Genomic DNA, 113,051 nt, shown 5'->3' on the forward strand with positions numbered 1-113,051 from the left:
CGCGGGTCGTCCGCCGGCGCCGAGTTCATCAGCGCGAGCGTCTTCTCGGCGCTCAGCACGGGATAGGTGTCGTTCTTGACCGGCGCCTTCAACTGACCGCTGCCGCCGACCACCTCGCCCTGCGCGCTCACGGTCACGCCCGTCGTCCAGCCGTAGGTCGGCAGCCCGCCGACCACCGGCTCGGCGTTCACCACCCGCTGGGCGTCCATGACCTGGCTCGCGTCGAGCTTCGCGTCGTCCTGGCCCACCGCCTTCAGCACCGGGGCGGCGGCCTTCTTCGCGGCCTCCTCGCTCACCGGGTCGACGGCGTCGCCGCCGGGCTTGTCGGTGCAGACGGCCGGGCTCTCACAGCTGTCCCCGCCGGGGGCGTACCGCTGGAAGGTCCAGGTGCCCGGCGCCTGCTGGTTGACCTGCAGACTCGGCCCCGACCCGTCCTTGCCGCCGATCCGCCAGGCCTGCCCCTGGAGCACCGGCTTCCCGGCGACCCCGAGCGCCGCCGCGAGCCGGGTCACCTCGTCCGCGGTGACCTCACCCCGGGCCCGGTACACCGGAGCCGAACCGGGCCCCTGCGGCAGCGCGCCGGGGACCTCGAAGGTGGCGCCGTACGGATTCGGCTCCCCGGGCGCGATCCCGCTCGCCGGGCCCTCGGAGTACCCGTCGAGCGCGAGCGGCGGGGGAGTGTCCGCCCCGGGTGCCCCCGAGGAGGTGCCGTCGTCCGAACCGTCGGAGGCACCGGCGGCGAGGTAGGCCCCGCCACCCCCGACGAGCAGCACCGCCGCGGCCACGGAGGCGATGATCACGGGGGAGCGGCGCCTGCCCGCACCGGAGTCCGTGCCGTGCTCCTCCGCGGCGCCCTCGCGTCGCGCGGAGTTCTCGTCGGCCCCGACGGTGTCATCGGCGTCCCGCGCGGGGCCGGTGTTCTCGACGGCGCCGGGCTCGGCCGCGTCGTCGTCGGGTCGCTCGGTGTTCACCGCATCGCTCCTTGGGTCGTATCCCGCATCCCCTTTCCGGGGGACAGCGATGGGACGCGGCACACGAGCGCACGGTTCCCGCGAGGGACGGATTCAGTCGCCGTAGTCCGACATCGCGTCCAGCAGCCGGGCGGACCTGTGCGGCACCTCCACCCCGTGGATGAGCGAGGGGGAGACCGGTCGCGGGGTGATCCGGTCGGGAACCGCCCAGTGGGGAGCCATCCGGGCGCAGTCCCCGCGCAGCGCCGCCAGACCGCCGTCCAGGTCGGCCGGAGCGGGAACCGGAGCCTTGAGTTTCGTCATAGCCGAACCGTAGGCACGCCATGGCCTGCGAAGAAAGATCTACTATCGGGTAGTTTTGGGCGCTTCTGAGTCACTCCCGAACCGGGTAGCGTGAACTGTCAATCCGCCTCCGCATCCGCAGGAGAACCCCAGCCGTGCGCATCGCAGTCACCGGCTCCATCGCCACCGACCACCTCATGACCTTCCCCGGCCGCTTCGCCGACCAGTTCGTCGCGGACCAGCTGCACACGGTCTCGCTCTCCTTCCTGGTCGACAACCTGGACGTCCGCCGGGGCGGCGTCGGCGCGAACATCGCCTTCGGCATGGGCCAGCTGGGCACCCGGCCGATCCTCGTCGGCGCCGCGGGCTTCGACTTCGACGAGTACCGGGCCTGGCTCGACCGCCACGGCGTCGACACCGAATCGGTGCGCATCTCCGAGAGCCTGCACACCGCGCGCTTCGTGTGCACCACCGACGCCGACCACAACCAGATCGGCTCCTTCTACACGGGTGCCATGAGCGAGGCCCGGCTCATCGAGCTGAAGACCGTCGCGGACCGCGTCGGCGGCCTCGACCTGGTCCTCATCGGCGCCGACGACCCCGAGGGGATGCTGCGCCACACCGAGGAGTGCCGTTCGCGCGGCATCCCCTTCGCCGCCGACTTCTCCCAGCAGATCGCCCGGATGAACGGCGACGAGATCCGGATACTGCTGGACGGGGCCACCTACCTCTTCTCCAACGAGTACGAGAAGGGGCTCATCGAGTCCAAGACCGGCTGGTCCGACGCGGAGATCCTGGCCAAGGTCGGCTGCCGCGTCACCACGCTGGGCTCGCAGGGCGTCCGGATCGAGCGGTCCGGCGAGTCCCCGATCGAGGTCGGCTGCCCCGAGGAGGAGCGCAAGGCCGACCCCACGGGCGTCGGCGACGCCTTCCGCGCCGGATTCCTGTCGGGACTGGCCTGGGGGGTCTCCCTGGAGCGCGCCGCGCAGGTCGGCTGCATGCTCGCGACGCTCGTCATCGAGACGGTGGGCACCCAGGAGTACCAGCTGCGCCGCGGGCACTTCATGGAGCGCTTCATGAAGGCGTACGGCGACGAGGCCGCGGCCGAGGTCCAGGGCTACCTGCGCTGATCTCAGCTCACCCGGCGGACGAGATACGCCGTTCCTCGCTCCGCCGGTTCCTCACCCGCGTACTCCTGCCCCCGCATCTCGCACCACGCGGGGATGTCGAGGCGCGCCGCCTCGTCGTCGGACAGCACCCGCACCGTGCCGCCGACCGGCACGTCCCCGATGACCTTCGCCAGTTCGATCACGGGGATCGGGCAGCGCTTGCCCAGGGCGTCAACGATCAGGGCATCGACGATCAGGGCGTCCTCGCGTACGGCGGTCGTGGGCGTCGGTGCGCCGAGCTTCTCCCGCACCGACACCACCGTCTCCGGCAGCACCTCCAGGAACCGCTCCACGTCCTCCCGCGCGGTGCCGGGCGGCAGGGACACCCGGACGTTGCCCTCGCTGAGCACCCCCATCGCCCTCAGCACATGGCTGGGCGTCAGCGTGCTGCTCGTACAGGACGAACCGGATGAGACGGAGAAACCGGAACGGTCCAGCTCGTGCAGGAGTGTCTCCCCGTCGACATAGAGACAGGAGAAGGTGACGACCCCGGGCAGCCGGCGCACCGGGTCGCCGACCACCTCCACGTCCGGCACCAGTTCCGGCACCCGGGCCCGGATCCGGTCCGTCAGCTCCCGCAGCCGCGCCGCCTCCTGGGCCGCCTCGGCCCGCACCGCCCGCAGCGAGGCCGCCGCCGCCACGATCGCCGGCAGGTTCTCGAACCCGGCCGCCCGCCCGGACTCCCGCTCGTCCGACGGCCCTTGCGGGGCGAACCGCACCCCCTTGCGCACCACGAGCAGTCCGACTCCGGAGGGCCCGCCCCATTTGTGCGCACTGCCGGTGAGCAGCGACCAGTCCCCGTCGACCCGCCCCCACCCCAGCGACTGCGCCGCATCCACGAGCAACGGCACGCCCGCCTTCCGGCACACCGCGGCCACCTCGGCAACGGGCTGCTCGGTCCCCACCTCGTGATTGGCCGACTGCAGACAGGCCAGCGCGGTGTCCTCCCGAAGCGCTTCCGCGTAGTCCGAGGGGGCCGCCTTTCCCATTCGGTCGACCGCCACCTGGGTGACCGAACCGCCCTCTTTCTCGTGGATCTCGGCGGAATGCAGCACGGACGAATGTTCAATGGCTGACACGATGAGGTGACGTCCCACCCGCCGCCGCCCACCCAACGCCCCCGCGATCCCGGCATGCACGGCCTGGGTACCGGAAGCGGTGAAGCTCAGCTCGTCAGGACGGCACCCCACGGCCTCGGCAGCCGCCTCCCGAGCGGCATCCAGCAACATCCGAGCCCTGCGCCCCTCGCGGTACAACCGCGCAGGATCAGCCCACCCTTCATCAAGGGAGGCCAACAGCGCCTGACGAGCAACGGGATGGAGCGGAGAAGCGGAAGCAGCGTCGAAGTAGGACACACGGCAACGCTAACCCCCTCAGGGGCGCGGGGAACTGCGCGATCAGCCACAAACTGCCCGCACCCGCCAATTCAGCTAACCCACGGAGCGACTAGGCACCCCTCCCCGCGAACCCTCGGAGAGGGTCGGCTAGGGTTTGGTCCGCATAAACATCCAAACCCCTGCCCGACGCAGGGCGGCGACCGACCACCGAGTAAGGCAGGCCGCAGCCAATCCGCGCGGGCGAGACTCTCGGGAAGGCGCTACGTGAGTCCCAACGGCTCCGACCGCTCGCCGCGGCGCCCGATGCGGCGGAAGCTGCTGCAGGCACTGACCGCGGGCCTGGTCCTGGCGACCGCCACCGGTTGCACATACAAGGACTTCCCCCGCCTTGGTATGCCCACCCCGACCACGGAAGAGGCTCCGCGGATCCTCTCCCTGTGGCAGGGATCCTGGGCTGCCGCGCTCGCCGTCGGCGTGCTGGTGTGGGGCCTGATCCTGTGGAGTGCGATCTTCCACCGGCGCAGCCGCACCAAGGTCGAGGTCCCTCCGCAGACCCGGTACAACATGCCGATCGAGGCGCTGTACACGGTGGTCCCGCTGATCATCGTCTCGGTGCTCTTCTACTTCACGGCCCGGGACGAGTCGAAGCTCCTCGAGCTCAAGGACAAGCCCGACGTCACCATCAACGTCGTCGGCTTCCAGTGGAGCTGGTGCTTCAACTACGTCGAGGGCGTCGGCGGTTCCACCGGTGACGCCACCAAGGCCAAGGAACTGGACGCGATTCCGGACCGCTACAAGGAAGACTTCCCGGCGAATGCCGGCGGCGTCTACGACTGCGGCACCCCCGGCGCGCGCAACCCGCAGACCGGCAACCCGGGTCCGACCCTGTGGCTGCCCGAGGGCAAGCGCGTCCGCTTCGTCCTGACCTCGCGTGACGTCATCCACTCCTTCTGGGTGGTGCCGTTCCTCATGAAGCAGGACGTCATCCCGGGCCACACCAACGCCTTCGAGGTGACCCCCAACCAGGAGGGCACCTTCCTGGGCAAGTGCGCCGAGCTCTGCGGCGTCGACCACTCCCGGATGCTGTTCAACGTGAAGGTCGTCTCCCAGGAGCGCTACGAGCAGCACCTTCAGGAACTCGTGAAGAAGGGGCAGACCGGTTACGTTCCCGCCGGCATCGCGCAGACGAGCCACGAGAAGAACCGGGAGACGAACAACCTGTGAGCATCCTCAACGAACCCCAGGGTGCCGCGGCAGGGTCCCACTACGAGGACGAGCTGCCGGTCCGGCGCCAGAACCGTGGCAGCGTCGTGATCAAGTGGCTCACCACCACTGACCACAAGACGATCGGCACGCTGTACCTGGTCACGTCGTTCGCGTTCTTCTGCATCGGTGGCCTGCTGGCGCTGTTCATGCGCGCCGAGCTGGCCCGTCCGGGTCTGCAGATCATGTCGAACGAGCAGTTCAACCAGGCGTTCACGATGCACGGCACGATCATGCTGCTGATGTTCGCGACGCCGCTGTTCGCGGGCTTCGCGAACTGGATCATGCCGCTGCAGATCGGCGCCCCCGACGTCGCCTTCCCGCGGCTGAACATGTTCGCCTACTGGCTGTACCTGTTCGGCTCGCTGATCGCGGTCGCCGGCTTCCTCACCCCCGACGGCGCCGCCGACTTCGGCTGGTTCGCCTACACCCCGCTGTCCGACGCGGTCCGCTCGCCCGGCATCGGCGCCGACATGTGGATCATGGGCCTGGCCTTCTCCGGCTTCGGCACCATCCTCGGCTCGGTCAACTTCATCACCACGATCATCTGCATGCGCGCACCCGGCATGACGATGTTCCGCATGCCGATCTTCACCTGGAACGTGCTGCTGACCGGTGTCCTGGTCCTGCTCGCCTTCCCCGTCCTGGCCGCGGCGCTGTTCGCGCTGGAGGCGGACCGCAAGTTCGGCGCCCACATCTTCGACTCCGCCAACGGCGGCGCCCTGCTGTGGCAACACCTCTTCTGGTTCTTCGGCCACCCAGAGGTGTACATCATCGCCCTGCCGTTCTTCGGCATCATCTCCGAGGTCATCCCGGTCTTCTCCCGCAAGCCGATGTTCGGCTACATGGGCCTGATCGCGGCGACGATCTCGATCGCGGGCCTGTCCGTGACGGTGTGGGCGCACCACATGTACGTCACCGGCGGAGTGCTGCTGCCGTTCTTCTCCTTCATGACGTTCCTGATCGCCGTACCGACCGGCGTGAAGTTCTTCAACTGGATCGGCACGATGTGGAAGGGCTCGCTGTCCTTCGAGACACCGATGCTCTGGGCGACCGGCTTCCTGATCACCTTCACCTTCGGCGGTCTGACCGGCGTCATCCTGGCCTCGCCGCCGATGGACTTCCACGTCTCGGACTCGTACTTCGTGGTGGCGCACTTCCACTACGTGGTGTTCGGCACCGTGGTGTTCGCGATGTTCTCCGGCTTCCACTTCTGGTGGCCGAAGTTCACCGGCAAGATGCTCGACGAGCGGCTCGGCAAGATCACCTTCTGGACGCTGTTCGTCGGCTTCCACGGCACCTTCCTGGTCCAGCACTGGCTGGGTGCCGAGGGCATGCCGCGGCGGTACGCGGACTACCTCGCGGCCGACGGCTTCACCGCCCTGAACACGATCTCCACGATCAGCTCGTTCATCCTCGGCGCGTCGATCCTGCCGTTCTTCTACAACGTGTGGAAGACCGCCAAGTACGGCGAGAGGATCGTCGTCGACGACCCGTGGGGCTACGGCCGCTCGCTCGAGTGGGCGACGTCCTGCCCGCCGCCGCGGCACAACTTCCTCACCCTGCCGAGGATCCGCTCCGAATCCCCGGCGTTCGACCTGCACCACCCTGAGATCGCCGCTCTCGACCAGCTCGAGAACGCCCCGCACGACGACAAGGCCCTCGCTGGCGGCAAGGAGGCCGGCAAGTGAAGATCCAAGGCAGGATGTTCATCTGGCTGAGCGTCTTCATCCTCGTCATGGCGATCGTCTATGGCATGTGGTCGAAGGAGCCGGCCGGTACGACGGCCCTCTTCCTGGCGTTCGGTCTGGCGATCATGATCGGCTTCTACCTGGGCTTCACGGCCAAGCGGGTGGACGCCGGGGCGCAGGACGACAAGAACGCGGACGTCGCGGACGACGCGGGCGAGGTCGGCTTCTTCAGCCCGCACAGCTGGCAGCCGCTCGCGCTGGCCATCGGCGGCGCGTTCGCCTTCCTCTCGGTCGCCATCGGCTGGTGGCTGATGTACTTCTCCGCCCCGCTGGTCCTGATCGGCATCTGGGGCTGGGTCTTCGAGTACTACCGCGGTGAGAACCGCACCCAGTAGCACGCGCCGAGCGCACGGGAGCCCGGACACTCCGTCAGGAGGGTCCGGGCTCCCTCTTCGTCCCGCACCCCGTCACCCGTACGGATGACTCGGCGCGCCGCTCCTGACCCGGCTCCCTAGCGTCGTAGGCATGAACCGAACTCCGCGCACCCGCACCGTCGTCGGCTGCACGCTGCTGGTGATCGCGCTCGGCGCGAGCGTCACGGCGTGCGGCGGGGACGGCAACCCCCTGTCGGCCGCGCCGTACGACGCGGCGGACCAGATCGCCTTCAGCGGCCCCAAGGGCGCCGGGAAGAAGGCCGACCCGGACAAGCCCCTGGAGGTCACCGCAGAGGGCTCCGACGGCCGCATCACGGACGTCACGGCCATGGACGCCGCAGGACGCTACGTCAGCGGCGAACTCTCCGCCGACGGCAGCCGCTGGCACAGCACCTCCCCGCTGGCCGCCGACGCCCGCTACACGGTCCGGGTGTCCACCGAGGACGAGGACGGGGCCCCCGGCCGCCGCGTCCTCACCTTCGACACCGGCAAGCCGCTCACCAAGAAGCGCCTGGACGTCACCTTCGGCCCCAAGACGGGCACGTACGGCGTCGGCCAGCCCGTCACGGCCGAACTGAGCAAGCCGGTCAAGGACGAGGCCCAGCGCGCCGTCGTGGAACGCGCCCTCAAGGTCGACTCGAAGCCCGCCACCGAGGGCGCCTGGCACTGGGTGGACGACAAGGAGCTCCACTACCGCCCCAAGGACTACTGGCCCGCCCACGCCACCATCCGGGTGCGCAGCAACCTGGAGGGCATCAAGGTCAGCGACCGCCTCTGGGGCGGCCGGGCCAAGCCGCTGACGATCACCACGGGGGACCAGGTCATCGCGGTGACGGACGCCTCGACGCACTGGATGACGGTCTACAAGAACGGCGAGGAGATCAAGTCCATGCCGGTCACCACCGGCAAGCCCGGCTTCGAGACCCGCAACGGCGTCAAGGTCGTCCTCGGCAAGGAGTACTTCGTACGGATGCGCGGCACCAGCATCGGCATCGCGGAGGGCTCGGCGGAGTCGTACGACCTGCCCGTCTACTACGCGACCCGGGTCACCTGGAGCGGCGAGTACGTGCACGCCGCCCCCTGGTCCGTGGGCTCCCAGGGCTCCGCCAACGTCAGCCACGGCTGCACCGGCATGAGCACCGCCAACGCGGCCTGGTTCTTCGACAACATCCGCGAGGGCGACCTCGTCAAGGTCGTGAACTCCTACGGCAACACCATGGAGACCTTCGGCAACGGCTTCGGGGACTGGAACGTCGCCTGGGCGAAGTGGCGCAAGGGCAGCGCCCTGGTGGGCGGCGAGCCGGACGGCCCCCGCCCGGCGGACGCGGCACGACTGCGGCCGGCGGCGGTGTGACGCCTAGGCGCTCTGGAGCCGCTGGGTGCGCAGCAGGGACGCCAGCGAGGCCGCGAACTCCACGGGATCCACCGGCAGGGTCACCGCGGCCTCAGCCCGGCTCCAGGTGGCCAGCCAGGCGTCCTGGGGGCGGCCCATGAGCAGGAGCACCGGCGGGCAGTTGAACACCTCGTCCTTGAGCTGGCGGCACAGCCCCATGCCCCCCATGGGCACGGCCTCGCCGTCCAGCACGCAGACGTCGATCCCGCCCTTGTCCAGCTCGCTCACCACCGCGGCGGGCGTCGCGCACTCCACGAACTCCACCAGCGGGACATCGGGAGCCGGTCGCCGGCCGGCGGCCAACCGCACCTGCTCGCGGGTGTTGGAGTCGTCGCTGTAGACCAGCACCGTGGCGGTCGGCCGCATGTTTCCTCCGGGACATCAGCGTCGTACGGACAGAACCGATGCCGCGGATGCTACTCCTCCGAACACGCCGTCAACAGCGGTTGGAGCACCTGCGCGATGGGCCATCCGGGCAGTACACGAGGTGCGAACACTCCGAACGGCACCCCCCGGAGTGAGGGCGGGATAAGCGACCGACATAATGTCGGTCGTGGCGACAGCAACGACAGTAGAAACCGGGCACGCGCACCCGTCGGTCAATCGGCCGAACCTCACCAGCGTCGGAACCATCATCTGGCTGAGTTCCGAGCTGATGTTCTTCGCGGCCCTCTTCGCGATGTACTTCACCCTGCGATCGGTGACGGGCCCCGACTTCTGGTCGGAGAAGGCCCACGCCCTGAACTTCCCGTTCGCGGCGACGAACACCACGATCCTGGTGCTCTCCTCCCTCACCTGCCAGCTCGGCGTCTTCGCCGCCGAGCGCGGTGACGTGAAGAAGCTCCGGATGTGGTTCATCGTCACCTTCGTGATGGGTGCGATCTTCATCGGCGGCCAGGTCTACGAGTACACCGAGCTGGTGAAGAAGGACGGGCTCTCGCTCTCCTCGGACCCGTACGGCTCGGTCTTCTACCTGACCACCGGCTTCCACGGCCTGCACGTGACGGGAGGCCTCATCGCCTTCCTGCTGGTCCTCGGCCGTACGTACGCGGCCAGGAGGTTCACTCACGAGCAGGCAACCGCCGCCATCGTCGTGTCCTACTACTGGCACTTCGTCGATGTCGTCTGGATCGGCCTCTTCGCCACGATCTACATGATCAAGTAGCCGGGCCCGTCCCGCGCGCTGCGAGCAGGCAAGCAAGCAAGCGCACATCCCAGAAGCATCGACGCAGAAGATCCTGACACCGGGGTAATCCGTGAAAAAGCTCTCCGCACGACGACGCCATCCGCTGGCGGCGGTCGTCGTCCTACTCCTCGCGCTGGCGGCCACTGGGGGGCTGTACGCCTTTGTCGCGCCCACGGGCAAGGCGCAGGCAGAGGAAACCGCCCAGTCTCTCGCCATCGACGAGGGTAAGAAGCTCTACGCCGTCGGCTGCGCAAGCTGCCACGGAACCGGCGGTCAGGGCACCTCCGACGGTCCGAGCCTGGTGGGCGTCGGCGCCGCGGCCGTGGACTTCCAGGTGGGCACCGGCCGCATGCCGGCCGCGACCTCCCAGAGCGCCCAGGCGCCGGAGAAGCCGGTCGTCTACTCGCAGGCCGAGATCGACCAGCTCGCGGCGTACGTCGCGTCCCTGGGCGCCGGTCCGTCCATCCCGACCGAGGCGGAGTACGGCCCCGAGGGCGCCGACATCGCCAAGGGTGGCGACCTGTTCCGCACCAACTGCGCGCAGTGCCACAACTTCACCGGCAAGGGCGGTGCGCTGACCCACGGCAAGTACGCGCCCTCCCTCGAGGACGTCGACCCGAAGCACATCTACGAGGCCATGCAGACCGGCCCGCAGAACATGCCCTCCTTCCCCGACACCACGCTGTCGGAGCAGAACAAGAAGGACATCATCGCGTACCTCGACGCGGTCAACAGCGACGACACCGAGAGCCCCGGTGGCCTTGAGCTGGGCGGACTCGGTCCGGTCGCCGAAGGCCTGTTCGCCTGGGTCTTCGGACTCGGCGCGCTGATCGCGGTCGCCGTCTGGGTCGCCGCTCGGACCGCAAAGGCCAAGAAGTCATGAGTAGCCAAGACATTCCAGAAGAGAACCTGCCCGCTGAGCAGGACGCACACGGTGCGGTGAGCGTCGCGGACGAGAAGGACCCGTTCGCGGATCCCGGTCTGCCGCCCCACGAGCACCGGATCCAGGACATCGACGAGCGGGCCGCCAAGCGGTCCGAGCGCGCGGTCGCGATGCTGTTCGTGCTATCGATGCTGGCCACCGTCGCCTTCATCGCCTCCTACGTGGCGATCCCGGTCGACAAGTCGGTCTACATCTTCCCGATCGGGCACGTCAGCGCGCTGAACTTCGCGCTGGGCATGACGCTGGGCGTCTCGCTGTTCTGCATCGGCGCGGGCGCGGTCCACTGGGCCCGCACCCTGATGTCGGACGAGGAGGTCGCCGAGGAGCGGCACGCCGTCCAGTCGCCGCCGGAGGTCAAGGCCAAGGTTCTGGCCGACTTCGCGGCGGGCGCCAAGGAGTCCGCGCTCGGCCGTCGCAAGCTGATCCGGAACACGATGTTCGGTGCGCTGGCCCTGTTCCCGCTCTCCGGTGTCGTCCTGCTGCGCGACCTCGGTCCGCTGCCCGGCACCTCGCTGCGCCACACCCTGTGGTCCAAGGGCAAGCTGCTGGTCAACATGAACACCAACGAGCCGCTGCGTCCCTCGGACGTCGCGGTCGGCTCCCTCACCTTCGCCAAGCCGGAGGGCCTGGAGGAGCACGACCACGATTTCCAGAAGGAGATCGCCAAGGCGGCCCTGATGATCGTCCGCATCCAGCCGGACAACATCAAGGACAAGCGCGAGCTCGAGTGGTCGCACGAGGGGATCGTCGCGTACTCGAAGATCTGCACCCACGTCGGTTGCCCGATCTCCCTGTACGAGCAGCAGACGCACCACGCGCTGTGCCCCTGCCACCAGTCCACCTTCGACCTCTCCGACGGTGCCCGAGTGATCTTCGGTCCCGCCGGTCACGCCCTGCCGCAGCTGCGCATCGGTGTGAACGACGAGGGCTACCTCGAGGCGCTCGGCGACTTCGATGAGCCCGTCGGTCCTGCCTTCTGGGAGCGCGGATGAGCACTACAGAGACCACAGAGTCCCGCGCACGCGGGAAGGCGCCGGCCGGCGAGCGAGTCGCCGACTGGGCCGACGGCCGACTGGGCATCTACGGCCTGGCCAAGGCCAACATGCGCAAGATCTTCCCCGACCACTGGTCGTTCATGCTGGGTGAGGTCTGCCTCTACAGCTTCATCATCATCATCCTCACGGGTGTGTACCTGACGCTGTTCTTCCACCCGTCGATGAACGAGGTGGAGTACCACGGCAGTTACGTCCCGCTGCAGGGTCAGCTGATGTCGGAGGCGTTCAGCTCCACGCTGCACATCTCCTTCGACGTCCGCGGTGGTCTGCTCATCCGGCAGATCCACCACTGGGCCGCGCTGATCTTCCTGGCCGGCATGTTCGTGCACATGATGCGCGTGTTCTTCACCGGCGCGTTCCGCAAGCCGCGTGAGATCAACTGGCTGTTCGGCTTCCTGCTCTTCGTCCTCGGCATGTTCACCGGTTTCACCGGTTACTCGCTCCCAGACGACCTGCTCTCCGGCACCGGTGTCCGGTTCATGGAGGGCGCGGTCCTGTCCGTGCCGATCGTCGGCACGTACCTGTCGTTCTTCCTCTTCGGCGGGGAGTTCCCGGGCGGCGACTTCGTGGCCCGGTTCTACTCGGTCCACATCCTGCTGCTGCCGGGCATCATGCTCGGCCTGGTGGTCGCCCACCTGATCCTGGTCGTCTACCACAAGCACACGCAGTACGCGGGTCCCGGCAAGACCAACAAGAACGTCGTCGGCATGCCGCTGCTGCCGGTCTACATGGCCAAGGCCGGAGGCTTCTTCTTCCTGGTCTTCGGTGTCATCGCGGCCATCTCCGCCATCGCCACGATCAACCCGATCTGGGCCCTGGGCCCCTACCGTCCGGACCAGGTGTCCACCGGCGCCCAGCCCGACTGGTACATGGGCTTCTCCGAGGGCCTGATCCGTGTGATGCCGGGCTGGGAGATCAACTTCTGGGGCCACACGCTCGTCCTGGGTGTGTTCATCCCGCTGATGATCTTCCCGCTGGTCCTGGTCGCCATCGCGGTCTACCCGTTCATCGAGGCCTGGGTCACCGGCGACAAGCGCGAGCACCACATCCTGGACCGCCCGCGCAACGCGCCGACCCGTACCGCCTTCGGTGTCGCGTGGATCACCTGGTACATGATCCTGCTGATCGGTGGTGGAAACGACCTGTGGGCCACCCACTTCCACATGTCGATCAACGCCATCACCTGGTTCGTCCGGATCGGCTTCTTCGTCGGCCCGGTCGTCGCCTTCATCATCACCAAGCGGATCTGCCTCGGCCTCCAGCGCCGGGACCGGGAGAAGGTGCTGCACGGCCGCGAGTCGGGCATCATCAAGCGCCTGCCGCACGGTGAGTTCATCGAGGTGCACGAGCCGCTCAGCCAGGAGCAGCTGCACACCCTCACCGCGCACGAGCAGTACAAGCCGGCCGAGATCGGCCCGACGGTCGACGAGAACGGTGTCGAGCGCAAGGTGAAGGGCTCCGAGAAGCTGCGCGCCAAGCTCAGCAAGGCGTACTACGGCGAGGAGTCCCAGATTCCGAAGCCGACCGTCGAGGAGTACAAGGAGATCACGAGCGGCCACGGCCACCACTGATCGCTGCGCACGCCACGCCACGGCGAAGGGCCCCGTCCGTACACCGGACGGGGCCCTTCGCCGTGCCCGGGGCTGGATAGGGTGGGGAGCGCACTCCTTTCGGGGTGCATCTCTGCTACGACACTCAGGAGCGGCCCCATGAGCGCTGTGACCCCCGCTGGAGGCGACACCGCGGCGGGCCGTTCCTGGCCCCGGTTGCTGAACGGCCTGCTGGAGGGGCGCGATCTGGGCGCCGACGACACGGCCTGGGCGATGGACCTGATCATGCGCGGCGAGGCGACCGACGCGCAGATCGCCGGGTTCGTGGTGGCCCTGCGGGCCAAGGGCGAGACGGTCGAGGAGATCACCGGCTTCGTCCGGACGATGTACGCGCACGCCCATGTGATCGAGGTGTCCGGTGACACCGTCGACATCGTCGGCACGGGCGGGGACGGCGCGAAGACCGTCAACATCTCCACGATGTCCGCGATCGTGGTGGCCGGCGCGGGCGCCAAGGTCGTCAAGCACGGCAACCGCGCGGCGTCCTCCGCCTCCGGTTCCTCGGACGTCCTGGAGAAGCTCGGGGTCAACCTGGAGCTGCCGGTCTCCCGGGTGCCGCAGGTCGCCGAGGAGGCCGGGATCACCTTCTGCTTCGCGGCGAAGTTCCATCCGGCGATGCGTCACGCGGGCGCGGCGCGCGGGCAGTTGGGCATCAGGACCGTCTTCAACGTCCTCGGCCCGCTCACCAACCCGGCCCGGGTGCGGGCGCAGGCGGTCGGGGTCGCCGACCCGCGGATGGCGCCGATCGTCGCCGGGGTGTTCGCCGAGCGCGGCAACTCCTCGCTGGTGTTCCGCGGCGACGACGGACTGGACGAACTGACCACCACCGCCACCTCCCGGGTCTGGATCGTCCGGGACGGCAAGGTCACCGAGGAAGCCTTCGACCCGCGGGACGTGGGCCTCGAACTGGTGCCGGTTCAGGCGCTGCGGGGCGCGGACGCCTCCTACAACGCGGACGTCGCGCGGCGGCTGCTGAACGGCGAGCCGGGCCCCGTCCGGGACGCCGTGCTCCTCAATTCGGCGGCGGCCCTGGTGGCGTTGCACCCGACCGGGGAGCCCCTGGCCGAGCAGATCCGCACCGCGATGGCGAAGGCGGCGGAGTCGATCGACTCCGGCGCGGCCAAGCGGACGCTGGAGCGCTGGGTGGCCGCCAGCAACGCCTAGCGCTCCCCGGTCGTCGTCCCGTGATCCGGACACGGGTTGCGGGACGCCGATCACTTCACCTAAGTTTCTGTACCAGGTCATGAGTGACAGTCATGAGGCCCCGGCCGACTGTCCGGCAACCCTCCGTCCGTGGCGGGGTGCCCCGGGTGAGGACCAGGCCGTGAGCAGCAAGGCTCACGGCAAGCGCGGACCCCTCGCGATACACCAGGGGTCCTGGGTCGTTCGAGGGAGCCTTCCGTGAGCAAGCGAATGCGATAGGGCCGCCGAGCCCCGCCTCCGCGCACCCCTTTCCCCTGCTTCTTCCCTTCTCTCACGGGAGCCCTCCATGTCTGTCTCCACCGCTGCCTCCGCCCAGACCATTTGCGCCCCGCTGCCCGTTCTGGGCCGGGATGTCACCGTCCCGCTCGTCACCGGCGGCGAGGTCACCTACGCCGCGCTCGACTACGCCGCCAGCGCCCCCGCGCTCCAGCGGGTCTGGGACGACGTGGCCGCCTACGCCCCGTACTACGGCAGCGTCCACCGAGGCGCCGGGTACCTCTCGCAGCTGTCCACCGACCTCTTCGAGAACGCCCGCCGGACGGTCGCCGAGTTCCTGGACTGCCGCGCCGACGACCAGCTGATCTTCACCCGGTCCACGACCGACTCCCTGAACCTGCTCGCCGCCGCCCTGCCCGCCGGCTGCCAGGTCTTCGTCTTCGAGACCGAGCACCACGCCTCCCTGCTGCCCTGGCAGGACGCCGAGGTCACCTACCTCGACGCCCCCCGCACCCCGCGCCAGGCCGTGCAGACCCTGGAGCGCGCCCTCGCCGCCCGCGACCCGTACGCCCCGGCCCTGGTCTGTGTCACCGGCGCCTCCAACGTCACCGGCGAGCTGTGGCCGGTGCGGGAACTGGCCGCCGCCGCCCATGCGCACGGCGCCCGGATCGTCCTGGACGCCGCGCAGCTCGCCCCGCACCATCCGGTGTCGGTCCAGGACCTGGACGTCGACTGGATCGCCTTCTCCGGGCACAAGCTCTACGCCCCCTTCGGCTCCGGCGTCCTGGCCGGCCGCGCCGACTGGCTGGTCGCGGCCGAGCCGTACCTCGCGGGCGGCGGCGCCAGCCGCAAGGTCAGCCGGCGCGCGGACGGGGGAGTGGACGTGGAGTGGCACGAGAGCGCGGCCCGGCACGAGGCCGGCTCGCCGAACGTGATCGGCGCCTACTCCATCGCCTCGGCCTGCAAGGCCCTCACGGAGGCCGGCTTCGACACCCTGGTCGCCCGCGAGCGGTACCTGATCGAGAAGGTCCGCCAGGGGCTCGCCGGGGTGCCCGAGGTCCGGATCCTCTCCCTCTTCGGCGACGACGCCCCGCGGGTCGGCGTGCTCTCCTTCGTGGTCGACGGCTGGAACAGCTCCCACTTCGCCGCCGCCCTGTCCGCCGAGTACGGCATCGGCGTCCGCGACGGTCTGTTCTGCGCCCACCCGCTGGTCCGCACCCTGCTCGGCAGCGACCCGGGGACCCAGGGCGAGTGCGGCGCCCCCGAGGCGGCACCCGGCGAGAAGTCCCTCAACGCCATCCGGGTCAGCTTCGGCGCCGGCACTCCGGACGAGCACGTGGAGCGTTTCGTGACCGCGGTGCGCGAGCTCGTCACCGACGGCGCGAAGTGGAACTACCGCACGGAGGACGGCCGTTGCGTGCCCGCCGTATGAGCTAGCTGTCCAGCCCCAGGGCGAAGGCCGCCTCCAGGTCGTGCTGGGAGTACGTCCGGAACGCCACGTGCGTGTCCGTGCCCTCCACGCCCGGGATCTTGCTGATGCGGCCGGGGATGACCTCGGCGAGGTCCTCGTGCTCCTTGACCCGGACCATCGCGATCAGGTCGTAGGTGCCGGTGACGGAGAAGACCTCGCTCACGCTGTCCAGCGAGGCGATCTGCTCGGCGATCTCGGGGATCCGGTCCACGCTGGTCTTGATGAGGACGATCGCGGTGATCACGGCTGGTTCTCTCCCTCGGGGGCGGGCGTCGCTGGGGCGGCCTTCACTCTAGTCGTACGGCCGAACCGCACCCAGGCGTAACTGCACCCCAGGCCGAAGCCCACGAGATGGGCCAGATACGCCACGCCGGGCCCGCTCGTGGCCCGGCCCGCGGCCAGCCACTGCAGGGTCGCCCAGAACGGCAGCACCACCCAGGCGGGCAACCGCACCGGCAGGAAGAACAGGAACGGCAGCAGGCTGGTCACCCTCGCCCGCGGGAACAGCGCGAGGCAGGCGCCGAGGACCGCCGAGATCGCGCCGGACGCGCCGACCAGGGACTGCTCGGAGTCGGCGTTGGCGGCCGCGTACCCCAGCAGGGCGAGATAGCCGCAGCCCAGATAGAAGAGGGTGTACTGGACGCGGCCCATGCGTTCCTCGGTCAGCGCGCCGAAGACGTAGAGGAAGAGCATGTTGCCCAGCAGGTGCACCCAGCTGCCGTGCACGAAGAGCGCGGTGGCCGGGGTGAGGGCGGCGCGCGCCCCGCCCTCGAAGAGTTCGGCCGGGATCACGCCCCAGCGCCGGAAGTAGGCCCGCTGCGCGGCGAGCAGTTCGTCACCGGTGCCGTAGGCCGGGTTCAGCCCCGAGGCCGGGCCGATCAGGAAGATCAGCGTGCACAGGCCGATCAGTGCGTAGGTGACCGGCGCGGACGGCATCCGCATGCCTCTGACGACCGTGCTGCTCCACTTGCTGATCATGACCACAGAGCATGACGTAAGGGGACGCAACGGACCGGACCGCCTCGCCGCTGTGGACGGCCGAGCGGCGGGTACCCGCCAGGCCGTAGGGTTACGAGCCACACGCACCGGGACTCCGGTGAGTCACCGACACTGGAAGGAAAGAACGGTCGCGATGACGGTTCCCCTGCCGACGGCCACCACGCGGTGGCGCTGCACGCTCTGCGGCAACCTCACCCGTTTCGATGTGACCCGCTCGTCGAAGGTCGTCGAGTACGTCCACCTCGACCTCGCCGGTGAGCCCAAGGTCGAGGAGCGCGAGGTGGTCAGTGAGACCATCGAGTCGGTGCGCTGCCGCTGGTGCAACGCCGTGGACCAGGTGGAACTCGTGGACAGGCCGGGCGCCGGCTCCTGAGGGAGCGGGCCCCGCTCGGGTGATCCCCCACGCCAGGGGGATCGCGCACAGGCGATGAGGTGAGACGGATGGTGGAGACCGCAGGCGGGGGGCCGGGCGACGGCGCCGCTGAGGTGCTCGACCGTCCGCTGCCCGACGGAGTGCGCCGCCGGGTCGTGCAGATCGTCTCCGACGGGTTCGGCGGGCTGACCGTCGGTGAACTGCCCGCCCAGCTGAGACAGTACGCCCGTTTCGCCCCGAACCGGCGGGTCAAGTTCGCCGGCAACGCCATGGCCGCGGCCCTGGAGACCGATCCGCTCTTCCGTCAGCGCATCGGGGAGAAGCTGAGAGAGGCCCAGCCGGAGCTCGCCGGCGCCCTCGACTCCGGCTCGCCGCCCCCGGCCGCGGATCCGCTCGACGTGGCGGCCGCGGCCTATGTGCTGCGGCCCACCGGCTGGGTCAAGCTGGTGACCGCGGCGGGCGAGGAGGCCCAGCGGGCCGACGCCGAGCGCGTCGACGAGGAGAGCCGGGCCGAACTGGAACGGCTGCGCGCCGACCTCGCCCAGGCCAGGGAGCAGATCCGGACCGAGACCGAGCGGCTGCGCACCGAGCTGGACGCGTCCAAGAAGGAAGCGGAATCGCTTCACCGCAAGCTGCGGGCGGCGCTCAGCGACGTCAAGCGCGGCGAGGCGGCGCTGCGCAAGGCGCACGGCGAGATCGAGGCCGTACGGGCGGAGACGCACGGGCAGGTGTCGGCCGCCGAGAGCGAGACCCGGCGGCTGAAGTCGCGGCTCGCCGAGGCGGAGGCCGCCCTGGAGGCCACCCGCCGGGCGGCGCGCGAGGGCCGCAGCGTGGAGGACATGCGGGTACGGCTGCTGCTGGACACCCTGCTCGACGCCACCCAAGGGCTGCGCCGGGAGCTGGCGTTGCCGCCGGTGTCGGTGCGTCCGGCCGAGACCGTGGACGCGGTCGAACCGGGACGTATGACCCCCAAGGACATCGCCGCGCGGGCGTTGTCCGAGAACGACCCCGCCATCATCGACCAGTTGCTGGCGCTGCCCCAGGCGCATCTGGTCGTCGACGGCTACAACGTCACCAAGACCGGCTATCCCCAGATGCCGCTGGAGAAGCAGCGCCTGAGGCTCCTCGGGCAGCTCTCCCAGCTCGCCGCGCAGACCGGCGCCGAGGTGACCTGTGTCTTCGACGGGGCCGAACTGGCCGCGCCGGTGCTGCTGGCGCCGCCGCGCGGGGTGCGGGTGCTGTTCTCCAAACCGGGGATCACCGCCGACGAGTTGATCCGTCAGCTGGTGCGCGCCGAGCCGCCGGGGCGTCCGGTCATCGTCGTCTCGACCGACCGTGAGGTGGCCGACGGGGTGGCCCGGGCGGGCGCCCGTCCGGTGGCATCTGCGGTGCTTCTGAAGCGACTGTCCTGAAGGTCAATCTACAGCTGCAATGCCCGAATTGACGGAACCGTCACGCAACGTAGCGTCAAGTGCACATCACTGCACGTGGGTTGATGGTAAAGAATGCGGACCGTAACCGGGATAAATCGCCCAGGGATTTGAACTGATCACAGCTGTATCACTAGGGTCTGCCTTCGAACCTCCGCTCGGAAGATCACTCAGAAGAAGGAGTTCGCCTCCGTGGCGTCCCACCGTCGACCCAAGCAGCCGAGCCGCGCACGTGTGACCGTGCTGACCACCGCCGCTGCTGCCGCCGTGGCCATCAGCTCGCAGGCGGCCAACGCCGCGCCCAGCGAGAAGCCGAGCAAGGACGAGGTCAAGGCCAAGGTCGACAAGCTCTACGAGGAGGCCGAGCAGGCCACCGAGAAGTACAACGGCGCCAAGGAGAAGCAGGAGAAGCTCCAGAAGGAGATCTCCACGATCCAGGACAACGTCGCGCGCGGTCAGGAAGACCTCAACGAGATGCGCGACTCCATAGGCCTGGCGGCCGCCGCCCAGTACCGCACCGGCTCCATCGACTCCTCGGTCCAGCTGTTCCTGTCCTCCGACCCGGACGACTACCTCGACAAGGCGTCCACGCTGGACCAGTTGAGCAGCCAGCAGGTCGAGTCGCTGAAGAAGATCCAGGACAAGCAGCGCGAACTCGCCCAGGACCGCTCCGAGGCCACCGAGAAGCTCAAGGACCTCGCCTCCACCCGGACCGAACTGGGCAAGAAGAAGCAGGAAGTCCAGGACAAGCTCGCCCAGGCGCAGAAGCTCCTGAACTCCCTGACCGCCGCCGAGAAGGCCGCCCTCGCCGCCGAGGAGGACCGCGCCAGCCGCTCGTCCGCCGACCGCGTCGACCTCAGCGGCGCCAGCGCCGGCTCCGGCCGCGCCATGGCCGCCTTCCAGGCCGCCCAGAGCAAGATCGGCTCGCCCTACATCTACGGCGCCTCCGGCCCCTCCTCCTTCGACTGCTCGGGCCTGACCAGCTGGGCCTTCGCCCAGGCCGGTGTCGGCATCCCGCGCACCTCGCAGGCCCAGGCCAACGCCGGCACCCGCATCTACAGCCAGTCCGACCTCAAGGTCGGCGACCTGGTCATCTTCTACGGCGACCTGCACCACGTCGGCTTCTACGCGGGCAACGGCCAGGTGCTGCACGCCCCGCGCTCCAACACGGTCGTCCGCTACGAGTCGATCAACAACATGCCGTACCAGTTCGGCGTCCGCATCTGAGCACCCTCAAGATCACGACACCGTGCCGCCCGAACGGGCGAATCCCGGTGACGTGAACTGACCCCGCGCCCCGCCCATGACCTGCGTCCTAGGCGGGGCGTCACGTTGCGTGTGCACGGCGGTCGTTGGTCGGTGGCCCGTAGCGGGGCTACTGTCTGCCGCGTTTCCCCCTCGCCGGGGAAAATCCTTGTCCGCCAGCGGAAGGGGTGCGGCTTCTCGTGGGGTCCCATCGTCGCCTTGTACCGTCCGGGTTCGACCGGGGCGCGAGCGCCGCGCTCTGCGTCATCTCCGCCACCGCCGCGGCCTTCGCAGCCGTACCGGCATCGGCCGCTCCGCACGACGACACCCGGGCCGAGGTGGACCGCCTCTACGAGGAGGCCGAACAGGCCACCGAGGCCTACAACAAGGCCGATGAGCGCGCCGACTCGCTGCGCAAGGAGGTCACCACCGCGCAGGACCGGATCGCCCGGCAGCAGGAGCGCATCAACTCCATGCGGGAGTCGCTCGGTTCGCTGGCCGGAGCGCAGTACCGCTCCGGCGGGCTCGACCCCTCCCTCGCCCTGCTGTTCTCCGAGGATCCGGACGACTACCTCGACAAGGCCGCCGTACTGGACCGGATCAGCGCCCGTCAGGCGGGCGAGCTGAAGGAACTCCAGGACGCGATGCGCGACCTCTCCCAGGAGCGCGCCGAGGCCTCCCGCAAGCTCGGGGAGCTGGAGAAGAGCCGCAAGGCCGTCGCCGCGCACAAGCGGACGGTGGAGGGCAAGCTCGCCAAGGCCCGGCAGCTGCTCAACTCGCTGCCCTCCGACGAGCGCGCCGCCTACGACCGGGCCTCCCGCTCCGGCCGCTCCGACATGCCCGACCTCGGCGGCGCCGCCCCGGCGTCGGGCCGTGCGGCCGCCGCGATCGCCGCCGCCCGCTCCGCCCTCGGCAAGCCGTACGTCTGGGGCGCCAGCGGCCCCAGCGGCTTCGACTGCTCGGGCCTGATGCAGTGGTCGTACGCGCAGGCCGGGGTCGCCCTGCCCCGCACCTCGCAGGGCCAGCGCTTCGCCGGCCGCCAGGTCCCCCTCTCCCAGGCCCAGCCCGGCGACCTGGTCACCTACCGCTCCGACGCCAGCCATGTCGGGATGTACATGGGCAACGGCCAGGTGATCCACGCGCCCTATCCGGGGGCGCCGGTGCGCTACGACCCGATGGGGATGATGCCGGGGGCCACGGTCACCAGGGTCTGACGGCTCCGCCGGGGGTCTGACCCCGGTGGCCTGATCGCCGTACGATCGCGGCATGGCTGGTCGAGGGCGGGCGTCCGGATCCGGTGTGGTGGTGCTGTGTCTGCTGTTCGTCTCGCTCGTGGCGTGCGGGGGGCGACCGGCCACGGACGCGGCGCGGGAAGCGGTGCAGCGGGTGCTGGACCGGCGGGCCGCGGCGATCGTCGAGCGGGACGAGTCGGCCTTCGTCCGCACCGGCGCGCGGAGCGGCTTCGACGATCTGCGCGAGGTGCCGTTCGCCGAGTGGTCCTACCGGGTGACCGGGCTCCGGCGCAGCGGGGACAGCGCCACCGCCCAGGCCGAACTGCGCTACCGCCTGCGGGGCGACGACCGGGCGCCGGTCACCGCGGCCCGCAGCCTGCGGCTCAGCCTCGACGCCGGCGGCGCGTGGTACGTCGAGTCCGAGCGGCCCGCCCGCGAGGCCGCCGACCAGCTGTGGGACCAGGGCCGGGTGGACGTGGTCCGCGGTGAGCGCAGCATCGTGCTCGGCGTCGGACAGAGCGGCGCCCGGCTGCGCACCTTCGCCGACCTGGCCGACCGGGCCGTGCCCGCGGTGAACCGGGCCTGGGACGCCGAGTGGCCGCGCCGGCTCGTCGTCCTCGTACCGCAGTCCCTGGAGGCGATGGCGGGACTGCTCGGCTCGCCCGCCTCCTCGTACCGCGGGATCGCGGCCGTGACCACCGGCGAGACCGGCGCCCCCGCCGACGCGCCCGCGGACCGGATCATCCTCAACCCGGTCGCGTACGGCGTCCTCGGCCAGAGCGGCAAGCAGGTGGTGCTCACCCACGAGGCCACCCATGTCGCCACCCGGGCCCACACCAGCGCCGCCACCCCGCTCTGGCTCTCCGAGGGGTACGCCGACTGGGTCGGCTACCTCGGCACCGGGCGCTCGCCCGTCGAGGCCGCCCCGGAGCTGTGGCAGGCGGTGACCGAGGGCGAGATCCCGGCGGGGCTGCCGACCGACGAGGACTTCGGGTTCACCGGGGACTCGGCCGGGCTCGCGCAGGCCTACGAGAGCGGCTGGATGGCCTGCCGGATGATCGCGGAGCGCTGGGGCGAGGAGCGGCTCGCCGAGTTCTACCGGGCCGTCGGCGGGCACGAGAAGCGGCCCGGCGCGGTCGAGGAGGCCATGGACCGGGTCCTCGGCACGACCGTGGCGGACTTCACCGTGCAGTGGCGGGACTATCTGCGCACGCAGTTCGGCTGACCGGGGTCCCGGACTGCCGGATCCCCCTGGGCCCGGCCCCGGCTCAGGAGGGCAGCGAGGTCTCCTTGGCGCGGGTGGCCTGGGCGGGCAGCGGAGCGGCCTCGGGGACGGAGACCGTCGAGCGCCACAGGACGCGGGCGGCCAGGACCGTGGCCAGCACCAGCAGGCCGTTGCGCAGGAACAGCAGGGTGATGCCGAGCCAGTCGCTGGACACCACGTGCGAGAACCAGACCGGGAACTCCAGCACCGTCAGCAGGCACGCCGCCAGCACCAGGGCGACCGGCACGCCCATCCGGCTGCCCCGGAAGCACAGGCACACCGCGGCCAGCCCGACCAGCCACACCAGGTACTGCGGGCTGATCACCCGGCTGGTCGTGGTGAACATCAGCACCGCCACCAGGGCGGCGTCCGCGAGCGTGTGCGGCAGGAACCGGTTCGCCCGGAACCGCCACAGCAGCAGCCAGCCGAAGGCCAGCGCGGTCAGCACCAGCGCGGCCGTGCTGACGACGTCCACGTACGGGCCGAGGAACTCCACCGAGCCGTAGTTCAGCAGCACCTGCCCGTCCCAGCCGAAGTGCCGGGCCACATGGAAGACCAGGGCGCCCAGCGACTCCACCTCGGTGCCGCGGTCCCGCTGGAAGGTCAGGAACGCGAACGCGCCCGGCATCGCCACGCCGAACAGCACCGCCAGACCGGCGGCGGTCACCGCGGCCCACACCCAGGCCGAGCGGCGGCGGGCGGCGACCAGCAGCAGCACCGGCCACACCTTCAGCAGCGCCGCGAACGCCGTCAGCGTCCCCATCACCCGGGGGTGCCGGGCGCCCGCCAGCAGGGCGGCCACCGCCACCGCGGTCACCATCACGTCGTAGCGGGCGTAGACGGTCGGCCCGAGCAGCGGGACACCCGCGGCCCACACCCAGGGGCCGCGCAGGCTCCGGCCCGGGCGCAGGCCCGCGTACAGCAGCAGGGCGAGGACGGCGAGGTCGGCGGTGAAGGCGAGGACGAAGAAGGCGGAGGCGTAGTCCAGATGGAACAGCACCGCGGGGGAGAGGATCGCGAGGGCGGCGGCGGGCGGGTACTGCCAGGTGACGTCGTCCTGCGGGAACGTTCCGGTGCGCAGCACCTCGTACCAGCCCTGGTAGATCACCGAGACGTCGCTGGTGACGTCCGGGCCTGGGAAGACGTACACCTTGAACACGAAGAGCAGCAGGACCACCCTGGTCAGGGCCCAGATGACGAGCAGCCCCGCCAAGGACCGCCGCGTGCCCGTCGTCTCCACCTGGTCCCCTGCCGTCCGCGTCCGTCTTGAGGGGAACATGATGTCCCGGGAAACTGTGCGTCGGCCACCAGCGCGGTCGTGACGCGCTGTGCGGTACGCCTCGGATAAGGTCGGCCGCGATGCACAAGACGCTCATCGTGACGAACGACTTCCCGCCCCGCCCCGGCGGCATCCAGGCCTTCCTGCACAACATGGCGCTACGGCTGGACCCGGAGCGGCTGGTCGTCTACGCCTCCACCTGGAAGCGCGGCCAGGAGGGCGCCGAGGCCACCGCCGCCTTCGACGCCGACCAGCCCTTCACCGTCGTACGCGACGCCACGACGATGCTGCTGCCCACGCCCCGGGTCACCCGGCGGGCGGTGGGACTGCTGCGGGAGCACGGCTGTACGTCGGTGTGGTTCGGGGCGGCGGCGCCGCTCGGCCTGATGGCCCCGGCGCTGCGCAAGGCCGGTGCCGAACGCCTGGTCGCCACCACCCACGGCCACGAGGCCGGCTGGGCCCAGCTGCCCGCCTCCCGGCAGCTGCTGCGGCGGATCGGGGACTCGACGGACACCATCACCTACCTCGGCGAGTACACCCGCTCCCGCATCGCCGGCGCGCTGAGCCCCGCGGCGGCCCGGCGGATGGCGCAGCTCCCGCCGGGCGTCGACGAGAAGACCTTCCACCCCGGATCCGGCGGCACCGAGGTCCGCGCCCGCCTGGGGCTGACCGACCGCCCGGTGATCGTCTGCGTCTCCCGGCTGGTCCCGCGCAAGGGGCAGGACACCCTGATCCTGGCCATGCCCCGGATCCTGGCGAAGGAACCGGACGCGGTCCTGCTGATCGTCGGCGGCGGCCCCTACGAGCGGGACCTGCGCAAGCTGGCCCACGAGACCCGGGTGGCCGACTCCGTCCACTTCACGGGCGCGGTCCCCTGGTCCGAACTGCCCGCCCACTACGGCGCCGGTGACGTGTTCGCCATGCCCTGCCGTACGCGCCGGCGGGGCCTGGACGTGGAGGGGCTCGGCATCGTCTACCTGGAGGCCTCGGCGACGGGGCTGCCCGTGGTCGCGGGTGACTCGGGCGGAGCGCCGGACGCGGTCCTGGACGGCGAGACGGGCTGGGTGGTGCGCGGCGGCTCGCCCGAGCAGGCGGCCGACCGGATCGTCACCCTCCTCGGCGACGCGGAACTGCGCCGCCGGATGGGGGAGCGGGGCCGCGAGTGGGTCGAGGAGAAGTGGCGCTGGGACCTGCTGGCCGAGCGGCTCAAGGACCTGCTGTAACCGGACGGACGACGAAGGCGCGGGGCCCCCGACGGGGACCCCGCGCCTTCGCGAACCGGCGGGTCACTTGGCGTAGATCGCCTCGATCTCCTGCGCGAAGTCCTTCGCCACCACGTTCCGCTTGAGCTTCAGTGACGGCGTCAGATGCCCCGACTCCTCGGTGAACTGGGAGGGCAGGACGCGGAACTTGCGCACCGACTCCGCCTTGGAGACCGCGGCGTTGCCGTCGTCGATCGCCGACTGGATCGCGGCCAGCAGGTCCGGGTCGTCGATCAAGGACGCCGCCGTGGCGTTCGCCGGCTTGCCGTGCTCGGCGGCCCAGCGGCCCAGGAACTCCTCGTCGACGGTGACCAGGGCGCCCACGAACGGCCGCCCGTCGCCCACCACCATGCACTCCGCGACCAGCGCGTGCGCGCGGATCCGGTCCTCGATCACGGCCGGGGCGACGTTCTTGCCGCCCGCGGTGACCAGGATCTCCTTCTTGCGGCCGGTGATCCTGAGGTAGCCGTCCTCGTCCAGGGTGCCGATGTCACCGGAGTGGAACCAGCCGTCCCGCAGCGCTTCCTCGGTCGCGCCCGGGTTGTTCCAGTACTCCTTGAAGATGTGCTCGCCGTGCAGCAGCACCTCGCCGTCGTCGGCGATGCGCACCACCGAGCCGGGCAGCGGCTGGCCGACCGTGCCGATCTTCTGGCGGTCCCAGGGGTTGAACGCGGTGGCGGCGCAGGTCTCGGTCAGGCCGTAGCCCTCCAGGACCGAGAAGCCGATGCCGCGGAAGAAGTGCCCCAGCCGCTCGCCCAGCGGGGCGCCGCCGGAGATGGCGTACTCGCCCCGGCCGCCGAGGACCGCGCGCAGCTTGCTGTAGACGAGCCGGTCGAAGACCTTGTGCTTGATCCGCAGGCCGACCGACGGGCCCGAAGCGGTGTCCAGCGCGCGGCTGTAGGCGATGGCGGTGTCCGCCGCCTTGTCGAAGATCTTGCCCTTGCCGTCCGCCTGCGCCTTGGCCCGCGCCGAGTTGTAGACCTTCTCGAAGACACGCGGCACACCGAGGATCAACGTCGGCCGGAACTCGGCCAGTTCGGTGGTGAGGTCCTTGATGTCGGGCAGGCAGCCCAGCTTGATCGGCGCGATCATCGGGGCGATCTGGACCAGCCGGCCGAACACGTGCGCCAGCGGCAGGAACAGCAGCACCGAGCACTCGCCGGTCCGGAACAGCGGGCGCAGCCGCTCGACGATGTTGCCGCACTCCGCGAAGAAGTTGCGGTGGGTGAGCACACAGCCCTTGGGGCGGCCGGTCGTGCCGGAGGTGTAGACGATGGTCGCCGGGTCGTCGGCCTTCGCCAGCGAGCCGCGCTCCTCGATCGTCTCGTCGCTGACGTCCTGCCCGAGCCGGCCCAGCTCCTCGACGCCGCCGCCCTCGATCTGCCACAGGTGCTTCAGGGCGGGCAGCCGGTCGCGCACCGACTCCACGGCCGCCGTGTGGCTGTCCAGTTCCGTCAGCACCGCGGTGGCGCCCGAGTCACCGAGGATCCACTGCACCTGCTCCGGGGAGCTGGTCTCGTACACCGGCACGGTGACCGCGCCCGCCGACCAGATCGCGAAGTCCAGCAGGGTCCACTCGTACCGGGTGCGGGACATCAGCCCGATCCGGTCGCCCGGCTGCACTCCGGCCGCCACGAGCCCCTTGGCGGCGGCGCGCACCTCGGCGAGGAAGGCGGTGGCCGTCACGTCCTGCCAGGCCCCGCCCACCTTGCGCGCGATGACGGCGACATCCGGGTGCTGCGCGGCGTTTCTGCGGACGATGTCCGTCAGATTCCCGTCCGCGGGGACCTCGTACATGGCCGGAAGGCTGAACTCGCGCAAGACTGCTGCTCCTCATAGGGCGCCGGCGCCACGACGGTGTGTGATGCGACGGTGCGGTCCAAGGCTCGGGCAGGTACCCAGGCATTTCGTTGGTTGAAATCCTGAGCACGACTGGACTGCCCGGACGTTACCCGCCGGTATGGCGTCTTCGACAGAGGGCCCGGCGAGATGTTCGCTGCGTCACACGGATCGGTACCGCGTGCATGGTGTTTCTGCGCGCACAGTAGTCGACCCCTTTCACGACTGGCCAGTAACCGCAGGTCCGGCCGCCACTGTTCACGCATGCCGCACAGGCTTACGCTTGATCGCCATGGCATCCACACCATCCGGCAACAGCAGGACGCGCGTTCATGTGGTCAGCGACGTACACGGAAACGTCCGTGACCTGGCCAGAGCCGGCGACGGGGCGGACGCTCTGATCTGCCTGGGTGACCTGGTCCTCTTCCTCGACTACGCCGACCACTCCCGCGGCATCTTCCCCGACCTCTTCGGCGCCGAGAACGCCGACCGCATCGTCGAGCTGCGCACCGCGCGCCGCTACGACGAGGCCCGCGAGTTCGGGGCCCGGCTGTGGGCGGGGATCGGCTCGGACCGCGGCGCGGTGATCGAGAAGGCGGTGCGCAAGCAGTACGCCGAGCTGTTCGCGGCCTTCCCGACACCGACGTACGCGACCTACGGCAATGTCGACATGCCGCCGCTGTGGCCCGAGTACGCCGGGCCCGGCACGACCGTGCTGGACGGGCAGCGGGTGGAGATCGGCGGCCGGACCTTCGGCTTCGTCGGGGGCGGACTCAGGACACCGATGCGCACGCCGTACGAGATCAGCGACGAGGAGTACGCGGCGAAGGTCGAGGCGGTGGGTGAGGTGGACGTGCTGTGCACCCATATCCCGCCGGAGGTGCCGGAACTGGTCTACGACACGGTGGCGCGGCGCTTCGAGCGGGGCAGCAGGGCGCTGCTGGAGGCGATCCGGCGGACCAAGCCGCGGTACTCGCTGTTCGGGCACGTCCACCAGCCGCTGGTGCGGCGAATGCGGATCGGGTCCACGGAGTGCGTGAACGTGGGGCACTTCGCCGGGACCGGCAAGCCGTGGGCGCTGGAGTGGTGACCTCGGCTGCGCGGTAGCCTTCACGCTGCACACTCGTGCGCACGAGGACGACACGCCGGCCCGCATCTGGAGGAGCCACAGCGATGGCGGAACACACCAGCTCGAGCATCACGATCGAGGCGGCACCGGCCGACGTCATGGGGGTGATCGCCGACTTCGCCCGCTACCCGGACTGGACCGGCGAGGTGAAGGAGGCGGAGGTCCTCGCCACGGACGGCCAGGGCCGCGCCGAGCAGGTACGCCTGGTGATGGACGCGGGGGCGATCAAGGACGACCAGGTGCTGGCGTACACCTGGACCGGTGCGCACGAGGTCTCCTGGACGCTGGTGAAGTCCCAGATGCTGCGCTCGCTGGACGGCTCCTACCTCCTGAAGCCGACGGGGTCCGGCGCGACCGAGGTCACCTACCTGCTGACCGTGGACGTCAAGATCCCGATGCTCGGGATGATCAAGCGCAAGGCGGAGAAGGTCATCATCGACCGGGCGCTGGCCGGGCTGAAGAAGCGCGTGGAGTCGGGTTCGCAGTAAGGGACCCGGGTGGGCCTCGGTTACCGTTCACCCTCATGCGCACCCTCTTGATCACGGGCCCGGGCGGCAGCGGTCGTACGACTGTCGCGGCCGCCACCGCACTCGCCGCCGCCCGCGCCGGTGATCGGGTCCTCGTGCTGAGCGCCGACCGCGACGACACCCTCGGCGCCGTGCTCGGCACACCCACCGGCTCCGAGCCGGTGGCGGCCGGCGAGCGGCTCACCGCCTGGCGGCCCGATGCCGCCGCCGGGTTCCGGGACGACCTCACCGCCTTCCAGGAGCGTGCCACCACCGCCCTCGACCTCCTCGGTGCCTCCCGGCTCGACCCGGAGGAGGTCACCCCTCTTCCCGGCGCCGAGGAACTCACCCTGCTGCGCGCCCTGCGCGACGCGGCCCTGTCCGAGCAGCACGACCTGCTCGTCGTGGACCTCCCGGCCACCCCGCACGCCCTCGCCCTGCTCGCCCTCCCCGAGGAACTGCGCCGCTACCTGCGCCGGCTGCTGCCCTCCGAGCGGCAGGCTGCCCGCGCCCTGCGGCCCGTGCTCGGCCGGCTCGCCGGCGTCCCCATGCCCGCCGAGTGGCTCTACGAGACGGCCGCCCGCTGGGACGTCGAACTCGCCGCCGTCGAAGCCGTCGTCGCCGACCGGCGCACCGCCGTACGCCTGGTCGCCGAGCCCGGCCCGGCCGGCGCCGACGCCGTGCGGGCCGCCGTCCTCGCCCTCGCCCTGCGCGGACTGCGCCCCGACGTCCTGATCGCCAACCGGGTCGCCTCCGAGGAGTGGCCCGCCGCCCTCGTCGTGCAGCAGCGCAAGGTCCTGGAGGAGTGGCAGGAGACGTACGACGTGCACGCCGTGCCCCACCTCGGGCACGATCCGCGCGGCGCCGACGACCTCGCCGCGCTGGCCGTCCCCAACGCCGTCAACCCGGTGTCCTTCACCGTCGAGTGGCCCGTCACCGACCACCTCGCCGACGATGGGGTGCTGGTGTGGAGCCTCCCGCTGCCCGGCGCCCTGCGCGACGACCTCGACCTCGTCCGGCGCGGGGACGAACTCGTCGTCACCGCGGGCCCCTTCCGCCGTATCGTCCCCCTGCCGTCCGCCCTGCGCCGGTGCTCCGTCGACGGGGCCGCGCTGCGCGACGGCGTGCTGCGGATCCGGTTCGCGCCGGACCCGCGATTGTGGCCCGGGACCCGGTGAAGGCGGTACGGCCGTTCGGGTAACGTCGTAGGGAACCGTAGTCAGGAGTCCGCCATGAGCGAAGAGCTTCCGCCGTCCGACGCCGCGGGACAGGAGGCGCTCGACGAGACACGGGCGTCCGATCCCGACGCGTGGGCGACGGCGTGCGCCGAGGACCTCGCCGCGGAGCAGTCCCGCCGTCGCACCCAGTACGGCCCGCCCCCCGGCTCGGCCGCCGAGGAACTGCGCAAGCTCGTCGACGCGGTCGGCGACAAGCTGACGTCGCTGCAGTCCCCGCTGCTGGGCGCGGTCGCCGGACCCGCCGCCCAGCAGGTGGTCAAGCAGGTCGTGGAGCAGGCGAAGGCCGCCGTCGAGCCCGTCATCGAACGCAACCCGGACGTCTTCGACCACCTCGCGGCGGCCGGAAACGAACTCCTCGCCGCCTACCGCTCCGCCGTCCAGGCCCAGGAACGCCGCTGGACCACCGGCGACGAGCGCGACCCGGACAGGCGTGACCCGGACAAGCGCCGGGACCGCGGCGACGAGTCCGGCCCCGGCGAGCGCATCGACCTCGACTGAGGGGGCCGCGGCTGCAGACGCCCTTGAACCGGGCTCGTGCTCCTGTCCTCAGTGCGGACGACAGGAATCGCGGGGCAGGGCCTCGGGTACGGTTGGCCGTAGCGGGGCTCGACCGAAACTGAGGGATTCATGGGACTCACCATCGGCGTCGACATCGGCGGCACGAAGATCGCGGCCGGGGTGGTCGACGAGGAAGGCAACATCCTCTCGACCCATACGGTGCCGACCCCGGGCACGCCCGAGGGCATCGTGGACGCCATCGCCTCCGCAGTGGAAGGCGCGCGCGCCGGGCACGAGATCGTCGGCGTGGGCATCGGCGCCGCCGGCTACGTCAACCGGCAGCGCTCGACGGTCTACTTCGCGCCGAACATCGACTGGCGCCAGGAGCCGCTGAAGGAGAAGGTCGAGGCCCGCGTGGGCCTTCCGGTCGTCGTGGAGAACGACGCCAACGCCGCGGCCTGGGGCGAGTACAAGTTCGGCGCCGGCAAGGGCCACCGCAACGTCATCTGCATCACGCTCGGCACCGGCCTCGGCGGCGGCATCATCATCGGCAACAAGCTGCGCCGCGGCCACTTCGGCGTCGCCGCCGAGTTCGGCCACATCCGCATGGTCCCGGACGGGCTGCTGTGCGGCTGCGGCTCGCAGGGCTGCTGGGAGCAGTACGCCTCCGGGCGCGCCCTCGTCCGGTACGCCAAGCAGCGCGCCAACGCCACCCCCGAGCGCGCCGAGACGCTGCTCGCCCTGGGCAACGGCCACCCCGACGGCATCGAGGGCAAGCACATCTCCGTCGCCGCCCGGCAGGGCGACCCGGTCGCCGTCGACTCCTACCGCGAGCTGGCCCGCTGGGCCGGCGCGGGCCTCGCCGACCTGGCCTCCCTGTTCGACCCGTCGGCGTTCATCGTCGGCGGCGGTCTCTCCGACGAGGGCGAGCTGGTCCTGGACCCGATCCGCAAGTCCTACAAGCGCTGGCTGGTGGGCGGCAACTGGCGTCCGGTGGCCGACGTGATCGCGGCCCAGCTGGGCAACAAGGCGGGCCTGGTGGGGGCGGCGGACCTGGCGCGGGAACCCGACCCGGTCATGTGACTCCCCGACGGGGCGCGGGGCGTACACGCCCCGCGCCCCGAGTCGGGGGCGTAGATTGATCCACATGTCTGACGGTTCGGCCCTCGTCCGAGTCCTGAGCTACAACATCCGCTCGATGCGGGACGACACCGCCGCGCTGGCCAGGGTGATCCGGGCCTGCGTACCGGATCTCGTACTGGTGCAGGAGGCTCCCCGCTTCTTCCGCTGGCGCAAGAAACTGGCCCGCCTGGCCCGGGCGTCCGACCTGGTCGTCCTCACCGGCGGCGGCACCGCGGCCGGCCCCGCGATCCTCTGCGGCCTGCGGGCCGGGGTGGAGCGCACCGAGGACGTCCTCCTCCCGCTCACGCCGGGGTTGCACCGCCGCGGCTTCGCCACCGCGGTGGTCCGCTTCGGCTCCGCCCGGGTGGGCGTCCTCAGCTGCCACCTGAGCCTGCAGAAGGACGAGCGCTACGACCAGGGCGGCATGCTCCTGGACCGGCTGGCCGCGCTGGGCGTGGGCCACGCGATCGTCGGCGGCGACCTCAACGAACGCCCCCACGGCCGCACCTTCCGGCGCCTCGCCGACGATCTCCAGGACTGCTGGGCCGTGGCCCCCTGGGGCGGCGAGTACACCTCCACCCCAGCCCACCCGCATCAGCGCATCGACGCGATCTTCGCGACGAAGGGCATCGAGGTGCTCAGCTGCGGGGTCCCGCTGGGGCATCCCGGAGTCTCCGAGGCCGACCTCATGGCGGCGACGGATCACCTGCCGGTGCTGGCGGCACTGCGCGTGCCTGGGGCCTGATCCGGCCTCGGGCTGCCCTCGTGGGGGCGAGCCATCATCTGCGCGTGTCCGGGTGCTGCCCCGGCGTCGGGCTGCCCTCATGAGGGCGACCCCTCACCTGCCCGTGCCGCCCGCGGCCTGCCCCGGCGTCCAGCGGCACAGCCGAGGGCGGCCGCGGACCGTCTTCCGGTCCTGGCCGCCCTCCGCATCCCCGGTATCCCCGGCATCCCCGCGGCCTAGACGACCGCGCCCCGCCCGGGATCGTCGTCGTCCTCGTCGCCCGTCCGCATCCGCATCACCAGCGTGGCGAAGCCGCCCAGGAAGCCGCCGATGCCCAGCGTGGTGAGCCACCAGGTCATCTCCCAGCCCAGCAGCACCGCGAGCAGCAGCAGTATCGGCCCGCCGAGCACCGCCAGCCACGCGAACTTCGCCGTGGCGTCCGCCGCGGGCAGCTCCGGCGGCTCCGGCGGCACGAAGTGGCCCTCGTCGTCCTCGTCGAAGTCCTCGTCCGTCGGCTCGGGCGCCGTGTAGTCGCGGGGGCCGACGCCGGGCGCGAAGGCGACGGAGCCGCCCAGGGGCCGCACCGGCTCGGTCAGCGTGTCCCCGTCGGCCTTCTCGGTCTCGTCGTCGTTGGTCTCAACCTCCAGCAGCGCCAGGTCCTCGACGGACTTGAACGGCTTGGACCCCGGCGGGTCCGTCGGCTCGTCGCCGTACCCGGCGACGATGGCCGCCCAGGCGGCGTCCTCGTCGAAACGGGCACCCTGGTCGTCCGGCTCGCGATCCTCGCGGTCGGAGTCGTGCTCAGCCACCTACGGCCGTCCCTTCCTTGCCGAGACCGGTTGCGATCCGGGTCATGAACGCGTGGCTCTCCTCGAAGATCCGGTCCGCGTCATGGTCCAACGTCGCCACGTGGTAGCTCTGTTCCAGCACGACCTCCGTCACGTCCGTCGACGACACCCGGCTCAGCACGCGCGCCGAGTCGGCCGGCGGCACCACATGGTCCTGCGGGCTGCGCAGCAGCAGCAGCGGCTGGGTGACCTGCGGCAGCTCACCGTCGACCAGCCGGAAGAACTGCCGCAGCGAGTGCGCCGCGTGCAGCGGCACCCGGGTGTAGCCGATCTCCTCGCTGCCCTCCTTGGCGATGTCGCTGGCGATGCCCTTCGTGGTGGGCACGAAGTGCCGGACCACCGGGAGGGCGTGTGCGGCCAGGCCGTGGACCTTGTTGGCGGGGTTGACCACGACCACGCCGTCGATCGCGTCGCCGTGCTTGGCGGCCAGCCTGAGCGCCAGGGCGCCGCCCATCGACAGACCGGCCACGAAGACCCGCGCGGAGCGCTCCCGCAGCGCGCGCAGCTCGCGGTCCACCTCCGCGTACCAGTCCTGCCAGCCGGTGAGCCGGAGGTCCTCCCAGCGGGTGCCGTGCCCGGGCAGCAGCGGCAGCGAGACGGTCAGACCGCGCTCGGCGAGATACTCCGCCCAGGGGCGCAGCGACTGCGGGGAACCGGTGAAGCCGTGGCAGAGGAGAACGGACGTCTCCCCGCCCTCATGGCGGTACGGCTCGGCTCCAGGAAGGACCGGCACCTTCGGTCTCCTGTTCATGAGGTCGGTTGCAGGTACTTCACCGTACGCGACCGCACTGACACCGACCAGGGCCGACGGCCTCTTTGACGGCGCTCCGGGTTAAGGTCTCATCGACAGACATCAGGAGGCACTCGGTTGTTGTACGGCGCGATGAAGGTATCCATCGGGGGGCCGCTGAAGCTCGCCTTCAGGCCCTGGGTGGAAGGCCTGGAGAACGTCCCCGCCGAGGGCCCCGCCATCCTGGCGAGCAACCACCTCTCGTTCTCCGACTCGTTCTTCCTGCCCGCGGTCCTCGACCGCAAGGTCACCTTCATCGCGAAGGCCGAGTACTTCACCACCCCGGGCCTCAAGGGCCGGCTGACGGCCGCGTTCTTCAAGGGCGTCGGCCAGCTCCCCGTGGACCGCTCCGGCGCGCGCGGCGCGGGCGAGGCGGCCATCAAGAGCGGTATCGAGGTGCTGGAGCGCGGCGAGTTGTTCGGCATCTACCCCGAGGGCACGCGCTCGCCCGACGGCCGGCTGTACCGGGGCAAGCCCGGCGGCCTCGCGCGCGTGGCGCTCGCCACCGGGGCACCGGTCATCCCGGTCGCCATGATCGACACGGAGAAGATCCAGCCGCCGGGGAAGGTGATGCCCAAGCTGATGCGGCCGGGCATCCGGATCGGCAGGCCCCTGGACTTCACCCGCTACCAGGGCATGGAGCACGACCGCTTCGTCCTGCGCGCGGTGACCGACGAGGTCATGTACGAGATCATGAAGCTCTCCGGCCAGGAGTACGTCGACATGTACGCCACCGCCGCCAAGCGCCGGCTCGCGGAGGAGGCCAAGGCCGAGAAGGAAGCGGAGAAGGCGGCCCGGGCCGCTCTCGCCAAGGCCGCGAAGGAACAGGCGGACAAGGAGAAGTCCGAGTCCTAGACACGGCAGTGCCGTTCGGGGGGTGGGGGAGTTGGCCAGGCGCGAGAAGGTCCTGAGGATGTCGGTCGAGCAGCCGCTGTGGCGTGCGCTCATGGGGTACCGGATCCTCACCCTGCTGTACGCGATCGGCCTGTTCATCAGCGCCTACGACGAGTTCGCGCGCCCCTGGGCCGCCATCGCCTACTTCGCCGTACTGACGGTGTGGACGTTCGCGACCCTGCCCAAGGTGGCGAACGCCGCCGCCTGCACCAAGCCCTTCCTCGCCGCCGACCTGACCCTCGCGCTCGTCGGCATCCTCCTCACGCGGGTCGCCGACTCGGCCGCCCACATCGAGTCGGGCAGCCCGACCCTGCCGTCGATATGGACGGCCGGTTCCGTGCTGGCCTTCGCCATCAAGGGCGGCTGGCGCTGGGCGGCCTTCGCCTCCACGCTGGTCGCCGTCGCCAACCTCGTCCACCGCGGCTCCCCGACCCGCGACACCGTGCACGCGGTGATCCTCGTCTGGGTCGCCTCCATCGCCATCGGCTACGTCGTCGAGGTCGCCCGCGCCTCCGAGCGCACCCTCGCCCGCGCCCTGGAGATCGAGGCCGCGACCCGGGAACGCGAGCGGCTCGCCCGGGACATCCACGACAGCGTCCTGCAGGTGCTCGCCATGGTGCAGCGGCGCGGCGCCGTCATCGGCGGCGAGGCGGCCGAGCTGGGGCGCCTGGCGGGCGAGCAGGAGGTGGCGCTGCGGACCCTGGTCTCCGGCGGTCTGACCCCGGTTTCGCGGGTGTCGGAGGACGCCTCCCAGGGGGCGCTGGTCAGGGCCGTGGAGGAAGAGACCCACGACGACGGGCCGCTGGATCTGCGGGCGCTGCTCGCGCCCTACGCCGGGTCCCGGACCAGTCTCGCCGAGCCCGGGGCGCCCGTGGTGCTGGCGCCGGCCGCCGCGCGGGAGCTGGCCGCGGCCGTCGGGGCCGCACTGGACAATGTGCGTGAGCACGCCGGTGAGCACGCGCGCGCGTGGATCCTGGTCGAGGACGAACCGGACGCGGTGATCGTGACCGTCCGGGACGACGGCCCCGGCATCCCCGAGGGGCGGCTCGCGCAGGCCGAGGGCGAGGGGCGGCTCGGGGTCGCCCTGTCGATCCGGGGGCGGCTGCGGGACATCGGGGGCAGCGCGGAGCTGATCTCGGTGCCCGGGCAGGGCACGGAAGTCGAACTGAAGGTACCGAAGCAGATGTCCCGGGGGATGCGATGAGCGAGCAGGGCGGACCGATCAGGGTCATGGTGGTCGACGATCACCCCATGTGGCGCGACGCCGTCGCCCGGGACCTCGGCGAGTCCGGGTTCGAGGTGGTGGCCACCGCGGGCGACGGCGAGCAGGCCGTGCGCCGTGCCAAGGCCGCGGGCCCCGACGTGCTCGTCCTCGACCTCAACCTGCCCGCCAAGCCGGGCGTCCAGGTCTGCAAGGAACTCGTCGCCCACAACCCTGCCCTGCGCGTGCTGGTGCTGTCCGCGAGCGGCGAGCACGCCGACGTGCTGGAGGCCGTGAAGTCCGGCGCCACCGGTTATCTGCTGAAGTCGGCCTCCACGGAGGAACTTGTCGACGCGGTCCGCCGTACCGCCGTCGGCGACCCGGTGTTCACCCCGGGCCTGGCCGGACTGGTCCTCGGCGAGTACCGGCGCCTGGCCTCCGAACCCGCGCCCGCCGACCGCGACGCCGGCCGGCCGGGTGCCCCGCAGCTCACCGACCGCGAGACCGAGGTGCTGCGGCTGGTCGCCAAGGGCCTGAGCTACAAGCAGATCGCCGAACGGCTCGTCATCTCCCACCGCACCGTGCAGAACCACGTCCAGAACACCCTCGGCAAGCTCCAACTGCACAATCGCGTGGAACTCGTTCGGTACGCGATAGAGCGCGGACTTGACGACGAGTAAACGAACATCCTGACGTTTCACCGGAATTGCGGCTCCGACCCATCCCTGAGTGACCTGGATCACTATTAGCGTGGCCTTTCCAGGCAACCGCGGCGAAGGGACATTTCCATGCGGGTCGGAGTACTGACCGGAGGCGGCGACTGCCCCGGTCTCAACGCCGTCATCCGGGCCATCGTCCGCAAGGGCGTACAGGAGTACGGCTACGACTTCACCGGCTTCCGGGACGGCTGGCGCGGTCCGCTCGACGGCGACACCGTCCGTCTCGACATCCCCGCCGTGCGCGGCATCCTGCCCCGCGGCGGCACCATCCTCGGCTCCTCGCGCACCAATCCGCTCAAGCACGAGGACGGGATCCGGCGGATCAAGGAGAACCTGGCCAAGCAGGAGGTCGACGCGCTCATCACGATCGGCGGCGAGGACACCCTCGGGGTGGCCGCGCAGCTGTCGGACGAGTACGGCGTGCCCTGTGTCGGCGTCCCGAAGACCATCGACAACGACCTGTCCGCCACCGACTACACCTTCGGCTTCGACACCGCCGTCGGGATCGCCACCGAGGCCATCGACCGGCTGCACACCACCGCCGAGTCCCATATGCGCGTCCTCGTCGTGGAGGTGATGGGCCGTCACGCCGGGTGGATCGCCATCCACTCCGGCCTCGCGGGCGGCGCCAACGTCATCCTCATCCCCGAACAGCGCTTCGACATCGAGAAGGTGTGCGCCTGGGTGACCTCCCGCTTCAAGGCGTCGTACGCCCCCATCGTGGTCGTCGCCGAGGGCGCCATGCCGAAGGACGGCGACATGGTCCTCAAGGACGGGTCGTTGGACTCCTTCGGGCACGTCCGGCTCTCCGGCGTCGGCGAGTGGCTGGCCAAGGAGATCGAGCGGCGCACCGGCAAGGAGGCCCGTACGACCGTGCTCGGGCACGTCCAGCGCGGCGGCACCCCCAGCGCCTTCGACCGCTGGCTCGCCACCCGCTTCGGGCTGCACGCCATCGAGGCCGTCCGCGACGGCGACTTCGGCAAGATGGTCGCCCTGCGCGGCACGGACATCGTCCGCGTCCCGATCGCGGACGCCACGGCGAGGCTGAAGACGGTCGATCCGGAGCTCTACGAGGAGGTCGGGGTCTTCTTCGGCTGACCGGGCAGCCGGGGGTCATGGGCCGTATATTCGGCCCATGACCCTCTGAGCCGGGAGCCTGACGTGGAGATTCTCGCCTTCGGTGTCCAGGCGGACGAGAGGCCCCTGATCGAGCACGCCTTCGCCGGCCACCACGAGGTCCGCTGCCTGGACGTCTTCCTCAACGAGGACACCGCTCCGATCGCGGCCGGCTACGAGACCATCTCCACCAGCGTCAACGCCGACCTCGGCGCGCGCGTCCTGGAGCTCCTCGCGGCGGGCGGCACGCGGATGGTCGCCCAGCGCTCCACCGGGTTCAACAACATCGACCTGGACGTCGCCGAACGGCTCGGCATGACGGTCGCCCGGGTGTCGTACTACTCGCCGTACTCGGTGGCCGAGTTCGCCTGGACCCTCGCCATGGCCGTCAACCGCCGTGTCGTGCGCGCCTCCACCCGCACCCGGGACTTCGACTTCCGGCTCGACGGGCTGATGGGCCGCGACCTGCACGGCCGTACCGCCGGAGTCCTCGGCACCGGCAAGATCGGCGAGGCATTCGCCCGCATCGCGCACGGCTTCGGCATGCGGCTGCTGGGCTGGGACATCGCCGAGAACCCGGCCTGCACGGAACTTGGCATGCGCTACGTCCCCAAGGACCAGCTGCTCGCCGAGTCCGACCTGGTCAGCCTGCATGTGCCGCTGATGCCCGAGACCCGGCACCTGATCGACGCACCCGCCCTGAAGGCGATGCGGGACGACGCGATCCTGGTGAACTCCAGCCGCGGCGGCCTGATCGACACCGCGGCCCTCGTCGCGGAACTGCGCGAGGGCCGCTTCGCCGGCGTCGGCCTCGATGTGTACGAGGCGGAGGCGGGCCTGTTCTTCCTCGACAAGTCCCTCCAGCCGATCGAGGACGACGTCCTGGCCCGGCTGGTCACCTTCCCGAACGTCCTGGTCACCTCGCACCAGGCGTACTACACCGTGGACGCCGTCGGCCAGATCGTCGACGCCACGGTGCAGAACGTCCTGGACTACACGGCGGGCCGCCGCTCGGAGAACGTGCTGGTGCCGCGCAGCTGACCGACCAGCTCCCGCACGATCGAGGCGCCGTTCAGGGTCAGCACCGACTCGGGGTGGAACTGCACCCCGGCGAAACCGGGCCCGCGCAGCGCGTGGACCTCGTACGACGGGCTCCGGCTGATCTCGACGCCGTGCGCGGCCAGTTCGCCGGCCGCCTCGTCGTCGCAGCGGGCCACGAAGCTGTTGTAGAAGCCGACGGTCTCCGGCCGCCCGAACAGATCGACTGACGTCTGCGCCCCCTGGTACGGGATCTCCTTGCGTACGATCTCCAGCCCCAGCTCCGCCGCGATCAGCTCGTGCCCGAGGCAGACGCCGAGGACCCCGTGCCGGTGGCCGCGGAGCACCTCCGCGGTCAGGGCCCGCAGCAGGCGCATCTTGGGATCAGCGGTGTCGGCCGGGTCGCCGGGACCCGGGCCGAGCACGAGAGGTCCCTCGTGCGCGCGGACGGCTTCCGTGAGGCCCGGCTCGTCGTAGCGCCGGACGGTGACCTCCAGCCCGCCGGAGCGCAGCACGTGCGCGAGCATCGCGGTGAAGGTGTCCTCGCCGTCGACGACCAGGGCGTGCCCGGTCAGCTCCGCGGCCCGCTCCTGCATCCGCAGCCAGAACGGCGCGAGGAACGCACGGCGTCCGTCGAGCGCGGCACGCACGCGGGGGTCTTCGGCCAGCCCGGGGCGCGCGCTGTCATGGCGGGGCCGGGACGGGCGTACGCCGAGGGCGGCCAGCACTCCCGCCGCCTTGGCGTGGGTCTCCGCGACCTCGCTCTCCGCGTCCGAGCCCCGCACGAGGGTCGCGCCGACCGGCACCCGCAGCCGCCCGTCCGCGTCGATGTCCGCGGTGCGGATGAGGATGGGGGAGTCGAGGGTCTGCGCGCCGCCGGAGTCCCGGCCGAGCAGCGCCAGGGCGCCCGCGTAGTAGCCGCGCCCGCCGACCTCGTGGCGCTCGATGACCCGGCAGGCGTTCTGCACGGGGGAGCCGGTCACGGTGGCCGCGAACATGGTCTCCTTCAGCACCTCCCGCACGTCCAGCGAGGACTTGCCCCGCAACTCGTACTCGGTGTGCGCGAGATGGGCCATCTCCTTCAGCCGGGGCCCGATCACCACCCCGCCCATGTCCCCGACGGTGCACATCATCTTGAGCTCCTCGTCGACGACCATCGACAGCTCCTCGATCTCCTTGCCGTCGGCGAGGAAGTCCAGCAGATGCTCCGGGGTCGGCCCCTCGGCGGGATAGCGGTACGTCCCGCTGATCGGGTTCATCACGACGGTGCCGCCGGACATCCGCACGTGCACCTCGGGGCTCGCGCCGACCAGGGTCCGCTCCCCGGTGTGCACGACGAACGTCCAGTACGCGCCCCGCTCGCCCTCCAGCAGCCGCCGGAACAGCGCGAGGGCGTCGGCCCTGCCGAACCCGGGGATGTCCCCCTCGTACGTCCGCCGGATCACGAAGTTCGCGCCCTCGCCGCGCCCGATCTCCTCCCGCAGCACGCGCCCGACGATCTCGGCGTACTCCTCGTCGCCGACGTCGAACCGGCCGCCCTGGACGTGTACGTCGTGGGCGGGGAGCTGGTCCAGTGCCTCGGCGATCGGGATCTCGTGGGTTTCCCGGGGGATCAGCACCGTCAGGGGCGTGCCGTCGTCCCGGACGTCGAAGCCCCGCTCCCGGATCTGGCGGAAGGGCACGAGCGCGAGGCCCTCGTCGGGCAGGTCGGCGAGGTGGTCGCAGGAGCGGACCGGGCCGAGGAGGACCTCGACGGTGTTCTCGTCATGGCCCGGCGTGCGGCGGCGCAGCAGGGCGAACGGGCGGGGATCGTCGAGCAGGTCGAGCAGCTGCATGGGTCCGTCTTCCTTCTCCTGAGAGGACGCCTGAGAGGACTCTCCCGAGAGGAACGGACCCCGGAAAACACCGAAGGCCGCCCCTCGGGCGGCCTTCGCGAAGTCTGAGTACGCGCAGTCAGCGGGCCGCCGGAGAAGCGGTCCACCACCAGTTCTGGTTCTGGGTCGAGTGCGCGAACATGCCCCGACCCTAACGCATCAGCAGCAGATCCAGGGCGCGGTCGAGATAACCCGTCAGCCCGTCCCCCTCCGGCAACGTGGCCGGGACGGCGTGGGCGAGCTGGGCGTGCCCCAGGTAGACGCTGTACGCGAGCAGTCCGCGGCGCCGGGCCTCCGGCTCGGGGAAACCTGCCTCGGCGAAGAGCCGCGCCACATAGGCGACCCGGCGCTCGGTGACCCGGCCGAGCACCGCCGCGACGCGCGGGTCGTCCGCGGTCGCCAGCAGGGTCACCTCCAGCACGTCGTCCGCGGCCGCCCCGATCGCCTCGGCGAACAGCAGGCGCAACCGCCGCTCGGGGTCGGGCTCCGTCTCCAGCTCGGTGATGAGTGCCTCGGTCTGGGTCTCGGCCCAGCGTTCCAGCGCCGCCTCGATCAGCGCGTCCCGGTTGGCGAAGTGCCAGTAGAAGCTGCCCTTGGTGGTGCCGAGCCGGGTGGCGAGCGGTTCCACGGCGACCGCGGCGAGGCCGCCCTCGCCCATCGCGAGGAGCGCGGCGTCCGCCCAGTCGTCGGCACTGAGCCGGGCCTTGCCGGGGGTCTTGCCGGGGGTCTTGCGAGGGGGGCGTTGCACCATGACCGTACGGTACCGTACGGTTGACCATACGCCACCGTATGGAGGTGCTCCGATGGGCACTGTACGCAATGTTCACGACCGCATCCTGGCCGCGCCCGCCGAGCGGGTCGGCCCCCTCCTGGACCGCCTCTCCGGCCCCGACGACCCGCTGTTCCCGACCCCCGCCTGGGCCCCCCTCCGCCTCGACCGGCCGCTCGCCGTCGGCGCCGCCGGCGGACACGGCCCGGTGCGCTACTCGGTCGCCGAGTACGACCCCGGCCGCCGGGTCCGCTTCGCCTTCGACCCGCCCGGCACCGGGTTCCACGAACTCTCCGTCGAGCCGCTCGGCCCCGGCCGCTGCCGCATCCGGCACGTTCTGGAGCAGTCCCTGCCGCCCCGGGAGCGCCTGGGCTGGCTGCTCGCGGTGCGCGCGCTGCACGGCACGGTCATCGAGGAGCTGTTCGACAACGCCGAGCGGGCCGCCACCGGCTCCGTGGCCCGCCCCGTGCGCCGGGGCCGCTACGTGCGCCTGCTCCAGCGGCTCACCTGGGACCGCCCGACGGCCGTCGCGGTGCCCGAGGAGGCCGCCCTGCTGCACGCCGCCTTCCCCGCCACCGACTACGCCGACGCCTACGCCCTGGACCTGCGCCCGGGGATGCCGACCGACGCGGAAGCCTGGGAGGGCACCCTGCCGGGCACCCCGGTGTTCGGCCGTACGGACCACGAGGTCCTGCTCGGCCAGGACGCGGGGCATCTCGACTACCGGGTCTCGGTCCTGATGGACCCGGCGGCCCGGACGGTGACCCTCGGCTCGGTGGTCCGCATCCACAACCGGCGGGGCCGTCTGTACTGGTCGGTGGTCCGCCACGCGCACCCCTTCATGGCCCGGCTGATGCTCCGGCGCACCCACCGGCGGCTGGCCCTGGCGGCCCGCGGCGCGTCTCACTTGGTGAGCCAGGGAATGGACGGCGGGGACAACCCCGTAGTGTTGACGTCGTGACCGTGAACGCTAAGACCAGCGCGAGCGCTGGCAACACCTGGCGAAACCTGCCCGCGGCGCAGCAGCCCGAGTACCCCGACACCGAGGCTCTGCGCGCAGTGATCGCGGACCTCGAGTCGTATCCGCCGCTCGTCTTCGCGGGCGAGTGCGACCAGCTGCGCGCCCGGTTGGCGGCCGTCGCCAAGGGAGAGGCGTTCCTCCTCCAGGGCGGCGACTGCGCCGAGGCGTTCGACGCGGTGTCCGCCGACCAGATCCGCAACAAGCTCAAGACCCTGCTCCAGATGGGCGCCGTGCTGACGTACGCCGCCTCGGTGCCGGTCGTGAAGGTCGGCCGCATCGCCGGTCAGTACTCCAAGCCGCGCTCCAAGCCGACCGAGACCCGCGACGGCGTGACGCTGCCGACCTACCGCGGCGACTCCGTCAACGGCTTCGACTTCACCGAGGCCGCCCGGATCCCGGACCCCGAGCGCCTGAAGCGGATGTACAACGCCTCCGCCTCCACGCTCAACCTGGTCCGCGCCTTCACCACCGGCGGCTACGCCGACCTGCGCCAGGTGCACGCCTGGAACCAGGACTTCGTGAAGTCGTCCCCGTCCGGCCAGCGCTACGAGCAGCTCGCCCGCGAGATCGACCAGGCGCTCAACTTCATGCACGCCTGCGGGGCCGACCCGGAGGAGTTCAAGACGGTCGAGTTCTACTCCTCGCACGAGGCGCTGCTGCTGGACTACGAGTCGGCGCTGACCCGAGTGGACTCCCGCACCGGCCGGCTCTACGACGTCTCCGCGCACATGGTGTGGATCGGTGAGCGCACCCGGCAGCTGGACCACGCGCACATCGAGTTCGCCTCGAGGATCCGCAACCCCATCGGCATCAAGCTCGGCCCGACGACGACGGCCGAGGAGGCGCTGCAGTACATCGAGCGCCTGGACCCGGAGCGCGAGCCGGGCCGGCTGACCTTCATCGTCCGCATGGGCGCCGACAAGGTCCGCGACAAGCTCCCGGAGCTGATCGAGAAGGTCACCGCCTCGGGCGCCACGGTGGCCTGGGTGACCGACCCGATGCACGGCAACACCTTCGAGGCGGCCTCCGGCCACAAGACCCGCCGCTTCGACGACGTGCTCGACGAGGTCAAGGGCTTCTTCGAGGTCCACAAGGCGCTGGGCACCCATCCGGGCGGCATCCATGTCGAGCTCACGGGTGACGATGTCACCGAGTGCGTGGGCGGTGGCGACGAGATCTTCGTCGATGATCTCCACCAGCGCTACGAGACGGCCTGCGACCCCCGCCTGAACCGCAGCCAGTCCCTTGACCTGGCCTTCCTGGTCGCGGAGATGTACAGGGACCAGTAGCCGGTTCGGCTGTTGCACAGGAGCTCAGTGGGGCGCGGATCACATACGATCCGCGCCCCACGCCACTTTTCGGGTTCCTGTGCGCCGGGTAAGGTTAGGTTAGCCTCACCGACCATGAATCGGGACGGCACCACGTATCGATCCCGGCGGGAGGTGAACCGCGTGTACGTCTGCAGTTGTTTCGGCATCACCGAGCAGCAGGTGAAGAAGCACGCGGAGGACGGTGCCTGCACCCCCCGCCAGATAGCGTCGGCCTGCAAGGCGGGCACCGACTGCGGTTCGTGCGTACGCCGGATCCAGGCGCTGCTGGGCCGGGGCGCGTGCCCCCGCCGTGAGCTGGCCGACCAGGGTCGTCCGGTCCTCGCCGGGCTGGAGCAGCTGGAAGAAGTCGCGTAGCGGTTCGGCCCGGGGGCGCTGCTCAGGGGCTCCCGCTCAGCTCGGCTGCTCGATCTGCTGGGCCAGGTAGAGCGCCTCGCCGAGCTTGTCGATCAGCTCCAGCTGGGTGTCCAGGTAGTCGATGTGGTGCTCCTCGTCCTCGAGGATCGACTCGAAGAGATTCGCGGACGTGATGTCGCCCTTGGTGCGCATCACCTCGATCCCGCGCTTGAGGCGGTCGATCGCCTCCACCTCCACCTGCCGGTCCGCCTGGAACATCTCGGTGACCGTCTGGCCGACCCGGACATGGAACAGCCGCTGGTAGTTGGGCAGACCGTCGAGCATCAGGATGCGCTCGGTGATCTTGTCCGCGTGCTTCATCTCGTCGATGGATTCTTCACGCGTGTACTTGGCGAGCTTGGTCCAGCCCTTGTTGTCCTGGATCCGGTAGTGCAGCCAGTACTGGTTGATCGCCGTCAGCTCGCCGGTGAGCTGCTCATTGAGGAATTCGATGACCTCGGGGTCGCCCTGCATCGCAGAGGCTCCTTCCAAGAGAACGGGGGAACTGGGGAACTGGCAGGTTGCGCCGCATCCTTGCACCGGTATCGAAGATCGTCCAGTAAGTCTTCACTTAGTAAGTAAGTGCATGCTTAGTTTGAATTTGACCGCTTTGCCTCTTTTGTCGCACCGCTGGTCAAGTGCACTGCCTCGGGTCTGTCAGGATGGATACATGGGTCAGCCGGTGGAGAGCGCATCTGGAGGAGCGGTACAGCCGGAGCTCCCGCCGGGGCAGCGCCTGCAGCGCGGCTGGCCGGTCACCCACTACGGACCGGTCCCCAAGTTCCGCCCCGAGCGCTGGGAGTTCAGGGTCTTCGGCGCCACCGCCGACGGCGAGAAGCGCTGCTGGAGCCATGAGGAGTTCGCGGCCCTGCCGTACACCACCGTGGTGGCCGATCTGCACTGCGTCACCAAGTTCAGCATGCTCGGCGCCGAGTGGGGCGGGATTCCGGCCCGGAGCATCCTGGAGCTCGCCCCGCCCGCCGACACCGTCACCCATGTGATGGTCTGGGCCGAGTACGGCTTCAGCTCGAACCTCCGCCTGGAGGACTTCGCCGACGAGCGCGCCATCTTCGCGACGCACAAGGACGGCGAACTGCTCACCGCGGAACACGGCTTCCCGCTCCGGCTGGTGGTGCCTCACCTGTACGCCTGGAAGGGCCCCAAGTGGGTCCGGGGCGTGGAGTACATGACCACCGACCGCCGCGGGTTCTGGGAAGAGCGCGGGTACCACAACATCGGCGACCCCTGGAAGGAACAGCGCTACTCCTACCAGGAGGGGCCGGGGGACGGGCCCGAGCTCTAGGTCCCCTCTAGCGCTTCCCGCTTTCCCGCAGCTTCTTCAGGCGCTCCACGTCCGCCGCGTGCCCCTCCTTGCCGCCGGGCGTCTCGATGATCAGGGGTACGCCCTCGGTGGCGGGGTGGGTCATCAGTGCGCGGAACGGGTCCTCGCCGATGTGTCCGGAGCCGATGTTCGCGTGCCGGTCCTTGTGTGCGCCGACCACATCCTTGGAGTCGTTGGCGTGGATCAGCTTCAGCCGCCCCTCGCCGACCGTCTCCACCAGCAGATCCAGGGTCTGGTGCATGCCGTCCGGGCCGGTCAGGTCGTGCCCGGCGGCGAAGATGTGGCAGGTGTCCAGGCAGACGCCCAGCTTGGGATGGGCGTCCAGCGCCTCGAAGTACGGCCCGAAATCCCAGGTGCGGGAGCACAGCGAGGAGCCCTGGCCGGCCGTCGACTCCAGCAGCAGGAACGGGTCGTCGTCGTGGGTCAGCTCGTCCAGCAGCGGCAGCAGGTACTCCCGGACCTGCCGCAGCGCCACCGAGCGGTCCCGGCCGCCGGTCGCGCTGCCCGTGTGCACGACCACGCCCAGCGCCCCGATCTCCCGCCCGCGGCGCAGGGAGTGCCGCAGCGACTCCACCGACCGCTCGGCGGTCGCCTCGGTGTGCGAGCCGAAGTTGATCAGGTACGGGGCATGGACGTACGCCGGGATGGATCCCTGCGCGCAGGCCGCGCGGAACTCCTCGTCCTGCCGCGGGTTCCCGGCGGGCGTGGCCCAGCCGCGCGGGTTGGCGACGAAGACCTGCACGGTCTCCGCCTTGAGGTCACGGGCGTAGGCCAGGCCGACGGAGTTCAGTCCGCCGGCCACCGGGACATGGCCGCCGACGGGGTTGCGGAGGTGCGGAACGGTCATCGGTGCGTGCGTCCTGTCAGCGGATCTCGATGGTGATCGTCGAGCCCTTGGGAGCGGTGTCGCCGCCCTCCACGGACTGGCTCTCGACCGTGTCGCCGAACAGCCCCAGCAGCCCGCGGTCCTCGTCGACCTCGAAGCCCGCGGCCTCCAGAGCGGCCGTGGCGTCGTCGACGCTGTCGCCGACCACGTCCGGGACCTCGATCATCTCCGGGCCCTTGGACAGCGTCAGCGTCACGGTGTCGCCCGCGACGGCCTGGGTGTCGGCCTGCGGCGTCTGCTCGGCGACCTCACCCTTGTCGTACTCGGACGAGGTGACCTCCTCCGTGGCGACGCGCACCTTCAGGCCCGCCTCCGTCAGCTCGGCCCTGGCGTCCTCCAGGCTCTCGCCGGTGACGTCCGGGACGTCGACCGGGCGGCCCTTGCTGAGCACCAGCGCGACGGCGGAGCCCGAGCGGCGCTCGGTGCCGGCCTCGGGGCTGGTGGAGATCACGGAGCCCCGGGCGACGCTCTCGCTGAACTCCCGGGTGACCATGCCCGGCTCCAGACCCGCGCTCTTCAGCAGCTCCTTCGCCTTGTCCAGCCGGTAGCCCTCCAGGTCGGGCACCTCCACGACCTGCGGCCCCTTGGAGACGACCAGATTCACCGCGTCGTTGTGCCGGATACGGCTGCCGACGCCCGGGTCGGTGCTGATGACCCGGCCGCGCTCGACGGTGTCACTGAAGGCACGCTCGACCGAGCCGACCTCCAGACCGGCATCCCCCAGCCGGTCCTTGGCCTTCGCCTCGGTCTGGGTCAGCAGCGCCGGGACCCGGGTGAACTGGCCGGAGTTGATGTACCAGACGCCCGCGCCGACGCCGAGGACCAGCAGCACGGCGACGACCAGGGCGAACGGGCCGCGCCGCGACACCCGGCGTCCGGCCGGGGAGGGCGGGAGCGGGGCGGCGGACTCCAGCCGGCTGGTGCGGTGGAACCGGTCCTCGTCCTCGTCGACCGGCAGCGGGCTCGGCACCGTCAGCGAGCGCGGGATCACGCTCGTGCGGTTCTCGGCGCCGTCGTGCTCGGCGGACAGGGCCTGCGGAGGGAGCGCGTCCAGCTGGGCCTCGCTGAGCGTGGCGCGGGCCGCGAGGGCCTCGGAGAGCAGCGCCACCGCGTCGTGCGGGCGGACGTCAGGGGTGCGCGCGGTGGCCGAGGCGACCAGCGCGTCGAGCTCGTACGGCAGGCCGGGCACGGTGGCCGACGGCGGCGGGACGTCCTCGTGCAGATGCTTGTAGAGCACGATCGCGGGGGAGTCCCCGTCGTGCGGCTTCTCGCCGGTCAGCATCTCGTACAGCACGACACCGCACGCGTACACGTCGACGCGGGCGTCGGCGGTGCCCGGCTGCTCTATCTGCTCCGGCGCGAGGTAGGAGACGGTGCCGAGGACGGCACCGGTGGTGCTGGTGACCGAGCCCACGGAACGCACCAGCCCGAAGTCGGCGACCTTGACCCGGCCGTCGTCCCCGATGAGCACGTTCTCCGGCTTCATGTCCCGGTGCACGAACCCGGCCCGGTGCGCGGCGCCGAGCGCGGCGAGGACGGGCTCCAGGATGTCCAGGGCGGCACGCGGCTGCAGCGCCCCGCGGTCGCGCAGCACGTCACGCAGGGTGCAGCCGGCGATGTACTCCATGGCGAGATAGACGTACGACCCGTCGGTCCCCTGGTCGAAGACCTGCACGACATTGGGGTGCGCGAGCCGGGCGACCGACTTGGCCTCGCGGATGAACCGCTCCACGAAGATCCCGTCGGCGGCGAGCCCGGGGTGCATCACCTTCAGCGCGAGCACACGGTCGAGCCGGGTGTCCACGGCCCGGTAGACCGTGGCCATCCCACCGACGGCGATCCGCGCATCGACGCGGTAGCGTCCGTCGAGCACCTGCCCGACCAGCGGGTCCTGAAGGGTCGTATCCACGCAGGCGAGTGTACGAGCAGCGACTGACACCCCCGGCTCTCCGTCCGGGACAGTGGCGGGACTGAAGCCGACCTGTGACGCAACCCACGGCCGTTCAGAACGCCGGCCGCTCCGGATCCAGCACCGCCCGTCCCGCCACCGGGGAGGACGCCTCGGCGAAGTGCCGCCGGGGAATCCGGCCCGCCCGGTACGCCAGCCGGCCCGCCTCCACCGCGTGGCGCATCGCGTCGGCCATCAGGACCGGCTCCTTGGCCCGCGTCACCGCCGAGGCGAGCATCACACCCGCGCACCCCAGCTCCATCGCCAGCGCCGCGTCCGAGGCCGTACCTGCTCCGGCGTCCAGGATCACCGGCACGCGCGCGTGCTCCACGATCAGCTGAAAGTTGTGCGGGTTGCGGATCCCGAGCCCGGAGCCGATCGGCGAGCCCAGCGGCATGATCGCCGCACAGCCCACGTCCTCCAGCTTGCGGGCCAGCACCGGGTCGTCGTTGGTGTACGGCAGCACCGTGAACCCGTCGTCCACCAGGGTCTCCGCCGCGTCCAGCAGCTCGATCGGGTCCGGCAGCAGGGTTCGCTCGTCGGCGATGACCTCCAGCTTGACCAGATCGGTGCCGAGGGCCTCCCGCGCGAGGCGGGCCGTCAGCACCGCTTCCCCGGCCGTGAAGCACCCCGCCGTGTTCGGCAGCACCCGGATGCCGAGCCGCTCCAGCACCGACAGCACCGAGCCGTGCACCGAGGCGTCCACCCGCCGCATCGCGACCGTGGTCAGCTCGGTGCCGGACGCGGCCAGCGCCCGCTCCAGCACCTCCAGGGAGGGCGCGCCGCCCGTCCCCATGATCAGCCGGGACGAGAAGGACGTACCGCCGAGGACAAAGGCATCGTCGGCCATGGGTCAGCCTCCTTGGACGGCGGTCAGGACCTCGACGCGGTCCCCCTCGGAGAGGGACGTCGAGGACCACTGCGCGCGCGGGACGACGGTTTCGTTGAGCGCGGCGGCCACTCCGGAGGGCGCCGCGGTGAGGGACTGCACGAGCGTGTCGAGAGCCGTGCCCGGCTCGATCCGCCGACGCTCGCCGTTGACCGAGATGTTCATACGGGCTGCTCCGTGCGTGCGAACCGCTTCGGACTGAAGGGACGGGCCTCGTCGGTGAGTTCACCGGTGGCCAGGGCGTGCGCGAGGGCGTCCCCGGTGATCGGGGTGAGCAGCACGCCGTTGCGGTAGTGCCCGGTCGCCAGCAGCAGGCCGTCCAGCTCGGTCGGGCCCAGCAGGGGCGCGTTGTCGGGGGACCCGGGACGCAGCCCCGCGCGGGTCTCGGTGAGCGGCAGCTCGGTGATGCCGGGCATCAGCTCGTGCGCGTCGCGCAGCAGCTCGTACACGCCTCCCGCGGTCACCGTCGTGTCCCAGCCCAGCTCCTCGCTGGTCGCGCCGACGACCAGCTCGCCGTCGGCCCGCGGCACCAGGTAGACCTGGCTGCCGCGCACCACCGCGCGGACGGTCCGGCTCAGGAACGGCGCCTGCCGCTTCGGCACGGTCAGCCTCAGCACCTGCCCCTTGACGGGCCGTACGGGAGGCAGCACGGCCTCCGGGACGCCCGCCAGCCGCCCGCTGAGGCTGCCGGCCGCCAGGACCACCTGCCCGGCGCCGAGCACGGTGCCGTCGTCCGTCACGCACCCGGCCGCCCGCCCCTGCACCACCGACAGCCGCGTCGCCCACGCCCGGTGGAAGACCACGCCCGCCCGCTCACAGGCCGTCACCAGCGCCCGCGCCAGGCGCCGCGGGTCGATCTGGTGGTCGCCGTCCACCCGGAGCCCGCCGCGCACGCCCGGCGCGAGCATCGGCTCCAGCCGCCGGCACTCCCGCCCCGACAGCCACTCCGAGTCGAGGCCCGACTCCCGTTGCAGCGCGTGCAGTTCCCGCAGATGCGCCCGGTCGTCGGCGTCCAGCGCGACCGCGAGGGTGCCGCACTGGCGGTACCCGAGGTCCTGTCCGGTGAGGTCGGTCAGCTCGGCCGCGAACGCGGGATAGCGGCGCGCCGAGGCCAGATTCAGGCCGAGCAGTGTCTGCTCGCCGTAGTGCAGTTCCGTGACGGCGGCCAGCATGCCGGCCGCCACCTGGGCGGCGCCGCCGCCCGGCTCGGGGTCCACCACGGCCGTGGCGAACCCGCGCTGTGCGGCCCGCCACGCCGTGACCAGGCCGATGATTCCGCCCCCGAGGACGAGGACGTCTGACGAACGCGTAGGCGACATGGGCGTCCAGCCCCTCCCTTCGCCGGCATGACCCGGATCAGGTTCGTACGGTCGGAGGCCGCCAGCCTCCCTCTCAGCCCGGTGCGTCCGGGCTCCCGCGAGTGCTTGTACGTTGGCCACCCTAACCGCTCGTTCCGCGCCTCTGCAGGGAGCCTCGCCCCATGCCCCGCTCGCTCGACGGCCTCGTCCTCGCCCCTGTCGCCGACCAGGCCCCAGGTCAGGTGGGCACGCGGACCCGCTTCACCTACCACGAGAAGGACGGGGAGATCTGGGCCGATTACGCGGGCGGCGATGTCGTACGCGGGCATCTGGTGGGCACGCGCGAGGGTGACCGGCTGGACTTCCGGTACGTGCAGCTCAAGCGGGACGGGACCACTGCGTCCGGGCACTGCGTGTCGACGGTCGTGGAGCTGCCCGACGGGCGGGTGCGGCTGGAGGAGAGCTGGCAGTGGGAGTCCCGGCCGGGCCGGGGAACCAGCGTTGTGGAGCAGGTCACGCGGCACGACGGCTGACTGACAGTTTGTCAGTTGACTATGGTGATCAGGTGAGCGAGCAGACGACGATGTCGCAGCGGCGGGTGGTGGTGGTCGGCGCGGGCATGGCCGGCGTGCAGACCGCGGTCGCCCTGCGTGAACAGGGCTTCACGGGCACGGTACGGGTGATCGGCGCCGAGCCCCACCAGCCCTACGACCGGCCCCCGCTGTCCAAGGCCGTCCTGCTCGGCAAGGCCGAGGGATCCGCCTTCGACATGGACTTCGAGGCACTCGGCATCGAACTCGACCTCGGCCGCGAGGTCCTGGGCGTCCGCCCGGCCGACCACGAGCTGGACACCGCCGCGGGCCCGGTTCCCTACGACGTCCTGGTCGTCGCCACCGGCGCCGAGCCGATCCGGCTGCCGGGCGCCGAGGGCGTGCCCGGAGTCCATCTGCTGCGCACCCTCGACGACGCCGAGCGGCTGCGGCCCGTGCTCGCCCGCCAGCACGACGTCGTGGTCGTCGGTGCGGGCTGGATCGGCGCCGAGTTCGCCACCGCCGCGCGTGAGGCGGGCTGCTCGGTGACGGTCGTGGAGGCGGCGGACCGGCCGCTCGCGGGCGCGCTGCCCGCCGAGGTGGCCGCGCCGATGACCGCCTGGTACGCCGACAGCGGGGCCGAACTGCGTACCCGCGCGCGTGTGGCGCGCGTCGAGCCCGGCGCGGTGGTCCTCGACGACGGCTCGGTGCTGCCCGCGGGGGCCGTCGTGGTCGGCATCGGCGCCCGCCCCGCCACCGCCTGGCTGGCCGGCTCCGGCGTCGAGCTCGGCGCGCACGGCGAGGTGGTGGCCGACGACCATCTGCGCACCGGCGTCCCCGACGTGTACGCGGTCGGCGACTGCGCCTCCTTCCCCTCCGCCCGCTACGGCGAGCGCCTCCTGGTCCACCACTGGGACAACGCGCTGCAGGGCCCGCGCACGGTCGCCGCCGACATCGTCGGCGAGGACCCGCTGGTCTACGACCCGGTCCCGTACTTCTGGTCCGAGCAGTTCGGCCGCTTCGTCCAGTACGCCGGCCACCACGCGACGGCCGACACCACCGTGTGGCGCGGCGACCCGGCCGGCCCCGCCTGGACGGTCTGCTGGCTCCGCGAGGGCCGCCTGATCGCCCTGCTCGCGGTCGGCCGGCCCCGGGACCTGGCCCAGGGGCGCCGCCTGGTCGAATCGGGCACCCGCATGGACCCGGCCCTGCTGGAGGACCCGGCCAGGCCCCTGAAGAAGGCGACGGCCTAGGTTCTCCCGTCCGGACCATCCTGAGGTCCTGGCTCGGAGCGGCCTGGCTTCCTGATGTCAGTGCGGGATGGCAGGCTTGGTTCCGTGACCGAGATTGACGCAAAGATCGATGCTCTCGTCCCCGCCTGGCTCACCCTCCCCGACATCGCCGAACAGCTCGGCGTCGAGGTGACGCGTGTGCGGCAGCTGGTCAAGGACGGCCAGCTCATCGCCGTACGCCGTGGTGAGAACCGCGCGCTGCACGTCCCCGCCGCCTTCATCGACGGAGCCGAGCAGAAGGTCGTCAAGGGCCTGGCCGGGACCCTGACGCTGCTCCGGGACGACGGCTTCACCGACGAAGAGATGCTGGAGTGGCTCTTCACGCCCGACGAGAGCCTGCCCGGCACCCCCGCGCAGGCCCTGAGCGAGAATCGCGGCACGGAGGTGAAGCGCCGCGCCCAGGCGCTCGCCGTCTGAACCGATCAACAGTCCCGGTGTACGGGCCGCGGGTCGCCCGGGGCCCGTACACCACCGAGCACGGGGGAACACATATGCCCGCCACCGCACGCGACCGCTTCAGCGACGCCCGGCTGTACCTCTGCACGGACGCCCGCAAGCGCCAGGGAGACCTCGCCGAGTTCCTGGACGCGGCCCTGGCGGGCGGGGTCGACATCGTGCAGCTGCGCGACAAGGGCATGGAGGCCGCCGAGGAGCTGGAGCACCTGGCGGTCCTCGCCGACGCCTGCGCGCGCCACGGCAAGCTGCTCGCGGTCAACGACCGCGCGGACGTCGCCCATGCCGCGGGGGCCGACGTCCTCCACCTCGGCCAGGGCGATCTGCCCGTGTCGGCCGCCCGGGCGATCCTCGGCGACGACGTCCTCATCGGCCGCTCCACGCACGCCCTGGCCGAGGCCGAGGCCGCCGCGGTCCAGGAGGGCGTGGACTACTTCTGCACCGGCCCCTGCTGGCCCACGCCGACCAAGCCCGGCCGTCATGCCCCCGGCCTGGAGCTGGTCCGGCAGACCGCCGCCCTCGGCACCGGCCGCCCCTGGTTCGCCATCGGCGGCATCGACCTGGGCAACCTCGACGAGGTGCTCGAAGCGGGCGCCCGGCGGGTCGTCGTCGTCCGGGCGATCACGGAAGCGGACGACCCCGGCGCCGCGGCGGCGGAGTTCGCCAAGCGGCTGCGGCAGGGGTAGCGGCTCCTCCCGGGCCACCGTCTGTCCACGGACTGGACAACAACCCGACAATTCGGGCAAATATCCGGCATCCGGTTGGGGGACCGTCGCCCCCTGGCTAACCTGCGGGTATGGCCCTCGGCACCGCATCCACCAGGTCGGACCACGCTCGTACCGTGCGCGACATGCTCGCGACCGGCAAGACGACGTACTCGTTCGAGTTCTACGCCCCCAAGACGCCGAAGGGCGAGCGGAACCTGTGGAACGCGCTGCGCCGGGTCGAGGCCGTGGCGCCCGACTTCGTCTCCGTGACCTACGGCGCGGGCGGCACCACCCGCGCCGGCACGGTCAAGGCGACCGAGGCCATCGCCTCCACCACCACGCTCACCCCGATCGCCCACCTCACGGCGGTCGACCACTCGGTGGCGGACCTGCGCAACATCATCGGGCAGTACGCCGACGCCGGGATCCGCAACATGCTCGCGCTGCGCGGCGACCCGCCCGGCGACCCCATGGGCGACTGGGTCCCGCACCCGCAGGGCCTGACCTACGCCGCCGAACTCGTCGAGCTGATCAAGGCGTCCGGCGACTTCTGCGTGGGCGTCGCGGCCTTCCCGGCGATGCACCCGCGCTCCGCGGAGTGGGAGACGGACGTCCGGCACTTCGTCGACAAGTGCCGGGCCGGCGCGGACTACGCGATCACCCAGATGTTCTTCGACCCGGAGGACTATCTGCGGCTGCGCGACCGGGTCGACGCGGCCGGCTGCCCGACCCCGATCATCCCCGAGATCATGCCGATCGCCAGCGTCAAGACGCTGGACCGGATCCCGTCCCTCACCAACGCGGCCTTCCCGGCGGCCCTGAAAGAGCGGATCCTCACAGCCAAAGACGATCCGGCCGCTGTACGCTCCATTGGCATCGACTTCGCCACGGAGTTCTGCGCACGGCTGCTGGCCGAGGGAGTGCCGGGTCTGCACTTCATCACGCTGAACAACTCCACGGCGACCCTGGAGATCTACGAGAACCTGGGCCTGCACCATCCTCCGCAGGCCTAGACCGGCCGCACCGGTGTACGACACACTGCGTAACGGCCACTGGGAGAGGGGCGTACATGGGCTGGACGGTCCTCTACATCGCGTTCGGCATCGTCGCGCTGTGGCTGCTCGGTGAGGTGCTGCTGCAGTACAAGGCACGCCTGCGCTGGCGGCTGCTCGCCTTCGTCGGCTTCCTGGGCGTAGTGCTCGGGGTGTTGATCCCGTCCGTGATCGTCATCGGGCTGGGCGCCGCCGCCTTCGCGGTCGGCCAGACCTACGTCACGCTGTCGTTCCGCCGCGGCTTCGCCTCCGGCTGGGCGGTGAACGCTCCGGCGCTGGCCGGCTCCAAGCGCCGCCGCGGCGAGCCGGAGCACCAGGAACCGACCCTGGAGGTCTCCGGCCTCGAAGCGGGCGAGGGCCGCTACGACGACGGCGGCTACGGCCGGGACCGCGCCGACTACGGCCAGGACGACTCCTACGACCGCGACGACGTCTTCACGCCCGCCCGCCCGGCGGGGCCCTCGGCCGCCGAGACCACCGCGATCTACGAGCCGCAGCCCCTCCCGGACGACACCGGCTCCTACGGCGTCTACGGCACCCAGCCGGACCCCTCCTACGCGGCGGCGGCCCAGCCCCAGGACCAGTACGCAGCCACCGCCCAGGGCGCCGACCAGGGCTACGGCTACGACGGCTACACCGGGTACGACCAGCAGCAGTACGGCTACGACACGACCGGTCAGCAGCAGTACGCCGCCTACTCCGACCCGTACATCGGCACCCAGACCTACGGCGGCGGCTCCTACGACGCGGGCTACGGCCAGCAGTACGGACAGCAGGGCTACGCCCAGGACCAGTACGTCACCGGCACCTACACCGGCGAGGGCACCCCGCCCGGCGGTGTGTGGGTCCCGCAGCAGCGCAACACCGACGACCCCTACGGCGGTGAACTCCCGCCGGAGCAGCCGTATCCCTACCAGGGCGGCCAGGGGCAGCAGGGCGGGTACGACGAGCAGTACCGCTTCTAGCGGCCTTTCCGGCTTCTAGCGGCCTTTCCGGCGGCCCGTCGTCACTGAGAGCCCCGGAAGTCCGGTCCCTCCACGATCAGCCCGGCGACCAGCGCGCCCGACATGCCTGCGTGCGCCAGGCCGCCGCCGGGGTGCGACCAGCCGCCGACACCGAACAGGCCCGGTATCCGGGTGCTGTTGGACGGGTACAGGAAGCTCCCCTCCGCCGCGGCCAGCGCGGGCGCGGGCACCCCGCCGCCCTCGGCGCCCGTCTCCGCCTCGGTGTGCACCGGGGTGCGCACCTCACGCCACAGGGTCCGCTCGCGCAGTCCCGGTACCGCGCGCTCGGCGGCCTCGGCCATCCGGTCCGCGAAGGAGCCGGCGGCGCCGGGCGCGGCCCAGTCGTACACCGCCCGTGAGGGCACCGTCGCGGTGAGGACCACCGACTCGTGCTCCTCGTCGGGCCGCAGGGCGGGGTCGTCCGGGCGGTCGACGCGGACCGTCGGCCGGGCGGGCGGCTCACCGCGCCCGAGGGCGTCCAGCTCGGCCCTGCGGTCCGGGGCATGCACCACCGTCCGGTGCGCGGCACCCGCCTCGCGCGCACCGTGCAGCGCCAGGCAGACCACGACCCGGCCAGGGGCGGCCCCTTCCGGCCGGGGTCCGACGTCCGCCGTCCCGTACAGCTGATGGCCGGTCAGGCTCCATGGCCGGGTGCCGACCACGAAATCCGCCTCCGCCACGGTCCCGTCCGCCAGCTCGACCCCCGCCGCCCGGCCGTCCTTCTCCAGGACCCCGGTCACCTCGGCGCCGAAGTGAAACGCGACCTTCCGGGCCAGGCACCGCTCGTGCACCGCGCGCGCCAGCTCCCGGGCACCGCCGAGGACGTACCAGGTGCCGAAGGCGTGCTCCATGTACGGCAGCACGGCCGCGCTCGCCGGGGCGGCCTCGGGATGCAGGCCGTACCCGAGCGCGTGGCTCTCCAGCAGGGCGGTGAGCCGGGGGTCGCGCAGCTCCCAGGCGCCGACCTCGGCGAGGGTGGCGGCCCGGCGGGTGCGCAGCAGCCGCTTGTGCGGGACCGCCGGATAGGGCTCACGCCCGGCCAGCACCTCCCAGTTGGGCCACAGGGGCTCCTCCAGGAGCGGTCTGCGGCTGCGGTCCCAGGCCTCGCGGGCCCGCACCAGGAAGTCGCCCCAGCGTCCGCCCGCGCCCGCGCCGAGCGCCTGGTCCAGGGCCGCGACCACTCCCGCGCGCGAGGCGTTCGGCAGGGACACCTCGGTGCCGTCCGCGAAGACATGCCGCGAGGACGGGTCGACCTGGACCAGCTCGACGCACTCCTCCAAGGGCTCCCTGCCCGTCTTGACGAACAGATCGCGCCAGACCGCGGGCAGGGTCAGCAGACCGGGGCCGGTGTCGAAGGCGAAGCCGTCCCGCTCGAAGCGGCGCACCGCTCCGCCGTACGTCTGCGTACGCTCGTACACCGCCACCCGGTGGCCCGCGACGGCCAGCCGGGCGGCGGCCGCCATCGCGCCCGTCCCGGCGCCGATCACCGCAATCCGTGCCATGCCAGGGACTTTATCCGCCACCACTGACAGTCACGGCGGCGGAGGCGGCCCGGACCCCGCCGCCAGCCGTCTCTCCTCCCGCCGCTGGGCCCTGCGCCGCAGGAACCGCCGGATCCGCGAGGCGAGGAGGACCAGCACGGTGAGACCGGTGAGCAGCAGCACACCGGCGATCACCGCGGCCGCCTCCGGGTTGAACATCGCGAAGGTGACGATCCCGGCGACCCCGAGATCCTCGGCGACACTCACGATCACGTTGCTGAACGGCTCCGGAGAGGTGTTGACCGCCATCCGCGTCCCGGCCTTGACGGCATGGCTGGCCAGCGCCGAGGAACCGCCGACCAGGCCCGCCGCCACGTCCGACAGCGAGCCGCTCTGCCCGGCGAGCAGCGCGCCCACCCAGGCGCCGGCGGCCGGGCGGATCACGGTGTGCACCGAGTCCCACGCCGAGTCGACGTACGGGATCTTGTCGGCGACCGCCTCGCACAGGAAGAGCACGCCCGCCGCGATCAGCACCTCGGGGCGCTGGAGCGACTCGGGGACCTCGTCGCTCAGTCCCGTCGCGCCGAACAGGCCGAGGAGCAGCACCACCGCGTACGCGTTGATGCCGCTGGCCCAGCCGCTGGTGAAGACCAGAGGGAGTACCGACACGGACGCGATCGTAACCAGTGGGCGGCGGCCCGGTGTGGGCCCGCGCACGCAGGGCTGAGTACGCGTACCTAGCCGGTGAGATGAGTACGCGCGCGGATGGGCCGCGACCTGCGGGAACGAGACAGTGGAGGCACGGAGAAAGGGACCGGCTCCGGCACCGGCGACACGGGGCGCCGGAACGGAGCCGCCCTGGATCCGCTCCTTCCGCCGGCCCGCGCGTCGGCGGAAGCGAGACACGGGGAACCCGGGGGAACGACCGGACGGGGGCCGACGGGGGAACGGGGGAGTACGGCGGAAGCGCCGGTTCGCATGGCACGCGGGGGACGCTGCCACCGCGGACCGGCGCTTCCGTATGCCCGGTTCGGATCCCCCCGGCGTCGCGGGCCTAGCCCCGGCCGCTGACCCGGCCCTGGAGCAGCCGGGACAGGGCCGCGTGCACGTCGTCCAGGGAACGCTCCGGCTGGAAGGACTGCCAGTCCAGGGCGGCCACCAGGACCATGCCGACCAGGGCGGCCGCGGTCAGCGGGATGTCGATCTCGTCGCTGAACTCGCCGTTGGCCACCCCGTCGCGCAGCACGCCCTCCACCACGGCGACGACGTCCTGCCGGACCACCATGAGCGTGGACTGCCAGGCCCGGTTGGTGCGCCACAGCTCGGCCACGTAGAGCTGGGTGAAGGCTGGGTAGGCGGCGATGAAGCCGAGCCCCGCGCGGATCATCGCGTCCAGGGCGTCCACCTTGCTGCCGCCGTCCCGGGCCGTGCCCTCGGCCGCCTCCTTCAGGGAGGCGGCGAGCAGGCCCACACCGTGCCGCAGCAGCTCCTCGAAGAGGACGGACTTGCTCGCGAAGTTGTAGTAGACGGTGCCCTTCGCGACCCCCGCCCGCTCGGCGATCTCGTCCACGGTGGTGGCGGAGAAGCCCTGCTCGGCGATGAGCGTGACGGCGGCCTCGTAGAGCTTCTGCCGGGTGGCCTCACGGCGGGTGCTGCCGCCCGACGCGGCGCTGCTGCTTTCCATGGCCACGATTGTCCCGCGCGCGGTCACAGGGTCAGCTCCGGGTGCAGCCGGTCGAGCGTCCACACCTGGCGGCGGCGGGCCGACAGGGCGGTCAGCGCGAGGGCGCCCGCGGTGAAGGCGACGAGCACCGCGCACGCGTGCCAGACCGGTCCCAGGCCGCCGCCCGTGATGAGCCTTCTGAGGGCCTCCACGACATAGCTCATCGGCAGGAAGGGGTGCAGGGCGTTGAAGAAGCCCGGGCTGGTCTGTACGGGGTAGGTGCCGCCCGCGGACGTCAGCTGGAGCATCAGCAGGGCGAGGACGAGGATCCGGCCCGCCGCCCCGAAGCGGGCGTTCAGCCACTGCACGAGGGCCGCGAAGCACGCCGTCACCAGGAACAGGAAGCCCACCGTCCCGGCCGCCCGGGCCATCTGCAGCCCGACCGCCCAGTGCAGCACCGACATCAGGGCCACCGTCTGGGCCACCCCGATCACCACCACCGGAAGCCAGCCCGCCAGCGCGATCCGCCACGCGGAGGCGCCCGCCGCGAGCGCACGCCGGTTCATCGGCGCGATCAGCATGTACGCCACCATCGCACCCACCCACAGGGACAGCGGGATGAAGTACGGGGCGAATCCGGTGCCGTAGTTGGGCGCCTTGTGCAGGTCCTCGGAGACGAGCCGGACCGGGTCCGACATCACCTCGGTGCGCTCGTCGCGGTCCCGCTCGTCGTAGTCGGGGATCTGCCCGGCGCCGTCGTGCAGCCCGTCCGAGAGGTCCCCGGAGCCGTCGACGAGCTTGTACAGGCCCGCCTCGAGGTCCCCCGCGCCGGTCTTGAGGTCGCCGACGCCCTTGTCCAGGTCGGTGGCACCGGTGTGGGCGGTGCCGAGGCCCGTGTGGAGCTTGTCGGCACCGGCGGCGACCTTCGCGGCGCCCTCATTCAGGTCGTTGATCTTGGTGACGGTGTCGTCGAGGTCCTCGGAGAGGTGGGGCGCGCGGTCGGCGAGGGCCTGCGCCTGCTTCTCCAGGGTGGCCAGGTGCTTGTCGAGCTTGTCCAGGCTGCCGTCCTGGTCGCCGATCAGCGTGTTGACGTCGTCGGCGATGCCGGCCACGTCCGCGGCGGCGTCCCGGGCGGTCTTCAGGTCCGCGCAGGCGGTGTCGGGCAGGGCGGCGTCCTCGCAGCGCGCCTTGTGGACGCTCGCGAGGTCGTCGGCGGACGCGCGGGCCTCCTCGGCCGCCGTCGGCGCGCGCTCCACCAGGGCGTCGAGGTTGTCGCGGATCGCGCCGGAGGTGTCGGCGACCAGCTGGGCGGTGTCCCCGATGCCCTTCTCGTTGTCCTTCAGGAACGGGCCCACCTTCTCAGCGGTCGCGTTGACCTTGTCGGCGAGCGCCTGGGTGCCCTCGGCGACCTTCTTCGAGCCGTCCTCCAGATCGCCCGCGCCCTTGTCGAGCTTCTTCAGCCCCTTGGCCAGCTTGCCGCTGCCGCTCTTGGCGTCCTTCAGCCCGTCGGCGAGGTCCCGCGAGCCCTTCTCGGCCTTCCCGATGCCGGTCTCCAGCTTGTCGGCGCCCTTGGCGGCCTTCACCGTCGCGCCGTGGATGTCGGAGAAGGAGATGAAGATCCGGTCCAGGAAGGACCGCGAGGCCTTGGTCGACGCGGCGTCGCGCACCTCGCTGAAGACCGTCCGGGAGATCTGCCCGACGATGTAGTTGTTGGCGTCGTTGGTGCGCACCTGGAGGGCGCCGGTCTCCGGGGAGTCGCCCGAACTGGACGCGATCCGCCCGCTGAAGTCGGCCGGCAGGGTCAGCGACAGGTAGTACCTGCCGTCCTCCACGCCCGCGCGGGCCTCCTCGGCGCTCACCTCGTGCCAGTCGAAGACCTCGCTCTCGTGCAGGCCCCGCACGATGTCGTGGCCGGCCGTGATCTTCTTCCCGTCGGCCTTCGCGCCCTTGTCGTCGTTGACCAGAGCCACCGGGATCCGGTCCAGCCGGCCGTACGGATCCCAGAAGGACCACAGGTACAGGGCGCCGTAGAGCAGGGGCAGCACGAGCAGCGCGACCAGGGCGGCACGCGGCAGCTTGCCGCGCCCGAAGCGCCGTATCTCAAGCGCGGCCAGCTTCGGCGAGCGCATCGGCGGGCACCTCCTCCGTCTCGTTGCGGGGCGCGGTGGACACCGCGACGGCGTCCGCGGGGGCCTCGCTGCACACCGCCACCACCGTGGTCCCGGCCTGCGCGATCGACCTCAGCAGCACCCAGACCTCGGCCCGCTCGGCCGCGGAGAGCTTGAGGTCGGTGTCGTCGACGCCGAGCAGCCCCGGCTCGCCGATCAGCGCCAGCGCCACGGACAGCCGCAGCGCCTCCACCCGCTCCAGATCGCGTACGGCGGTCCTGGAGCCCTTCGGCAGGGCCTCCCGGTCGAGCCCGGCGGCGGCCAGGGCCCGCTCCATCCGCAGCCGGGTCAGCGCGGCCCGCTCCGCGCGCGGGCGCAGCAGCCCGCGCAGCGAGCCGCCGTACCGCCGCTGGAGCAGCGCCCGCTCGTGCAGATGCTCGGCGACCGTGAGGGCCGGGTCGAGATCGGTGACGCCCGGGACATGGGCGACCGCGCTGAACCGCCGTACCGCCGACAGCTGCTTCGGCAGCCCGGCCCCACCCACGGTGGCGGTGCCCTCGGTGGGCTTCATCCGTCCGGTGAGCGCGAGCAGCAGACAGGTGCGCCCGGATCCGGACGGCCCCTCCACCGCGATCAGTGAGCCCGGCTCCGCCTCGAAGGAGACCCCGCGGAACGCCCATCCGCGGGGCCCTTCGAGACCGAGGCCCCGGACCGTGACGCCGACTCCGGCCACGGTTCCCCCACCCCCCTGCTTTTGAACTGACTGGTCAGTGCAAAAGCTAGCCCGAACTGTCGATCGAGGCAAAAGTCCAGGTCAGAACGGATTGTCAGTGCCATACCTCACGATGGGCACATACGGCACCCATTGCCGTCACGACGACAGGAGGTTCGTCATGGCCAGCTACCACGCAGCCGCCGCCCGCCGGCGCCGCGCCACCGGCCCTGCCCCCTCACTGACCGGCCCGGCAAGCGATGTGCACCCCGTGCTGCGCCGGGCCACGGCCCCGCCCGCCGCCCTCGACCTGCTCGCCCAGGCCCGTGCCGGACTCGACGAGGCCGCCGTCCTGGAGACCCCCAATGAGTGCTATGCGACCGCCCACCTCGCCGCCCTGCGCACCGCCGCCGCGGTCCTCGCCGCGCGGGGACGCCCGGAGCCCACGTCCCGACGCCGGGCCCGCATCCGGAGCGCCTGGGAAGTGCTCCCCGAGATAGCGCCCGAGCTCTCCGAGTGGAGCGCGCTGTTCGCCTCGGGGGCCCGGCGCCGCGCCCGGGCCGAGGCGGGCATCCAGGGCGCGGCAAGTCGCCGGGACGCCGACGACCTGATACGCGACGTGGCGATGTTCCTGCGCCTCGTCGAGCGGATGCTGGTCCTCCAGCCGGTCCTGCCGCAGCCCCGCCAGGACACCGATCACGAGGAGGGGGAGGCCCCGGGCCACGGCTTTCCGGACGTGGGGTGACGGCACCGCGGTGACCAGGACCGGCACCGGAGGCAATAGGGTGGGACACGCCTGAAGCCGTCCCGCTCCGGTACTCCGGGCCGGTCGGCACCCCGATCGCTCCGCCGTACCAGAGGCGGTGCCGCGCCGAGGAGTCAACAGCCGTGTCGGACCCGATGCGACCCCGCGCCTCTCTCCGTACCGCCGTGGTCTGGGAGGTCCTCAAGGACGCCCTCGACCGCCAGGTCAAGGCCACGGGCCGGGAGGCGCTGGACGTCCTCGACGCCGGCGGCGGCAGCGGCAGGTTCGCCGTGCAGGTCGCCCGCCTCGGCCACCGCGTCACCGTCGTCGACCCCAGCCCCAACGCCCTGTTCGCGCTGGAGCGCCGCGCCGCCGAGGCCGGCGTCGCCGACCGGGTCCAGGGCGTCCAGGGCGACGCCCACGGCCTGCTCGACGTGGTCGAGCGCGGCAGCTACGACGCGGTGCTGTGCCACGGCGTCCTGGAGTACGTGGACGACCCGGCCGAAGGGGTGCGCAACGCCGTGGCCGCCCTGCGCCCCGAGGGCGTCCTCAGCCTGCTCGCGGCCGGGCTCGGCGGCGCCGTCCTCGCCCGCGCCCTCGCCGGTCACTTCAAGGAGGCCAAGCAGGCCCTGGAGGACCCGAACGGCCGCTGGGGCGCCGGCGATCCCATGCCGCACCGCTTCACCGTCGAACAGCTCACCGCGCTGGTCGAGGGAGCGGGCCTGCGCGTCGGCGCCGTGCACGGCGTCCGCGTCTTCGCCGACCTCGTGCCCGGCGTCCTGGTGGACACCGAGCCCGGCGCCATGGAGGCGCTGCTGAAGCTGGAGGAGGCGGCGGCCGAGCTGCCCGCGTTCCACTCCGTTGCCACCCAGCTCCATGTGCTCGGCGAGACTCGAGGGACCGTCGAGGCGTGAGCCGGCTCCTGAGGGCGCGCCGCTGATCAGGTACTTGGCTGCACATGGAGTACGCCACAGGCCCCCCGATCGGGCGCTCAGCGCCGTATGATCGAGGGAGACCGCCCGGCATGACGGGTCGGCCTCTGGGGAATGCAGACCTCAGCGGGCCGGGACGCCCATGGCGGGATCCCGGTTGGCCAATTGGCGTAGAGGGGCGGGTTTCACGGGGGCGATTCCCTGCCTATCCTTAAGGGACCCCCCGGGTCGCCCCGGCGACTGCACGATGAGGAGGACTCCGTGCCGCTCTCGGAGCACGAGCAGCGCATGCTCGAGCAGATGGAGCGAGCGCTGTACGCCGAAGATCCCAAGTTCGCGACAGCGCTTGAGGGAAGCGGGCTGCGCACGTACACCCGTCGCCGGGTGTACCAGGCGGTGGCCGGCTTCCTCGTGGGTATCGCGCTCCTCATGGCTGGAATGGTCGCCAAGCAGGTCTGGCTCAGCGTGGTGGGCTTCCTGGTCATGCTGGGCTGTGCGGTTCTCGCCGTGACCGGCTGGCGCAAGGCCCCCAAGCCGGGTGAACAGCCGGCAGGCGGTCCCCAGGCCAGCCCTCAGGGCCGGACCAAGCGCTCCATGATGGACCGTATCGAGCAGCGCTGGCAGCGGCGCCGCGACGAACAGGGCCACTAGCGCTACGACCCGCAGCTCCCGCGTGAGGGGGCGACCACCTCAGGGTGGTCGCCCCCTCACGCGCGCTCTCGCGCGGGGTCTCAGCCCCGCTGTCCCGAGGGCTTGCCCACCGGCGGCCGGGCCGCGGCGGCCCGCGTTGTGACCCCGGCCCACCATCCGGCCGCCGCCCACACCACACGCACGGTCGAACGCGGCAGGAACAATGCTCGAAGCCGGGTGCTCCGGCTCAGCGTGGTCGGCAGGGCGGCGACCACCCGGCGGACGTCCGCCGCGAGCCCCGCCACCGGAGTCGGCCGCGGCGCGTACAGCACCTGCTCCACGGCGTCGGCCACCCGGTGCACCGCGGCCGCGGCCTCCGGGTCGAGGTGTCCCAGCCGGACGATCCGCGCCGCCGCCTTGCGCGGGGTCTGCGATTCGTCCGGCGCGATCCCGTAGTCCCATGCCGTGTCGGTCAGCTCCTGCCAGACCGCCAGGACGTGCGGGGCCGTGTCCGCCTCGCCGCGGCCGTGCGCTCCGAGCCGTACCGCCCGGGTGCGCAGCCGCCACAGCAGCGGCGCGAGCGGGATCAGCAGGGCCGCGAGTCCGGCGAGGGACCAGGCCAGGGCGACGTACCACTTCGGGCCGTCGTCGTCCTTGGCCAGCGCGGCCTGCGGTGCCTCGCTCGCGCAGAGCTCGGGGTTGCCGCCCGCCGCGCAGCTCTCGCTCTCCGAGGGTGCCGCGCTGGGGGCCGAGCTCGCCGACCGGGTCGGCCGCCCCACGTCCGGCAGGGTGCTGCCGGGCGCCTCCGTCGTGGTGTACGACGGCACCGAGCCCCGGGTCGGGGTCGGCTCGAAGCGGGTCCAGCCCACGCCCTCGAAGTACAGCTCGGGCCAGGCGTGGGCGTCCTTCAGGCCCACCGACACCGTGTCGTCGCCCTGCGGGGTGCCGGGCGCGAAGCCCACCGCCACCCGGGCCGGTATCCCCAGCGAGCGGGCCATCGCCGCCATCGAGAAGGAGAAGTGGACGCAGAAGCCCTGCCTGTCCCGCAGGAACCGGACGATCGCGGAGGAGCCGCTGCCGACCTGCACCTCGGTGTCGTACTGGAAGCCGCCGGTGACGGCGAAGTACTCCTGGAGCCTGACCGCCTGCTCGTAAGGGCCGGCCGCGCCGTCGGTGACCTCGCGCGCGGTCCGGGCCACCTCCTCCGGCAGCGACGAGGGCAGCTCGGTGAACTCCCGCTTGATGGCGGCCGACGGTTCCGGCGCGTCGGCGAGCTGCTCCGCGGTCGGCTGCACGTCGAGGCTGCGCACCGTGTAGGTCAGCCCGCGGGTGTTCTGGCCGTGGTCCCCGACGAGGGTCATGCCGAGCGGTTCGTAGCGCCAGTTGCCCTCGATGTCCACGCCGCTCGGCGGGTAGGGCATCGGCAGCCAGTCCTGGGCGTACCAGTTCGCGGCCGAGATCCGGGTCTCGATCTCCGCGCGCTCGGTGTCCGGGCCGAGCCCCATGGGGGTGGGGAACTCCCGCGGCACCGAAGTGATGTTCCGCTTGGACGGCTTCCAGGTGGTGCCGTCGAAGTCGTCCAGGGAGACGATCCGCAAGTACATGTTGGACAGGTCGTCGGTGCTGGTGCGCAGGGAGAGGACCTGGCGGTCCTCGTCCACGTTCAGGCTGTCGCGCAGCGACACCAGCGGGTTCACCGCGGAGATGGTGCCGCCGCCCCCGGGCCCGGAGCCCACCCCGGTCCCGGCGCCGTCCAGCAGGCCGCCGTTCATCGCGGGCAGCCCGAGCGGCACCACCAGGGCGATGCCGAGGGCCACCACGCCGATCCGCCGCCCGGCGCGCACCGGCGCGACGGCGCCGCCCGGCTCGCCGCCCGGCGTGCGCGGGGTGCCGCCGAAGATCCGGCCCCACTGCGAGAGCCGTTCCCGGCCCTCGGCCAGCAGCAGCATCAGATAGCCGGCCGCCGCGACCAGGAACCACAGCCAGTCGGCGCCGCCGTCGGACAGGCCCGCCGCGATCGAGTACAGGGCGAGCAGCGGCAGCCCGGCCGGGGCCGCGCTGCGGAAGGTCACCGCGAGGATGTCCACCGCGAGCCCGATGACCAGCACACCGCCGACGAGCAGCAGCCGGATGCCGTCGGACAGCGGCGCCGGGATGGCGTACCGCCCGACGTCGTCCGTGCCCGTCTGGAGCAGGTCGCCGAAGTGCGCGAAAGCCTCGGGGCCCGGCACCAGCCCGAACAGGGCCTGCTCGCGGGCGAAGGCCAAGGTCAGCAGCAGCAGGGTCACCAGGGCCTGCGCGGCAACCGTCAGCGCCCGCGCCAGCGGCACCCGGCGGGCCGCCATGCCCACGCCGGTCTGCACGGCCAGCAGGAAGAGAGCCTGGAAGAGCCAGGTGGGCTCCTCGACGAGCGGCAGCAGGGCGCAGGCCGCGGCCAGTGTGGCCACGGCGGCGCACAGTGCCAGTCGTGCCCGCCCGCTCATACCGGTCCCTCCCCACCACTCGCGACGACGACGCCCGTGCGCTCACGGTCCGCCTGCCGCCACAGCTCCTCCAGGGAAGCGCCCCGCGGCACGCTCAGGGCCGTCCAGCCCGCCTCGCGCAGCATCCGCAGCCGCTCCCCGCTGTGGTCCGGCGCAGCGGCCACGTCGGCCGGTTCCCGCACCCAGGTGTCGCTGTCCAGCAGGAACGCGACCGCGCCCCCGCTGCGCCGGCGCATCCTCGCGGCCACCGCGGCCTGCTCCTCGTCGAGGTCGCCGAAGAACGCCACCAGCAGCCCCTCGTTCCCGCCGCGCAGCACGTCGTAGGCCCGGGACAGGCCGGTGCCGTCGGAGTGGTCGATCAGCGCGAGGGTGTCCATCATCAGCCCGGCCGCGTCCGCCGTCTCCTGGCTGGCACCGGCGAACCCGTCGGCGCCCTCACCGGGCACCGAGCTGCCGGTGTCCGTCAACAGCCGTACCGAGAAGCCCCGCTCCAGCATGTGTACGAGGACGGAGGCCGCGCCGGACACCGCCCACTCGAAGGCCGAGTCCGGGCCCGCGCCCTGGAAGGCCAGGTCCCGGCTGTCCAGCAGCACCGTGCAGCGGGCGCGCTGCGGCTGCTCCTCGCGGCGCACCATCAGCTCGCCGTAGCGGGCGGTGGAGCGCCAGTGCACCCGGCGCAGATCGTCGCCGTAGCGGTAACCGCGCGGGATCACGTCGTCCTCGCCGGCCAGCGCCAGTGAGCGCTGCCGTCCGTCGCCGTACCCCTTGGCCTCGCCGCTGAGCCGTACCGGGGGGAGCGGCTCCACGCGCGGGATCACCGTGAGGGTGTCGTACGTGGAGAAGGACCGGGTCAGTTCGCACATGCCGAAGGGGTCGCTCAGCCGCAGCTGGAGCGGGCCGAGCGGATAGCGGCCGCGCAGGTCGGAGCGGACGCGGTAGGACACCTCGCGGCGGCCGCCCGCCTCCACGCGGTCCAGCACGAAGCGGGGGCGCGGGCCGAGGACGTAGGGGACCCGGTCCTGGAGCATCAGCAGGCCGGTGGGCAGCCGGGAGACGTTGTCCATCCGCAGATGGACCCGGGCCTCGCTGCCGGCGGGCACGCGCGCGGGGGAGAGCCGGCGGCTGCCGGCGACCCGGTAGCGCGTGCGGTAGAGCACGGACGCGCAGACCAGCGGCAGCACCGCGAGCAGCAGCCCCACCCGCAGCAGGTCGCTCTGCCCGAGGACGTACGCGCAGATCGCGGCCGCCACCCCGGCGGCCAGGAAGGAGCGGCCGCGGGTGGTCAGACCGGACAGCGCGGTGCGCATCCCGCCCTGCTCACCCCGGTCCGCCTCCGCCGGCCCCGTCCCCCCGGTGCTCATCACAGCCTCCGCGGCGGCTGCTGGGGATACGCCGGGGCGCCGCGGCCGAGGCCGCCGAAGCCGCTCTGCTGCTGCGGAGCGGCGGGCACCGGGGTGCGTTGCAGGATTTCCTGGACGACCTGCTCCGACGTACGGCGGTTGAGCTGGGCCTGGGCGGTGGGCAGCAGCCGGTGGGCCAGCACGGCCACGGCGAGCGCCTGCACATCGTCCGGCAGGGCGTACTCCCGGCCGCTCAGCGCGGCGGACGCCTTCGCCGCGCGCAGCAGATGCAGCGTCGCGCGCGGGGAGGCGCCGAGTCTGAGGTCCGGGTGGGTACGCGTGGCGGCGACCAGGTCCACGGCGTAGCGCCGCACCGCTTCGGCGACATGGACACCGCGGACGGCGTCGATCAGCTTCACGATCTCGTGCGCGTGCGCCACCGGCTGCAGGTCGTCCAGCGGGTTCACCCCGCCGTGGATGTCGAGCATCTCCAGCTCGGCCTCCGGGCTCGGATAGCCGATGGAGACCCGGGCCATGAAGCGGTCGCGCTGGGCCTCGGGCAGTGGGTAGGTGCCCTCCATCTCGACCGGGTTCTGGGTGGCCACCACCATGAAGGGGCTGGGCAGTTCGTAGGTCTGCCCGTCGATGGTGACCTGGCGCTCCTCCATGGACTCCAGCAGCGCCGACTGGGTCTTGGGCGAGGCGCGGTTGATCTCGTCGCCGATCACGATCTGCGCGAAGATCGCGCCCGGCTTGAACTCGAAGTCCCGGCGCTGCTGGTCCCAGATGGACACACCCGTGATGTCCGAGGGCAGCAGGTCAGGGGTGAACTGGATACGCCGTACCGAACAGTCGATCGACCGTGCCAGCGCTTTGGCCAGCATTGTCTTGCCGACGCCGGGGACATCCTCGATCAGAAGATGTCCCTCGGCGAGCAGCACGGTCAGCGAAAGCCGTACGACCTCGGGCTTGCCCTCGATCACTCCCTCCACCGAACTGCGGACACGCTCGACGGTGGCGGTCAGATCAGTGAGGCTCGCTCGATCGTCATAGGTCGTCACCCGGCCCTCCTCGGCCCGTTCTGTCCGGGCCGACGCTCTGCGTGCGGACCGGCCCACCCCGAAACACGGACATCACCCGGGAAAAGTTCCGCGTGACGCCACACCCGCATTCTTGCTGCCGTTACCGTTTCGTGTCACTCGCCTGTGGACAACTGCCCGCGATATGTCGCTCTTACCGCCTTTTGGACAGCCCCAAGCCGGAAATCAACAGCGAAACGACAGCTTCAGCGGCAGGTTACGCGGGGTCGATCTCGCGCAGCAGGCCGGTTTTCACATCGAAGACGAAGCCGCGCACATCGTCGGTGTGCAGCAGGAACGGGGAGGTCCGCACGCGCCGCATGGACTGCCGTACGTCCTGGTCGACGTCCCGGAAGGACTCCACCGCCCAGACCGGGCGCTGGCCGATCTCGCGCTCCAGGTCGTGCCGGAAGTCCTCGGTCAGGGTCTCCAGACCGCAGCCGGTGTGATGGATGAGGACCACGCTGCGGGTGCCGAGGGCCCGCTGGCTGATGGTGAGCGAGCGGATCACGTCGTCCGTGATCACGCCGCCCGCGTTGCGGATGGTGTGGCAGTCGCCGACCGCCAGGCCGAGCGAGGGGAACAGGTCGATCCGGGCGTCCATGCAGGCCACCACGGCCACGTTCAGTGCCGGCCGGGCCTCCAGGCCCGGGTCGGTGAACGCGGCGGCGTACCGCTCGTTCGCCTCGACGATACGGTCCGTGACCGTGCCGCCGGCGGTGGCGCCTTGGGGACTCGCGGGAACCGATGCAGAAGTCGTCATATCCATGACGGTACTGGTCACCCCGGGGCCCGTCCCGTTGTGAGAGGGGACAAAGAACGTCAATGAGAGCTGTTGTGAGGTAACCCACAAGGGGCACGCGACCAGGCCTGTAGGAGTGAATTCCCCCCTCGTCCCGCTTCGCGCCGACCCCGGGCCGCGACGCGCAGGCCGGTTGATTGACCGCGAGACAGGGTGGACTAAAGTGACGCGAAGCGGGAGGCGAGGCCTCCCCGCTGGACCGAACTTCCCGTAGGACCCGGCGCGCCCGCCGGAGATTCTCCCCACGTGCGCGGCGCGTACGTACGGCTCGGCCTCCTCCCGCTCCCGGCGGCTGACGCTCCTGGCGCCGGCAGGCCCCCCGTCACCGGGGGAGGGCGGGGACCCCGCCCGGTGCGTACCGCCACGCCGGACCTGAGAGGGCCCCTTGAGCCAGAGTCGACATGTTCCGGTGATGCTCCAGCGGTGCCTGGACATGTTGGCCCCCGCCCTCCAGGCCCCCGGAGCCGTCGTCGTCGACTGCACCCTCGGCCTCGGCGGCCACAGCGAGGCCCTCCTCCAGCGGTTCCCCGAGGCCCGGCTCGTCGCCCTGGACCGGGACACGGAGGCGCTGCGGCTGTCCGGCGAGCGCCTCGCCCCCTTCGGCGAGCGGGCCACCCTGGTGCACGCCGTGTACGACGAACTGCCCGAGGTGCTTGAGCGGCTCGGCCTCGCGCGCGTGCAGGGCGTCCTGTTCGACCTCGGGGTCTCCTCCATGCAGCTCGACGAGGCCGACCGCGGCTTCGCCTACGCCCAGGACGCCCCCCTGGACATGCGCATGGACCAGACGACCGGCGTCAGCGCCGCCGAGGTCCTCAACACCTACCCCCCCGGAGAACTGGTCCGGATCCTGCGCGCGTACGGCGAGGAGAAGCAGGCCAAGCGGATCGTGTCCGCCATCGTGCGCGAACGCGAGAAGGAGCCCTTCTCCCGCAGCGCACGGCTCGTGGAGCTGATCCGGGACGCGCTGCCGCAGGCCGCCAAGCGCACCGGCGGCAACCCGGCCAAGCGCACCTTCCAGGCCCTGCGCATCGAGGTCAACGGCGAGCTCTCCGTGCTGGAACGGGCCGTACCGGCCGCCGTGAAGGCCCTCGACGTCGGCGGGCGGATCGCCGTGCTCTCCTACCACTCGCTGGAGGACCGGCTGGTCAAGCAGGTCTTCGCGGCCGGCGCCGCCACCACCGCACCGCCCGGTCTGCCCGTCGTCCCCGAGCAGTACCAGCCGCGGCTCAAGCTGCTCACGCGCGGTGCCGAACTTCCCACCGAGGAAGAGGTCGCCGAGAACCGCCGGGCGGCACCGGCGCGGCTGCGCGGGGCGGAGCGCATCAGAAAGGACGTCGAGTGAGCCGTACTCACGGGAGGGCGTGTGAGTAGGAAACCCGAACTGAGGGGCAGGGCCGCCCGGCTCGCGCGGCTCTTCCCGACCGGACGGGGGCAGGCCGCCCGCACCCCCTTCGTCCTCCTGGTCGTCCTGCTGCTCGGCGGCGGGCTGATCGGACTGCTGGTGCTGAACTCCGCCCTGAGCGAGGGCGCGTTCCGGCTCGCCGACCTCCAGAAGGAGACCAAGAGCCTCACCGACGAGGAACAGGCGCTCCAGCGGGACGTCGACGCCTACTCCGCTCCCGAGGCCCTCCAGCGCCGGGCCCTCGAGCTCGGCATGGTGCCGGGCGGCGACCCCGCCTTCCTCGACCCCGACGGTACGGTCCGGGGCGTCCCCGCTCCGGCCCCTGCCGACGTCCACCAGACCGCCGTACAGGATCCGCTGGTCCTGGCCCCCGAGGCGTTCGCGACCCCGCCCCCGACCCCCACGATCCCCGGCAGGTGACGGAAGAGTGGCCGACTCAGGCAAGCAACCGCCGCGCCGCCGGGTGCCCGGGCCCGCACGGCCCGGCCGCCCGGCCGGCCGACGCGTCCCGGGCCCCGGCGCCCGCCCGCGCCGCCCGGCGCCGCCCCGCCCCGCGGCCTCCCGGACGCTCCGGCTGGGCAGCCCCCGACCCCGGCTGCGCATGGTCAGCCTGGCGCTGACCCTCGTCCTGATCGCCTTCGTCGTACGCCTCCTCCAGGTCCAGGCCGTGGACGCCGGCACCTACGCCGCCAAGGCCGAGAAGAACCGGTACGTCGGCTACACGCTGGCCGCCGAGCGCGGCGGCATCACCGACCGCAACGGCGTGGCCCTCGCGGCCAGCGTGGACGCGTACGACATCACCGCCGACCCCACGCTGTTCACGCGCAAGGCGCTGAAGGTCGGTGACGGGCCCGAGCAGGCCGCCGCCCTGCTCGCCCCGATCCTCGGCCAGGACCAGGCGGCGCTGACCAAGAAGCTCAAGGCGAAGGGCCAGTACGTCCTGCTCTCCCGGCGGCAGATGCCGCAGGTCTGGCAGCAGATCAAGGACCTCAAGAGCGCGCTCGCCACCAAGGCGGAGACCGACCCCGGCACCGCCAACGTCCTCGCGGGCGTCTTCTCGGTCGCCAGCAGCAAGCGGGTGTACCCCAACGGCGAGCTCGCCGCCGGGATACTGGGCTGGGTCAACCACGACGGCAAGGGCGGCGGCGGCGTCGAGCAGCAGTTCGACAAGGAGCTGGCCGGCAAGGACGGCAAGATCCGCTACGCCCAGTCCGGCGGCCGCCAGGTCCCCACCGCCGGCGGCTCCACCGAGACGCCCGCCGTGCCCGGCAGCGATGTCGAGCTCACCATCGACCGCGACATCCAGTGGGCCGCGCAGAACGCGATCAGCGAACAGGTGGAGGAGTCCAAGGCCGACCGCGGCTATGTGATCGTCCAGGACACCAGGACCGGCGAGATCCTCGCCATGGCCAACTCACCCGGCTTCGACCCCAACGACCTTTCCCAGGCCGACGGGGCCTCCCTGCACAACTGGAGCCTGGAGGACGCCTACGAGCCCGGCTCCACGGCCAAGGTGATGTCGATGGCCGCCGTGCTGGAGGAGGGCGTCGCCACCCCGGCCACGCATGTCGTGGTGCCCAACCGGCTGCACCGCGGCGACCGGCTCTTCAAGGACGACATCGACCACGAGACCTGGTACCTCACGCTCAACGGCGTGCTCGCCAAGTCCAGCAACATCGGCACCATCCTGGCCACCGGACAGCTCGGCAAGACGCAGCCGCAGTCCAACACGGTCCTCTACTCCTACCTGCGCAAGTTCGGCCTCGGCAGCTACACCGGGCTCGGCTTCCCCGGCGAGACCAAGGGCATCCTCGCCCCGCCGGACCAGTGGTCGACCTCGCAGCAGTACACGATTCCTTTCGGCCAGGGTGTCTCCATCAACGCGATGCAGGCGGCCTCCGTCTACTCGACCATCGCCAACGGCGGCGTACGCGTCGAGCCCACCCTGGTGCGCGGCACCAAGGGGGCCGACGGTCGCTTCACTCCCGCCCAGAAGCCCGAGAAGACCCGGGTGGTCAGTGCCAGAACCGCGAAGACGCTCGCCCGGATGCTGGAGTCGGTGGTGGACGACCGGGAGGGCACGGGCACCAAGGCCCGCATCGCCGGCTACCGGGTCGCCGGCAAGACCGGTACGGCCAACCGTGTGGATCCGGCCACCGGCAAGTACCGCGGCTACACCTCGTCGTTCGCCGGATTCGCCCCCGCCGACAAGCCGCGGATCACCGTCTACTGCGCCATCCAGAACGCCACCGAGGGCAACTACTTCGGCGGCCAGATCTGCGGGCCCGTCTACAAGCAGGTCATGGAGTTCGCCCTGAAGACCCTCCAGGTCCCGCCGACCGGAGCCCCGGCCGCCAAGCTCCCGGTCACCTTCACGCCCTGATCAGCCCCGAGCAGCCAGGAACCACCTCGTGACAACGATCACCCCCGATCCCGGGAACCACGGACCCTCCGCCGCCTCGCTTCGCTCCGAGGCGGGTGGGCCCGGTACGCTCACCGCCGTGCCACACGCTGATCAGTCCCAAATCACCCAGAAGGGCGCACCCGTGACATATCCCGGGCCGCCCAGGCCGGTCCAGGTCTCCGCCGCACCCCTCGCGGAACTCGCCGACCAGCTGGGTGCCGCGCGGCCGGGTCAGGACGCGGAGGTCACGGGCATCACCCATGACTCGCGCGCCGTCCGCCCCGGCGACCTGTACGCCGCTCTGCCGGGCGCCCGGCTGCACGGCGCCGACTTCGTCACCCAGGCCGCGGGCCTCGGCGCGGTCGCCGTCCTCACCGATCCGACCGGCGCCGAACGCGCCGCCGCCACCGGCCTGCCCGTGCTGGTCGTGGACGACCCGCGCGGCCGGATGGGCGAACTGGCGGCCACGATCTACGGCCACCCCGGCCGCGATCTGCTCCAGATCGGCATCACCGGCACCTCCGGCAAGACCACCACCGCCTACCTCGTCGAGGGCGGCCTGAAGACCGCCAGGTCCACCGGCCTGATCGGCACGGTCGAGATGCGCATCGGCGACGAGCGCATCAAGTCCGAGCGCACCACCCCCGAAGCCACCGACCTCCAGGCCCTCTTCGCCGTGATGCGCGAACGCGGTGTCGAGGCGGTTGCCATGGAGGTCTCCAGTCACGCGCTGGTCCTCGGCCGGGTCGACGGCTGCGTCTTCGACATCGCCGTCTTCACCAACCTCAGCCCGGAACACATGGAGTTCCACTCCGACATGGAGGACTACTTCCGGGCCAAGGCGCAGCTGTTCACACCGCGGCGCAGCCGGCTCGGGGTCGTCAACCTCGACGACGAGTACGGCCGCCGGCTCGCCAAGGAAGCCACGGTCCCCGTCGTCACCTTCTCCGCCGAGGGCCACCCCGACGCCGACTGGCGCGCCGAGGACGTCCAGGTCGGGCCGATGGACTCGACGTTCACGGTGATCGGCCCGAAGGGCGAGCGGATCAACGCCCGTTCGCCGCTGGCCGGCCCGTTCAACGTGGCCAACACCCTCGCCTCGATCGCCGCCCTGGCCGTCGCCGGCCTCGACCCGCAGGCCGCCGCCGACGGCATCTCCGCCGTCCCCGGCGTGCCCGGCCGGCTGGAGCGGGTGGACGCGGGCCAGCCCTATCTCGCGGTCGTCGACTACGCCCACAAGACCGACGCGGTCGAATCCGTGCTGCGGGCCCTGCGCAAAGTGACGAGCGGTCGCCTGCACATCGTGCTCGGCTGCGGCGGCGACCGGGACCGGACCAAGCGGGCGCCGATGGGCGCCGCCGCGGCCCGCCTCGCCGACACCGCCGTACTGACTTCTGACAACCCCCGCTCCGAGGACCCCCTCGCGATCCTCGCGACCATGCTGCAGGGTGCGGCGTCCGTGCCCTCCCACCAGCGCGGCGAGGTCCAGGTGTTCGAGGACCGGGCCGCCGCCATCGCCGCCGCCGTCGCCCGGGCCCGGCCCGGGGACACCGTGCTGATCGCGGGCAAGGGCCACGAGCAGGGCCAGGACATCGCCGGGGTGGTGCGTCCCTTCGACGACCGCCAGGTGCTTCGCGAAGCTATCCAGCAGACCCAGGGATGAACTTGTGATCGCCCTCTCTCTCGCCGAGATCGCAGAAGTCGTCGGCGGGCAGACGTACGACATACCGGATCCGTCGGTACTGGTCACCGGACCGGTCGTCCGGGACTCCCGTGAGGTGGAGCCCGGCAGCCTCTTCGTCGCCTTCGTCGGCGAGCGGGTCGACGGCCACGACTTCGCGGCCCAGGTCGTCGAGGCGGGCGCGGCGGCCGTGCTGGCCTCCCGGCCCGTCGGCGTGCCCGCGATCGTCGTGGACGACGTCCAGAGCGCCCTCGGCGCCCTCGCCCGGCACGTCGTACGACGGCTCGGCGCCACCCTCGTGGCCCTCACCGGGTCCGCGGGCAAGACCAGCACCAAGGACCTGATCGCCCAGGTGCTCCGGCGCAAGGCGCCCACGGTGTTCACGCCCGGCTCGCTCAACAACGAGATCGGGCTGCCGCTGACCGCCCTGTCCGCCACCGAGGAAACCCGCTTCCTGGTCCTGGAGATGGGCGCCCGGGGCATCGGCCACATCCGCTACCTCGCCCAGCTGACGCCCCCGAAGATCGGCCTCGTGCTCAACGTCGGCAGCGCCCACATCGGCGAGTTCGGCGGCCGCGAGCAGATCGCCGTGGCCAAGGGCGAACTGGTGGAGGCACTGCCGCCGGCGGCGGACGGCGGCACCGCGATCCTCAACGCGGACGACCCCTTGGTACGGGCCATGGCCTCCCGTACGCAGGCGAAGGTGCTCCTTTTCGGAGAGTGCGACGAAGCGGACGTACGCGCCGAGAACGTGCGAGTCACGGACAGCGGACAGCCCGCCTTCCTGCTTCGCACACCCTCCGGTGCAAGCGAAGTGACCATGCGCCTGTACGGTGAGCACCACGTGTCGAACGCGCTCGCCGCGGCCGCCGTCGCCCACGAGCTGGGCATGTCCGCGGAAGAGATCGCCACCGCGCTCTCCGAGGCGGGCTCCCTCTCCCGCTGGCGGATGGAGGTCACCGAGCGCCCGGACGGCGTGACGATCGTCAACGACGCCTACAACGCGAACCCCGAGTCCATGCGAGCCGCCCTGCGCGCGCTCGCGGCGATGGGCAAGGGGCGTCGTACGTGGGCGGTGCTCGGCAAGATGGCCGAGCTCGGGGACGAGGCGCTCGCCGAGCACGACGCGGTCGGACGGCTCGCCGTCCGGCTCAACGTCAGCAAGCTCGTCGCGGTCGGGGGCAGGGAAGCGTCCTGGCTGCAACTGGGCGCATATAACGAGGGTTCGTGGGGTGAGGAGTCGGTGCACGTGTCCGACGCACAGGCGGCGGTCGACCTGTTGCGCAGCGAGTTGCGCCCAGGGGACGTCGTACTCGTGAAGGCGTCCCGGTCGGTCGGCCTCGAGAGCGTGGCGCAGGCGCTCGCCGAGACCGGTGCCGAGGGTGAGGTTTCCGCCCGATGATGAAGCAGATCCTGTTCGCAGGAGTCATTGGCCTCTTCCTGACGCTGATCGGCACCCCGCTGCTGATCAAACTCCTCGCCCGCAAGGGCTACGGCCAGTACATCCGGGACGACGGCCCGCGCACGCACGGCAGCAAGCGCGGTACGCCGACCATGGGCGGTATCGCCTTCATCCTGGCGACGGTCGCGGCGTACTTCCTGTCGAAGCTCATCACGGGCAAGCCGCCGACCTACTCCGGCGTGCTGGTGCTCGGCCTGATGGTCGGCATGGGTCTGGTCGGCTTCCTGGACGACTACATCAAGATCGTCAAGCGGCGGTCGCTGGGTCTGCGGGCCAAGGCGAAGATGGCCGGGCAGCTGCTCGGCGGTATCGCCTTCGCGGTGCTCTCGCTGCAGTTCGCCGACGCCCGCGGCAACACCCCGGCCTCCACGAAGCTTTCGTTCATCACGGACTTCGGCTGGACGATCGGTCCGGTGCTGTTCGTGGTGTGGGCGCTGTTCATGATCCTCGCGATGTCGAACGGCGTGAACCTCACCGACGGTCTGGACGGACTGGCCACCGGCGCCTCCGTGCTGGTCTTCGGCGCCTACACGTTCATCGGTGTCTGGCAGTACCAGGAGTCCTGCGCCAACGCGAACACGCTCACCAACCCCGGCGCCTGTTACGAGGTCCGCGACCCGCTCGACCTCGCCGTGGTCTCCGCCGCGCTGATGGGCGCCTGCCTGGGCTTCCTGTGGTGGAACACCTCGCCGGCCAAGATCTTCATGGGGGACACCGGTTCGCTGGCGCTCGGCGGTGTGCTCGCCGGTCTCGCCATCTGCTCCCGCACCGAGCTGCTGCTCGCCATCCTCGGCGGCCTGTTCGTGCTGATCACCATGTCGGTGGTCATCCAGGTCGGCTCCTTCCGGCTCACCGGCAAGCGGGTCTTCCGGATGGCGCCACTCCAGCACCACTTCGAGCTCAAGGGCTGGTCCGAGGTGCTCGTGGTGGTCCGTTTCTGGATCATCCAGGGCATCTGTGTGATCGTCGGCCTGGGTCTCTTCTACGCGGGATGGGCAGCAGAAAAGTGACCTCCTCGGAGTCCTTCGACTGGCAGGGCAAGCACGTCACCGTCGCCGGGCTCGGCGTCTCCGGCATCCCGGCGGCCAAGGTGCTGCACGGTCTGGGCGCGCGGGTCACCGTCGTCAACGACGGCGACGACGCACGCGCGCGTGAACAGGCCGCGGAACTGGCCGCGCTGGGCGTCACGGTCCGCCTCGGCGACGGCGCGACCCTGCCCGAGGGCACCGAACTCATCGTCACCGCCCCCGGCTGGAAGCCGGACAAGCCGCTGTTCGCGGCGGCCGCCGCGGCGGGCGTCCCGGTGTGGGGCGACGTCGAACTCGCCTGGCGGCTGCGCGGCCCCGACGCCGCGCCCTGGCTCGCGGTCACCGGCACCAACGGCAAGACCACGACGGTCCAGATGCTCGCCTCGATCCTGACGGCGGCCGGCCTGCGCACGGCCGCCGTCGGCAACATCGGCGTCTCCCTGCTGGACGCGGTGCTCGGCGACGAGGAGTACGACGTCCTCGCCGTGGAGCTGTCCAGCTACCAGCTCCACTGGGCGCCCTCCCTGCGCGCCCACTCGGCCGCCGTGCTGAACCTCGCCCCGGACCACCTCGACTGGCACGGCTCCATGGAGGCGTACGCCGCCGACAAGGGGCGCATCTACGAGGGCAATCGCGTCGCCTGTGTCTACAACGCCGCCGACAAGGCGACCGAGGACCTGGTGCGCGAGGCGGACGTGGAGGAGGGCTGCCGGGCCATCGGCTTCACCCTCGGCACCCCGGGCCCGTCCCAACTCGGCGTCGTCGAAGGCATCCTGGTCGACCGCGCCTTCGTGGAGGACCGGCAGAAGAACGCCCAGGAGCTCGCCGAGGTCTCCGACGTCACCCCGCCGGCCCCGCACAACATCGCCAACGCCCTTGCGGCGGCGGCCCTCGCGCGCGCCTTCGGCGTGCCCGCCAAGGCCGTACGCGACGGCCTGCGGGCCTTCACCCCGGACGCCCACCGCATCGCGCACGTGGCGGACGTGGACGGCGTCGCGTACATCGACGACTCCAAGGCCACCAACACCCACGCCGCGGAAGCCTCGTTGGCGGCGTACGAGTCGATCGTGTGGATCGCGGGCGGCCTCGCGAAGGGCGCCACCTTCGACGAGCTGGTCACCAAGTCGGCGAAGCGGCTCCGCGGGGTCGTCCTGATCGGCGCCGACCGGGCGCTGATCCGCGAAGCCCTCGCGCGACACGCCCCGGAAGTCCCGGTCGTGGACCTCGACCGGACCGACACTGGGGCGATGCTCGCGGCTGTCCAGGAGGCCCGGCGGCTCGCGACCGCGGGCGACACGGTGCTGCTGGCCCCGGCCTGCGCCTCGATGGACATGTTCGCCAACTACAACAAGCGCGGTGACGCGTTCGCGGAGGCCGTCCGCGAACTCGGAGCCGACGCCTGACGGCGGGGTCTCGGCAACCTAGGGTGCTTCGGGACCCTTGGAGGGACGGTGACTCGGATGTGGCTCGGGTTCGGTGGGTGCGGGCGAGGAGCCGGTGATGTCCAGTAGCCGTACGGGCCGTCCGCCGGCCCAGCGAGCCGTCCGGGGCCCCGCCGCTCCCCGGCTCCCGCGCGAGAACCCCTTCCTGCGGCTCTCCACGCGTGCCAGGAAGGCCTGGGACCGGCCGCTGACGGCGTACTACCTGATCCTCGGCGGCAGTCTGCTGATCACCGTGCTGGGTCTGGTGATGGTCTACTCGGCCTCCCAGATCAAGGCGCTCCAGATGTCGCTGCCCGGCTCGTACTTCTTCCGCAAGCAGCTGCTGGCCGCGCTCATCGGCGCCGGGCTGCTGTTCGCGGCCTCCCGGATGCCGGTCAAGCTGCACCGGGCGCTGGCCTACCCGATCATCGCGGGCGCCGTGTTCCTGATGGCCCTGGTGCAGGTGCCGGGGATAGGAGTCTCGGTCAACGGCAACCAGAACTGGATCTCCGTCGGCGGCCCCTTCCTGCTCCAGCCCAGCGAGTTCGGCAAGCTCGCCCTGGTGCTGTGGGGCGCCGATCTGCTGGCCCGCAAACAGGACAAGAAGCTGCTGACCCAGTGGAAGCACATGCTGGTGCCGCTGGTCCCGGTCGCCTTCATGCTGCTCGGTCTGATCATGCTCGGCGGCGACATGGGTACGGCGATCATCCTGACGGCGATCCTGTTCGGGCTGCTGTGGCTGGCCGGAGCGCCCACCCGGCTGTTCGTGGGGGTGCTGTCGATCGCCGGTCTGCTGGGCCTGATCCTCATCAAGACCAGCCCCAACCGGATGGCCCGCCTGCAGTGCATCGGCGCCACCGACCCGGGACCGGGGGACAGCTGCTGGCAGGCGGTGCACGGCATCTACGCGCTCGCGTCCGGCGGGATCTTCGGATCCGGGCTCGGTGCGAGTGTGGAGAAATGGGGTCAACTCCCCGAAGCCCACACCGACTTCATCTTCGCCGTCACCGGTGAGGAACTGGGCCTGGCGGGGACGCTGTCGGTGCTCGCCCTCTTCGCGGCTCTAGGCTATGCGGGTATCCGCGTGGCCGGACGCACGGAGGACCCCTTCGTCAGGTATGCCGCGGGAGGCGTGACCACCTGGATCACCGCTCAGGCGGTGATCAACATCGGTGCGGTGCTCGGTCTGCTGCCGATCGCCGGTGTCCCTCTCCCGCTGTTCTCCTACGGAGGATCCGCCCTGCTGCCGACCATGTTCGCCATCGGGCTGCTGATCGCCTTCGCACGCGACGAGCCCGCTGCGCGGGCGGCGCTTTCGATGCGGCAACCCCGCTTTGGTAGAAAGCGGGGTGCCGGGGGCTCGGCTGCGATCAGGGAGCCCCGGAGATGGAACACGATGCGACGGCGCGCCTCGGCGGCGCGTTCGTCCGGAGAGCGGTGAATTTCGGTGCATGTCGTACTCGCCGGCGGAGGAACCGCGGGCCACATCGAGCCCGCGCTCGCCCTCGCGGACGCCCTGCGCAGGCAGGACCCGACCGTGGGGATCACGGCCCTGGGCACGGAGCGGGGTCTGGAGACCCAGCTCGTCCCGCAGCGCGGTTACGAGCTGGCGCTGATCCCGGCCGTACCGCTGCCGCGCAAGCCGACCCCCGAGCTGATCACCGTCCCGGGCCGGCTGCGCGGCACGATCAAGGCCGCCGAGCAGATCCTGGAGCGCACCAAGGCGGACTGCGTCGTCGGCTTCGGCGGCTATGTCGCGCTGCCCGGCTATCTGGCCGCCAAGCGGCTCGGGGTGCCGATCGTCATCCACGAGGCGAACGCCCGGCCGGGCCTGGCCAACAAGATCGGCTCGCGGTACGCCGCCCAGGTCGCCGTCTCCACCCCGGACAGCAAGCTGCGCGGCGCCCGCTACATCGGCATCCCGCTGCGCCGCTCCATCGCCACCCTGGACCGGGCCGCGGTACGCCCCGAGGCCCGCGCCGCCTTCGGGCTCGACCCGAACCTGCCGACCCTGCTGGTCACCGGCGGCTCCCAGGGCGCCCGGCGGCTGAACGAGGTCGTCCAGCAGGTCGCGCCCTGGCTGCAGCAGGCCGGGATCCAGATCCTGCACGCGGTCGGCCCGAAGAACGAACTGCCGCAGGTGCACCAGATGCCGGGAATGCCCCCGTACATCCCGGTAAGTTACCTGGACCGGATGGACCTCGCGTACGCGGCGGCCGACATGATGCTCTGCCGCGCGGGCGCGATGACCGTCGCCGAACTCTCCGCCGTCGGGCTCCCGGCCGCCTATGTCCCGCTGCCCATCGGCAACGGCGAACAGCGGCTGAACGCCCAGCCGGTGGTCAAGGCCGGCGGCGGCCTGCTGGTCGACGACGCGGAACTCACGCCCGAGTGGGTGCAGCACAACGTGCTGCCCGTGCTCGCCGACCCGCACCGGCTGTACGAGATGTCCCGCGCCGCCGGTGAGTTCGGCCGCCGGGACGCCGACGACCTGCTCGTCGGCATGGTGTACGAGGCGATCGCCTCGCACCGACGCTAGGACCGTATGACGGAGGGCAGGAAGCGTGGCCGGATCGACGACCGCCGAACGCGGGGAACGTCAGCAGGAGTCGTCCGGCCCGCCTCCCGCCCGGCGGGTGCGGCCCCATCGGCTTCGTACGATCATCGTCCTGGCCGTCGCGCTCGTGCTGTTCGGGGCGGGCGGCGCCTGGGTGTTGTACGGGTCGAGCTGGCTGCGCGTGGAGCGGGTGAGCGTGTCGGGGACCCGGGTGCTGACGCCCGCGCAGGTGCGCGAGGCCGCCGACGTCCCGGCCGGATCGCCGTTGGCCTCCGTCGACACCGACGCCATCGAGGCCCGGCTGAAGCGGAAACTGCCGCGCATCGACACGGTCGACGTGGGCCGTTCCTGGCCGCATGGAATCGGGCTGGAAGTGACCGAGCGGACCCCGGTTCTGATTGTGCGAAAGGGCAAGAACTTCATCGAAGTGGACAAGAAAGGTGTCCGCTTCGCCACAGTTTCTGAAGCCCCGAAAGACGTTCCCGCACTGGAATTGGCGCTCTCCCCGTCCAGTTCCTCCGCGGCCAGCCTGCGCCGCTTCGGGGAGGGCCGGCTCGTGCACGAGGCGGTGCGGGTCGCCGGCGCCGTTCCGGCCACCGTCGCGCGGGACACCCGGACCCTCAAGGTCCGTTCCTACGACGACATCTCGCTGGAGTTGGCCGACGGACGGACCGTCGACTGGGGCAGCGCCGAGAAGGGCGGGGCGAAGGCTCGCACACTCCTGGCTCTGATGAAAGCCTCGCCGGATGCGCGGCACTTCGATGTGGGGGTTCCCACCGCCCCTGCGTCATCAGGGAGTTGACGCACATCAGCGCAGGCCAGCACCCTGGTTGGGCACTGCTACGGCTGATCACATAGGGTGAAAAGAAAAACGGGAGGTTCGGCGTGTTCGTTGAACGGGCGCCACTTGTCGACTTAGTGTCCTGTTCAGAAGTCTTCAAGGAACGGACACACTGGTAACCCTAAACTTCAACGTTAGGGTTCGGGTCGGCGATACGGACCGTCCCATTCGGCATCAGTCGTCGGATCGCGGGCAACCGCGAAGCGGCGACACGTAACTCGAGGCGAGAGGCCTTCGACGTGGCAGCACCGCAGAACTACCTCGCAGTCATCAAAGTCATCGGTGTCGGCGGCGGTGGTGTCAATGCCATCAACCGGATGATCGAGGTCGGTCTCAAGGGCGTCGAGTTCATCGCCATCAACACTGACGCACAGGCGCTGTTGATGAGCGACGCCGACGTCAAGCTCGACGTCGGCCGTGAACTCACCCGCGGACTCGGCGCCGGAGCCAACCCGGCCGTCGGCCGCAAGGCCGCCGAGGACCACCGCGAGGAGATCGAGGAGGTCCTCAAGGGGGCCGACATGGTCTTCGTGACGGCCGGTGAAGGCGGCGGCACCGGCACCGGCGGCGCGCCCGTCGTGGCCAACATCGCCCGCTCGCTCGGCGCCCTCACCATCGGCGTGGTCACGCGCCCGTTCACCTTCGAGGGACGGCGCCGCGCGAACCAGGCCGAGGACGGCATCGCCGAGCTCCGCGAAGAGGTCGACACCCTCATCGTCATCCCGAACGACCGGCTGCTGTCCATCTCGGACCGCCAGGTCTCGGTGCTCGACGCCTTCAAGTCGGCCGACCAGGTCCTGCTCTCCGGTGTCCAGGGCATCACCGACCTCATCACCACGCCCGGTCTGATCAACCTCGACTTCGCCGACGTCAAGTCGGTCATGTCCGAGGCCGGTTCGGCCCTCATGGGCATCGGCTCGGCCCGCGGCGACGACCGCGCGGTGGCCGCGGCCGAGATGGCGATCTCCTCGCCGCTGCTGGAGGCGTCCATCGACGGCGCCCGGGGCGTGCTGCTCTCCATCTCCGGCGGTTCCGACCTCGGTCTGTTCGAGATCAACGAGGCCGCCCAGCTGGTCAGCGAGGCCGCCCACCCCGAGGCCAACATCATCTTCGGCGCGGTGATCGACGACGCCCTCGGCGACGAGGTCCGGGTCACCGTGATCGCGGCCGGCTTCGACGGCGGCCAGCCGCCCTCCAAGCGGGACACCGTCCTCGGCTCGTCCTCGGCCAAGCGCGAGGAGCCCACTCCGGTACGGCAGACCGAGAGCCGTCCGTCCTTCGGCTCGCTCGGCAGCGTCACGCCGAAGGAGGAGCCGGCGCCCGCTCCCGAGCCGGCCGCCGACCTCCCGGCCGCCCCGCCGGTCCCGCCGTCCCGGTCCTACTCGGACAGCGCGGCCGAGGAGCTGGATGTGCCGGACTTCCTGAAGTGATAGGACAGCGCGACACCGTGAGCGGCGCGCGCTTCGCCTTCACCGACAGGTGGGGCGGGGTGAGCGCCGTTCCGTACGAGGAGCTCAATCTCGGCGGGGCGGTCGGCGACGACCCCGGCGCCGTACGGACCAATCGCGAGCTGGCGGCCAAGTCGCTCGGACTCGACGCGGGCCGGGTCGTCTGGATGAACCAGGTGCACGGCAACGACGTCGTGGTGGTCGACCGGCCCTGGGAGGACCGGCCCGTGGCGGAGGTCGACGCGATCGTCACCGCCGAGCGGGGTCTGGCCCTCGCCGTTCTCACCGCCGACTGCACCCCGGTGCTGCTCGCCGACCCCGTCGCCAAGGTGGTCGCGGCGGCCCACGCCGGCCGGCCCGGCATGGTCGCCGGAGTCGTCCCCGCCGCGCTGCGCGCGATGACGGAACTGGGCGCCGAGCCGTCCCGGATCGTCGCCCGCACCGGGCCCGCCGTCTGCGGCCGGTGCTACGAGGTGCCGGAGGAGATGCGCGCCGAGGTCGCCGCCGTCGAACCGGCGGCGCACGCCGAGACGAGCTGGGGTACGCCCGCGGTCGATGTGACCGCCGGGGTGCACGCGCAGCTCGAACGGCTCGGGGTGCGCGACCGGGAGCGGTCGCCGGTGTGCACGCGTGAGTCGGGCGACCACTTCTCGTACCGCCGCGACCGGACCACGGGCCGGCTCGCGGGCTATGTCTGGCTGGACTGATGGGCATGACGGAACGCAGGGACGAACTCGCCGGGAATCTGGCGAAGGTGGAGGAGCGCATCGCCGCGGCGTGCGTGGCCGCCGGGCGCAAGCGCGAGGAGGTGACCCTGATCGTGGTCACCAAGACCTACCCCGCGAGCGATGTGCGGATCCTGTCGCAGCTCGGTGTGCGCCATGTCGCCGAGAACAAGGACCAGGACGCGGCACCGAAGGCCGCCGAATGCTCGGAACTGCCGCTTACTTGGCATTTCGTGGGGCAGTTGCAGACCAACAAGGTGCGATCGGTGGTCGGTTACACGGATCTCGTGCAGTCCGTCGACCGTTCCAAGCTGGTGACGGCCCTCTCGAAGGAGGCGGTACGGGCGGAGCGCGAGGTGGGCTGTCTCATCCAGGTCGCGCTCGACGCCGGTGAGCGTGAGCGGGGGGAGCGGGGCGGGGTGGCGCCGGGCGGCATCGCGGAGTTGGCCGACCTGATCGCCGGGGCGCCGGGGCTGCGGGTCGACGGACTGATGACGGTCGCACCCTTGACCGGGGAGTACGCGGGACGTGAACGGGCGGCGTTCGAGCGGTTGATGGATTTGTCGACCGACCTGCGCCGAGCTCATCCGGCTGCGAACATGGTCTCGGCAGGTATGAGTGCGGACCTCGAACAGGCCGTGGCGGCCGGAGCGACACATGTGCGCGTCGGTACCGCGGTACTCGGAGTCCGCCCGAGGCTCGGGTAACGTCGCCAGGAAGTCGGACCACAGCAGAAAATATGGTCATTACCGCTGAACAGCGGGCGGAACGACCTCGTGGATCGCGGGCACTTGGCAGTCGTCAGCCGATCCACCACAGAGCGGAGGACTCAGAGAATGGCCAGCGCGATGCGCAAGATGGCGGTCTACCTCGGCCTCGTGGAGGACGATGGGTACGACGGCCGCGGTTTTGATCCCGACGACGACTTCGAACCCGAACTCGACCCTGAGCCCGAGCGGGACCACCGACGGCACGAGCCGTCGCACCAGTCGCACGGTTCACATCAGTCCCAAAGGGACGAATCGGTACGAGTGGTGCAGCCGTCCGTGCAGCGCGAACCGGTGTCCCACGCCGCTTCGCTGGGCGCGGAATCCGGGCGCCCCGCGCGTATCGCGCCCGTGGCATCCATCACACAAGAACGCCAGAGCCTGGAGAAGAACGCGCCGGTGATCATGCCCAAGGTCGTGTCGGAACGAGAGCCGTACCGGATCACCACGCTTCACCCGCGGACCTACAACGAGGCCCGTACCATCGGGGAACACTTCCGTGAGGGCACCCCGGTGATCATGAATCTGACTGAGATGGATGACACAGACGCGAAGCGACTTGTCGACTTTGCGGCCGGTTTGGTGTTTGGTCTTCACGGCAGCATCGAGCGGGTGACGCAGAAGGTGTTCCTGTTGTCGCCTGCTAACGTCGATGTCACGGCGGAGGACAAGGCCCGTATCGCAGAGGGCGGGTTCTTCAACCAGAGCTGAGACGCACAACCGGATCAGCAGTACAGAGCAACACAACGCAGTACCGCAGCAGCACGGAACATGGGGAGAGGGAAGCAAGGGTCATGAGCGTGGTCCTGGATGTCGTCTATATCGCGCTGATGTGCTTCCTCATCGTGCTGATCTTCCGGTTGGTCATGGACTATGTCTTCCAGTTCGCCCGCTCGTGGCAACCCGGCAAGGCGATGGTGGTCGTTCTGGAGGCCACCTACACTGTCACTGATCCACCGCTCAAGCTTCTGCGGCGGTTCATTCCGCCGCTGCGTCTCGGGGGCGTGGCGCTCGACCTGTCCTTCTTCGTACTGATGATCATCGTCTACATCCTGATCTCGATCGTGAGCCGGCTGTGAGCGATGTGAACTACCGTCTTGCCGAATGCCGACGACTACGTTGAGGTGAAGAGATGCCGTTGACCCCCGAGGACGTGCGGAACAAGCAGTTCACGACCGTCCGCCTCCGAGAAGGCTATGACGAGGACGAGGTCGATGCCTTCCTCGACGAGGTCGAAGCCGAACTGACCCGCCTGCTCCGCGAGAACGAGGACCTGCGCGCCAAGCTGGCCGCGGCCACGCGCGCTGCTGCCCAGAACCAGCAGAACATGCGCAAGCCCCCGGAGCCGCAGGACCAGCAGCAGGGTATGCCCCAGCAAGGTGGCATGCAGCAGCAGGGCGGTATGCAGCAGCAGGGTGGCATGCAGCAGCAGGGTATGCCCCAGCAGGGCGGTATGCCGCAGCAGGGCATGCGCGGCCCGGGCGCCCCGGTGCCGGCCGGCATATCGGGCCCGCCGCAGCAGCAGATGGGCGGCCCCATGGGCGGCCCGCCCCAGCTGCCGAGCGGTGCCCCGCAGCTGCCCGCCGGTCCCGGCGGACAGGGTGGCCCGCAGGGTCCCGGTCCGATGGGTCAGGGTCCCGGTCCCATGGGCCAGCCCTCGATGCAGCAGCACATGGGCGGTCCGATGGGCGGCCCCATGGGCGGTCCGATGGGCGGCCCCGGTCAGGGCCCCGGCGGCGACAGCGCCGCCCGTGTCCTCTCGCTGGCCCAGCAGACCGCCGACCAGGCGATCGCCGAGGCCCGTTCCGAGGCCAACAAGATCGTCGGCGAGGCGCGTTCGCGTGCCGAGGGTCTCGAGCGTGACGCCCGTGCCAAGGCCGACGCCCTGGAGCGGGACGCGCAGGAGAAGCACCGCGTCGCGATGGGCTCCCTGGAGTCCGCTCGCGCCACGCTGGAGCGCAAGGTCGAGGACCTGCGCGGCTTCGAGCGCGAGTACCGCACCCGGCTGAAGTCCTACCTGGAGTCGCAGCTGCGTCAGCTGGAGACCCAGGCCGACGACTCGCTGGCCCCGCCGCGCACCCCGGCCACCGCCTCGCTGCCGCCGTCCCCGGCGCCGTCGATGGCTCCCGCCGGTGCGAGCGCCCCGTCCTATGGCGGCAACCAGGGCATGGGCGGCGGCCCCGGCCAGGCCGGCCCGTCCTACGGCAGCCAGCAGCAGATGTCGCCCGCGATGACCCAGCCGATGGCTCCGGTCCGTCCGCAGGGCCCGTCCCCGATGGGTCAGGCTCCCTCGCCGATGCGCGGGTTCCTGATCGACGAGGACGACAACTGACGGCCAGTAGTACGCCTCAGGCGTCGGCAGCGTTCAAAGGGGCGAGCCCCGGACTCCGGTCCGGGGCTCGCCCCTTTTACTCGCGTTGACGGCTGAGGCGGTGAGGTGCACAGAAGGGCCCGGCCTCCGCTCGGGAGACAGGGCCCTTCTCGTGCCGGTTACGCCTTGCGCAGGCGGAACGTCAGGGACAGCCCCTCGTCGGTGAAGGGGGAGCCGTAGCCGGCGTCCGCCTCGCCCTGGGCGAAGTCCGTCGACAGGACCTCGTCGGCGATGAGGTCCGCGTGCTCCGACAGGGCCGCGACCGTCGCCGGGTCCGTCGCCGTCCAGCGCAGGGCGATCCGGTCGGCCACGTCGAGGCCGCTGTTCTTGCGGGCCTCCTGGATCAGGCGGATCGCGTCACGGGCCAGTCCCGCGCGGCGCAACTCCTCGGTGATCTCCAGGTCCAGGGCGACCGTCGCGCCCGAGTCGGACGCCACCGACCAGCCCTCGCGCGGGGTTTCGGTGATGATCACCTCGTCCGGGGCGAGGGTGATCGTCTCACCGTCGACCTCGACCGACGCCGTGCCCTCGCGCAGGGCCAGGGAGAGCGCGGCCGCGTCGGCGTTCGCGACGGCCTTCGCCACGTCCTGGACGCGCTTGCCGAACCGCTTGCCCAGGGCCCGGAAGTTGGCCTTCGCGGTCGTGTCCACCAGGCTGCCGCCGACCTCGGAGAGGGACGCCAGCGACTCGACGTTCAGCTCCTCGGTGATCTGGGCGTGCAGCTCGGGGCTGAGGGCGCCGAAGCCGGTCGCCGCGATCAGCGCGCGCCGCAGCGGCTGACGCGTCTTGACCCCCGACTCCGCGCGTGTGGCACGGCCCAGCTCCACGAGCCGGCGGACCAGGACCATCTGCTTCGACAGCTCCGGGTCGATGGCGGACAGGTCCGCCTCCGGCCAGGAGGCGAGGTGGACCGACTCGGGCGCGCCCGGGGTGACCGGGACGATCAGGTCCTGCCAGACCCGCTCGGTGATGAACGGGGTCAGCGGGGCCATCAGCTTGGTGACCGTCTCGACGACCTCGTGCAGGGTGCGCAGCGCGGCCTTGTCGCCCTGCCAGAAGCGGCGCCGCGAGCGGCGGACGTACCAGTTCGACAGGTCGTCGACGAACGCCGAGAGCAGCTTGCCGGCCCGCTGGGTGTCGTACGCCTCCAGGGACTGGGTCACCTGGTCGGTGAGAGCGTGCAGTTCGGACAGCAGCCAGCGGTCCAGGACCGGGCGGTCGGCGGGGGCCGGGTCCGCCTCGGAGGGCGCCCAGTTCGACGTACGGGCGTACAGGGCCTGGAAGGCGACCGTGTTCCAGTACGTGAGGAGGGTCTTGCGGACGACCTCCTGGATCGTGCCGTGGCCCACGCGGCGGGCCGCCCACGGGGAGCCGCCGGCCGCCATGAACCAGCGCACCGCGTCGGCGCCGTGCTGGTCCATCAGCGGGATCGGCTGGAGGATGTTGCCCAGGTGCTTGGACATCTTGCGGCCGTCCTCGGCGAGGATGTGGCCGAGGCAGACCACGTTCTCGTAGGAGGACTTGTCGAAGACGAGGGTGCCGACCGCCATCAGCGTGTAGAACCAGCCGCGGGTCTGGTCGATGGCCTCGCTGATGAACTGCGCCGGGTAGCGGGACTCGAACAGGTCCTTGTTCTTGTACGGGTAGCCCCACTGCGCGAACGGCATCGAACCCGAGTCGTACCAGGCGTCGATGACCTCCGGCACGCGCGTGGCCGTCTTGGCGCACTGCGGGCAGTCGAAGGTGACGTCGTCGATGTACGGGCGGTGCGGGTCGAGGGCCGACTGGTCGGTGCCGGTCAGCTCGGTGAGTTCCGCGCGGGAGCCGACGACCGTGAGGTGGTCGTCCTCGCAGCGCCAGATCGGCAGCGGGGTGCCCCAGTAGCGGTTGCGGGACAGCGCCCAGTCGATGTTGTTGTTCAGCCAGTCGCCGAAGCGGCCGTGCTTGACCGTGTCCGGGAACCAGTTGGTGTTCTCGTTCTCCTGGAGGAGACGGTCCTTCACCGCCGTGGTGCGGATGTACCAGGAGGGCTGCGCGTAGTAGAGGAGCGCGGTGTGGCAGCGCCAGCAGTGCGGGTAGCTGTGCTCGTACGGGATGTGCCGGAAGAGGAGGCCGCGCTGCTGCAGGTCCTCGGTGAGCTTTTCGTCCGCCTTCTTGAAGAAGACGCCGCCGACCAGGGGGACGTCCTCCTCGAAGGTGCCGTCCGGGCGGACGGGGTTGACCACGGGCAGACCGTAGGAGCGGCAGACCTTGAGGTCGTCCTCACCGAACGCGGGGGACTGGTGGACCAGACCCGTGCCGTCCTCGGTGGTGACGTAGTCGGCGTTGACCACGTAATGGGTTCCGCCGTCGGTCTCCGGGAACTCGATCAGCTCGAAGGGGCGTTGGTAGGTCCAGCGCTCCATCTCGGCGCCGGTGAAGGACTGGCCGGTGGTCTCCCAGCCCTCGCCGAGGGCCTTGGCGACGAGCGGCTCGGCGACGACGAGCTGCTCCTCGCCGTTGGTCGCGACGACGTAGGTGACCTCGGGGTGGGCGGCGACCGCGGTGTTGGAGACGAGGGTCCAGGGCGTCGTCGTCCAGACCAGGAGCGCGGCCCGGCCGGCCAGCGGACCGGAGGTGAGCGGGAAACGGACGTACACGGACGGGTCGACGACCGTCTCGTAGCCCTGCGCCAGTTCGTGGTCGGACAGGCCGGTGCCGCAGCGCGGGCACCAGGGCGCGACCCGGTGGTCCTGGACCAGCAGGCCCTTGTTGAAGATCTCCTTCAGCGACCACCAGACGGACTCGATGTACTCGGGGTCCATCGTGACGTAGGCCTCTTCGAGGTCGACCCAGTAGCCCATGCGGGTCGTCAGCTCGGCGAAGGCGTCGGTGTGGCGCAGCACGGAGTCACGGCACTTGGCGTTGAACTCGGCGATGCCGTACGCCTCGATGTCCTTCTTGCCGCTGAAGCCGAGCTCCTTCTCGACCGCCAGCTCCACCGGGAGGCCGTGGCAGTCCCAGCCGGCCTTGCGGGCCACGTGGTAGCCGCGCATGGTGCGGAAGCGGGGGAAGACGTCCTTGAAGACGCGGGCCTCGATGTGGTGGGCGCCGGGCATGCCGTTGGCGGTGGGCGGGCCCTCGTAGAACACCCACTCGGGGCGGCCCTCGGACTGCTCCAGGCTCTTGGCGAAGATCTTCTGCTCGCGCCAGAAGTCGAGCACCGCGTGTTCGAGCGCGGGCAGGTCGACCTGGGCGGGCACCTGGCGGTACGTCGGCTGTGTCATCAGCGGGCTTCCTCCGGCGGACTTGCTGCCTTCCGTCCGGAGGGACGAGAGCTACGTCTGTCGTTGCGCCGTCTTCGGCGCGCTCCCGCGGTACCACCCTCCTTGGCCCGCCGACGGCTGGTGTGCCTCGGTGAGCCCCCTCATTGGGGTCGCGATGCCGGGTCTACTGGCCCTTGCGGGGCGTTCTTCCGGCGGCTCCGGGGTGATCTTCACGTCGCGCTCGCCCCCGGGCTTCCACCGTCCCCGGGTCGCTCTGGGCTGCGTACGCCGCTACTCGTCCCCATCCACGCTTCTCGCTGCGCCCAGTGTACGGCGCCGCGGGGACAGCGGCCGACCGGTTTTCCGGCGTCCCGGGGTGGGGGCCGGGGGTGGCCTGCGGTGACCCGAATGGCGCGGTGCGCGGGTTCGGGTTCCGGGGCGGCCGGCCCGGCGGATTACCCGGCGGGGAGCTGGGCAGTACGCATGCAGGTCGGCCGCGCGGCATCCGCGAGGCGGGCGAATCGGGCGGTGTGCCCCATTGCCGCGGGACTCAAGTCGATTTATCGTCCCAGCACGATTCGCGTGCAAGATCACAATATGTGAAGGGGCCGCGGCCATGGTGGCGAAGAAGACCGCCGTACAGCAGTCGGCGTCCGGCAGGGCCACGGGTGCCTCCGGCGGTGCGGCCAAGGATGTGAGCGGGAAGAAGAGCACGCGGGGGGCGTCCGCCGGGCGGTCGGGGGAGGCTCTCAAGCGGGTGAGGACGGGGCGGGGGGATGGCACCGACGAGGGCGCGGCCGGGGCGGGGAAGAAGGCCGCGAAGAAGGTTGCGACGGGGAAGAAGGCCGTGAAGAGGGCCGTGGCGGGGAAGACGGCCGTGAAGAAGGTTGCGGCGGGGAAGAAGGCCGTGAAGAAGGCCGTGGCTACGAAGAGCGCGGCCAAGAAGAGTGCCGCCAAGGAGAACGCCGCCGGGAAGACCGCCGCCAAGAGGGCGATGGCTTCGCGGGCGGCACCGGGGAAGCAGGCGGACGAGGAGGGGGCGGCGGAGAGACCGGCGGCGCGGAAGGCGGCGCTGAAGGAGACGGCCGGGAAGAAGACGGCGGCCAAGAAGGTGGCGGCGAAGAACGTGGCCACCAAGAAGGCTGTAGCGAAGAAGGCTGCGGCCGAGATGGCCGGGGCTGAGGGGGGCGGGGCCGAGAAGACCGTGGCTGAGGGGATCGGGGCCGATGAGGCACCGGCAAAGAGGGCTGTGGCTGAGGAGACCCCGGTCAAGGAGGCGTCCGCCAAGAAGGTGGCGGTGAAGAAGACGGTCGTCAAGAAGGCCGTAGCGCAGAAGACCGCGGCCGAGGGGGCCGGGGCCGAGGAGGCGTCGGCCATGGGGGTCGTGGCTGGGGAGACCCGGGTCAAGGAGGCGTCGGCCGAGAAGGTGGCGGTGAGGAAGACGGTCGCCAAGAAGGCCGTAGCGACGGAGACCGCGGCCGAGGAGGCCGTGGCTGAAGGGATCGGGGCTGAGGAAGCACCGGCCAAGAAAGCCTCGGCCAAGAAGGCGTCGGTCAAGAAGGTGCCGGGCGGCGAGGGCGTCGCTGGGGGTGAGGAGGGGTTGGTTGGGGAGAGGGAGGGTGCGGGGCTGAACGTGGATGGTCCGGCCGGCGTGCGGGAGGCCGGTGGGGGGAAGGTCGCAGGTCACGAGCGTGCCGTAGGCCGCTCGAAGAAGAGTACGGCCAAGAAGGCGGGCGCGGCCGAGGCCGCGGAGCAGACGGGAGCCACGACAGTGGTTGCGAAGAAGACTCCTGGCACGGCCACGGCGGCCACGACCGCCGTTCCCAAGGCGCGGGTCGCCGCGGCGGAGCCCGGCGAGCTCGCGGTGCGCCCCGGTGAGGACCCCTGGACCCCCGAGGAGGTCGAGGAGGCGCGCACCGAGCTGCTGTCCGAGGGGGAGCGGCTCAGGAACGAGCTCACCGCCTCCGAGCAGGCGCTCGCCGGGCTGATGCGGGACTCGGGGGACGGCGCCGGCGACGACCAGGCCGACACCGGCACGAAGAACATCACGCGGGAGCAGCAGCTGGCGCTCGCCGCCAACGCGCGGGAGATGCTCACCCAGACCGAGCGCGCCCTGGAGCGGCTGGACTCGGGCACCTACGGTCTGTGCGAGAACTGCGGCAAGGCGATCGGCAAGGCCCGTATGCAGGCCTTCCCGCGCGCGACGCTGTGCGTGGAGTGCAAGCAGAAGCAGGAACGCCGGTACTGAGGGCCCGGTCGGGCGTGCCGTACCCTCGTCCTCAGTCAGGTACCTAAGGTTGAGGGACTCACGTGGCAGAGGCGGAGCGCATCATCGGTACGCCGGAATCCCCGGACGGGGCTGAGGCCGAGCCGGAGCAGTCATCCGGTGCTCAGGGGCAGGACGGCGGCGCAGCGCGGTCCCGGGGCAAGCGGCGGATCGCCGTGCTGTTCGCGGTGGCCTCGTTCGCGTACGCCCTCGACCTGATCAGCAAGATGATCGTGGTGGCGAAGCTGGAGCACCACGAGCCCGTCGAGATCATCGGGGACTGGCTGAGGTTCGAGGCGATCCGCAACGCCGGTGCGGCCTTCGGCTTCGGCGAGGCCTTCACCGTGATCTTCACGGTGATCGCGGCGGCCGTGATCGTGGTGATCGCCCGGCTCGCCCGCAAGCTCTACAGCCTGCCCTGGGCCATCGCGCTGGGCCTGCTGCTGGGCGGGGCGCTGGGCAATCTCACCGACCGGATCTTCCGTTCGCCGGGTGTCTTCGAGGGCGCGGTCGTGGACTTCATCGCGCCCAAGCACTTCGCCGTGTTCAACCTCGCGGACTCGGCGATCGTGTGCGGCGGCATCCTGATCGTGCTGCTGTCCTTCAAGGGCCTCGACCCGGACGGCACCGTCCACAAGGACTGAGCGCGCGGTCGGGACTGTCTCACCCGTCCGGCATACTCGACGGGTGAGCACGATTCCCGAGATCCGTACCCTGCCCGTGCCGGACGGCCTGGAGGGCGAGCGCGTCGACGCCGCCATCTCCCGCATGTTCGGCTTCTCCCGTACCAAGGCCGCGGAGCTCGCCGCGGCGGGCAAGGTGCTCGTCGACGGCACGGTGGTCGGCAAGTCCGAGCGCGTGAGCGGCGGCGCCTGGCTGGAGGTCGAGATGCCGCAGGCGCCCGCGCCGGTGCAGGTGGTGGCCGAGCCGGTCGAGGGCATGGAGATCGTGCACGACGACGATGACGTGGTCGTGATCGTCAAGCCGGTGGGCGTCGCCGCGCACCCGTCACCGGGCTGGACCGGGCCGACCGTGATCGGCGGTCTCGCCGCCGCCGGGTACCGGATCTCGACGTCCGGCGCCGCCGAGCGGCAGGGCATCGTGCACCGGCTCGACGTCGGCACGTCGGGCCTGATGGTCGTCGCCAAGTCCGAGTACGCGTACACCTCGCTCAAGCGCCAGTTCAAGGAGCGCACGGTCGACAAGCGCTACCACACGCTGGTCCAGGGCCACCCCGACCCGACCAGCGGCACCATCGACGCGCCCATCGGCCGGCACCCCAACCACGACTACAAGTGGGCGGTCACGGCCGACGGCAAGGCGTCCGTCACGCACTACGACCTCATCGAGGCGTTCCGCGCGGCCTCCCTGCTCGATGTGAAGCTGGAGACCGGCCGCACCCACCAGATCCGCGTCCACATGGCCGCCCACCGGCACCCCTGCGTCGGCGACCTCACCTACGGCGCCGACCCGACCCTCGCCAAGCGCCTGGGGCTGACCCGGCAGTGGCTGCACGCCGTCCGGCTCGGCTTCGAGCACCCCGGGGACGGGCAGTGGGCGGAGTTCTCCTGCGAGTACCCCGACGACCTTCAGCAGGCATTGGACAAGGTGCGCGAGGAGACCTACGCATGACCCCCGAGCCCTACGTCGTGCGGGTCGCCTCCGAGGCCGCCGACCGTGAGGCGTGCTTCGCGGTGCGCCGGGAGGTCTTCGTCGGCGAGCAAGGGGTGCCCGAGGAGGTGGAGTACGACGCCTACGACGCCGTAGCGGTGCATGTGCTGGCCGTGCGGGCGGACGGGCTGCCGCTCGGGGCCGGACGCCTGCTGTACGGCGAGGCCGCCGCGGCGAAGGTCGGCGACGACCTGTCCGTGGGCTCGCTCGGACGGCTCGCGGTGACCAAGGCGGCGCGCGGGCTGGGCGTCGGTGCGGCGCTGGTGCGGGGCATCGAGGACGCGGCACGCGCGCGGGGGCTCCGGGCGGTGGACCTGCACGCGCAGACCCAGGCGCTGGGGTTCTACGAGCGGCTGGGGTACGAGGCGTACGGGCCCGAGTTCGCCGACGCGGGGATCGCGCACCGGGCGATGCGGCGCGCGGTGTAGGTCACCGGCCCGAAGGCGCTGGTGGGGGCGGGGGCGTGGCAGGCTGGGGGTCTGCCCTGTGGACACCGACCTCGCCGGAGCGCTGACCGTGGATCAGTTGGCCCTGTTGTTCGTGCTGCTGCTCGGGGCCGTGGTGAGTGTCCCGGTGGGGGAGCGGCTGGGCCTGCCGGCGCCGGTGCTGATGACCCTGCTCGGGATCGTGCTGGCGCTGCTGGAGTTCGTGCCCAATGTCGAGGTGCCGCCCGACCTGATCCTGCCGTTGCTGCTGCCGCCGCTGCTGTATGCCGCGGTGCGGCGGACCTCCTGGCGGCAGTTCGCCGCCAATGTGCGGCCGATCTTCCTGCTGGCCGTGGCGCTGGTGTTCGTGACGACCGTGTGCGTGGCCGCCGTGGCCGGCGCGATCATTCCCGGGCTGCCCGTCGCCGCCGCCGTCGCGCTCGGCGCGCTGGTCGCGCCGCCCGATCCCGTCGCCGCCACCGCGGTGGCGAGCCGGCTCGGGCTGCCGCGCCGGCTGGTGTCCATCCTGGAGGGCGAAGGGCTCTTCAACGACGTCACCGCGATCGTGCTCTACCACGTGGCCATCGCGGCCGTCGTCAGCGGCACGTTCTCGTTCTGGGAGGCCGGGCTCGACCTGGTGCTCTCCGCCGTGGTCGCGCTGATCGTCGGGCTCGTCCTGGGCTGGGGCGCGAACCGGCTGCTGGACCTCCTCGGGGACGCGACCCTGCAGATCGGACTGTCGCTGCTGGTGCCGTACGCCGCCTACGTGATGGCGGAGGAACTGCACGGGTCCGGGGTGCTGGCCGTGCTCACCGCCGCGCTGTTCCTCGCCGAGTACGCCACCGACGCGGACGACGTGATGACCCGGCTCGCGGGGCACACCTTCTGGGACGTCGTCGACACCCTCGTCACGGGCGTGGCCTTCGGGCTGATCGGCCTCGAACTGCACAACGCCCTGCGCACGGCCTCCGGGCGCTGGGGCGAGCTGCTGGGGTGGGCGGGGGCCGTCGTGGCCGTGGTCGTCCTGGTACGGCTGCTGTGGCTGCTGCCGGCCACCTGGCTGACGAAACGGCTGCACGCCCGGCGGGACCACGACGAGGACATCCCGACGAGCTGGCGGGAGACCGTGGTCATGTGGTGGTCGGGGATGCGGGGAGTGGCGTCGGTGGCGCTGGCGCTGGCGATCCCGCTGAAGGTGGAGGACGGGTCCGCGTTTCCCCACCGGGACGAGATCGTGTTCATCGCGTTCGGGGTGATCATGGGCACCCTGGTGCTGCAGGGGCTGACCCTGCCGTGGCTGGTGCGGCGGCTCGGGGTGCGGGCGGACACGGCACGCGAGAAGGAGTTCGAGAAGGCGCTGGCCGTGCGGGCGGCGAAGGCGGCGAAGCGCAGGCTCCGGGAGATCGAGTCGGTGGAGGAACTGCCGGAGGAACTGTCCGAGCAGATGCTGCGGCGGGCCTACGACATCGGCGTGCGGATCAGTCCGGACATGGGCGAGGAGGAACGGCGGGAGGCCCACGAGCAGCGGGTGCGGCGCCTGAAGCGGGTGCGCCGGATCCAGGGGGAGATGCTGAGCGCCGCCAGGCACGAGGTGCTGGCGGCGCGGAGCGAGCCGGGGGCGGATCCCGAGGTGGTGGACCGGGTGCTGCGGCATCTGGATGTACGCAGCCTGCGCTGACCCGCCCCCGGCGGTGCCTCAGCGGCCCGTCCGGGGCGGTTCGTGGACACGCCGGGCCCGGTGACCGTCCGTCGAGCGGGTCGGGAAGGGCAGGCCCGGCGGGAGTGCGGCGTCCGCCGTGTTGACCCGCGGGAGGGCGTGCGGGTAGGCCGTGGTCAGCCACTTGATCATCTGTTCGCGGACCGTGACCCGTACCGTCCAGATGTCGTCCGCGTCCTTCGCCGTCACCAGCGCCCGCACCTGGATGGTGCTCGGGGTGCTGTCCGTCACCGTCAGGTCGCAGGCCCGTCCGTCCCACGCGGGGCACGCGCGCAGGATGTCGCGGAGCTTCTCGCGCATCAGCTCCACCGGCGCCGAGTGGTCCAGGTGCCAGTAGACGATGCCGGTCATCTGGGCGCCGCCCCGGGACCAGTTCTCGAAGGGCTTGGAGGTGAAGTAGGAGACGGGCATCGTGATGCGGCGCTCGTCCCAGGTGCGGACGGTGAGGAAGGTCAGGGTGATCTCGTCGACCGTGCCCCACTCGTCGTCCACCACCACCGTGTCCCCGATGCGCACCATGTCACCGAAGGCGATCTGGAACCCGGCGAACATGTTGCTCAGCGTCGACTGGGCGGCCACGCCCGCGACGATGCCGAGGATGCCCGCCGAGGCCAGCAGGGAGGCGCCGGCCGCGCGCATCGCGGGGAAGGTCAGGAGCATCGCGGCCACCGCGACCACGCCGACGATCGCCGCCACCACGCGTGTGATGAGCGTCACCTGGGTCCGGACCCGCCGGACCCGGGCCGCATCGCGGTGCACGCGGGCGTACCGGGTGTACGTCGTCTCGACGATCGCCGCCGCGATCCGGATCACCAGCCACGCCGCCGAGCCGATCAGCACCAGCGCCAGCACCCGGCCGATCCCGGTCCGGTGCTCCTGGAGCACCTGCGCCGAGTCGAAGGCCCCTCTCAGCAGTGCCGTGCACAGCACCAGCTGGTAGGGGATGCGACCCCGGCGCAGCAGGCCCCACAGGGGCGTCTCGGGGTGCCGGTGGTCGGCCTTGCACAGCAGCCGGTCGGTGGCCCACCCGATGAGCAGGGTGAGCAGGACCGAGCCGCCGATGACGATCAGTGGGCGGAGTACGTTCTCCATGCCTTCGAACGTAACCGGATCACAGGGGTGCTGAACCTGCGGTCCGGTGAGACGCCGCACACTGCGCTGTCGTACCCGGCTGGCACCATGGCCTCATGAACATCATGCTCTTTCACTCGACGTTCGGTCCGCGCCCCGCGGTGGGCCGGGCCGCGCACCGGCTGCGCGAGGCCGGGCACGAGGTGTGGACGCCGGACCTCTTCGGGGGCCGTACGTTCGATGCGGTGGAGGAGGCCATGGCGTTCCAGGACGAGATCGGCAAGGACGAACTGCTCAAGCGGGCCGTGCTGGCGGCCGCCCCCTATTCCGAGCGGGGCCTGGTCTACGCCGGGTTCTCGCTCGGCGCCTCCATCGCGCAGACCCTCGCCCTCGGCGACGACAAGGCGCGCGGCCTGCTGCTCCTGCACGGCACTTCCGACATCGCGGCGAATGCCTCGGTGGACGAGCTGCCGGTGCAGCTGCATGTCGCCGAGCCGGACCCGTTCGAGACCGACGACTGGCTGAGCGCCTGGTACCTCCAGATGGGCAGAGCCGGCGCCGACGTGGAGATCTACCGGTACGCCGGGGCCGGTCACCTCTACACCGATTCCGACCTGCCGGACTACGACGCCGAGGCCGCCGAGGCCACCTGGCGGGTGGCGCTCGGCTTCCTCGAGGGCCTTCAGTAGGATCGCCGGCCGCCCAGTCCTTACACGGGGTCGTACGTCCGCTCGACCTTCTGCGTGCCGCTGCGCGTGCGGTACGAGCGGGCCCAGGACGCCGTCGCGTCGGCCCTGGTGCGGTCGGACAGGACGTAGTAGTCCATCTGCGCGCGGGCGGCCGTGAGGTCCAGGACGCCGAAGCCGTGGCGGTCGGTGTCGACCCAGTGGACATGCCGGTTGGCGGCCCGGATGAGCGGCGCGGCGAGCGCGGAGACCGTGCCCTCGGGGGCCTTCACGATGTCGTCGAGGTTGTCGGAGGTCACCGAGGTGACCACGAACTCCGTGGCGGCCGAGGCGGACAGCGGGTACGTACCGGCGTTCACCGGCACGTCGTTGGCCCAGGCCATGTGGATGTCGCCGGTGAGGAACACCGTGTTGCGGATGGCGTTCGAGCGCAGATGGGCCAGGAGTTCACGGCGGTCGTCCGTGTAGCCGTCCCACTGGTCGGTGTTGAGGGCGAGGCCCTCCTTCGGCAGTCCGAGCAGCTCGGCGAGCGGCTTGAGGAGTTCCGCGGAGAGGGAGCCGATGGCGAACGGCGCGACCATCACCGAGTTGCCGACCAGGCGCCAGGTGGTGTCGGAGGACTTCAGGCCCGCCTTCAGCCAGTCGAGCTGGGCGCGTCCGGTGAGGGTGCGCTCCGGGTCGTCGACCGAGCCGTTGCCGAGGGCCGCCTGCTGCGAGCGGAAGGAGCGCAGGTCCAGCAGCGAGAGGTCGGCGAGCTTGCCGAAGCGCAGTCGGCGGTAGGTGGTGCCGGCGATGGCCGGGCGGACCGGCATCCACTCGAAGTAGGCCTGCTTGGCGGCGTCCCGGCGGGCGGCATAGCTGCCCTCGGCGCCCTCGGTGTGGTTCTCGGCGCCGCCGGACCAGGCGTCGTTGGCGATCTCGTGGTCGTCCCAGATCGCCACGCACGGCGCGGCAGCGTGCAGGGCCTGGAGGTCGGGGTCGGTCTTGTAACGCCCGTGCCGGGTGCGGTAGTCGGCGAGCGTGAGGATCTCGTGCGCGGGCGCGTGCGGCCGTACGACGGTGTCTCGGGTGCCGTACTCGCCGGTGCCGTACTCGTAGATGTAGTCGCCGAGGTGCAGCCAGGCGTCCAGGTCGCCGCGGGCCGCGAGATGGCGGTACGCCGAGAAGTGGCCGGCCTCCCAGTTGGCGCAGGAGACCACGCCGAAGCGGAGGTTGGGCACGGCCGCGTCCGCCGCCGGCGCGGTGCGGGTACGCGCCGCCGGGGAGTCGGCGCCGCCCGCGGAGAAGCGGAACCAGTAGTCGGTGGCGGGGGAGAGGCCGCGGATGTCCGCCTTGACCGTGTGGTCGGAGGCCGCCGTGGCGGTGGTGGACCCCTTGGCGACGATCTGCGTGAACGCCTTGTCCGTGGCGACGGTCCAGCTGACCTCGGTGTCCGGGCCGAGCCCGGAACCGGGTATCGCCTCGGGCGTGGGGGTCACACGGGTCCACAGCAGGACGCCATCGGGCAGCGGGTCGCCGGAGGCCACGCCGTGCAGGAAGGCGGGGGTGTCGGCGGCGGCGCGCGCGGGTATCGCGGCGGCGAGCGGGCCGGCCAGAACAGCGGTGGCCGCCGCGGCCTTGACGACCGTACGGCGGCGCGGGGCAAGGGTGTTGAGCGACTCGGGTGATCTGTATCGACTGGTCACGAGCGATCAGGTTACTGACCGGTATGCACGAGAGCGGGCGAACTCGTAAAAGTTCGCCCGCTCTTCGTCTCGTGGTAGGCGGGTTCAGGCCTTGAGCGCCGCGTCCACCAGCGTGGTGAACTCCTCCACCGTCATCGGGGGGTTGCCCTGGTCCGTGGTGAGGCTCTTGCCGTCCATCACGAGGCTCGGGGTGCCGGTGACGTCGTCCTTGTTGGTGTCGAAGGTCTTGGACATGGCGAGCGCCCAGGCGTCGTAGGTGCCGTTGGTCACGGCGTTCCGGAACGTGGTGTTGTCCTTCAAGGCGTCGACGGAGTCGGCGATCTCGATGAGGTAGTCGTCGTCCTTGAACTTGTCGTCCGACTCCTCGGGGTGCCACTTCGCCGAGTACAGCGCCGCCTTGTACTGCAGGAACGCCTCGTCGCTGACGTTCAGCGCGGCGCCGAGGGCGCTCATCGCGTTCTTGGAGCCCTCGCCGTTGCTGCCGACCTTGCCGTCGCCGAGCTGGTCGCCGTCGAGGAAGGTGCCGCCGACGAACTGGATCTTGTACTTGCCGTCCTCGACGTCCTTCTCGACGGTCGGGCCGACCGTCTGCTCGAAGGAGGCGCAGACCGGGCAGCGCGGGTCCTCGTAGACCTTCAGGGTCTTCTCGGCGCTGTCCTTGCCGATGACGACGGTGGTGCCGTCGGTGCCGGTGGTGTTGGCCGGGGCGACGACCTTCTCGTCCCGCACGGCCTCCCAGTGGCCGGGCTTGTTGGACTGGACGACCGCGTAGCCGATGCCGCCGGCCACCGCCAGCACACCGACGACCGAACAGGCCACCACGACCTGCCGCTTGACCTTGGCCCGCTTGGCCGCACGCTCGCGCTCGATACGCAGCCGCTCGCGTGCCGCCGACTTCGAGGCCTGGCTGTTCCGCTTGCTCATAGGGGTTCTCTCCATGGGAAGCGCACACATCGGGTGTGCGGGATACAGGGGTGGACTGCTGGTGCTCAGGCGACAGCGGCCGAGCACGGCGGTCCACGCCGTCCCAGGGAGTGCACGAGGATCCGCTCACGGGCGGAGGGGGTACGGCGGACGAAGCGCGGGAGCCGGCGCGGCGACCGGGGCGGCCGTACCGTCACGGCGGCGACCGCCAGCAGCAGCGGCCGGAAGGTGGTGGCCGCGACCGCCCGCAGCAGCTGGGCCAGCGCGCGCTCGCCGCGGCGCAGCCAGGCGGCGGCCAGCAGGCCGACCGCCAGATGCGCGCCGAGCAGCAGCCAGGCGGTGCCCGGGTCGGCGTGGGCGAGCAGCGTGGCGAGCCGGTCGGTGCCGGCCTCCTCGCCCACCGCGGTCAGCGCGGTGCCGACCCGGGTGCCGTCACCGCACAGCACGTCCAGGCCGACCGAGCGCAACGGGCCGGTGACGGGGCCGCCCGCGGCGCCGTAACAGGCGTGCTGGCCGGTGGTGAAGACGGTGTCGGCGGCCAGTTCCAGGGGGATCAGCAGGGCGGCGATCCGGCCGAAGCCGCGCTCGCGTCCGGCCAGTGCGTAGGCGACGGCGAACACGGTGGCGGCGACCAGGGCCACCGTGTTCAGCGGCAGCGGGACCCCGGACAGCAGCACGTGCGACGCGGTGCTGAGCGTCACGACGAGTGCCGTGAACAGCGCCGCGCGGAGCGCTCGTAGCGGGGTTCCGGATATGTCCATAGCGCGCAAGAGTCTGGCACGTGGGGCCGTAAGGGATCCCTAAAGGATTCCTGTGAGGCCTCGCGTCACAGGCCCGGGATGCGGCCGTTGCGGAAGAGGTCCACGAAGGTCTGGTGGTCGGCACGCGCGCGTGCGCCGTACTCGTGCGCGAAGCTCACCAGCAGGTCGCTGAAGCCGTCCTCGTCGGCCGCGATGGCCGCGTCGATGGCCCGCTCGGTGGAGAACGGCACCAGGGACTCGCCGGAGGTGTCGTCCGCCGCCGCGTGCATCGCCGCCGTCGCCCGGCCGAGGTCGGCGACGACCGCCGCGATCTCCTCCGGGTCGTCTATGTCGCCCCAGTCCAGGTCCACCGCGTACGGCGAGACCTCCGCGACCAGCTGGCCCGAGCCGTCCAGCTCGGTCCAGCCCAGCCACGGGTCGGCGTGCGCCTGGAGCGCGCGCTGGGAGATCACCGTGCGGTGGCCCTCGTGCTGGAAGTAGTCACGGATCGCCGGGTCGGTGATGTGCCGGGAGACGGCCGGGGTCTGGGCCTGCTTGATGTAGATCACGACATCGTTCTCCAGGGCGTCGCTGTTGCCCTCCAGGAGGATGTTGTACGACGGCAGACCGGCCGATCCGATGCCGATGCCGCGCCGCCCGACGACGTCCTTCACGCGGTAGGAGTCCGGGCGGGCCAGGGAGGACTCCGGCAGCGTCTCCAGGTAGCCGTCGAAGGCGGCCAGCACCTTGTACCGGGTGGCGGCGTCCAGCTCGACGGAGCCGCCGCCCGCGGCGAAGCGGCGCTCGAAGTCCCGGATCTCGGTCATCGAGTCCAGCAGCCCGAACCGGGTCAGCGCGCGGGCGTCGCGCAGCGCGTCCAGCAGCGGCCCCTCGGCGGTGTCCAGGGTGAACGGCGGCACCTCGTCGCTCTTGGCGCCGGTCGCCAGCGCGTGGATCCGCTCGCGGTACGCGCCCGCGTACACCTCGACCAGGTCGGTGATCTGCTCGTCGCTGAGCGCCTTGGCGTACCCGATGAGCGCCACGGAGGCGGCGAAGCGCTTGAGGTCCCAGGTGAAGGGGCCGACGTAGGCCTCGTCGAAGTCGTTGACGTTGAAGATCAGGCGGCCGGTGGAGTCCATGTACGTGCCGAAGTTCTCCGCGTGCAGGTCGCCGTGGATCCACACGCGCGAGGTGCGCTCGTCCAGGAACGGCCCACTGAGTATTTTCCCACCGCCCCGCCCGGCGTTCTCCGCGTCGAGGTCGTGGTAGAAGAGGCACGCCGTGCCCCGGTAGAACGCGAACGCGGAGGCCGCCATCTTGCGGAACTTCACACGGAACGCGGCCGGGTCGGCGGCCAGGAGCTCGCCGAACGCGGTGTCGAAGACGGCGAGGATCTCCTCGCCGCGCTCGTCGCTGAGCTTCGGGACCGACATCGCTGGGTGCCTCCTGGTGCGGTGCTTGGACGACAGCGTCTCTGTCGTGTCCAACGCACGACCGTACGTCGGAGTGCCCGCGGAGTGTCAGTGCCGCGGCATAGACTTCGACGCTGACCCCAGAACTGTCCGCCAGCCTGTCGCCGAGTGTTTCCCCTGGAGGGCCCACCGTGTCAAAGCCGCCGTTCACGCACCTGCACGTCCACACCCAGTACTCGCTGCTGGACGGTGCCGCGCGGCTGAAGGACATGTTCAACGCGTGCAATGAGATGGGCATGACCCATATCGCCATGTCCGACCACGGCAACCTCCACGGCGCGTACGACTTCTTCCACTCCGCGAAGAAGGCCGGGGTCACCCCGATCATCGGGATCGAGGCGTACGTCGCCCCCGAGTCCCGGCGCAACAAGCGCAAGATCCAGTGGGGCCAGCCGCACCAGAAGCGGGACGACGTCTCCGGTTCGGGCGGTTACACCCACAAGACGATCTGGGCGGCGAACGCCACCGGCCTGCACAACCTTTTCCGCCTCTCCTCGGACGCGTACGCCGAGGGCTGGCTGCAGAAGTGGCCCCGGATGGACAAGGAGACCATCTCCCAGTGGTCCGAGGGGCTCATCGCCTCCACCGGCTGCCCCTCCGGCGAGCTGCAGACCCGGCTGCGCCTGGGCCAGTTCGACGAGGCACTGAAGGCCGCCTCCGAGTACCAGGACATCTTCGGCAAGGACCGCTACTTCCTGGAGCTGATGGACCACGGCATCGAGATCGAGCGCCGGGTGCGGGACGGCCTGCTGGAGATCGGCAAGAAGCTCGGCATCCCGCCCCTGGTGACGAACGACTCGCACTACACGTACGCGCACGAGGCCGCTGCGCACGACGCGCTGCTGTGCATCCAGACCGGCAAGAACCTCTCCGACCCCGACCGCTTCAGGTTCGACGGCACCGGCTACTACCTGAAGTCGACGGAGGAGATGTACGCCATCGACTCCTCGGACGCCTGGCAGGAGGGCTGCCGCAACACCCTCCTGGTCGCGGAGCAGGTCGACACCACGGGCATGTTCGAGGCCAAGAACCTCATGCCGAAGTTCGACATCCCCGAGGGCTACACCGAGGTCACCTGGTTCAAGGAGGAGGTCCGCCGCGGCATGGAGCGCCGCTTCCCCGGCGGCATCCCCGAGGACCGGCAGAAGCAGGTCGAGTACGAGATGGACGTCATCATCCAGATGGGGTTCCCGGGCTACTTCCTCGTCGTCGCCGACTTCATCATGTGGGCCAAGAGCCAGGGCATCGCGGTCGGTCCGGGCCGAGGCTCCGCGGCCGGCTCGATCGTCGCGTACGCGCTGGGCATCACGGACCTCGACCCGATCCCGCACGGACTGATCTTCGAGCGGTTCCTGAACCCCGAGCGCGTCTCCATGCCCGACGTCGACATCGACTTCGACGAGCGCAGGCGCGTCGAGGTGATCAGGTACGTGACCGAGAAGTACGGCGCCGACAAGGTCGCCATGATCGGCACCTACGGCAAGATCAAGGCGAAGAACGCCATCAAGGACTCCGCGCGCGTGCTGGGATACCCGTACGCCATGGGCGACCGCCTCACCAAGGCGATGCCCGCCGACGTCCTCGGCAAGGGCATCGACCTCGACGGCATCACCAACCCCTCGCACCCGCGCTACAGCGAGGCCGGCGAGATCCGCGCGATGTACGAGAACGAGCCGGACGTCAAGAAGGTCATCGACACCGCCAAGGGCGTCGAGGGCCTGGTCCGGCAGATGGGCGTGCACGCCGCCGGCGTCATCATGTCCAGCGAGCCGATCGTGGACCACGCCCCGATCTGGGTGCGGCACACCGACGGCGTGACCATCACGCAGTGGGACTACCCGCAGTGCGAGTCGCTCGGCCTGCTGAAGATGGACTTCCTCGGCCTGCGCAACCTGACGATCATGGACGACGCCGTCAAGATGGTGAAGTCCAACAAGGGCATCGAACTCGACCTGCTGGCCCTCCCGCTCGACGATCCGACGACCTTCGAGCTGCTCCAGCGCGGTGAGACCCTCGGTGTCTTCCAGTTCGACGGCGGCCCCATGCGCTCGCTGCTGCGCCTGATGAAGCCCGACAACTTCGAGGACATCTCCGCCGTCTCGGCGCTCTACCGTCCCGGCCCGATGGGCATGGACTCGCACACGAACTACGCGCTGCGCAAGAACAAGCTCCAGGAGATCACTCCGATCCACAAGGAGCTGGAGGAGCCCCTGGAAGAGGTCCTGGCCGTCACCTACGGCCTGATCGTCTACCAGGAGCAGGTGCAGAAGGCCGCGCAGATCATCGCCGGGTACTCGCTCGGCGAGGCCGACATCCTGCGCCGCGTGATGGGCAAGAAGAAGCCCGACGAGCTGGCGAAGAACTTCACCATCTTCCAGGCCGGTGCCCGCAAGAACGGCTACAGCGACGAGGCCATCCAGGCCCTGTGGGACGTGCTGGTCCCGTTCGCCGGCTACGCCTTCAACAAGGCCCACTCGGCCGCGTACGGACTGGTCTCGTACTGGACCGCCTACCTGAAGGCCAACCACCCCGCCGAGTACATGGCCGCCCTGCTGACCTCGGTCAAGGACGACAAGGACAAGTCGGCGATCTATCTCAACGAGTGCCGCCGCATGGGCATCAAGGTGCTCCCGCCGAACGTCAACGAGTCGGTGCACAACTTCGCCGCCCAGGGCGACGACGTGATCCTCTTCGGCCTGGAGGCCGTGCGGAACGTCGGCACGAACGTCGTCGACTCGATCATCAGGAGCCGCAAGGCCAAGGGCAAGTACGCCTCCTTCCCCGACTACCTCGACAAGGTCGAGGCGGTGGCCTGCAACAAGCGCACCACCGAGTCGCTGATCAAGGCGGGTGCCTTCGACACCCTGGGCCACACCCGCAAGGGCCTGACCGCGCAGTACGAGCCGATGATCGACAACGTGGTCGCGGTCAAGCGCAAGGAGGCCGAGGGCCAGTTCGACCTCTTCGGCGGCATGGGCGAGGAGGAGAGCAGCGAGCCCGGCTTCGGCCTCGACGTCGAGTTCTCCACCGACGAGTGGGACAAGACGTATCTGCTCGCCCAGGAGCGGGAGATGCTCGGTCTGTACGTCTCCGACCACCCGCTCTTCGGCCTGGAGCACGTGCTGTCGGACAAGGCCGACGCGGGCATCGCCCAGCTCACCGGAGGGGAGCACGGGGACGGCGCGGTCGTCACCATCGGCGGCATCATCTCGGGCCTCCAGCGCAAGATGACCAAGCAGGGCAATGCCTGGGCCATCGCCACCGTCGAGGACCTGGCCGGTTCCATCGAGTGCATGTTCTTCCCGGCCACCTACCAGCTGGTGTCGACCCAGCTCGTCGAGGACGCGGTGGTGTTCGTCAAGGGCCGCCTGGACAAGCGCGAGGACGTCCCGCGGCTGGTCGCGATGGAGCTGCAGGTCCCCGACCTGTCGAACGCCGGTACCAACGCGCCCGTGATCCTCACCATCCCGGCCACCCGGGTCACCCCGCCGATGGTCAGCCGCCTCGGCGAGATCCTCAGCCACCACCGGGGCGACAGCGAGGTCCGGATCAAGCTCCAGGGCCCGACCAAGACGACCGTGCTGCGCCTGGACCGGCACCGGGTCAAGCCCGACCCGGCGCTCTTCGGCGACCTGAAGGTGCTGCTCGGACCGTCCTGCCTGGCCGGCTGAGCCGAGACGTGCGAGAGGGGCGCATCCGCGTGTCGGGTGCGCCCCTCGTCATGTGCCTGGGCTTCGACGGCCCGTTATGAAGATGTCAGTTGTGACCGAACCTCTTGCGCTTGTCCTTGCGCGCGACCTCGCCGGGCGTCATCGGGGACATCCGCGGCTCGGCCGTCGTCTCCGTCGAGGAGTGCGGGGCCTGCTGCTGTCCGCGCTCGGTCTGCGGCTGCTTTCGGTCACGGTTCTTGTTCTTGGCCATGGTGATGCCTCCTGTGGGGATGTAGGGGCCAGGGCCGCGACCAGATTCACATAGCCCGACAAAGAACGCATGTCGGACAATTACCGGCTGTGACGGCGCTCGTTCGAGCAGGGCACTCCGAAACGCCACGCCGAAGATCGAGTCCCGGCCGTTAACCTTCGCGCGGTCGGGCAGACTCGAAGGAAGCCCGAAGCAAACCTCCCGGAAAGAGGGTGGATCGCGTGGACCGCTGCATCGTCCTGGTGGACGCCGGGTATCTGCTGGGGGCCGCCGCCTCTCTTCTCGCCGGAGAGCCCTCCCGGTCCCGGATCACCGTCGATCACACCGCCCTCATCCAGGGCCTGCGAGAACGGGCGGAATCGGACACCGAACGCCCCCTGCTGCGCATCTACTGGTTCGACGGCGCCCCCGACCGCGTCCCGCAGCCCGAACACCGCAGGCTGCGCGTGATGCCCCGGGTGACCGTGCGGCTCGGTGCCCTGACCCGCAGCGACGGACGCTGGGCCCAGAAGGGCGTGGACGCCGCCATGCACGCCGAGCTGACCGAACTCGCCCGCAACCGGGCCTGTTCCGACGTGGTGCTGGTGACCGGGGACGGCGATCTGCTGCCGGGCATGATGGCCGCCAAGGAACACGGCGTGGCCGTCCACCTGTGGGCCGTGCAGGCCGCCGACGGCGACTACAACCAGTCCGAGGACCTGGTCGCCGAGGCCGACGAGCGGCGCGTCCTGGACCGCACCTGGATCACCAAGGCCGTCCGCGCCAAGGAGCTCGGCGGGATCTGCGCGCCGCCGCCGGCACCGCGGCCCGAGATCGCCGCGATCCTCTCCGCGCCGCTGCCCGACTCCGCGCTCGCCCCGTCCGAGCGGCCCGCCGAGGAGCGCGAGCACCCGACGCCGGCCGTGAGGGAGAACGGCGCGCAGGAGCGGGTCCCGGCGCCGAAGGGCGTGCCCACGCCGAAGGACCTGGCCGCCCTGCGCGCCCCGGGCGTGCAGCCCCCCGCGCAGCCCGCCGGGGCGACCCTGCGGTGGTCCTCCGACAAGGGGTGGGTGGACCGCCCCGGCATCGCGGCCGAGCCGCCCGAGGTCGCCTCCATGCCGACGCTGGCCCAGGTGACCACGGCGGAGCAGCGATGGGCCGACCGCGAGGAGGACATCACCACCGTCGGCGGCGACCCCTACGAGGTCGGACAGGTGTTCGCGCGGCGTTGGATGGGGCGGCTGGGCGACCAGAGCCATCTTCAGAAACTCTCCGGGATGTACCCGCGGATCCCGCACCGCATCGACGGGGAGCTGCTGCGGTACGCGGCCCGGTTCGGGCTGCTGGCCCACAAGGACGACCAGATCGACGAGCACGACCGGTACGCGATCCGGGCCGGGTTCTGGCGGGAGATCGACGTGCGGACGGCGGCCGAACACGCGTCCGCGGGGGAGTGAAACGGCACATACGCCGCCCCAAGGACGGGCCCGGCGGCCCGACCCCGTAGTCTCATCCCTTGTGAGTAAGCGCGCGGCACCGGCACTTCGGCCCTGTGGTGATGTCGTGTGTGCTGTGCGCGGACTGACCAAGACCTATCCCGCGGTACGGGGCCGGCGGGGCACCCCGGCCACCCCCGAGGTGCGCGCCACCGACGATGTACGGCTGGACATCCGGCGCGGTGAGATCTTCGGCCTGCTCGGGCCGAACGGCGCCGGCAAGACCACCCTCGTACGGCAGCTCACCGGGCTGATGCGGCCCGATCGCGGCAGTGTGGAGATCCTCGGGCACGACATCGTGCGGCACCCGGAACGGGCCGCGCGGATCCTCGCCTACCTCGGGCAGGAGTCGACCGCCCTGGACGAGCTCACCGTCTCCCTCGCCGCCGAGACCACCGGACGGCTGCGCGGCCTGGACGTGCGCGTGGCGCGGGCCGAGCGGGACGCCGTACTGGAGGAACTGGGCCTGACCGAGCTCGCCGGGCGGCCGTTGAAGAAGCTGTCGGGCGGTCAGCGCAGGCTCGCCTGCTTCGCCGCCGCCCTCGTGGGCGCGCGGCCGTTGCTCGTGCTCGACGAGCCGACCACCGGGATGGACCCGGTGGCGCGGCGGGCGGTCTGGTCCGCCGTCGACCGGCGACGGGCCGAGCACGGGACGACCGTGCTGCTGGTCACCCACAACGTCATCGAGGCCGAGACCGTGCTCGACCGGGTCGCCGTCCTCGACCGGGGCCGGGTGATCGCCTGCGACACCCCCACCGGACTCAAGGAGCAGGTCGCCGGGGAGGTCCGGGTCGACCTGGTGTGGCGGGACGCTGCGCCGCTGCACGTTCCCGAGGTCGCCGCGCTCCAGGACCGGGTCGTCGAGTCGGGCCGCCGCTGGACACTGCGGCTCGCCCCCGACGAGGCACGCGCGGTCGTCGCCACCGTCACCGGCGGGGCCGCCTTCTCCGCCCTCGACGACTTCACCCTCGCCACGCCCAGCCTGGAGGACGTCTACCTGGCGCTGGGCGGAGCCGCGCGGCAGGGGCTGGTGAAGGCTTGAGCGCGACTGGGGCAGCGGTGAGTACGACTGATGAGAGCCTGAGCAGGACGACCGTCGCATCCGTACGGAACGGAACCACCGCCGGAGCGAAGAGGAGCAGCGCCACGTGAGTGTCGTACCCGCCGAGGTTCTGCCGGCCGGCGCGCCCGCCGCGGACCAGACGCCTGCTACGGAACCGGCCGAGCTCGGGCCGCGGGCCCGGCTGTGGCCGTCGCTGTGCGCCGTGTACCGGGCCCAGCTGTCCCGCGCGCGGGTCGCGCGGATCCCGCTGCTGTTCGTGGCGACCTTCCAGTCCGTCGGGATCATGATCCTGATGCGCGGGGTCGTGGACGGCGGGGACGAGGCGCGGGCCGTGGTGGCCGGGTCGTCGGTGCTGGTCGTCGCCTTCGTCGCGCTGAACCTGCTCGCCCAGTACTTCGGGCAGTTGCGGGCCAGCGGGGGCCTCGACCACTACGCGACGCTGCCGGTGCCGCCGGCGGCGGTGGTGCTCGGGGCCGCGGGGGCGTACGCCTCCTTCACCGTGCCCGGGACCGTGGTCACCGCCGTCTTCGGGTGCGTGCTGTTCGGTCTGCCGCTCGCTCATCTGTGGGTGCTGATCGCGGTGATCCCGCTGGCCGGTGCCGCGCTCGCGGGGCTCGGGGCCGCGCTGGGACTGCTGGCACCCCGGCCGGAACTGGCGACCGTACTGGGCCAGTTGGGCATGTCCGCCGCGCTGCTGCTGGGGGTGCTGCCCGCCGAGCGGATGCCCGAGGCGGTGCGGTTCGCCCGGGATCTGCTGCCGTCGACCTATGGCGTCGAGGCCTTCGCCCGAACCTTCGGGGAGAGCCCCGACTGGGCCTACGTGCTCGGGGACCTCGCGGTGTGCGCGGGGGTGGGTGTGGTGTCGCTGGCCGCCGCTACCTGGGCGTACCGCCGGGCGGCCGTCCGGTGACGCGGCGCCCGGGCGGGCCTGGCACGATGTCAGGGTGACCGCACCGCTGACTCCACCACCTCCGCCGCGTGACCACTCCGCCGACAGTGCGTGGCAGCAGCCGCCCGCGCCCGGCGCCGGACACGGGGCCTACCCGTACGGTCCGCCTCCCTCGTACGGCGACGACGGGCCCGGCATGCGGACCGAGCTGCGGGAGGCCGCCGTGGTCACGGTGGTCGTGGCGGTGGCCGGGGTGCTGCTCGGTCTGCTGTGGTGGTGGCTGGCGCCCCGGGTGCCGCTGGTGGGAGACGTGGTCGACGGCGGCTGGGTCGTCTACCTCAAGGACACCGAGGGGGAGCAGGCGGTGGGCGTCGACGGGACGTTCACGCTGCTGGCGCTCGCGTTCGGTGCGGTGAGCGCGCTCGGGGTGTTCCTGGTCCGGCGGCGCGGGGGCGTGCCGCTGGTGGTCGCGCTGGCCCTCGGCGGGCTGCTCGGGTCGCTGCTGGCGTGGCGGCTGGGGGTGTGGCTCGGGCCCGCGCAGGATGTCATCGCCCATGCGGAGGACGTGGGCAAGGGGAAGACCTTCTCGGCGCCGCTGGAGCTCGACGCCAAGGGGGCGCTGCTGGTGTGGTCCGTGGCGGGGCTCGTGGTGCATCTGGGGCTGACGGGGTTGTTCGGGCCGCGCGATCCGGATCCGTACGAGCAGCGGCAGCAGCCCGAGGACGGGTACAAGGACGGGTACGGGGCGCCGCAGGCGTAGCTTCCCGCCCCCGCCGCCCCACTCGCCGGCGCGCGCCCCTACGCGGGGCGCCTGCCGTGGTTCGCCCGGCCCTTCTTCATGCGCCATTTGCGTTTCCGCGTCTTCTTCGACATGTCCCCTCTGCTTAACCGAGCGGAGGACGTCCGTCGAGGGGTCAAACGCGCCCGATGGGGGCCAGGGTCGCTTCCGTCAGGGCGGCCAGGTCGGTGGGGGAGAGCTCGATCTCCAGGCCCCTGCGGCCCGCCGAGACGCAGATCGTGGCGTGCCCGCTCGCCGACGCGTCCAGGACCGTCGGCAGTCTCCGGCGCTGGCCCAGCGGGGAGATGCCGCCCCTCACGTAGCCCGTCGTGCGTTCGGCGAGGGTCGGGTCGGCCATGGCCGCCTTCTTGCCGCCCACCGCCGCGGCCAGCGCCTTCAGGTCCAGCTGGCCCGCCACCGGGACCACCGCCACGGTCAGCTTGCCGTCCACCTCGGCCACCAGGGTCTTGAAGACCCGGTCGGGGGAGACGCCCATGGCCTCGGCCGCCTCCTCGCCGTAGGACGGGTGGGCGGGGTCGTGCTCGTAGGCGTGGGTCGTGAAGGTCACGCCTGCCGCGGTCAGGGCCACCGTCGCCGGGGTGCCCCCCGACTGTCGCTTCTTCGCCATCGCTCGCCTCAGTTCGGACTCGTCGGCGCACGCGTCAGGTCCGCCGCCGGCAGTGACGGCAGGCTACGGATGATCGAGGTCTCCGCGCGAAGGAGTTTCAGCTCGTCCCGCAGCCGGGAGGCGGTGTCGGGGGCCTGGAGCAGCCGCTGCTTGGTGGGGGTGTCCAGCATCATCGCCGCCGCCACGAGGTAGGACACCACCGACGGTTCGTCCGGCAGGTCCGCCCCTGTGGACAGGGAGCGTTCGCGGGCTCCCGCCAGGCGCTTCTGGTACTGGCGGAAGGCGCGCAGCACCCCCTCGGCCAGGGCGCCCGCCTCCTCGCCCTGGTCCTCCGGCAGCTCCTGAAGCTCCGCCGTCAGGAACGGGCCCGACGTGTCCACCGACACCAGCCGCACCCGCGTCGTACCGGTCGCCAGCACCTCGAAGGTGCCGTCCGCCCGCTCCCGGATCGTCGCCGCGTCGGCCACGCAGGCCGTGGAGTGGAAGGACTTGATCGGGTCGGCGCCGAAGCCCGCCGCGGGCCCGCGCTGGGGCACCGCGGTGGGGTCGGGCAT

At 71.3% G+C, this 113,051-nt stretch carries 105 protein-coding genes and 2 riboswitches (2 of these 107 running past the window's edge); of the genes, 68 read left to right on the forward strand and 37 right to left on the reverse strand.

From position 1 onward, the window contains the following. Together ACFYW5_RS20675 and ACFYW5_RS20680 are read right to left on the reverse strand one after the other, a co-directional pair. Positions 1–971 carry the 5' portion of a hypothetical protein gene (locus ACFYW5_RS20675; RefSeq protein WP_389418485.1) on the reverse strand. 601 nt of this gene lie to the left of the window's left edge, so the window shows 971 of its 1,572 coding nt (coding positions 1–971); the start codon lies at positions 969–971; its stop codon lies beyond the left edge, outside the window. A 93-nt stretch (positions 972–1,064) separates the two neighbouring features. Then, positions 1,065–1,274, reverse strand: a complete 210-nt coding sequence (locus ACFYW5_RS20680) for a hypothetical protein (RefSeq protein ID WP_389418486.1) — start codon at positions 1,272–1,274, stop codon at positions 1,065–1,067. Positions 1,275–1,408: 134 nt separating this feature from the next. Between ACFYW5_RS20680 and ACFYW5_RS20685 the strand changes: the two genes are divergently transcribed. Then, positions 1,409–2,383: a carbohydrate kinase family protein gene (locus ACFYW5_RS20685; protein WP_389418487.1), complete on the forward strand. Its 975-nt coding sequence runs from the start codon at positions 1,409–1,411 to the stop codon at positions 2,381–2,383. A gap of 2 nt (positions 2,384–2,385) precedes the next feature. Here ACFYW5_RS20685 and ACFYW5_RS20690 read toward each other — a convergent pair whose 3' ends face one another. Further along, entirely contained in the window at positions 2,386–3,777 is a 1,392-nt protein-coding gene (locus ACFYW5_RS20690) for a cysteine desulfurase/sulfurtransferase TusA family protein (RefSeq protein WP_389418488.1), read from the reverse strand. Between the two features lie 246 nt (positions 3,778–4,023). Between ACFYW5_RS20690 and coxB the strand changes: the two genes are divergently transcribed. From coxB to ACFYW5_RS20710, 4 genes are all read left to right on the forward strand, one after another. Next, positions 4,024–4,983 carry a cytochrome c oxidase subunit II gene (gene coxB, locus ACFYW5_RS20695; protein ID WP_389418489.1) on the forward strand — a complete coding sequence of 320 codons (960 nt, stop codon included), beginning with the start codon at positions 4,024–4,026 and terminating at the stop codon, positions 4,981–4,983. Further along, positions 4,980–6,713, forward strand: a complete 1,734-nt coding sequence (gene ctaD, locus ACFYW5_RS20700) for a cytochrome c oxidase subunit I (RefSeq protein ID WP_389418490.1) — start codon at positions 4,980–4,982, stop codon at positions 6,711–6,713. The genes coxB and ctaD overlap by 4 nt, the downstream gene beginning before the upstream one ends. Next, positions 6,710–7,108 carry a cytochrome c oxidase subunit 4 gene (locus ACFYW5_RS20705; RefSeq protein ID WP_389418491.1) on the forward strand — a complete coding sequence of 133 codons (399 nt, stop codon included), beginning with the start codon at positions 6,710–6,712 and terminating at the stop codon, positions 7,106–7,108. The genes ctaD and ACFYW5_RS20705 overlap by 4 nt, the downstream gene beginning before the upstream one ends. Before the next feature lie 130 nt (positions 7,109–7,238). Beyond that, positions 7,239–8,501 (forward strand): Ig-like domain-containing protein, encoded by a 1,263-nt coding sequence (locus ACFYW5_RS20710; RefSeq protein ID WP_389418492.1) that lies wholly within the window; start codon positions 7,239–7,241, stop codon positions 8,499–8,501. 3 nt (positions 8,502–8,504) lie between these two features. Here the strand turns inward: ACFYW5_RS20710 and ACFYW5_RS20715 are convergent, their stop codons facing one another. After that, a complete protein-coding gene (locus ACFYW5_RS20715; RefSeq protein WP_389418493.1) occupies positions 8,505–8,906 on the reverse strand; it encodes a hypothetical protein in 402 nt (133 codons plus the stop codon). Positions 8,907–9,084: 178 nt separating this feature from the next. On the opposite strand from ACFYW5_RS20715, the gene ACFYW5_RS20720 reads away from it, so the two are divergent. The 6 genes from ACFYW5_RS20720 to ACFYW5_RS20745 all read left to right on the forward strand — a co-directional run bounded on the left by ACFYW5_RS20720 (position 9,085) and on the right by ACFYW5_RS20745 (position 16,185). Then, positions 9,085–9,705 (forward strand): heme-copper oxidase subunit III, encoded by a 621-nt coding sequence (locus tag ACFYW5_RS20720; RefSeq protein WP_389418494.1) that lies wholly within the window; start codon positions 9,085–9,087, stop codon positions 9,703–9,705. A 91-nt stretch (positions 9,706–9,796) separates the two neighbouring features. After that, the gene (locus tag ACFYW5_RS20725) at positions 9,797–10,609 is read left to right on the forward strand and encodes a c-type cytochrome (protein WP_389418495.1); all 813 of its coding nucleotides are present in this window, start codon (positions 9,797–9,799) and stop codon (positions 10,607–10,609) included. Next, entirely contained in the window at positions 10,606–11,661 is a 1,056-nt protein-coding gene (locus ACFYW5_RS20730; RefSeq protein WP_389418496.1) for a Rieske 2Fe-2S domain-containing protein, read from the forward strand. The genes ACFYW5_RS20725 and ACFYW5_RS20730 overlap by 4 nt, the downstream gene beginning before the upstream one ends. Continuing rightward, positions 11,658–13,295, forward strand: coding sequence for a cytochrome bc complex cytochrome b subunit (locus ACFYW5_RS20735; RefSeq protein ID WP_389418497.1), 1,638 nt, complete (start codon positions 11,658–11,660; stop codon positions 13,293–13,295). The genes ACFYW5_RS20730 and ACFYW5_RS20735 overlap by 4 nt, the downstream gene beginning before the upstream one ends. Before the next feature lie 138 nt (positions 13,296–13,433). Then, positions 13,434–14,498 (forward strand): anthranilate phosphoribosyltransferase, encoded by a 1,065-nt coding sequence (gene trpD / locus ACFYW5_RS20740; RefSeq protein WP_389418498.1) that lies wholly within the window; start codon positions 13,434–13,436, stop codon positions 14,496–14,498. A gap of 75 nt (positions 14,499–14,573) precedes the next feature. Next, positions 14,574–14,690, forward strand: a riboswitch (SAM riboswitch). A gap of 133 nt (positions 14,691–14,823) precedes the next feature. Then, entirely contained in the window at positions 14,824–16,185 is a 1,362-nt protein-coding gene (locus tag ACFYW5_RS20745; protein WP_389418499.1) for an aminotransferase class V-fold PLP-dependent enzyme, read from the forward strand. A gap of 1 nt (position 16,186) precedes the next feature. Here the strand turns inward: ACFYW5_RS20745 and ACFYW5_RS20750 are convergent, their stop codons facing one another. Together ACFYW5_RS20750 and ACFYW5_RS20755 are read right to left on the reverse strand one after the other, a co-directional pair. Further along, a complete protein-coding gene (locus ACFYW5_RS20750) occupies positions 16,187–16,468 on the reverse strand; it encodes an Lrp/AsnC family transcriptional regulator (RefSeq protein WP_389418500.1) in 282 nt (93 codons plus the stop codon). Further along, positions 16,465–17,202 carry a rhomboid family intramembrane serine protease gene (locus ACFYW5_RS20755; protein ID WP_389418501.1) on the reverse strand — a complete coding sequence of 246 codons (738 nt, stop codon included), beginning with the start codon at positions 17,200–17,202 and terminating at the stop codon, positions 16,465–16,467. Before ACFYW5_RS20755 ends, ACFYW5_RS20750 begins: the two co-directional genes overlap by 4 nt. Positions 17,203–17,356: 154 nt before the next feature. Between ACFYW5_RS20755 and ACFYW5_RS20760 the strand changes: the two genes are divergently transcribed. From ACFYW5_RS20760 to ACFYW5_RS20780, 5 genes are all read left to right on the forward strand, one after another. Beyond that, positions 17,357–17,596 carry a hypothetical protein gene (locus ACFYW5_RS20760; protein WP_055541554.1) on the forward strand — a complete coding sequence of 80 codons (240 nt, stop codon included), beginning with the start codon at positions 17,357–17,359 and terminating at the stop codon, positions 17,594–17,596. 68 nt (positions 17,597–17,664) lie between these two features. After that, positions 17,665–19,008, forward strand: coding sequence for an NYN domain-containing protein (locus ACFYW5_RS20765; protein WP_389418502.1), 1,344 nt, complete (start codon positions 17,665–17,667; stop codon positions 19,006–19,008). Positions 19,009–19,218: 210 nt separating this feature from the next. Continuing rightward, positions 19,219–20,253 carry an NlpC/P60 family protein gene (locus ACFYW5_RS20770; RefSeq protein ID WP_389418503.1) on the forward strand — a complete coding sequence of 345 codons (1,035 nt, stop codon included), beginning with the start codon at positions 19,219–19,221 and terminating at the stop codon, positions 20,251–20,253. Between the two features lie 218 nt (positions 20,254–20,471). Then, entirely contained in the window at positions 20,472–21,485 is a 1,014-nt protein-coding gene (locus ACFYW5_RS20775) for an NlpC/P60 family protein (protein ID WP_389418504.1), read from the forward strand. Positions 21,486–21,537: 52 nt separating this feature from the next. Then, positions 21,538–22,728 carry a hypothetical protein gene (locus ACFYW5_RS20780; protein WP_389418505.1) on the forward strand — a complete coding sequence of 397 codons (1,191 nt, stop codon included), beginning with the start codon at positions 21,538–21,540 and terminating at the stop codon, positions 22,726–22,728. Between the two features lie 43 nt (positions 22,729–22,771). Here the strand turns inward: ACFYW5_RS20780 and ACFYW5_RS20785 are convergent, their stop codons facing one another. Further along, positions 22,772–24,007: a glycosyltransferase 87 family protein gene (locus ACFYW5_RS20785; protein ID WP_389418506.1), complete on the reverse strand. Its 1,236-nt coding sequence runs from the start codon at positions 24,005–24,007 to the stop codon at positions 22,772–22,774. Positions 24,008–24,126: 119 nt separating this feature from the next. Between ACFYW5_RS20785 and ACFYW5_RS20790 the strand changes: the two genes are divergently transcribed. Further along, a complete protein-coding gene (locus tag ACFYW5_RS20790) occupies positions 24,127–25,269 on the forward strand; it encodes a glycosyltransferase family 4 protein (RefSeq protein WP_389418507.1) in 1,143 nt (380 codons plus the stop codon). 63 nt (positions 25,270–25,332) lie between these two features. Here ACFYW5_RS20790 and ACFYW5_RS20795 read toward each other — a convergent pair whose 3' ends face one another. Beyond that, positions 25,333–27,129 (reverse strand): AMP-dependent synthetase/ligase, encoded by a 1,797-nt coding sequence (locus ACFYW5_RS20795; RefSeq protein WP_389418508.1) that lies wholly within the window; start codon positions 27,127–27,129, stop codon positions 25,333–25,335. Positions 27,130–27,439: 310 nt separating this feature from the next. Here ACFYW5_RS20795 and ACFYW5_RS20800 point away from each other — a divergent pair, with 310 nt between their 5' ends. The 6 genes from ACFYW5_RS20800 to ACFYW5_RS20825 all read left to right on the forward strand — a co-directional run bounded on the left by ACFYW5_RS20800 (position 27,440) and on the right by ACFYW5_RS20825 (position 32,385). Then, positions 27,440–28,237: a metallophosphoesterase gene (locus ACFYW5_RS20800; RefSeq protein WP_389418509.1), complete on the forward strand. Its 798-nt coding sequence runs from the start codon at positions 27,440–27,442 to the stop codon at positions 28,235–28,237. A gap of 83 nt (positions 28,238–28,320) precedes the next feature. Next, a complete protein-coding gene (locus ACFYW5_RS20805; RefSeq protein WP_389418510.1) occupies positions 28,321–28,764 on the forward strand; it encodes an SRPBCC family protein in 444 nt (147 codons plus the stop codon). A gap of 35 nt (positions 28,765–28,799) precedes the next feature. Next, positions 28,800–29,960, forward strand: coding sequence for an ArsA family ATPase (locus tag ACFYW5_RS20810; protein ID WP_389418512.1), 1,161 nt, complete (start codon positions 28,800–28,802; stop codon positions 29,958–29,960). A gap of 54 nt (positions 29,961–30,014) precedes the next feature. Beyond that, positions 30,015–30,518: a DUF5304 domain-containing protein gene (locus tag ACFYW5_RS20815; protein ID WP_389418513.1), complete on the forward strand. Its 504-nt coding sequence runs from the start codon at positions 30,015–30,017 to the stop codon at positions 30,516–30,518. A 129-nt stretch (positions 30,519–30,647) separates the two neighbouring features. Then, on the forward strand, positions 30,648–31,601 hold the full coding sequence (locus ACFYW5_RS20820; RefSeq protein WP_383372611.1) for an ROK family glucokinase: 954 nt from the start codon (positions 30,648–30,650) through the stop codon (positions 31,599–31,601). 64 nt (positions 31,602–31,665) lie between these two features. After that, positions 31,666–32,385, forward strand: a complete 720-nt coding sequence (locus ACFYW5_RS20825) for an endonuclease/exonuclease/phosphatase family protein (protein WP_389418514.1) — start codon at positions 31,666–31,668, stop codon at positions 32,383–32,385. Positions 32,386–32,600: 215 nt separating this feature from the next. Here ACFYW5_RS20825 and ACFYW5_RS20830 read toward each other — a convergent pair whose 3' ends face one another. Then, a complete protein-coding gene (locus tag ACFYW5_RS20830; RefSeq protein WP_389418515.1) occupies positions 32,601–33,173 on the reverse strand; it encodes a hypothetical protein in 573 nt (190 codons plus the stop codon). Beyond that, complete coding sequence (locus tag ACFYW5_RS20835) at positions 33,166–33,945, reverse strand: alpha/beta hydrolase (RefSeq protein WP_389418516.1); 780 nt, start codon at positions 33,943–33,945, stop codon at positions 33,166–33,168. Before ACFYW5_RS20835 ends, ACFYW5_RS20830 begins: the two co-directional genes overlap by 8 nt. A 150-nt stretch (positions 33,946–34,095) precedes the next feature. Between ACFYW5_RS20835 and ACFYW5_RS20840 the strand changes: the two genes are divergently transcribed. The 5 genes from ACFYW5_RS20840 (at position 34,096) to ACFYW5_RS20860 (ending at position 38,973) form a co-directional block, all read left to right on the forward strand. Then, on the forward strand, positions 34,096–34,857 hold the full coding sequence (locus ACFYW5_RS20840) for a lysophospholipid acyltransferase family protein (protein ID WP_389418517.1): 762 nt from the start codon (positions 34,096–34,098) through the stop codon (positions 34,855–34,857). Between the two features lie 31 nt (positions 34,858–34,888). Then, positions 34,889–36,100, forward strand: a complete 1,212-nt coding sequence (gene macS / locus ACFYW5_RS20845; RefSeq protein ID WP_389418518.1) for a MacS family sensor histidine kinase — start codon at positions 34,889–34,891, stop codon at positions 36,098–36,100. After that, complete coding sequence (locus ACFYW5_RS20850) at positions 36,097–36,777, forward strand: response regulator (RefSeq protein WP_389418519.1); 681 nt, start codon at positions 36,097–36,099, stop codon at positions 36,775–36,777. The genes macS and ACFYW5_RS20850 overlap by 4 nt, the downstream gene beginning before the upstream one ends. Positions 36,778–36,885: 108 nt before the next feature. After that, complete coding sequence (locus ACFYW5_RS20855; RefSeq protein WP_389418520.1) at positions 36,886–37,914, forward strand: 6-phosphofructokinase; 1,029 nt, start codon at positions 36,886–36,888, stop codon at positions 37,912–37,914. A gap of 63 nt (positions 37,915–37,977) precedes the next feature. Continuing rightward, a complete protein-coding gene (locus ACFYW5_RS20860) occupies positions 37,978–38,973 on the forward strand; it encodes a 2-hydroxyacid dehydrogenase (RefSeq protein WP_389418521.1) in 996 nt (331 codons plus the stop codon). Here ACFYW5_RS20860 and ACFYW5_RS20865 read toward each other — a convergent pair. The 3 genes from ACFYW5_RS20865 to ACFYW5_RS20875 all read right to left on the reverse strand — a co-directional run bounded on the left by ACFYW5_RS20865 (position 38,925) and on the right by ACFYW5_RS20875 (position 41,595). Then, complete coding sequence (locus tag ACFYW5_RS20865) at positions 38,925–40,805, reverse strand: anthranilate synthase family protein (RefSeq protein ID WP_389418522.1); 1,881 nt, start codon at positions 40,803–40,805, stop codon at positions 38,925–38,927. The two genes, ACFYW5_RS20860 and ACFYW5_RS20865, sit on opposite strands and share 49 nt — an antisense overlap. A gap of 118 nt (positions 40,806–40,923) precedes the next feature. Continuing rightward, positions 40,924–40,986, reverse strand: coding sequence for a trp operon leader peptide (locus tag ACFYW5_RS20870; protein ID WP_358864531.1), 63 nt, complete (start codon positions 40,984–40,986; stop codon positions 40,924–40,926). 9 nt (positions 40,987–40,995) lie between these two features. Further along, positions 40,996–41,595, reverse strand: coding sequence for a TetR/AcrR family transcriptional regulator (locus tag ACFYW5_RS20875; protein ID WP_389418523.1), 600 nt, complete (start codon positions 41,593–41,595; stop codon positions 40,996–40,998). 52 nt (positions 41,596–41,647) lie between these two features. Here ACFYW5_RS20875 and ACFYW5_RS20880 point away from each other — a divergent pair, with 52 nt between their 5' ends. From ACFYW5_RS20880 to ACFYW5_RS20890, 3 genes are all read left to right on the forward strand, one after another. Next, the gene (locus tag ACFYW5_RS20880) at positions 41,648–42,574 is read left to right on the forward strand and encodes a DUF2867 domain-containing protein (RefSeq protein WP_389418524.1); all 927 of its coding nucleotides are present in this window, start codon (positions 41,648–41,650) and stop codon (positions 42,572–42,574) included. Next, complete coding sequence (locus ACFYW5_RS20885) at positions 42,571–43,923, forward strand: class II 3-deoxy-7-phosphoheptulonate synthase (protein WP_389418525.1); 1,353 nt, start codon at positions 42,571–42,573, stop codon at positions 43,921–43,923. The genes ACFYW5_RS20880 and ACFYW5_RS20885 overlap by 4 nt, the downstream gene beginning before the upstream one ends. 114 nt (positions 43,924–44,037) lie before the next feature. Continuing rightward, positions 44,038–44,319: a bacterioferritin-associated ferredoxin gene (locus ACFYW5_RS20890; RefSeq protein WP_389418526.1), complete on the forward strand. Its 282-nt coding sequence runs from the start codon at positions 44,038–44,040 to the stop codon at positions 44,317–44,319. A 36-nt stretch (positions 44,320–44,355) separates the two neighbouring features. Here ACFYW5_RS20890 and bfr read toward each other — a convergent pair whose 3' ends face one another. Further along, complete coding sequence (bfr, locus tag ACFYW5_RS20895; protein ID WP_250070345.1) at positions 44,356–44,832, reverse strand: bacterioferritin; 477 nt, start codon at positions 44,830–44,832, stop codon at positions 44,356–44,358. 196 nt (positions 44,833–45,028) lie between these two features. On the opposite strand from bfr, the gene ACFYW5_RS20900 reads away from it, so the two are divergent. Then, positions 45,029–45,661 (forward strand): sulfite oxidase-like oxidoreductase, encoded by a 633-nt coding sequence (locus ACFYW5_RS20900; RefSeq protein ID WP_389418527.1) that lies wholly within the window; start codon positions 45,029–45,031, stop codon positions 45,659–45,661. A 7-nt stretch (positions 45,662–45,668) separates the two neighbouring features. Here ACFYW5_RS20900 and ACFYW5_RS20905 read toward each other — a convergent pair whose 3' ends face one another. The 5 genes from ACFYW5_RS20905 to thiO all read right to left on the reverse strand — a co-directional run bounded on the left by ACFYW5_RS20905 (position 45,669) and on the right by thiO (position 50,742). Then, positions 45,669–46,547 (reverse strand): deoxyribonuclease IV, encoded by an 879-nt coding sequence (locus ACFYW5_RS20905; RefSeq protein ID WP_389418528.1) that lies wholly within the window; start codon positions 46,545–46,547, stop codon positions 45,669–45,671. 16 nt (positions 46,548–46,563) lie between these two features. Further along, positions 46,564–48,495 (reverse strand): Stk1 family PASTA domain-containing Ser/Thr kinase, encoded by a 1,932-nt coding sequence (gene pknB / locus ACFYW5_RS20910; protein ID WP_389418529.1) that lies wholly within the window; start codon positions 48,493–48,495, stop codon positions 46,564–46,566. Positions 48,496–48,589: 94 nt separating this feature from the next. Continuing rightward, positions 48,590–49,384 (reverse strand): thiazole synthase, encoded by a 795-nt coding sequence (locus tag ACFYW5_RS20915; protein ID WP_389418530.1) that lies wholly within the window; start codon positions 49,382–49,384, stop codon positions 48,590–48,592. Between the two features lie 3 nt (positions 49,385–49,387). After that, a complete protein-coding gene (gene thiS, locus ACFYW5_RS20920; protein ID WP_389418531.1) occupies positions 49,388–49,588 on the reverse strand; it encodes a sulfur carrier protein ThiS in 201 nt (66 codons plus the stop codon). After that, entirely contained in the window at positions 49,585–50,742 is a 1,158-nt protein-coding gene (thiO, locus tag ACFYW5_RS20925; protein ID WP_389418532.1) for a glycine oxidase ThiO, read from the reverse strand. The genes thiS and thiO overlap by 4 nt, the downstream gene beginning before the upstream one ends. Next, a riboswitch (TPP riboswitch) is annotated at positions 50,740–50,851 on the reverse strand. It overlaps the preceding gene by 3 nt. A 52-nt stretch (positions 50,852–50,903) precedes the next feature. On the opposite strand from thiO, the gene ACFYW5_RS20930 reads away from it, so the two are divergent. The 6 genes from ACFYW5_RS20930 to ACFYW5_RS20955 all read left to right on the forward strand — a co-directional run bounded on the left by ACFYW5_RS20930 (position 50,904) and on the right by ACFYW5_RS20955 (position 55,720). Next, a complete protein-coding gene (locus tag ACFYW5_RS20930) occupies positions 50,904–51,254 on the forward strand; it encodes a hypothetical protein (protein ID WP_389418533.1) in 351 nt (116 codons plus the stop codon). 50 nt (positions 51,255–51,304) lie between these two features. Further along, a complete protein-coding gene (locus tag ACFYW5_RS20935; RefSeq protein WP_389418866.1) occupies positions 51,305–52,504 on the forward strand; it encodes an NAD(P)/FAD-dependent oxidoreductase in 1,200 nt (399 codons plus the stop codon). Positions 52,505–52,588: 84 nt separating this feature from the next. Next, positions 52,589–52,960 carry an Rv2175c family DNA-binding protein gene (locus ACFYW5_RS20940; RefSeq protein ID WP_351981965.1) on the forward strand — a complete coding sequence of 124 codons (372 nt, stop codon included), beginning with the start codon at positions 52,589–52,591 and terminating at the stop codon, positions 52,958–52,960. Between the two features lie 74 nt (positions 52,961–53,034). Further along, a complete protein-coding gene (thiE, locus tag ACFYW5_RS20945) occupies positions 53,035–53,682 on the forward strand; it encodes a thiamine phosphate synthase (protein WP_389418534.1) in 648 nt (215 codons plus the stop codon). A gap of 110 nt (positions 53,683–53,792) precedes the next feature. Further along, positions 53,793–54,716 (forward strand): methylenetetrahydrofolate reductase [NAD(P)H], encoded by a 924-nt coding sequence (gene metF, locus ACFYW5_RS20950; RefSeq protein ID WP_389418535.1) that lies wholly within the window; start codon positions 53,793–53,795, stop codon positions 54,714–54,716. 56 nt (positions 54,717–54,772) lie between these two features. Continuing rightward, a complete protein-coding gene (locus tag ACFYW5_RS20955) occupies positions 54,773–55,720 on the forward strand; it encodes a hypothetical protein (protein WP_389418536.1) in 948 nt (315 codons plus the stop codon). A gap of 41 nt (positions 55,721–55,761) precedes the next feature. On the opposite strand, the gene ACFYW5_RS20960 is transcribed toward ACFYW5_RS20955, so the two are convergent. From ACFYW5_RS20960 to ACFYW5_RS20980, 5 genes are all read right to left on the reverse strand, one after another. Beyond that, positions 55,762–57,261: a phytoene desaturase family protein gene (locus ACFYW5_RS20960; RefSeq protein ID WP_389418537.1), complete on the reverse strand. Its 1,500-nt coding sequence runs from the start codon at positions 57,259–57,261 to the stop codon at positions 55,762–55,764. A gap of 30 nt (positions 57,262–57,291) precedes the next feature. Then, positions 57,292–57,909 (reverse strand): DUF4126 domain-containing protein, encoded by a 618-nt coding sequence (locus tag ACFYW5_RS20965; protein ID WP_389418538.1) that lies wholly within the window; start codon positions 57,907–57,909, stop codon positions 57,292–57,294. 385 nt (positions 57,910–58,294) lie between these two features. Beyond that, positions 58,295–58,924 (reverse strand): TetR/AcrR family transcriptional regulator, encoded by a 630-nt coding sequence (locus ACFYW5_RS20970; RefSeq protein WP_389418539.1) that lies wholly within the window; start codon positions 58,922–58,924, stop codon positions 58,295–58,297. A gap of 23 nt (positions 58,925–58,947) precedes the next feature. Then, the gene (locus ACFYW5_RS20975; protein ID WP_389418540.1) at positions 58,948–61,032 is read right to left on the reverse strand and encodes a YhgE/Pip family protein; all 2,085 of its coding nucleotides are present in this window, start codon (positions 61,030–61,032) and stop codon (positions 58,948–58,950) included. Then, positions 61,004–61,744, reverse strand: a complete 741-nt coding sequence (locus ACFYW5_RS20980; protein WP_389418541.1) for an ATP-binding cassette domain-containing protein — start codon at positions 61,742–61,744, stop codon at positions 61,004–61,006. The genes ACFYW5_RS20975 and ACFYW5_RS20980 overlap by 29 nt, the downstream gene beginning before the upstream one ends. Positions 61,745–61,904: 160 nt before the next feature. Between ACFYW5_RS20980 and ACFYW5_RS20985 the strand changes: the two genes are divergently transcribed. The 3 genes from ACFYW5_RS20985 (at position 61,905) to ACFYW5_RS20995 (ending at position 64,051) form a co-directional block, all read left to right on the forward strand. After that, the gene (locus ACFYW5_RS20985; protein WP_389418542.1) at positions 61,905–62,468 is read left to right on the forward strand and encodes an SAV_6107 family HEPN domain-containing protein; all 564 of its coding nucleotides are present in this window, start codon (positions 61,905–61,907) and stop codon (positions 62,466–62,468) included. A 143-nt stretch (positions 62,469–62,611) separates the two neighbouring features. After that, entirely contained in the window at positions 62,612–63,382 is a 771-nt protein-coding gene (locus ACFYW5_RS20990) for a methyltransferase (protein WP_389418543.1), read from the forward strand. 279 nt (positions 63,383–63,661) lie between these two features. Next, a complete protein-coding gene (locus tag ACFYW5_RS20995) occupies positions 63,662–64,051 on the forward strand; it encodes a DUF3040 domain-containing protein (protein WP_389418544.1) in 390 nt (129 codons plus the stop codon). 80 nt (positions 64,052–64,131) lie between these two features. Here ACFYW5_RS20995 and ACFYW5_RS21000 read toward each other — a convergent pair whose 3' ends face one another. From ACFYW5_RS21000 to ACFYW5_RS21015, 4 genes are all read right to left on the reverse strand, one after another. After that, complete coding sequence (locus ACFYW5_RS21000) at positions 64,132–66,513, reverse strand: DUF3488 and DUF4129 domain-containing transglutaminase family protein (protein ID WP_389418545.1); 2,382 nt, start codon at positions 66,511–66,513, stop codon at positions 64,132–64,134. After that, positions 66,510–67,874, reverse strand: coding sequence for a DUF58 domain-containing protein (locus ACFYW5_RS21005; protein ID WP_389418546.1), 1,365 nt, complete (start codon positions 67,872–67,874; stop codon positions 66,510–66,512). Before ACFYW5_RS21005 ends, ACFYW5_RS21000 begins: the two co-directional genes overlap by 4 nt. Next, positions 67,874–68,914, reverse strand: a complete 1,041-nt coding sequence (locus ACFYW5_RS21010) for an AAA family ATPase (RefSeq protein ID WP_389418547.1) — start codon at positions 68,912–68,914, stop codon at positions 67,874–67,876. The genes ACFYW5_RS21005 and ACFYW5_RS21010 overlap by 1 nt, the downstream gene beginning before the upstream one ends. A 235-nt stretch (positions 68,915–69,149) precedes the next feature. Beyond that, positions 69,150–69,695: a beta-class carbonic anhydrase gene (locus ACFYW5_RS21015; RefSeq protein WP_389418548.1), complete on the reverse strand. Its 546-nt coding sequence runs from the start codon at positions 69,693–69,695 to the stop codon at positions 69,150–69,152. A gap of 424 nt (positions 69,696–70,119) precedes the next feature. Between ACFYW5_RS21015 and rsmH the strand changes: the two genes are divergently transcribed. The 16 genes from rsmH (at position 70,120) to ACFYW5_RS21095 (ending at position 87,802) form a co-directional block, all read left to right on the forward strand. Further along, entirely contained in the window at positions 70,120–71,076 is a 957-nt protein-coding gene (gene rsmH / locus ACFYW5_RS21020; protein WP_389418549.1) for a 16S rRNA (cytosine(1402)-N(4))-methyltransferase RsmH, read from the forward strand. Between the two features lie 21 nt (positions 71,077–71,097). After that, positions 71,098–71,556, forward strand: coding sequence for a hypothetical protein (locus ACFYW5_RS21025; RefSeq protein ID WP_389418550.1), 459 nt, complete (start codon positions 71,098–71,100; stop codon positions 71,554–71,556). Positions 71,557–71,563: 7 nt separating this feature from the next. Beyond that, positions 71,564–73,519, forward strand: a complete 1,956-nt coding sequence (locus ACFYW5_RS21030; RefSeq protein WP_389418551.1) for a peptidoglycan D,D-transpeptidase FtsI family protein — start codon at positions 71,564–71,566, stop codon at positions 73,517–73,519. 163 nt (positions 73,520–73,682) lie between these two features. After that, a complete protein-coding gene (locus ACFYW5_RS21035; RefSeq protein ID WP_389418552.1) occupies positions 73,683–75,203 on the forward strand; it encodes a UDP-N-acetylmuramoyl-L-alanyl-D-glutamate--2,6-diaminopimelate ligase in 1,521 nt (506 codons plus the stop codon). Positions 75,204–75,207: 4 nt separating this feature from the next. Beyond that, entirely contained in the window at positions 75,208–76,623 is a 1,416-nt protein-coding gene (gene murF / locus ACFYW5_RS21040; protein ID WP_389418553.1) for a UDP-N-acetylmuramoyl-tripeptide--D-alanyl-D-alanine ligase, read from the forward strand. Then, positions 76,620–77,693 carry a phospho-N-acetylmuramoyl-pentapeptide-transferase gene (gene mraY, locus ACFYW5_RS21045; RefSeq protein ID WP_250070374.1) on the forward strand — a complete coding sequence of 358 codons (1,074 nt, stop codon included), beginning with the start codon at positions 76,620–76,622 and terminating at the stop codon, positions 77,691–77,693. The genes murF and mraY overlap by 4 nt, the downstream gene beginning before the upstream one ends. After that, entirely contained in the window at positions 77,675–79,114 is a 1,440-nt protein-coding gene (gene murD / locus ACFYW5_RS21050) for a UDP-N-acetylmuramoyl-L-alanine--D-glutamate ligase (protein WP_389418554.1), read from the forward strand. Before mraY ends, murD begins: the two co-directional genes overlap by 19 nt. Positions 79,115–79,211: 97 nt before the next feature. Beyond that, positions 79,212–80,573 (forward strand): putative lipid II flippase FtsW, encoded by a 1,362-nt coding sequence (gene ftsW, locus ACFYW5_RS21055; RefSeq protein WP_389418555.1) that lies wholly within the window; start codon positions 79,212–79,214, stop codon positions 80,571–80,573. A gap of 6 nt (positions 80,574–80,579) precedes the next feature. Beyond that, a complete protein-coding gene (gene murG / locus ACFYW5_RS21060) occupies positions 80,580–81,671 on the forward strand; it encodes an undecaprenyldiphospho-muramoylpentapeptide beta-N-acetylglucosaminyltransferase (RefSeq protein WP_250070377.1) in 1,092 nt (363 codons plus the stop codon). Between the two features lie 25 nt (positions 81,672–81,696). Continuing rightward, positions 81,697–82,491 carry a cell division protein FtsQ/DivIB gene (locus ACFYW5_RS21065; protein WP_389418556.1) on the forward strand — a complete coding sequence of 265 codons (795 nt, stop codon included), beginning with the start codon at positions 81,697–81,699 and terminating at the stop codon, positions 82,489–82,491. 278 nt (positions 82,492–82,769) lie between these two features. Further along, positions 82,770–83,960 (forward strand): cell division protein FtsZ, encoded by a 1,191-nt coding sequence (gene ftsZ / locus ACFYW5_RS21070; RefSeq protein WP_389418557.1) that lies wholly within the window; start codon positions 82,770–82,772, stop codon positions 83,958–83,960. Then, positions 83,957–84,685: a peptidoglycan editing factor PgeF gene (pgeF, locus tag ACFYW5_RS21075; RefSeq protein WP_389418558.1), complete on the forward strand. Its 729-nt coding sequence runs from the start codon at positions 83,957–83,959 to the stop codon at positions 84,683–84,685. Before ftsZ ends, pgeF begins: the two co-directional genes overlap by 4 nt. Before the next feature lie 5 nt (positions 84,686–84,690). Then, entirely contained in the window at positions 84,691–85,410 is a 720-nt protein-coding gene (locus tag ACFYW5_RS21080) for a YggS family pyridoxal phosphate-dependent enzyme (RefSeq protein ID WP_389418559.1), read from the forward strand. 129 nt (positions 85,411–85,539) lie between these two features. After that, complete coding sequence (locus ACFYW5_RS21085; protein WP_389418560.1) at positions 85,540–86,181, forward strand: cell division protein SepF; 642 nt, start codon at positions 85,540–85,542, stop codon at positions 86,179–86,181. An 83-nt stretch (positions 86,182–86,264) separates the two neighbouring features. Continuing rightward, on the forward strand, positions 86,265–86,549 hold the full coding sequence (locus ACFYW5_RS21090; protein ID WP_007448661.1) for a YggT family protein: 285 nt from the start codon (positions 86,265–86,267) through the stop codon (positions 86,547–86,549). A gap of 53 nt (positions 86,550–86,602) precedes the next feature. Beyond that, entirely contained in the window at positions 86,603–87,802 is a 1,200-nt protein-coding gene (locus ACFYW5_RS21095) for a DivIVA domain-containing protein (protein ID WP_389418561.1), read from the forward strand. A 158-nt stretch (positions 87,803–87,960) separates the two neighbouring features. Here ACFYW5_RS21095 and ileS read toward each other — a convergent pair whose 3' ends face one another. After that, the gene (gene ileS / locus ACFYW5_RS21100) at positions 87,961–91,107 is read right to left on the reverse strand and encodes an isoleucine--tRNA ligase (RefSeq protein ID WP_389418562.1); all 3,147 of its coding nucleotides are present in this window, start codon (positions 91,105–91,107) and stop codon (positions 87,961–87,963) included. 595 nt (positions 91,108–91,702) lie between these two features. On the opposite strand from ileS, the gene ACFYW5_RS21105 reads away from it, so the two are divergent. The 5 genes from ACFYW5_RS21105 (at position 91,703) to ACFYW5_RS21125 (ending at position 97,126) form a co-directional block, all read left to right on the forward strand. Then, on the forward strand, positions 91,703–93,334 hold the full coding sequence (locus ACFYW5_RS21105) for a TraR/DksA family transcriptional regulator (protein WP_389418563.1): 1,632 nt from the start codon (positions 91,703–91,705) through the stop codon (positions 93,332–93,334). Positions 93,335–93,396: 62 nt separating this feature from the next. After that, entirely contained in the window at positions 93,397–93,996 is a 600-nt protein-coding gene (gene lspA / locus ACFYW5_RS21110; RefSeq protein WP_389418564.1) for a signal peptidase II, read from the forward strand. Positions 93,997–94,039: 43 nt separating this feature from the next. After that, the gene (locus ACFYW5_RS21115) at positions 94,040–94,984 is read left to right on the forward strand and encodes an RluA family pseudouridine synthase (RefSeq protein WP_389418565.1); all 945 of its coding nucleotides are present in this window, start codon (positions 94,040–94,042) and stop codon (positions 94,982–94,984) included. Beyond that, on the forward strand, positions 94,981–95,451 hold the full coding sequence (locus ACFYW5_RS21120) for a GNAT family N-acetyltransferase (RefSeq protein ID WP_389418566.1): 471 nt from the start codon (positions 94,981–94,983) through the stop codon (positions 95,449–95,451). The genes ACFYW5_RS21115 and ACFYW5_RS21120 overlap by 4 nt, the downstream gene beginning before the upstream one ends. Positions 95,452–95,539: 88 nt before the next feature. Beyond that, positions 95,540–97,126: a Na+/H+ antiporter gene (locus ACFYW5_RS21125; RefSeq protein WP_389418867.1), complete on the forward strand. Its 1,587-nt coding sequence runs from the start codon at positions 95,540–95,542 to the stop codon at positions 97,124–97,126. A gap of 18 nt (positions 97,127–97,144) precedes the next feature. Here the strand turns inward: ACFYW5_RS21125 and ACFYW5_RS21130 are convergent, their stop codons facing one another. Then, positions 97,145–98,257 (reverse strand): mechanosensitive ion channel family protein, encoded by a 1,113-nt coding sequence (locus ACFYW5_RS21130; RefSeq protein WP_389418567.1) that lies wholly within the window; start codon positions 98,255–98,257, stop codon positions 97,145–97,147. Positions 98,258–98,352: 95 nt separating this feature from the next. Between ACFYW5_RS21130 and ACFYW5_RS21135 the strand changes: the two genes are divergently transcribed. Next, entirely contained in the window at positions 98,353–98,925 is a 573-nt protein-coding gene (locus tag ACFYW5_RS21135) for a dienelactone hydrolase family protein (RefSeq protein ID WP_389418568.1), read from the forward strand. 20 nt (positions 98,926–98,945) lie between these two features. Here the strand turns inward: ACFYW5_RS21135 and ACFYW5_RS21140 are convergent, their stop codons facing one another. The 4 genes from ACFYW5_RS21140 to ACFYW5_RS21155 all read right to left on the reverse strand — a co-directional run bounded on the left by ACFYW5_RS21140 (position 98,946) and on the right by ACFYW5_RS21155 (position 103,704). Continuing rightward, a complete protein-coding gene (locus tag ACFYW5_RS21140) occupies positions 98,946–100,607 on the reverse strand; it encodes an alkaline phosphatase D family protein (RefSeq protein WP_389418569.1) in 1,662 nt (553 codons plus the stop codon). Between the two features lie 84 nt (positions 100,608–100,691). After that, the gene (locus ACFYW5_RS21145) at positions 100,692–101,531 is read right to left on the reverse strand and encodes a thioredoxin domain-containing protein (protein WP_389418570.1); all 840 of its coding nucleotides are present in this window, start codon (positions 101,529–101,531) and stop codon (positions 100,692–100,694) included. Between the two features lie 65 nt (positions 101,532–101,596). Then, entirely contained in the window at positions 101,597–102,292 is a 696-nt protein-coding gene (locus ACFYW5_RS21150) for a hypothetical protein (protein WP_389418571.1), read from the reverse strand. Between the two features lie 65 nt (positions 102,293–102,357). Beyond that, positions 102,358–103,704 carry a DUF2252 domain-containing protein gene (locus ACFYW5_RS21155; protein WP_389418572.1) on the reverse strand — a complete coding sequence of 449 codons (1,347 nt, stop codon included), beginning with the start codon at positions 103,702–103,704 and terminating at the stop codon, positions 102,358–102,360. 170 nt (positions 103,705–103,874) lie between these two features. Between ACFYW5_RS21155 and dnaE the strand changes: the two genes are divergently transcribed. Further along, positions 103,875–107,414 carry a DNA polymerase III subunit alpha gene (gene dnaE, locus ACFYW5_RS21160; protein ID WP_389418573.1) on the forward strand — a complete coding sequence of 1,180 codons (3,540 nt, stop codon included), beginning with the start codon at positions 103,875–103,877 and terminating at the stop codon, positions 107,412–107,414. Between the two features lie 85 nt (positions 107,415–107,499). On the opposite strand, the gene ACFYW5_RS21165 is transcribed toward dnaE, so the two are convergent. Beyond that, complete coding sequence (locus ACFYW5_RS21165) at positions 107,500–107,664, reverse strand: hypothetical protein (protein ID WP_389418574.1); 165 nt, start codon at positions 107,662–107,664, stop codon at positions 107,500–107,502. Positions 107,665–107,885: 221 nt separating this feature from the next. Between ACFYW5_RS21165 and ACFYW5_RS21170 the strand changes: the two genes are divergently transcribed. The 4 genes from ACFYW5_RS21170 to ACFYW5_RS21185 all read left to right on the forward strand — a co-directional run bounded on the left by ACFYW5_RS21170 (position 107,886) and on the right by ACFYW5_RS21185 (position 111,851). Continuing rightward, positions 107,886–109,100, forward strand: coding sequence for an NYN domain-containing protein (locus ACFYW5_RS21170; protein WP_389418575.1), 1,215 nt, complete (start codon positions 107,886–107,888; stop codon positions 109,098–109,100). 106 nt (positions 109,101–109,206) lie between these two features. After that, positions 109,207–110,181 carry an ABC transporter ATP-binding protein gene (locus ACFYW5_RS21175; RefSeq protein ID WP_389418576.1) on the forward strand — a complete coding sequence of 325 codons (975 nt, stop codon included), beginning with the start codon at positions 109,207–109,209 and terminating at the stop codon, positions 110,179–110,181. Positions 110,182–110,287: 106 nt separating this feature from the next. Then, complete coding sequence (locus ACFYW5_RS21180) at positions 110,288–111,112, forward strand: ABC transporter permease (RefSeq protein ID WP_389418577.1); 825 nt, start codon at positions 110,288–110,290, stop codon at positions 111,110–111,112. A 34-nt stretch (positions 111,113–111,146) separates the two neighbouring features. After that, positions 111,147–111,851, forward strand: coding sequence for a hypothetical protein (locus ACFYW5_RS21185; RefSeq protein WP_389418578.1), 705 nt, complete (start codon positions 111,147–111,149; stop codon positions 111,849–111,851). 154 nt (positions 111,852–112,005) lie between these two features. Here ACFYW5_RS21185 and ybaK read toward each other — a convergent pair whose 3' ends face one another. Both ybaK and ACFYW5_RS21195 read right to left on the reverse strand, forming a co-directional pair. After that, complete coding sequence (gene ybaK, locus ACFYW5_RS21190; protein ID WP_389418579.1) at positions 112,006–112,497, reverse strand: Cys-tRNA(Pro) deacylase; 492 nt, start codon at positions 112,495–112,497, stop codon at positions 112,006–112,008. An 8-nt stretch (positions 112,498–112,505) separates the two neighbouring features. Beyond that, on the reverse strand, positions 112,506–113,051 hold the 3' portion of the coding sequence (locus ACFYW5_RS21195; protein WP_389418580.1) for an LON peptidase substrate-binding domain-containing protein. 195 nt of this gene lie beyond the right edge of the window; the window shows 546 of its 741 coding nt (coding positions 196–741); its start codon lies off the right edge, out of view; its stop codon occupies positions 112,506–112,508.

Origin of the sequence: Streptomyces sp. NPDC002779, assembly GCF_042888685.1 — a bacterium.
Classification (GTDB): Bacteria; Actinomycetota; Actinomycetes; order Streptomycetales; family Streptomycetaceae; genus Streptomyces.

Coding starts and splice junctions, on each gene's coding strand:
- ybaK (WP_389418579.1), bottom strand. CDS start 112,497: ATGGCGAAGAAGCGACAGTCGGGGGGCACCCCGGCGACGGTGGCCCTG.
- ACFYW5_RS20820 (WP_383372611.1), top strand. CDS start 30,648: ATGGGACTCACCATCGGCGTCGACATCGGCGGCACGAAGATCGCGGCC.
- ACFYW5_RS20840 (WP_389418517.1), top strand. CDS start 34,096: ATGAAGGTATCCATCGGGGGGCCGCTGAAGCTCGCCTTCAGGCCCTGG.
- ACFYW5_RS20955 (WP_389418536.1), top strand. CDS start 54,773: ATGGGCTGGACGGTCCTCTACATCGCGTTCGGCATCGTCGCGCTGTGG.
- ACFYW5_RS21095 (WP_389418561.1), top strand. CDS start 86,603: ATGCCGTTGACCCCCGAGGACGTGCGGAACAAGCAGTTCACGACCGTC.
- thiE (WP_389418534.1), top strand. CDS start 53,035: ATGCCCGCCACCGCACGCGACCGCTTCAGCGACGCCCGGCTGTACCTC.
- murD (WP_389418554.1), top strand. CDS start 77,675: ATGGGCAGCAGAAAAGTGACCTCCTCGGAGTCCTTCGACTGGCAGGGC.
- ACFYW5_RS21105 (WP_389418563.1), top strand. CDS start 91,703: ATGGTGGCGAAGAAGACCGCCGTACAGCAGTCGGCGTCCGGCAGGGCC.
- ACFYW5_RS20765 (WP_389418502.1), top strand. CDS start 17,665: ATGGTGGAGACCGCAGGCGGGGGGCCGGGCGACGGCGCCGCTGAGGTG.
- ACFYW5_RS20735 (WP_389418497.1), top strand. CDS start 11,658: ATGAGCACTACAGAGACCACAGAGTCCCGCGCACGCGGGAAGGCGCCG.
- ACFYW5_RS20825 (WP_389418514.1), top strand. CDS start 31,666: ATGTCTGACGGTTCGGCCCTCGTCCGAGTCCTGAGCTACAACATCCGC.
- ACFYW5_RS21150 (WP_389418571.1), bottom strand. CDS start 102,292: ATGGACATATCCGGAACCCCGCTACGAGCGCTCCGCGCGGCGCTGTTC.
- ACFYW5_RS20780 (WP_389418505.1), top strand. CDS start 21,538: ATGGCTGGTCGAGGGCGGGCGTCCGGATCCGGTGTGGTGGTGCTGTGT.
- bfr (WP_250070345.1), bottom strand. CDS start 44,832: ATGCAGGGCGACCCCGAGGTCATCGAATTCCTCAATGAGCAGCTCACC.
- ftsW (WP_389418555.1), top strand. CDS start 79,212: ATGTCCAGTAGCCGTACGGGCCGTCCGCCGGCCCAGCGAGCCGTCCGG.
- ACFYW5_RS20970 (WP_389418539.1), bottom strand. CDS start 58,924: ATGGAAAGCAGCAGCGCCGCGTCGGGCGGCAGCACCCGCCGTGAGGCC.
- ACFYW5_RS20710 (WP_389418492.1), top strand. CDS start 7,239: ATGAACCGAACTCCGCGCACCCGCACCGTCGTCGGCTGCACGCTGCTG.
- ACFYW5_RS20890 (WP_389418526.1), top strand. CDS start 44,038: ATGAATCGGGACGGCACCACGTATCGATCCCGGCGGGAGGTGAACCGC.
- ACFYW5_RS20810 (WP_389418512.1), top strand. CDS start 28,800: ATGCGCACCCTCTTGATCACGGGCCCGGGCGGCAGCGGTCGTACGACT.
- ileS (WP_389418562.1), bottom strand. CDS start 91,107: ATGACACAGCCGACGTACCGCCAGGTGCCCGCCCAGGTCGACCTGCCC.
- ACFYW5_RS20855 (WP_389418520.1), top strand. CDS start 36,886: ATGCGGGTCGGAGTACTGACCGGAGGCGGCGACTGCCCCGGTCTCAAC.
- ACFYW5_RS21145 (WP_389418570.1), bottom strand. CDS start 101,531: ATGAGCAAGCGGAACAGCCAGGCCTCGAAGTCGGCGGCACGCGAGCGG.
- mraY (WP_250070374.1), top strand. CDS start 76,620: ATGATGAAGCAGATCCTGTTCGCAGGAGTCATTGGCCTCTTCCTGACG.
- ACFYW5_RS21090 (WP_007448661.1), top strand. CDS start 86,265: ATGAGCGTGGTCCTGGATGTCGTCTATATCGCGCTGATGTGCTTCCTC.
- ACFYW5_RS20905 (WP_389418528.1), bottom strand. CDS start 46,547: ATGACCGTTCCGCACCTCCGCAACCCCGTCGGCGGCCATGTCCCGGTG.
- thiS (WP_389418531.1), bottom strand. CDS start 49,588: ATGAACATCTCGGTCAACGGCGAGCGTCGGCGGATCGAGCCGGGCACG.
- ACFYW5_RS20760 (WP_055541554.1), top strand. CDS start 17,357: ATGACGGTTCCCCTGCCGACGGCCACCACGCGGTGGCGCTGCACGCTC.
- ACFYW5_RS21165 (WP_389418574.1), bottom strand. CDS start 107,664: ATGGCCAAGAACAAGAACCGTGACCGAAAGCAGCCGCAGACCGAGCGC.
- ACFYW5_RS21080 (WP_389418559.1), top strand. CDS start 84,691: ATGACGGAACGCAGGGACGAACTCGCCGGGAATCTGGCGAAGGTGGAG.
- ACFYW5_RS20875 (WP_389418523.1), bottom strand. CDS start 41,595: ATGGTGCAACGCCCCCCTCGCAAGACCCCCGGCAAGACCCCCGGCAAG.
- ACFYW5_RS21135 (WP_389418568.1), top strand. CDS start 98,353: ATGAACATCATGCTCTTTCACTCGACGTTCGGTCCGCGCCCCGCGGTG.
- ACFYW5_RS20730 (WP_389418496.1), top strand. CDS start 10,606: ATGAGTAGCCAAGACATTCCAGAAGAGAACCTGCCCGCTGAGCAGGAC.
- thiO (WP_389418532.1), bottom strand. CDS start 50,742: ATGTCGCCTACGCGTTCGTCAGACGTCCTCGTCCTCGGGGGCGGAATC.
- ACFYW5_RS20985 (WP_389418542.1), top strand. CDS start 61,905: ATGGCCAGCTACCACGCAGCCGCCGCCCGCCGGCGCCGCGCCACCGGC.
- ACFYW5_RS21000 (WP_389418545.1), bottom strand. CDS start 66,513: ATGAGCGGGCGGGCACGACTGGCACTGTGCGCCGCCGTGGCCACACTG.
- ACFYW5_RS20790 (WP_389418507.1), top strand. CDS start 24,127: ATGCACAAGACGCTCATCGTGACGAACGACTTCCCGCCCCGCCCCGGC.
- trpD (WP_389418498.1), top strand. CDS start 13,434: ATGAGCGCTGTGACCCCCGCTGGAGGCGACACCGCGGCGGGCCGTTCC.
- ACFYW5_RS20865 (WP_389418522.1), bottom strand. CDS start 40,805: ATGCAGCTGCTCGACCTGCTCGACGATCCCCGCCCGTTCGCCCTGCTG.
- ACFYW5_RS21085 (WP_389418560.1), top strand. CDS start 85,540: ATGGCCAGCGCGATGCGCAAGATGGCGGTCTACCTCGGCCTCGTGGAG.
- ACFYW5_RS20680 (WP_389418486.1), bottom strand. CDS start 1,274: ATGACGAAACTCAAGGCTCCGGTTCCCGCTCCGGCCGACCTGGACGGC.
- ACFYW5_RS20805 (WP_389418510.1), top strand. CDS start 28,321: ATGGCGGAACACACCAGCTCGAGCATCACGATCGAGGCGGCACCGGCC.
- ACFYW5_RS21005 (WP_389418546.1), bottom strand. CDS start 67,874: ATGAGCACCGGGGGGACGGGGCCGGCGGAGGCGGACCGGGGTGAGCAG.
- ACFYW5_RS20915 (WP_389418530.1), bottom strand. CDS start 49,384: ATGGCCGACGATGCCTTTGTCCTCGGCGGTACGTCCTTCTCGTCCCGG.
- ACFYW5_RS20815 (WP_389418513.1), top strand. CDS start 30,015: ATGAGCGAAGAGCTTCCGCCGTCCGACGCCGCGGGACAGGAGGCGCTC.
- ACFYW5_RS21120 (WP_389418566.1), top strand. CDS start 94,981: ATGACCCCCGAGCCCTACGTCGTGCGGGTCGCCTCCGAGGCCGCCGAC.
- ACFYW5_RS20720 (WP_389418494.1), top strand. CDS start 9,085: ATGTCGGTCGTGGCGACAGCAACGACAGTAGAAACCGGGCACGCGCAC.
- ACFYW5_RS20960 (WP_389418537.1), bottom strand. CDS start 57,261: ATGGCACGGATTGCGGTGATCGGCGCCGGGACGGGCGCGATGGCGGCC.
- ACFYW5_RS20935 (WP_389418866.1), top strand. CDS start 51,305: ATGTCGCAGCGGCGGGTGGTGGTGGTCGGCGCGGGCATGGCCGGCGTG.
- ACFYW5_RS20850 (WP_389418519.1), top strand. CDS start 36,097: ATGAGCGAGCAGGGCGGACCGATCAGGGTCATGGTGGTCGACGATCAC.
- ACFYW5_RS21155 (WP_389418572.1), bottom strand. CDS start 103,704: ATGTCGGTCCCGAAGCTCAGCGACGAGCGCGGCGAGGAGATCCTCGCC.
- ACFYW5_RS21015 (WP_389418548.1), bottom strand. CDS start 69,695: ATGACGACTTCTGCATCGGTTCCCGCGAGTCCCCAAGGCGCCACCGCC.
- ACFYW5_RS20930 (WP_389418533.1), top strand. CDS start 50,904: ATGCCCCGCTCGCTCGACGGCCTCGTCCTCGCCCCTGTCGCCGACCAG.
- metF (WP_389418535.1), top strand. CDS start 53,793: ATGGCCCTCGGCACCGCATCCACCAGGTCGGACCACGCTCGTACCGTG.
- ACFYW5_RS20900 (WP_389418527.1), top strand. CDS start 45,029: ATGGGTCAGCCGGTGGAGAGCGCATCTGGAGGAGCGGTACAGCCGGAG.
- ACFYW5_RS20880 (WP_389418524.1), top strand. CDS start 41,648: ATGGGCACTGTACGCAATGTTCACGACCGCATCCTGGCCGCGCCCGCC.
- ACFYW5_RS20975 (WP_389418540.1), bottom strand. CDS start 61,032: ATGCGCTCGCCGAAGCTGGCCGCGCTTGAGATACGGCGCTTCGGGCGC.
- ACFYW5_RS20715 (WP_389418493.1), bottom strand. CDS start 8,906: ATGCGGCCGACCGCCACGGTGCTGGTCTACAGCGACGACTCCAACACC.
- ACFYW5_RS20800 (WP_389418509.1), top strand. CDS start 27,440: ATGGCATCCACACCATCCGGCAACAGCAGGACGCGCGTTCATGTGGTC.
- ACFYW5_RS20745 (WP_389418499.1), top strand. CDS start 14,824: ATGTCTGTCTCCACCGCTGCCTCCGCCCAGACCATTTGCGCCCCGCTG.
- ACFYW5_RS21130 (WP_389418567.1), bottom strand. CDS start 98,257: ATGGAGAACGTACTCCGCCCACTGATCGTCATCGGCGGCTCGGTCCTG.
- ACFYW5_RS20755 (WP_389418501.1), bottom strand. CDS start 17,202: ATGATCAGCAAGTGGAGCAGCACGGTCGTCAGAGGCATGCGGATGCCG.